This window comes from Rhizobium sp. SRDI943, assembly GCF_057653695.1.
On sequence record NZ_CM172787.1, the window covers coordinates 4,692,811 to 4,804,668 of the forward strand.

Annotated in this window: 113 protein-coding genes and 4 pseudogenes (2 of these 117 cut by a window edge); 49 read left to right on the forward strand and 68 right to left on the reverse strand. The window is 58.4% G+C overall.

Going from position 1 to position 111,858, the window contains the following annotated elements; translation table 11 throughout:
* A protein-coding gene (locus AC245Y_RS23360) for an alpha/beta hydrolase (RefSeq protein WP_017995750.1) crosses the window boundary here: on the reverse strand, positions 1-85 show its 5' portion. The gene continues 749 nt to the left of window position 1, outside the view; only the first 85 of its 834 coding nucleotides appear in the window; its start codon is at positions 83-85; its stop codon lies off the left edge, out of view.
* Between the two features lie 177 nt (positions 86-262).
* Here AC245Y_RS23360 and infC point away from each other — a divergent pair, with 177 nt between their 5' ends.
* The 5 genes from infC to pheT all read left to right on the forward strand — a co-directional run bounded on the left by infC (position 263) and on the right by pheT (position 5,445).
* Entirely contained in the window at positions 263-799 is a 537-nt protein-coding gene (gene infC, locus AC245Y_RS23365; RefSeq protein ID WP_072640862.1) for a translation initiation factor IF-3, read from the forward strand.
* A 326-nt stretch (positions 800-1,125) separates the two neighbouring features.
* Positions 1,126-1,329, forward strand: a complete 204-nt coding sequence (gene rpmI, locus AC245Y_RS23370; protein ID WP_003544621.1) for a 50S ribosomal protein L35 — start codon at positions 1,126-1,128, stop codon at positions 1,327-1,329.
* Between the two features lie 38 nt (positions 1,330-1,367).
* Positions 1,368-1,772, forward strand: coding sequence for a 50S ribosomal protein L20 (gene rplT / locus AC245Y_RS23375; protein ID WP_012759783.1), 405 nt, complete (start codon positions 1,368-1,370; stop codon positions 1,770-1,772).
* Positions 1,773-1,922: 150 nt separating this feature from the next.
* Positions 1,923-3,005 carry a phenylalanine--tRNA ligase subunit alpha gene (gene pheS, locus AC245Y_RS23380; protein WP_012759784.1) on the forward strand — a complete coding sequence of 361 codons (1,083 nt, stop codon included), beginning with the start codon at positions 1,923-1,925 and terminating at the stop codon, positions 3,003-3,005.
* A 16-nt stretch (positions 3,006-3,021) separates the two neighbouring features.
* Entirely contained in the window at positions 3,022-5,445 is a 2,424-nt protein-coding gene (pheT, locus tag AC245Y_RS23385; RefSeq protein ID WP_017995752.1) for a phenylalanine--tRNA ligase subunit beta, read from the forward strand.
* Between the two features lie 53 nt (positions 5,446-5,498).
* Here pheT and AC245Y_RS23390 read toward each other — a convergent pair whose 3' ends face one another.
* A complete protein-coding gene (locus tag AC245Y_RS23390; protein ID WP_003544625.1) occupies positions 5,499-5,858 on the reverse strand; it encodes a nuclear transport factor 2 family protein in 360 nt (119 codons plus the stop codon).
* A gap of 107 nt (positions 5,859-5,965) precedes the next feature.
* Positions 5,966-6,961: an aldo/keto reductase gene (locus tag AC245Y_RS23395; RefSeq protein WP_012759786.1), complete on the reverse strand. Its 996-nt coding sequence runs from the start codon at positions 6,959-6,961 to the stop codon at positions 5,966-5,968.
* A 202-nt stretch (positions 6,962-7,163) separates the two neighbouring features.
* On the opposite strand from AC245Y_RS23395, the gene AC245Y_RS23400 reads away from it, so the two are divergent.
* Complete coding sequence (locus tag AC245Y_RS23400) at positions 7,164-8,072, forward strand: LysR family transcriptional regulator (RefSeq protein WP_017995754.1); 909 nt, start codon at positions 7,164-7,166, stop codon at positions 8,070-8,072.
* Between the two features lie 36 nt (positions 8,073-8,108).
* Here AC245Y_RS23400 and AC245Y_RS23405 read toward each other — a convergent pair whose 3' ends face one another.
* Positions 8,109-8,606: a YciE/YciF ferroxidase family protein gene (locus tag AC245Y_RS23405; RefSeq protein WP_012759788.1), complete on the reverse strand. Its 498-nt coding sequence runs from the start codon at positions 8,604-8,606 to the stop codon at positions 8,109-8,111.
* A gap of 113 nt (positions 8,607-8,719) precedes the next feature.
* On the opposite strand from AC245Y_RS23405, the gene AC245Y_RS23410 reads away from it, so the two are divergent.
* Entirely contained in the window at positions 8,720-9,406 is a 687-nt protein-coding gene (locus tag AC245Y_RS23410) for a hypothetical protein (RefSeq protein WP_017995755.1), read from the forward strand.
* A 48-nt stretch (positions 9,407-9,454) separates the two neighbouring features.
* Here AC245Y_RS23410 and AC245Y_RS23415 read toward each other — a convergent pair whose 3' ends face one another.
* Together AC245Y_RS23415 and AC245Y_RS23420 are read right to left on the reverse strand one after the other, a co-directional pair.
* Positions 9,455-9,904: a GNAT family N-acetyltransferase gene (locus AC245Y_RS23415; protein ID WP_017995756.1), complete on the reverse strand. Its 450-nt coding sequence runs from the start codon at positions 9,902-9,904 to the stop codon at positions 9,455-9,457.
* A gap of 14 nt (positions 9,905-9,918) precedes the next feature.
* On the reverse strand, positions 9,919-10,866 hold the full coding sequence (locus AC245Y_RS23420) for an aldo/keto reductase (RefSeq protein ID WP_026157538.1): 948 nt from the start codon (positions 10,864-10,866) through the stop codon (positions 9,919-9,921).
* A gap of 178 nt (positions 10,867-11,044) precedes the next feature.
* Here AC245Y_RS23420 and AC245Y_RS23425 point away from each other — a divergent pair, with 178 nt between their 5' ends.
* Positions 11,045-12,031, forward strand: coding sequence for a Gfo/Idh/MocA family protein (locus AC245Y_RS23425; protein WP_017995758.1), 987 nt, complete (start codon positions 11,045-11,047; stop codon positions 12,029-12,031).
* Positions 12,032-12,134: 103 nt separating this feature from the next.
* Here the strand turns inward: AC245Y_RS23425 and AC245Y_RS23430 are convergent, their stop codons facing one another.
* Together AC245Y_RS23430 and AC245Y_RS23435 are read right to left on the reverse strand one after the other, a co-directional pair.
* Positions 12,135-12,512 (reverse strand): GtrA family protein, encoded by a 378-nt coding sequence (locus AC245Y_RS23430; RefSeq protein ID WP_017995759.1) that lies wholly within the window; start codon positions 12,510-12,512, stop codon positions 12,135-12,137.
* Complete coding sequence (locus AC245Y_RS23435; RefSeq protein WP_012759794.1) at positions 12,509-13,516, reverse strand: glycosyltransferase; 1,008 nt, start codon at positions 13,514-13,516, stop codon at positions 12,509-12,511. Before AC245Y_RS23435 ends, AC245Y_RS23430 begins: the two co-directional genes overlap by 4 nt.
* A gap of 159 nt (positions 13,517-13,675) precedes the next feature.
* On the opposite strand from AC245Y_RS23435, the gene AC245Y_RS23440 reads away from it, so the two are divergent.
* Positions 13,676-15,544: a hypothetical protein gene (locus AC245Y_RS23440; protein WP_017995760.1), complete on the forward strand. Its 1,869-nt coding sequence runs from the start codon at positions 13,676-13,678 to the stop codon at positions 15,542-15,544.
* 120 nt (positions 15,545-15,664) lie between these two features.
* Here AC245Y_RS23440 and AC245Y_RS23445 read toward each other — a convergent pair whose 3' ends face one another.
* On the reverse strand, positions 15,665-15,910 hold the full coding sequence (locus tag AC245Y_RS23445; protein ID WP_012759796.1) for a hypothetical protein: 246 nt from the start codon (positions 15,908-15,910) through the stop codon (positions 15,665-15,667).
* 340 nt (positions 15,911-16,250) lie between these two features.
* Here AC245Y_RS23445 and xseA point away from each other — a divergent pair, with 340 nt between their 5' ends.
* The 3 genes from xseA to AC245Y_RS23460 all read left to right on the forward strand — a co-directional run bounded on the left by xseA (position 16,251) and on the right by AC245Y_RS23460 (position 19,639).
* The gene (gene xseA / locus AC245Y_RS23450) at positions 16,251-17,831 is read left to right on the forward strand and encodes an exodeoxyribonuclease VII large subunit (RefSeq protein ID WP_012759797.1); all 1,581 of its coding nucleotides are present in this window, start codon (positions 16,251-16,253) and stop codon (positions 17,829-17,831) included.
* A gap of 2 nt (positions 17,832-17,833) precedes the next feature.
* Positions 17,834-18,427 carry an NAD(P)H-dependent oxidoreductase gene (locus AC245Y_RS23455; RefSeq protein WP_012759798.1) on the forward strand — a complete coding sequence of 198 codons (594 nt, stop codon included), beginning with the start codon at positions 17,834-17,836 and terminating at the stop codon, positions 18,425-18,427.
* Positions 18,428-18,691: 264 nt separating this feature from the next.
* Positions 18,692-19,639, forward strand: coding sequence for an IS110 family RNA-guided transposase (locus tag AC245Y_RS23460; RefSeq protein WP_017995762.1), 948 nt, complete (start codon positions 18,692-18,694; stop codon positions 19,637-19,639).
* Positions 19,640-19,700: 61 nt separating this feature from the next.
* Here AC245Y_RS23460 and AC245Y_RS23465 read toward each other — a convergent pair.
* The 3 genes and pseudogenes from AC245Y_RS23465 to AC245Y_RS23475 form a co-directional block, all read right to left on the reverse strand.
* A pseudogene (locus tag AC245Y_RS23465) lies at positions 19,701-19,988 on the reverse strand (GIY-YIG nuclease family protein); the annotation flags it as partial.
* 542 nt (positions 19,989-20,530) lie between these two features.
* Positions 20,531-21,784: an aminopeptidase gene (locus AC245Y_RS23470; RefSeq protein WP_012759799.1), complete on the reverse strand. Its 1,254-nt coding sequence runs from the start codon at positions 21,782-21,784 to the stop codon at positions 20,531-20,533.
* A gap of 126 nt (positions 21,785-21,910) precedes the next feature.
* Positions 21,911-22,594 carry a glutathione S-transferase family protein gene (locus AC245Y_RS23475; protein WP_017995764.1) on the reverse strand — a complete coding sequence of 228 codons (684 nt, stop codon included), beginning with the start codon at positions 22,592-22,594 and terminating at the stop codon, positions 21,911-21,913.
* A gap of 80 nt (positions 22,595-22,674) precedes the next feature.
* Between AC245Y_RS23475 and AC245Y_RS23480 the strand changes: the two genes are divergently transcribed.
* On the forward strand, positions 22,675-23,118 hold the full coding sequence (locus tag AC245Y_RS23480) for a MarR family winged helix-turn-helix transcriptional regulator (protein ID WP_012759801.1): 444 nt from the start codon (positions 22,675-22,677) through the stop codon (positions 23,116-23,118).
* 63 nt (positions 23,119-23,181) lie between these two features.
* Here AC245Y_RS23480 and ybaK read toward each other — a convergent pair whose 3' ends face one another.
* The 4 genes from ybaK to AC245Y_RS23500 form a co-directional block, all read right to left on the reverse strand.
* The gene (gene ybaK / locus AC245Y_RS23485; RefSeq protein ID WP_017995765.1) at positions 23,182-23,655 is read right to left on the reverse strand and encodes a Cys-tRNA(Pro) deacylase; all 474 of its coding nucleotides are present in this window, start codon (positions 23,653-23,655) and stop codon (positions 23,182-23,184) included.
* A gap of 32 nt (positions 23,656-23,687) precedes the next feature.
* Positions 23,688-24,038, reverse strand: coding sequence for an ArsC family reductase (locus tag AC245Y_RS23490; protein WP_012759803.1), 351 nt, complete (start codon positions 24,036-24,038; stop codon positions 23,688-23,690).
* A 119-nt stretch (positions 24,039-24,157) separates the two neighbouring features.
* Positions 24,158-25,219, reverse strand: a complete 1,062-nt coding sequence (locus tag AC245Y_RS23495; protein ID WP_012759804.1) for a succinylglutamate desuccinylase/aspartoacylase family protein — start codon at positions 25,217-25,219, stop codon at positions 24,158-24,160.
* Positions 25,220-25,320: 101 nt separating this feature from the next.
* Complete coding sequence (locus AC245Y_RS23500; RefSeq protein ID WP_017995766.1) at positions 25,321-25,920, reverse strand: 2'-5' RNA ligase family protein; 600 nt, start codon at positions 25,918-25,920, stop codon at positions 25,321-25,323.
* Between the two features lie 282 nt (positions 25,921-26,202).
* Here AC245Y_RS23500 and AC245Y_RS23505 point away from each other — a divergent pair, with 282 nt between their 5' ends.
* A complete protein-coding gene (locus AC245Y_RS23505; protein ID WP_012759806.1) occupies positions 26,203-26,766 on the forward strand; it encodes a methylated-DNA--[protein]-cysteine S-methyltransferase in 564 nt (187 codons plus the stop codon).
* A 112-nt stretch (positions 26,767-26,878) separates the two neighbouring features.
* Here the strand turns inward: AC245Y_RS23505 and AC245Y_RS23510 are convergent, their stop codons facing one another.
* The 3 genes from AC245Y_RS23510 to AC245Y_RS23520 are packed head-to-tail and all read right to left on the reverse strand — an operon-like array spanning position 26,879 to position 28,933.
* Entirely contained in the window at positions 26,879-27,613 is a 735-nt protein-coding gene (locus AC245Y_RS23510; RefSeq protein ID WP_026157539.1) for an SDR family oxidoreductase, read from the reverse strand.
* Between the two features lie 38 nt (positions 27,614-27,651).
* Positions 27,652-28,503, reverse strand: a complete 852-nt coding sequence (locus AC245Y_RS23515; protein ID WP_017995768.1) for an oxidoreductase — start codon at positions 28,501-28,503, stop codon at positions 27,652-27,654.
* A 58-nt stretch (positions 28,504-28,561) separates the two neighbouring features.
* The gene (locus AC245Y_RS23520; RefSeq protein WP_017995769.1) at positions 28,562-28,933 is read right to left on the reverse strand and encodes an Atu4866 domain-containing protein; all 372 of its coding nucleotides are present in this window, start codon (positions 28,931-28,933) and stop codon (positions 28,562-28,564) included.
* Positions 28,934-29,061: 128 nt separating this feature from the next.
* Here AC245Y_RS23520 and AC245Y_RS23525 point away from each other — a divergent pair, with 128 nt between their 5' ends.
* The 3 genes from AC245Y_RS23525 to AC245Y_RS23535 all read left to right on the forward strand — a co-directional run bounded on the left by AC245Y_RS23525 (position 29,062) and on the right by AC245Y_RS23535 (position 31,596).
* On the forward strand, positions 29,062-29,958 hold the full coding sequence (locus tag AC245Y_RS23525; protein WP_017995770.1) for a LysR family transcriptional regulator: 897 nt from the start codon (positions 29,062-29,064) through the stop codon (positions 29,956-29,958).
* A 199-nt stretch (positions 29,959-30,157) separates the two neighbouring features.
* Entirely contained in the window at positions 30,158-31,012 is an 855-nt protein-coding gene (locus AC245Y_RS23530) for a helix-turn-helix domain-containing protein (RefSeq protein WP_017995771.1), read from the forward strand.
* Positions 31,013-31,050: 38 nt separating this feature from the next.
* Positions 31,051-31,596, forward strand: coding sequence for a YbhB/YbcL family Raf kinase inhibitor-like protein (locus tag AC245Y_RS23535; RefSeq protein ID WP_017995772.1), 546 nt, complete (start codon positions 31,051-31,053; stop codon positions 31,594-31,596).
* A gap of 105 nt (positions 31,597-31,701) precedes the next feature.
* Here the strand turns inward: AC245Y_RS23535 and AC245Y_RS23540 are convergent, their stop codons facing one another.
* The gene (locus AC245Y_RS23540) at positions 31,702-32,193 is read right to left on the reverse strand and encodes a GNAT family N-acetyltransferase (protein WP_017995773.1); all 492 of its coding nucleotides are present in this window, start codon (positions 32,191-32,193) and stop codon (positions 31,702-31,704) included.
* 287 nt (positions 32,194-32,480) lie between these two features.
* Here AC245Y_RS23540 and AC245Y_RS23545 point away from each other — a divergent pair, with 287 nt between their 5' ends.
* Positions 32,481-33,362, forward strand: a complete 882-nt coding sequence (locus tag AC245Y_RS23545; protein WP_017995774.1) for an AraC family transcriptional regulator — start codon at positions 32,481-32,483, stop codon at positions 33,360-33,362.
* 213 nt (positions 33,363-33,575) lie between these two features.
* Positions 33,576-34,106 (forward strand): dihydrofolate reductase family protein, encoded by a 531-nt coding sequence (locus AC245Y_RS23550; protein ID WP_012759815.1) that lies wholly within the window; start codon positions 33,576-33,578, stop codon positions 34,104-34,106.
* A gap of 79 nt (positions 34,107-34,185) precedes the next feature.
* Here AC245Y_RS23550 and AC245Y_RS23555 read toward each other — a convergent pair whose 3' ends face one another.
* On the reverse strand, positions 34,186-35,082 hold the full coding sequence (locus AC245Y_RS23555) for a LysR family transcriptional regulator (protein WP_017995775.1): 897 nt from the start codon (positions 35,080-35,082) through the stop codon (positions 34,186-34,188).
* Between the two features lie 263 nt (positions 35,083-35,345).
* Between AC245Y_RS23555 and AC245Y_RS23560 the strand changes: the two are divergent.
* Positions 35,346-35,996, forward strand: a pseudogene (locus AC245Y_RS23560) (SDR family NAD(P)-dependent oxidoreductase); the annotation flags it as partial.
* A gap of 245 nt (positions 35,997-36,241) precedes the next feature.
* Here the strand turns inward: AC245Y_RS23560 and guaA are convergent.
* The 3 genes from guaA to AC245Y_RS23575 all read right to left on the reverse strand — a co-directional run bounded on the left by guaA (position 36,242) and on the right by AC245Y_RS23575 (position 39,006).
* A complete protein-coding gene (gene guaA, locus AC245Y_RS23565; RefSeq protein ID WP_017962899.1) occupies positions 36,242-37,804 on the reverse strand; it encodes a glutamine-hydrolyzing GMP synthase in 1,563 nt (520 codons plus the stop codon).
* A gap of 117 nt (positions 37,805-37,921) precedes the next feature.
* Complete coding sequence (locus AC245Y_RS23570; RefSeq protein WP_012759820.1) at positions 37,922-38,560, reverse strand: 5'-methylthioadenosine/S-adenosylhomocysteine nucleosidase; 639 nt, start codon at positions 38,558-38,560, stop codon at positions 37,922-37,924.
* A complete protein-coding gene (locus AC245Y_RS23575) occupies positions 38,557-39,006 on the reverse strand; it encodes a PaaI family thioesterase (protein WP_003544704.1) in 450 nt (149 codons plus the stop codon). Before AC245Y_RS23575 ends, AC245Y_RS23570 begins: the two co-directional genes overlap by 4 nt.
* Before the next feature lie 254 nt (positions 39,007-39,260).
* Here AC245Y_RS23575 and AC245Y_RS23580 point away from each other — a divergent pair, with 254 nt between their 5' ends.
* Positions 39,261-40,337, forward strand: a complete 1,077-nt coding sequence (locus tag AC245Y_RS23580; protein ID WP_017995777.1) for a DUF2252 family protein — start codon at positions 39,261-39,263, stop codon at positions 40,335-40,337.
* Positions 40,338-40,353: 16 nt separating this feature from the next.
* Here the strand turns inward: AC245Y_RS23580 and AC245Y_RS23585 are convergent, their stop codons facing one another.
* From AC245Y_RS23585 to AC245Y_RS23625, 9 genes are all read right to left on the reverse strand, one after another.
* Entirely contained in the window at positions 40,354-41,433 is a 1,080-nt protein-coding gene (locus AC245Y_RS23585) for a DUF1513 domain-containing protein (protein WP_017995778.1), read from the reverse strand.
* 4 nt (positions 41,434-41,437) lie between these two features.
* A complete protein-coding gene (locus AC245Y_RS23590; RefSeq protein ID WP_026157542.1) occupies positions 41,438-42,538 on the reverse strand; it encodes an imelysin family protein in 1,101 nt (366 codons plus the stop codon).
* Positions 42,538-44,076 (reverse strand): di-heme oxidoreductase family protein, encoded by a 1,539-nt coding sequence (locus AC245Y_RS23595; protein ID WP_012759824.1) that lies wholly within the window; start codon positions 44,074-44,076, stop codon positions 42,538-42,540. Before AC245Y_RS23595 ends, AC245Y_RS23590 begins: the two co-directional genes overlap by 1 nt.
* A gap of 47 nt (positions 44,077-44,123) precedes the next feature.
* Positions 44,124-45,398, reverse strand: coding sequence for an imelysin family protein (locus tag AC245Y_RS23600; protein ID WP_017995780.1), 1,275 nt, complete (start codon positions 45,396-45,398; stop codon positions 44,124-44,126).
* Positions 45,399-45,683: 285 nt separating this feature from the next.
* A complete protein-coding gene (locus tag AC245Y_RS23605; RefSeq protein WP_012759826.1) occupies positions 45,684-46,973 on the reverse strand; it encodes an RsmB/NOP family class I SAM-dependent RNA methyltransferase in 1,290 nt (429 codons plus the stop codon).
* A gap of 144 nt (positions 46,974-47,117) precedes the next feature.
* Positions 47,118-47,480 carry a septal ring lytic transglycosylase RlpA family protein gene (locus AC245Y_RS23610; RefSeq protein WP_012759827.1) on the reverse strand — a complete coding sequence of 121 codons (363 nt, stop codon included), beginning with the start codon at positions 47,478-47,480 and terminating at the stop codon, positions 47,118-47,120.
* A 406-nt stretch (positions 47,481-47,886) separates the two neighbouring features.
* Positions 47,887-48,759 (reverse strand): SDR family oxidoreductase, encoded by an 873-nt coding sequence (locus AC245Y_RS23615; RefSeq protein ID WP_012759828.1) that lies wholly within the window; start codon positions 48,757-48,759, stop codon positions 47,887-47,889.
* Complete coding sequence (gene queG, locus AC245Y_RS23620; RefSeq protein WP_012759829.1) at positions 48,759-49,916, reverse strand: tRNA epoxyqueuosine(34) reductase QueG; 1,158 nt, start codon at positions 49,914-49,916, stop codon at positions 48,759-48,761. Before queG ends, AC245Y_RS23615 begins: the two co-directional genes overlap by 1 nt.
* Positions 49,917-49,928: 12 nt before the next feature.
* Positions 49,929-50,621, reverse strand: coding sequence for a glutathione S-transferase family protein (locus AC245Y_RS23625; RefSeq protein WP_003544722.1), 693 nt, complete (start codon positions 50,619-50,621; stop codon positions 49,929-49,931).
* Between the two features lie 232 nt (positions 50,622-50,853).
* On the opposite strand from AC245Y_RS23625, the gene AC245Y_RS23630 reads away from it, so the two are divergent.
* Positions 50,854-51,651, forward strand: coding sequence for an undecaprenyl-diphosphate phosphatase (locus AC245Y_RS23630; protein ID WP_012759830.1), 798 nt, complete (start codon positions 50,854-50,856; stop codon positions 51,649-51,651).
* Between the two features lie 245 nt (positions 51,652-51,896).
* On the opposite strand, the gene AC245Y_RS23635 is transcribed toward AC245Y_RS23630, so the two are convergent.
* The 8 genes from AC245Y_RS23635 to dnaN form a co-directional block, all read right to left on the reverse strand.
* Complete coding sequence (locus AC245Y_RS23635) at positions 51,897-52,049, reverse strand: hypothetical protein (RefSeq protein WP_003544729.1); 153 nt, start codon at positions 52,047-52,049, stop codon at positions 51,897-51,899.
* 285 nt (positions 52,050-52,334) lie between these two features.
* Positions 52,335-53,315: a complex I NDUFA9 subunit family protein gene (locus tag AC245Y_RS23640; RefSeq protein ID WP_017995781.1), complete on the reverse strand. Its 981-nt coding sequence runs from the start codon at positions 53,313-53,315 to the stop codon at positions 52,335-52,337.
* Positions 53,316-53,427: 112 nt separating this feature from the next.
* Positions 53,428-53,715, reverse strand: coding sequence for a DUF1330 domain-containing protein (locus AC245Y_RS23645; protein ID WP_012759832.1), 288 nt, complete (start codon positions 53,713-53,715; stop codon positions 53,428-53,430).
* Between the two features lie 29 nt (positions 53,716-53,744).
* The gene (pyrF, locus tag AC245Y_RS23650; RefSeq protein ID WP_012759833.1) at positions 53,745-54,452 is read right to left on the reverse strand and encodes an orotidine-5'-phosphate decarboxylase; all 708 of its coding nucleotides are present in this window, start codon (positions 54,450-54,452) and stop codon (positions 53,745-53,747) included.
* A 6-nt stretch (positions 54,453-54,458) separates the two neighbouring features.
* Positions 54,459-55,040 carry a histidine phosphatase family protein gene (locus AC245Y_RS23655; RefSeq protein WP_017995782.1) on the reverse strand — a complete coding sequence of 194 codons (582 nt, stop codon included), beginning with the start codon at positions 55,038-55,040 and terminating at the stop codon, positions 54,459-54,461.
* Between the two features lies 1 nt (position 55,041).
* On the reverse strand, positions 55,042-55,641 hold the full coding sequence (gene pmtA, locus AC245Y_RS23660) for a phospholipid N-methyltransferase PmtA (RefSeq protein ID WP_012759835.1): 600 nt from the start codon (positions 55,639-55,641) through the stop codon (positions 55,042-55,044).
* 95 nt (positions 55,642-55,736) lie between these two features.
* Positions 55,737-56,648 carry a DUF72 domain-containing protein gene (locus AC245Y_RS23665; protein ID WP_012759836.1) on the reverse strand — a complete coding sequence of 304 codons (912 nt, stop codon included), beginning with the start codon at positions 56,646-56,648 and terminating at the stop codon, positions 55,737-55,739.
* A 54-nt stretch (positions 56,649-56,702) separates the two neighbouring features.
* A complete protein-coding gene (gene dnaN / locus AC245Y_RS23670) occupies positions 56,703-57,821 on the reverse strand; it encodes a DNA polymerase III subunit beta (RefSeq protein ID WP_003544738.1) in 1,119 nt (372 codons plus the stop codon).
* 259 nt (positions 57,822-58,080) lie between these two features.
* On the opposite strand from dnaN, the gene rsmI reads away from it, so the two are divergent.
* From rsmI to AC245Y_RS23685, 3 genes are all read left to right on the forward strand, one after another.
* Entirely contained in the window at positions 58,081-58,998 is a 918-nt protein-coding gene (rsmI, locus tag AC245Y_RS23675; RefSeq protein ID WP_017995783.1) for a 16S rRNA (cytidine(1402)-2'-O)-methyltransferase, read from the forward strand.
* Entirely contained in the window at positions 58,988-59,356 is a 369-nt protein-coding gene (locus tag AC245Y_RS23680) for a YraN family protein (RefSeq protein ID WP_012759838.1), read from the forward strand. Before rsmI ends, AC245Y_RS23680 begins: the two co-directional genes overlap by 11 nt.
* 114 nt (positions 59,357-59,470) lie before the next feature.
* Complete coding sequence (locus tag AC245Y_RS23685; protein ID WP_017995784.1) at positions 59,471-59,977, forward strand: cupin domain-containing protein; 507 nt, start codon at positions 59,471-59,473, stop codon at positions 59,975-59,977.
* Positions 59,978-60,006: 29 nt separating this feature from the next.
* Here the strand turns inward: AC245Y_RS23685 and AC245Y_RS23690 are convergent, their stop codons facing one another.
* Complete coding sequence (locus AC245Y_RS23690; RefSeq protein ID WP_017995785.1) at positions 60,007-61,029, reverse strand: LacI family DNA-binding transcriptional regulator; 1,023 nt, start codon at positions 61,027-61,029, stop codon at positions 60,007-60,009.
* A 334-nt stretch (positions 61,030-61,363) separates the two neighbouring features.
* On the opposite strand from AC245Y_RS23690, the gene AC245Y_RS23695 reads away from it, so the two are divergent.
* The 7 genes and pseudogenes from AC245Y_RS23695 (at position 61,364) to AC245Y_RS23725 (ending at position 70,645) form a co-directional block, all read left to right on the forward strand.
* On the forward strand, positions 61,364-62,350 hold the full coding sequence (locus AC245Y_RS23695) for a sugar ABC transporter substrate-binding protein (protein ID WP_017995786.1): 987 nt from the start codon (positions 61,364-61,366) through the stop codon (positions 62,348-62,350).
* Positions 62,351-62,530: 180 nt separating this feature from the next.
* Entirely contained in the window at positions 62,531-64,051 is a 1,521-nt protein-coding gene (locus AC245Y_RS23700; protein ID WP_020487055.1) for a sugar ABC transporter ATP-binding protein, read from the forward strand.
* Entirely contained in the window at positions 64,035-65,057 is a 1,023-nt protein-coding gene (locus AC245Y_RS23705; RefSeq protein WP_017995788.1) for an ABC transporter permease, read from the forward strand. The genes AC245Y_RS23700 and AC245Y_RS23705 overlap by 17 nt, the downstream gene beginning before the upstream one ends.
* Before the next feature lie 146 nt (positions 65,058-65,203).
* A complete protein-coding gene (gshB, locus tag AC245Y_RS23710; RefSeq protein WP_012759843.1) occupies positions 65,204-66,151 on the forward strand; it encodes a glutathione synthase in 948 nt (315 codons plus the stop codon).
* A 178-nt stretch (positions 66,152-66,329) separates the two neighbouring features.
* Positions 66,330-66,431 (forward strand): annotated as a pseudogene (locus AC245Y_RS23715) (ATP-binding protein); the annotation flags it as partial.
* Positions 66,432-66,478: 47 nt separating this feature from the next.
* A complete protein-coding gene (locus tag AC245Y_RS23720) occupies positions 66,479-68,143 on the forward strand; it encodes a recombinase family protein (RefSeq protein WP_026157543.1) in 1,665 nt (554 codons plus the stop codon).
* A gap of 234 nt (positions 68,144-68,377) precedes the next feature.
* The gene (locus AC245Y_RS23725) at positions 68,378-70,645 is read left to right on the forward strand and encodes a DNA-methyltransferase (protein WP_017995790.1); all 2,268 of its coding nucleotides are present in this window, start codon (positions 68,378-68,380) and stop codon (positions 70,643-70,645) included.
* Here the strand turns inward: AC245Y_RS23725 and AC245Y_RS23730 are convergent, their stop codons facing one another.
* The gene (locus AC245Y_RS23730; protein ID WP_157628349.1) at positions 70,646-71,668 is read right to left on the reverse strand and encodes a hypothetical protein; all 1,023 of its coding nucleotides are present in this window, start codon (positions 71,666-71,668) and stop codon (positions 70,646-70,648) included. It lies immediately after the preceding gene.
* Positions 71,669-72,102: 434 nt separating this feature from the next.
* Positions 72,103-72,789 carry a recombinase family protein gene (locus tag AC245Y_RS23735; protein ID WP_017995792.1) on the reverse strand — a complete coding sequence of 229 codons (687 nt, stop codon included), beginning with the start codon at positions 72,787-72,789 and terminating at the stop codon, positions 72,103-72,105.
* Between the two features lie 193 nt (positions 72,790-72,982).
* Between AC245Y_RS23735 and AC245Y_RS23740 the strand changes: the two genes are divergently transcribed.
* The 4 genes from AC245Y_RS23740 to AC245Y_RS23755 all read left to right on the forward strand — a co-directional run bounded on the left by AC245Y_RS23740 (position 72,983) and on the right by AC245Y_RS23755 (position 77,043).
* Entirely contained in the window at positions 72,983-73,288 is a 306-nt protein-coding gene (locus tag AC245Y_RS23740; RefSeq protein ID WP_157628350.1) for a hypothetical protein, read from the forward strand.
* Positions 73,289-73,396: 108 nt separating this feature from the next.
* Positions 73,397-74,014: a hypothetical protein gene (locus AC245Y_RS23745; protein WP_017995794.1), complete on the forward strand. Its 618-nt coding sequence runs from the start codon at positions 73,397-73,399 to the stop codon at positions 74,012-74,014.
* Positions 74,015-74,645: 631 nt separating this feature from the next.
* The gene (locus AC245Y_RS23750; RefSeq protein WP_157628351.1) at positions 74,646-76,331 is read left to right on the forward strand and encodes a DarT ssDNA thymidine ADP-ribosyltransferase family protein; all 1,686 of its coding nucleotides are present in this window, start codon (positions 74,646-74,648) and stop codon (positions 76,329-76,331) included.
* A gap of 67 nt (positions 76,332-76,398) precedes the next feature.
* Positions 76,399-77,043, forward strand: a complete 645-nt coding sequence (locus AC245Y_RS23755; RefSeq protein ID WP_487762868.1) for a DarT1-associated NADAR antitoxin family protein — start codon at positions 76,399-76,401, stop codon at positions 77,041-77,043.
* Between the two features lie 45 nt (positions 77,044-77,088).
* Here AC245Y_RS23755 and AC245Y_RS23760 read toward each other — a convergent pair whose 3' ends face one another.
* Together AC245Y_RS23760 and AC245Y_RS23765 are read right to left on the reverse strand one after the other, a co-directional pair.
* Positions 77,089-77,763 (reverse strand): hypothetical protein, encoded by a 675-nt coding sequence (locus AC245Y_RS23760; protein ID WP_157628352.1) that lies wholly within the window; start codon positions 77,761-77,763, stop codon positions 77,089-77,091.
* Positions 77,744-78,367: a YccF domain-containing protein gene (locus tag AC245Y_RS23765; RefSeq protein ID WP_487762859.1), complete on the reverse strand. Its 624-nt coding sequence runs from the start codon at positions 78,365-78,367 to the stop codon at positions 77,744-77,746. Before AC245Y_RS23765 ends, AC245Y_RS23760 begins: the two co-directional genes overlap by 20 nt.
* Before the next feature lie 30 nt (positions 78,368-78,397).
* Here AC245Y_RS23765 and AC245Y_RS23770 point away from each other — a divergent pair, with 30 nt between their 5' ends.
* Both AC245Y_RS23770 and AC245Y_RS23775 read left to right on the forward strand, forming a co-directional pair.
* Entirely contained in the window at positions 78,398-78,730 is a 333-nt protein-coding gene (locus tag AC245Y_RS23770) for a helix-turn-helix domain-containing protein (RefSeq protein WP_017995799.1), read from the forward strand.
* 19 nt (positions 78,731-78,749) lie between these two features.
* Positions 78,750-81,566 (forward strand): plasmid replication protein, CyRepA1 family, encoded by a 2,817-nt coding sequence (locus AC245Y_RS23775; protein WP_017995800.1) that lies wholly within the window; start codon positions 78,750-78,752, stop codon positions 81,564-81,566.
* A gap of 202 nt (positions 81,567-81,768) precedes the next feature.
* Here AC245Y_RS23775 and AC245Y_RS23780 read toward each other — a convergent pair whose 3' ends face one another.
* Positions 81,769-82,137: a DUF6641 family protein gene (locus tag AC245Y_RS23780; protein WP_017995801.1), complete on the reverse strand. Its 369-nt coding sequence runs from the start codon at positions 82,135-82,137 to the stop codon at positions 81,769-81,771.
* 159 nt (positions 82,138-82,296) lie between these two features.
* On the opposite strand from AC245Y_RS23780, the gene AC245Y_RS23785 reads away from it, so the two are divergent.
* From AC245Y_RS23785 to AC245Y_RS23805, 5 genes are all read left to right on the forward strand, one after another.
* On the forward strand, positions 82,297-83,025 hold the full coding sequence (locus tag AC245Y_RS23785; RefSeq protein WP_017995802.1) for a hypothetical protein: 729 nt from the start codon (positions 82,297-82,299) through the stop codon (positions 83,023-83,025).
* 127 nt (positions 83,026-83,152) lie between these two features.
* On the forward strand, positions 83,153-84,187 hold the full coding sequence (locus tag AC245Y_RS23790) for a hypothetical protein (protein ID WP_017995803.1): 1,035 nt from the start codon (positions 83,153-83,155) through the stop codon (positions 84,185-84,187).
* 79 nt (positions 84,188-84,266) lie between these two features.
* Positions 84,267-84,731 (forward strand): GNAT family N-acetyltransferase, encoded by a 465-nt coding sequence (locus AC245Y_RS23795; RefSeq protein WP_020487058.1) that lies wholly within the window; start codon positions 84,267-84,269, stop codon positions 84,729-84,731.
* 365 nt (positions 84,732-85,096) lie between these two features.
* Positions 85,097-85,753: a DUF3800 domain-containing protein gene (locus tag AC245Y_RS23800; RefSeq protein ID WP_017995805.1), complete on the forward strand. Its 657-nt coding sequence runs from the start codon at positions 85,097-85,099 to the stop codon at positions 85,751-85,753.
* A gap of 374 nt (positions 85,754-86,127) precedes the next feature.
* Complete coding sequence (locus tag AC245Y_RS23805; RefSeq protein WP_026157545.1) at positions 86,128-86,325, forward strand: hypothetical protein; 198 nt, start codon at positions 86,128-86,130, stop codon at positions 86,323-86,325.
* Positions 86,326-86,341: 16 nt separating this feature from the next.
* Here AC245Y_RS23805 and AC245Y_RS23810 read toward each other — a convergent pair whose 3' ends face one another.
* The 9 genes from AC245Y_RS23810 to AC245Y_RS23850 all read right to left on the reverse strand — a co-directional run bounded on the left by AC245Y_RS23810 (position 86,342) and on the right by AC245Y_RS23850 (position 93,524).
* Entirely contained in the window at positions 86,342-86,611 is a 270-nt protein-coding gene (locus AC245Y_RS23810) for an ATP dependent DNA ligase (protein ID WP_017995806.1), read from the reverse strand.
* A 58-nt stretch (positions 86,612-86,669) separates the two neighbouring features.
* On the reverse strand, positions 86,670-87,047 hold the full coding sequence (locus AC245Y_RS23815; protein WP_017995807.1) for a CPBP family glutamic-type intramembrane protease: 378 nt from the start codon (positions 87,045-87,047) through the stop codon (positions 86,670-86,672).
* 370 nt (positions 87,048-87,417) lie between these two features.
* Positions 87,418-88,065, reverse strand: a complete 648-nt coding sequence (locus AC245Y_RS23820; protein ID WP_017995808.1) for a CPBP family intramembrane glutamic endopeptidase — start codon at positions 88,063-88,065, stop codon at positions 87,418-87,420.
* On the reverse strand, positions 88,040-89,233 hold the full coding sequence (locus AC245Y_RS23825; protein ID WP_157628353.1) for a YcaO-like family protein: 1,194 nt from the start codon (positions 89,231-89,233) through the stop codon (positions 88,040-88,042). The genes AC245Y_RS23820 and AC245Y_RS23825 overlap by 26 nt, the downstream gene beginning before the upstream one ends.
* 173 nt (positions 89,234-89,406) lie before the next feature.
* Complete coding sequence (locus AC245Y_RS23830; protein WP_157628354.1) at positions 89,407-90,525, reverse strand: hypothetical protein; 1,119 nt, start codon at positions 90,523-90,525, stop codon at positions 89,407-89,409.
* Between the two features lie 8 nt (positions 90,526-90,533).
* Positions 90,534-91,472 (reverse strand): SagB/ThcOx family dehydrogenase, encoded by a 939-nt coding sequence (locus AC245Y_RS23835; RefSeq protein WP_080635467.1) that lies wholly within the window; start codon positions 91,470-91,472, stop codon positions 90,534-90,536.
* Positions 91,473-91,492: 20 nt separating this feature from the next.
* Entirely contained in the window at positions 91,493-92,650 is a 1,158-nt protein-coding gene (locus AC245Y_RS23840) for a radical SAM/SPASM domain-containing protein (RefSeq protein WP_017995811.1), read from the reverse strand.
* Between the two features lie 228 nt (positions 92,651-92,878).
* Positions 92,879-93,241, reverse strand: coding sequence for a VOC family protein (locus AC245Y_RS23845; RefSeq protein ID WP_017995812.1), 363 nt, complete (start codon positions 93,239-93,241; stop codon positions 92,879-92,881).
* 37 nt (positions 93,242-93,278) lie between these two features.
* Positions 93,279-93,524, reverse strand: coding sequence for a hypothetical protein (locus tag AC245Y_RS23850; protein WP_017995813.1), 246 nt, complete (start codon positions 93,522-93,524; stop codon positions 93,279-93,281).
* Positions 93,525-93,887: 363 nt separating this feature from the next.
* Here AC245Y_RS23850 and AC245Y_RS23855 point away from each other — a divergent pair.
* Positions 93,888-95,330 (forward strand): annotated as a pseudogene (locus tag AC245Y_RS23855) (YifB family Mg chelatase-like AAA ATPase); the annotation flags it as partial.
* A 583-nt stretch (positions 95,331-95,913) separates the two neighbouring features.
* Here the strand turns inward: AC245Y_RS23855 and AC245Y_RS23860 are convergent.
* From AC245Y_RS23860 to AC245Y_RS23890, 7 genes are all read right to left on the reverse strand, one after another.
* A protein-coding gene (locus tag AC245Y_RS23860; protein WP_085989693.1) for an IS3-like element ISRle4 family transposase occupies positions 95,914-97,103 on the reverse strand; the annotation gives its coding sequence in 2 pieces (ribosomal slippage) (positions 95,914-96,854 and positions 96,854-97,103; 1,191 coding nt in all).
* 92 nt (positions 97,104-97,195) lie between these two features.
* Positions 97,196-98,581 carry a YcaO-like family protein gene (locus AC245Y_RS23865; protein ID WP_080635468.1) on the reverse strand — a complete coding sequence of 462 codons (1,386 nt, stop codon included), beginning with the start codon at positions 98,579-98,581 and terminating at the stop codon, positions 97,196-97,198.
* 3 nt (positions 98,582-98,584) lie between these two features.
* Positions 98,585-100,495: a RiPP maturation radical SAM C-methyltransferase gene (locus AC245Y_RS23870; RefSeq protein ID WP_080635469.1), complete on the reverse strand. Its 1,911-nt coding sequence runs from the start codon at positions 100,493-100,495 to the stop codon at positions 98,585-98,587.
* Between the two features lie 5 nt (positions 100,496-100,500).
* Positions 100,501-100,896 carry a hypothetical protein gene (locus tag AC245Y_RS23875; protein WP_017995818.1) on the reverse strand — a complete coding sequence of 132 codons (396 nt, stop codon included), beginning with the start codon at positions 100,894-100,896 and terminating at the stop codon, positions 100,501-100,503.
* A gap of 176 nt (positions 100,897-101,072) precedes the next feature.
* On the reverse strand, positions 101,073-101,768 hold the full coding sequence (locus tag AC245Y_RS23880) for a hypothetical protein (protein WP_017995819.1): 696 nt from the start codon (positions 101,766-101,768) through the stop codon (positions 101,073-101,075).
* A 508-nt stretch (positions 101,769-102,276) separates the two neighbouring features.
* The gene (cysK, locus tag AC245Y_RS23885) at positions 102,277-103,239 is read right to left on the reverse strand and encodes a cysteine synthase A (protein ID WP_003555993.1); all 963 of its coding nucleotides are present in this window, start codon (positions 103,237-103,239) and stop codon (positions 102,277-102,279) included.
* A gap of 145 nt (positions 103,240-103,384) precedes the next feature.
* Positions 103,385-104,002, reverse strand: coding sequence for a LysE family translocator (locus AC245Y_RS23890; protein WP_026157548.1), 618 nt, complete (start codon positions 104,000-104,002; stop codon positions 103,385-103,387).
* A gap of 232 nt (positions 104,003-104,234) precedes the next feature.
* Between AC245Y_RS23890 and AC245Y_RS23895 the strand changes: the two genes are divergently transcribed.
* Positions 104,235-104,753 (forward strand): Dps family protein, encoded by a 519-nt coding sequence (locus tag AC245Y_RS23895; protein ID WP_003544754.1) that lies wholly within the window; start codon positions 104,235-104,237, stop codon positions 104,751-104,753.
* A 47-nt stretch (positions 104,754-104,800) separates the two neighbouring features.
* Here the strand turns inward: AC245Y_RS23895 and AC245Y_RS23900 are convergent, their stop codons facing one another.
* Positions 104,801-105,715: a DMT family transporter gene (locus AC245Y_RS23900; RefSeq protein ID WP_017995821.1), complete on the reverse strand. Its 915-nt coding sequence runs from the start codon at positions 105,713-105,715 to the stop codon at positions 104,801-104,803.
* A 98-nt stretch (positions 105,716-105,813) separates the two neighbouring features.
* On the opposite strand from AC245Y_RS23900, the gene AC245Y_RS23905 reads away from it, so the two are divergent.
* The gene (locus AC245Y_RS23905) at positions 105,814-106,278 is read left to right on the forward strand and encodes an Lrp/AsnC family transcriptional regulator (RefSeq protein ID WP_012759850.1); all 465 of its coding nucleotides are present in this window, start codon (positions 105,814-105,816) and stop codon (positions 106,276-106,278) included.
* Positions 106,279-106,284: 6 nt separating this feature from the next.
* Here AC245Y_RS23905 and AC245Y_RS23910 read toward each other — a convergent pair whose 3' ends face one another.
* The gene (locus AC245Y_RS23910; protein ID WP_017995822.1) at positions 106,285-107,184 is read right to left on the reverse strand and encodes a GNAT family N-acetyltransferase; all 900 of its coding nucleotides are present in this window, start codon (positions 107,182-107,184) and stop codon (positions 106,285-106,287) included.
* Entirely contained in the window at positions 107,184-107,654 is a 471-nt protein-coding gene (gene dut, locus AC245Y_RS23915) for a dUTP diphosphatase (protein WP_017995823.1), read from the reverse strand. Before dut ends, AC245Y_RS23910 begins: the two co-directional genes overlap by 1 nt.
* A gap of 91 nt (positions 107,655-107,745) precedes the next feature.
* Between dut and AC245Y_RS23920 the strand changes: the two genes are divergently transcribed.
* Positions 107,746-109,329 carry a peptide chain release factor 3 gene (locus tag AC245Y_RS23920; protein WP_003555999.1) on the forward strand — a complete coding sequence of 528 codons (1,584 nt, stop codon included), beginning with the start codon at positions 107,746-107,748 and terminating at the stop codon, positions 109,327-109,329.
* A gap of 3 nt (positions 109,330-109,332) precedes the next feature.
* Here the strand turns inward: AC245Y_RS23920 and AC245Y_RS23925 are convergent, their stop codons facing one another.
* A complete protein-coding gene (locus AC245Y_RS23925) occupies positions 109,333-110,223 on the reverse strand; it encodes a LysR substrate-binding domain-containing protein (RefSeq protein WP_017995824.1) in 891 nt (296 codons plus the stop codon).
* Positions 110,224-110,337: 114 nt separating this feature from the next.
* On the opposite strand from AC245Y_RS23925, the gene AC245Y_RS23930 reads away from it, so the two are divergent.
* A complete protein-coding gene (locus tag AC245Y_RS23930; protein ID WP_017995825.1) occupies positions 110,338-111,045 on the forward strand; it encodes a glutathione S-transferase family protein in 708 nt (235 codons plus the stop codon).
* A 45-nt stretch (positions 111,046-111,090) separates the two neighbouring features.
* On the opposite strand, the gene AC245Y_RS23935 is transcribed toward AC245Y_RS23930, so the two are convergent.
* Positions 111,091-111,477 (reverse strand): RidA family protein, encoded by a 387-nt coding sequence (locus tag AC245Y_RS23935; RefSeq protein ID WP_017995826.1) that lies wholly within the window; start codon positions 111,475-111,477, stop codon positions 111,091-111,093.
* Positions 111,478-111,504: 27 nt separating this feature from the next.
* On the opposite strand from AC245Y_RS23935, the gene AC245Y_RS23940 reads away from it, so the two are divergent.
* Positions 111,505-111,858 carry the 5' portion of an Lrp/AsnC family transcriptional regulator gene (locus tag AC245Y_RS23940; RefSeq protein WP_017995827.1) on the forward strand. The gene runs 228 nt beyond the window's last position, so 354 of the gene's 582 nt are visible here — the first part of the coding sequence; the start codon lies at positions 111,505-111,507; its stop codon lies off the right edge, out of view.

Genomic DNA, 111,858 nt, shown 5'->3' on the forward strand with positions numbered 1-111,858 from the left:
GGACGAGCATGGCGATCTGACGCGCCGCCTCGCCCTCGCCAACCGTCAGGAACTGCGGCGCGGAATCGGGCATCTGATCGGACATCGGCGAAACTCCTGTTGTTTTGGCCTATAAAACAGATTCTTGGCAGGCTGACAGCGGGTGATTTTTCCGTTAAAGGATGATATTGACTCCGTTGCAGCGATGACGCGACACGTTTGTGCCCCTGATCGGGAGCGCGATGCTGCAACGTTCCGAAAACAACGCGAGGAGAATACGACCATTCGCAGACCTTTTAAAACCGATGCGCCCGTGAAGGACGGACCGCGCTCGAACCGTGAAATCCGCATTCCCAAAGTTCAGCTGATCGGGGCTGATGGACAGAATGTCGGCATCGTGCCCACCGACCAGGCTTTGAAAATGGCGGAAGAAGCCGGCCTCGATCTCGTCGAAATTTCCCCCAATGTCGAACCGCCGGTGTGCAAGATCCTCGATCTGGGCAAGCTGAAATATGCCAACCAGAAGAAGGCTGCCGAGGCGCGCAAGAAGCAGAAGATCGTCGAAGTCAAAGAAATCAAGATGCGCCCGAACATCGACACCCATGATTATGAGGTGAAGATGAAGGCGATGGGTCGCTTCTTCGACGAAGGCGACAAGGTCAAGGTGACGCTGAAGTTCCGCGGCCGCGAAATGGCCCACCAGGAACTCGGCATGAAGCTTCTGCAGCAGGTCAAGGCCGATACGATCGAGTTCGCCAAGGTCGAAGCCGAACCCAAGCTTGAAGGCCGCCAGATGATGATGGTGCTGGCGCCGAAATAAGCGCCAGGCAGTTTTTCGCCCAAGGCCGTCCGCAAGGGCGGCTTTTGTGCTTTCTGCCATTCTGCTTTGGGCCGGTGTATTTTGGGAGGCGCGAAGATTCCTCCGCGGCCCCGTTGCACTTTCATGACGCTGCGGTTATAAGCGCGCGTCCGAACTGACCGGCAGGGCATGCCGTGGCAGTTTCGAATGCTTGCGGAACGGTTCGTCGCCGATGCCGCAGATCAACAACAAACGCTCCCGCACCTTGTTGCGACGGCCGGAGAACCGGACTTCGCGGGAAGGGCTTTTTTGATGAAGCGCGCAGGGAGGACAGAAGGAGTAGCAAAATGCCCAAGATGAAGACGAAGTCCTCTGCCAAGAAGCGGTTCAAGATCACCGCAACCGGCAAGGTCAAGGCTGCCGCTGCCGGCAAGCGCCATGGCATGATCAAGCGTTCCAACAAGTTCATTCGCGATGCACGTGGCACCATGGTTCTCGCAGAACCGGATGGCCGCAAGGTTATCAAGAATTACCTGCCGAACGGTCTCTGAGACTCGTCCGCGAACGCTAGATTTAAGGAGATCATGATATGGCACGTGTAAAAAGAGGCGTCACCTCTCACGCCAAGCACAAGAAGGTTCTGAAGGCCGCAAAGGGCTTTTACGGCCGCCGCAAGAACACCATCCGTACCGCCAAGGCTGCAGTCGATCGTTCGAAGCAGTACGCCTACCGCGACCGCAAGGTCAACAAGCGCAACTTCCGCGCGCTTTGGATCCAGCGTATCAACGCCGCTGTGCGTGAATTCGGCCTGACCTACGGCCGCTTCATCGACGGCCTGAACAAGGCTGGCATCGAAGTCGACCGCAAGGTTCTCTCCGACATGGCGATCCACGAGCCGGAAGCATTTGGCGCGCTGGTCAGCGCTGCCAAGAAGGCTCTTGAATACCTCAAGGAAGCCGGCACGACGAACGAGTTTGAAGGCGCGGTCAAGTAACCAGCGCTTCCCAAGCTTTTGAATTTATGATTTTGGGAAACCCGCGCTGGTTTGGGCTAGCGCGGGTTTTTCTTTCTTTATATTCCTGGCGCCGGCTGGCGCCGCCTGCCTCCCGATCGCCCGCCTGATACTGGACGGAAAGAAGTGACAATGTCAGATATCGACCAGCTCAACACATCGCTGCTCGCCGAAATCGCTGCCGCCGATGACGAGACGGCGCTCGAAGCCGTGCGCGTTTCCGCCCTCGGCAAGAAGGGCTCCGTCTCCGAATTGTTGAAGACGCTCGGCGCCATGACGCCGGAAGAGCGTCAAAGCAAGGGCGCGGCGATCAACGTTCTGAAGAACGCGGTGACCGAGGCGCTCACCACCCGCAAGACGACGCTGCGGCAAGCGGCGATTGATGCGCGCCTGAAGGCCGAGACGGTCGATGTCAGCCTGCCGGTGCGCTCTTCGCCGGCCGAGCGCGGCCGTATCCATCCGATCAGCCAGATCGTCGACGAAATCACCGCGATCTTCGCCGACATGGGCTTCTCGATCGCCGAAGGTCCCGACATCGAGACCGATTATTACAATTTCACCGCGTTGAATTTCCCCGAAGGCCATCCGGCCCGCGAGATGCACGACACCTTCTTCTTCAACCCGGATGAGAATGGTGAGCGCAAGGTCCTGCGCACCCACACCTCGCCGGTGCAGGTGCGCACCATGGAGGCGCAGACACCGCCGATCCGCATCATCATTCCCGGCAAGACCTACCGCCAGGACTCGGACGCCACCCATTCGCCGATGTTCCATCAGGTCGAAGGCCTGGTCGTCGACAAGAAGGCCAATGTCGCCAACCTCCGCTGGGTGCTGGAAGAATTCTGCAAGACCTTCTTCGAGGTCGACAGCGTGACGATGCGTTTTCGCCCGTCCTTCTTCCCCTTCACCGAGCCCTCTTTCGAGGTCGATATCCAGTGCGACCGCTCCGGCCCGATCGTCAAGTTCGGCGAGGGGACCGACTGGATGGAAATCCTCGGTTGCGGCATGGTCCACCCGAACGTGCTGCGTCACGGCGGGCTCGATCCGGACGAATATCAGGGTTTTGCCTGGGGCATGGGCCTCGATCGCATTGCCATGCTGAAATACGGCATGCCCGACCTGCGCGACTTCTTCAACGCCGACGTCCGCTGGATGACGCATTACGGCTTCCGCCCGCTCGACATGCCGACGCTGTTCGGCGGCCTCAGCGCTTGAACGGAGAATTGGGACGATGAAATTCACGCTCTCCTGGCTGAAAGAGCATCTGGAAACGGATGCCGGCCTCGATGAAATCTGCACGCGCCTCACCGAGATCGGACTGGAGGTCGAGGATGTCGACGACAAGGCGGCCTTCAAGCCCTTCGTCATCGCCAGGGTCGTCTCGGCCGAAAAACATCCGCAGGCCGATCGCCTGAAGGTGCTGATGGTCGATACCGGTTCCGGCGCGCCGGTCCAGGTCGTCTGCGGCGCCCCGAATGCGCGCGCTGGTCTCGTCGGCGCCTTCGCAGCGCCCGGAACCTATGTTCCCGGTATCGACGTGACGCTCGCCGTCGGCAATATCCGCGGCGTCGAAAGCCATGGCATGATGTGCTCCGAAAAGGAGCTGCAGATCTCCGACAGTCACGACGGCATCATCGACCTGCCGGACGATGCGCCGGTCGGCCAGAGTTATGCCGCCTATGCGCATCTTGACGATCCCCTCATCGAGATCAACCTGACGCCCAACCGGCCGGACTGCACTTCGATCCACGGCATCGCCCGCGATCTCGCCGCCTCCGGCCTCGGCACGCTGAAGACGCGGCCCGCCCCGTCCTTCGCCGTCGAAGGCGAGACGCCGGTGAAGTTGACGCTCGATCTCGACGATCCGAAGCTCTGCCCGGGTTTTGCGCTTCGCTTGGTGCGCGGCGTCAGGAACGGCCCGAGCCCCCGCTGGATGCAGCAGCGGCTGATCGCCATCGGCCTGCGCCCCATCAACGCGCTTGTCGATGTCACCAACTACATGACCTTCGATCAGGGGCGGCCGATCCACGTCTTCGATGCCGCCAAGATCAACGGCAACCTGACCGTCCGCCGTGCCGCCGAAGGCGAGACGGTGCTGGCGCTCGACCAGCGCGAGTACAAGCTGTCGCCGAACAACGTCGTCATCTCCGATGAAAACGGTATCGAATCGATCGGCGGCATCATGGGCGGCGAACATTCCGGCTGCGACGAGAATACCGTCGACGTGCTGATCGAATCCGCCCTGTGGGACCCGATGAACATCGCCAAATCGGGCCGCAGCCTCGGCATCATCACCGATGCACGCTACCGCTTCGAACGCGGCGTTGATCCGGACTATATGGCCCCCGGTCTCGAACGCACGACGGAACTGGTGCTGGAGCTTTGCGGTGGCAAGGCCGCCAGGGCCGAGATCGTCGGCTACCAGGGTTACGAACCGAAGATCGTCGATTTCCCCTATTCGGAGGTCAAGCGCCTGACAGGCCTCGAGGTCTCGAATGAGGAAAGCAACACGATTCTGACGCGCCTCGGCTTCACCGTCTCCGGTTCCGGCGAGCGCGTCTCCGTCGCTGTCCCCTCCTGGCGTCCCGATGTCGACGGCAAGGCCGATCTCGTCGAGGAGGTCATGCGCATTCACGGCGTCGACAATATCAAGCCGGCGCCGCTTGAAAGCCATGCGGCCGTCAACGGCAAGATCCTGACGACGCTGCAGATCCGCACCCGCCTCGCCAAGCGGGCGCTCGCCGCGCGCGGCATGCTCGAAGCCGTCACCTGGTCGTTCATTCCTGAAGACCAGGCAAAGCTCTTCGGCGGCGGTTCGCCGACCCTCAAGCTTGCCAATCCGATCGCCGCCGAAATGTCGGATATGCGCCCCTCACTGCTGCCGGGCCTGCTGTCAGCCGCCCAGCGCAATGCCGACAAGGGTTACGGCGACGTCGCCCTCTTCGAGGTCTCCGGCACTTATGAGAACGACAGGCCGGAGGGTCAGCGCCGCGTTGCCGGCGGCATCCGCCGCGGCACGGCCTCACTTGCCGGCGCTGGTCGCGCCTGGTCGAACACCGCCAAGGGCGGCGGCAAGCCGGTCGACGTCTTCGACGCCAAGGCCGACGCGCTCGCCGTCATCGAAGCCTGCGGCCTGCCGATGGGCAATATCCAGATCGAGCAGGGGGGGCCGGCATGGTATCATCCCGGCCGCTCCGGCACGATCAAGATGGGGCCGAAGGTCGTGCTCGGCTATTTCGGCGAATTCCATCCGCTGACACTGGAAGCGCTCGATGTCTCCGGCGCGCTCTGCGGTTTCGAGGTCTATGTCGACACCATGCCGGAGGCCAAGCGCAAGGCGACGCGCACCAAGCCGGCACTCGAACTGTCGCCCTTCCAGGTGGTGCGGCGCGACTTCGCCTTCGTCGTCGATAAGACGGTCGAAGCCGGCGCCATCGTCAAGGCCGCCACGGGCGCGGACCGCAAGCTGGTGACCGGCGTCAATGTCTTCGACATTTTCGAGGGCGCATCGCTTGGCGACGGCAAAAAGTCGGTGGCGATCGAGGTTCAGATCCAGCCGGTCGAGCGCACGCTGACGGATGAGGATTTCGAAGCGCTGACGCAGAAGATCGTCGCCAGTGTTGCGAAATTCACCGGCGGTGTCCTCAGAAGCTGAGTTTACCCAACGTCGCCAGATAATGGACCGGTCGCGAATAGCTGCCGGTCTTTTCAGCGATGCAGATGGAAGAGTTTGCTGACGATCGTCCAGCGGCCGTCGATCTTCAGCAGCGAGAGATAATCGGTAAAGCGCATGCCGGCAAAGTCGTCGGTGACCTTGACGCTCGCCGCATCGCCCTCGACGTCGACGCTCTGGATGTCCATGTAGGGCTGCGTGCCGGGCGGCGCCGGCTCCTCTTGCAGGATCGCGGCAATGAATTCGTCCCGCGTCAGCCATTCGACGGCATTTTCGTAATGGCCGATGATCGAGCTTTTCGGATGAAAGGCCTTTTTCAAGGCTGCCTCATTGGCGAAGGCCATGCCTTCGACATAGAGATGAACCGTCTGTTCGACTGCCTGCCTGTCCGACATTTTGTCATCCCGTTCTCAGAGATGGCGTTAGATAGTTTCGCCGGGCCCGAAGGCAAGCCCGGCCGGTTGTGGCCGACCGGGCTTTCGCTCTTTGTTTCGGTAGGGGTTCAGATGTTCGTCATGGCAAGCGAGGCGTCCGAATAGCGCTTGCCGGCCACCTGTCCGGCGGGGATCGCGTTGCTGAGCTGCTCGAGTTCCGCCGGGCTCAGCACGATATCGGCAGCGGCCGCATTCTGTTCGAGGTGGTGAAGCTTGCGGGCGCCGGGGATCGGCACGATGTCGTCGCCCTGGCTCAACACCCAGGCCAGCGCCAGCTGCGCCGCCGTCACGTCCTTCTCGGCGGCAAGCCGCTCGAGAGTCGAGACGAGGGCGGCATTGGCGTCGAAATTTTCCGCCTGGAAACGCGGCACCTGCCGGCGGAAATCGTCCGCGTCGAGATCTTCCACTTTGCGGATCGACCCGGTCAGGAAGCCGCGGCCGAGCGGGCTGTAGGGCACGAAGCCGATGCCGAGTTCGCGGCAGGTGGCAAGCACCTCCTCTTCCGGGTCGCGCGTCCAGAGCGAATATTCGCTCTGCAGGGCTGCGATCGGATGGACCGCATGGGCGCGGCGAATGGTGGCGCTGCCGGCTTCCGAAAGCCCGAGCGCCCGGACTTTGCCTTCCTTCACCAGTTCCGCCATGACGCCAACGGTCTCCTCGATCGGCACGTTGGGATCGACCCGATGCTGGTAGAAGAGGTCGATGGTCTCGATGCCGAGGCGTTTCAGCGAAGCCTCGGCGACCGCGCGTACATTCTCGGGGCGGCTGTCGACGCCGGCGATGGCGGCAGTACCCGGCTTGCTGGCATCGATCTTGAAGCCGAATTTGGTGGCGATCACCACGCGGTCGCGGAACGGCTTCAGCGCTTTGCCGAGCAGAACCTCGTTGGTGAAGGGACCATAGACTTCGGCGGTGTCGAAGAAAGTGACGCCGAGATCGATGGCGCGATGCAGTGTCTTGATCGATTCCGCATCGTCGCTGGCGCCATAGGCAAAGCTCATGCCCATGCAGCCAAGGCCGACGGCAGAGACGGTCAGATCGTTTCCGAGTTTCCGGGTTTTCATGATGTGCTCCTCTGAGCTGATTTTGAGCCGCCAGAGCATCATCATGCTCTAACTATTTAATTCAGAACAGGATTCAGATTTTAGGCCGCCCGGCCTGAAATCATCCTGTTCTGGATGGTTGCGGTACCGGCAGACCATATCGCTGCGCTATCAATCAGAAAATACATGCAGTTTCTAACAGGTTGTTCTATTATTTCGATCAATGAACAGAACCCAGCTTTCACAACTCGCCGTTCTCGCCGCCGTCTCGGAGCATCGCAGCTTCCGGGCGGCGGCGAAGGAACTCCTCGTCGCGCCTTCGGCCATCAGCCATGCGATATCGAGCCTCGAGGAAAGTCTGGGGGTGCGGCTCCTGGCGCGGACCACCCGCAGCGTTGCGCCGACGGAAGAGGGCCGCCTGCTGCTTGAAAGACTTCGTCCAGCACTCGAGGAGATCGATATCGCCTTGGAGGAGGTCCGCGATACGCGCGCCAAGCCGGCCGGAAACCTGCGCATCACCGCGCCGCGCTTCGCCTCCGATCTGCTGCTCGCTCCGCGGCTTGGCGACTTTCTCAACCTCTACCCCGATATCACCCTGGAGATCGCCAATGAGGACGGCTTCACCGATATCGTCAAGGAGGGTTTCGATGCCGGTATTCGGCTGGAAGAGAGCCTGGAGGCCGATATGATCGCGGTCAGGATCTCGCCTAATCTGACGACGGTGATCGCCGCTTCGTCCGAATATTTCGAGCATCATCCAAAGCCCGAGCATCCGCGCGATCTCGTCCATCACCGCTGTATCAAGCGGCGGTTTACCAACGGCTCGATCTATCGCTGGGAATTCGAAAAGGACGGGCAGGAACTTGTCGTTTCGGTCGACGGGCCGCTGATCGTCAGCGAGGACCGACTCGCCCTGCTTGCGGCGCTGAACGGCGCCGGCCTTGCCTATCTCTTCGACATGCGGGTCTATGACGAACTGGCGAGCGGCAAACTTGTGCGGGTGCTGGAAGATTGGTGCGCGCCCTATGCCGGGCCATTTCTCTATTACCCCACCCGGCGGCAGATGCGGCTGGCGCTGCGCGCCTTCATCGATTTCTTCAGATACAGTGAACAGGATACGGGCGGCCGGTAAGGAATGGGGACCGGACCGCCCGTTCTCGTCATTCCATCAGGCAGCCTTTGCCTTCTGGTTTGCCGCCGTGGTGGCGAGCTGGGAGAGGGTCTTGTCGGTGGCCGTTTCCTGCTGCAGCGTCTGGTCGAGCAGGCCGACGACTTCCTTGAAGCCGAGCGTTGCGGCCCAGGTCTTCAGCGTGCCGTAACGGGCGATTTCATAATGCTCGACGGCCTGGGCAGCCGAAATCAAGCCGGCATCGAGAGCCGCCGTGCCCTTGAATTCCTCCATGATTTCCTCGCCCTCGGCGATAATGCCCTGGATCGCCTCGCAGGTCTTGCCCTGGGCGCGTTTGCCGATCAGCTCGAAAACCTGCTGCAGGCGCTCGACCTGGCCTTCGGTTTCCTCGCGGTGTTTTTCGAAGCCCTTCTTCAATTCGGGGGATTGGGCGGCGCGCGCCATCTTCGGCAGGGCGCGCAATATCTGCCGTTCGGCGAAGTAGATGTCCTTCAGAGTGTCGTAGAAGAGATCTTCCAACGTCTTTTCCTTGGCCATTTTCTCGATCCTTGTTCTGGGGAAAACCGCGAATGCGGCGACACATTAAGAAGCGAAGATCGCGCTAATTGTTCCCGATCGATTTCGGGTGGACTGGAAATCAGTGCCGGGCGATGATTCCTGCCGTCGATGCGCAGGAGAATGACGTCATGCGAAAGCCGAATTCGATGAAGGGTCTGGAGGATCTCGGCCGTGTGCGGCTGTCGCAAAACTTCTTTCTCCGCGATTTCCTGCATTCCGAAATCGCCGATTTCTACCGTATCCCCAATATCCCCGTGGATCCCGATCTGGCGGTCGAGGCGGGCAGGAGGCTCTGCGAGGAATTGCTGGAGCCGCTAGAGGCAACGTTCGGGCGCCTGCATATCCGTTCCGGCTATCGTTCGCCTGCGGTCAACAGGTTCGGCAACGAGAACAATCTGAACTGTTCGACCAATGCGTCCACCGCGGCGCATCACATCTGGGATATGAGGGATTTTGACGGCTGCATGGGCGCCGCCGTCTGCATTGCCGTGCCATGGATGATCGACCATTACCGCGACGAAAGCGACTGGCAGCGGCTCGCCTGGTGGATTCACGACCACCTGCCTTATGCCTCGCTCTGCTTCTTCCCGAAGCTCTGGGCCTTCAATATCCAGTGGCACGAACGGCCGAAACGGGTGATCCAGAGTTATATCAGCCCGCGCGGCATCCTGACCAAACCGGGCATGGCCAATTGGGAAGGCGATCATTCCGAATGGTATGCGGGTTTTCCATCTCTTATAGCGCCGCGCGTCTTTTCAGACGAGCAAAGGACGCTGTAACACTTTGAATTGCTGCATAATTCCTTAAATCGGTTCCGATTTGGGGAATTATGCAGTGAAGCTGATGCGATAGCGGATATGGCCATCGCTCTCGACATAGCTGTCATAGAGCGCTCGCGCGGTTCTGTTCTGCTCGTTCGTATGCCAGTAAAGCCGCGACCAGCCCTTGGCTTTGCAGATCGAAACGAGATCGTCCATCAGCGCCCGCCCGAGGCCTTTGCCGCGCGCATCGGCATCGACGAACAGGTCTTCGAGATAGCAGTCCCTGCCGCGGATCCATGTGCCCTCATGGGTGAGATAGAGCGCAAAGCCCATCACCCTGCCATCGATTTCGGCGACACGCATCGCGATTGCCGACGCCGGATCGAAGACCCGGCGCCATGTCTGATCGGTGATATCGGCATCGACCGTGACGTCGTAAAAGACGAGATAGGCCGCCCAGAGCTCGCGCCAGCGGGCTTCGTCCTCGGGGCGGGCATCACGTATCGTCACGGTCATGGCGTCGCTTTCTTTCAGGCGCCGGCTTCGTCGAGCAGCGCCATCGCGTCATCGGAAAGCGCAAGTGTCGCCGATTTCGCCAGGCTTTCAAGCTGCGAACGGCTGGTCGCGCTGGCGATCGGCGCCGTCACGCCCTTCTTGCGCAGCAGCCAGGCGAGCGAAATTTCCGCCGGCTTGGCACCGGTCTCGGCAGAAACACTGTCGAGCGCGGCCAGGATGCGCAGGCCTTTGTCGTCGAGATATTTCGAAACCCGGCCCTCGCGTGCGCGGCCTTGCATATCGGATTTGCTGCGGTATTTGCCGGTGAGGAAGCCGGCGGCGAGGCTGAAATAGGTGATGACGCCGATGTCTTCCTTGACGCAGAGGTCGGCAAGCGGCCCCTCGAAGCTGGCGCGCTCATAGAGATTATATTCCGGCTGCAACACATCGTACCTCGGCAATCCGGCCTTTTCAGCAGCGTCGAAGGAAGCCTGGAGGAGTTTCGCATCATAGTTCGAGCAGCCGATGGCGCGGATCTTGCCCTGCTGCTTCAGCTTGGCAAAGGCGCCAAGCGTTTCCTCGTGCGGCGTATCTTCATCCGGCCAGTGCGACAGATAGACGTCGATATAGTCGGTCTGTAGCCGGCGCAGCGAATCTTCGACCGCTTTCAGGATATAGGTCTCCTTCAGCGTCTTTCCCTGTCCCATGTCGGAGCCGACCTTGGTGACGATCACGGCCTTGTCGCGGGAGATCTTGGCTTGGCTTAGCCACCGCCCGATGATCTGCTCGGAATCGCCGCCCTTGTTGCCCGGAACCCAGGAGGAATAGACATCGGCCGTATCGATCGTGTTCAGGCCCGCATCGAAGAAGGCATCGAGAATGGCGAAGGATGTTTTTTCGTCGGCCGTCCAGCCGAAGACATTGCCGCCGATGACGATCGGCGCGACCGATAGACCTGTTTTTCCAAGCCGGCGCATTTCCATGACGCTCTCCAGAAGTGTGAAGCAATTGAAATCGCGGATACGGCAGAACGCCGCCCTGACCAACTTAGTGCGATCCGCGCATCCGGGAAGGCAAACTTCCGTGATTTCAGATTGCGCCATTGCGCCGCAGCTGGGGCCTGAATATGGTTCGCGGAAATCAGTTCGGGAGACTTGGATCATGCTGCGTTTCGGTATCATTTCAACGGCGAAGATCGGCCGCGACAATGTCGTTCCGGCGATCCAGGATGCGGAAAATTGCGTCGTCACGGCGATTGCCAGCCGTGATCTCAAGCGCGCAAGGGAGATGGCTGACCGCTTCTCCGTGCCGCATGCCTTCGGCTCCTACGAGGAAATGCTGACCTCCGACCTCATCGACGCCGTCTACATCCCGCTGCCGACCTCGCAGCATATCGAATGGTCGATCAAGGCGGCGGATGCCGGCAAGCACGTGCTCTGCGAAAAGCCGTTGGCGCTGAAGGCAGACGATATCGACGACGTGATCGCCGCCCGCGACCGCAACCGGGTGGTGGTCAGCGAAGCCTATATGATCACCTATTCGCCGGTCTGGCAGAAGGTGCGCTCGTTGATCGACGAGGGCGCCATCGGTTCGCTCCGGCATGTGCAGGGCGCCTTCACCTATTTCAACCGCGACCCCGCCAACATGCGCAACGTTCCCGAGCTCGGCGGCGGCGGCCTTCCCGATATCGGCGTCTATCCCGTCATGGGCACGCGTTTTTCCACGGGCAAGGAGCCGCTCTGGATCCAGGCGATCACCGAGCGCGATGCGGATTTCGGCACGGATATCTATTCGAGCGTCAAGGCCGATTTCGGCGATTTCGAGTTGAGCTTCTATATCTCGACGCAGATGGCCAACCGCCAGGTCATGGTCTTCCACGGCACCGAAGGCTACATCGAAGTCAAGTCGCCGTTCAACGCCAATCGCTGGGGGCCGGAAGAGATCGAGCTTGCCGACCGCAGCCACAGTGAATCGCGCATCTTCCGCTTTCAGGACAGCCGCCAGTACAAGCGGCAGGTCGAGGCCTTCGCCCGGGCGGTGACGAACGGCAAGGAAGAGATCGTCACGCTCGAAAATTCGAAGCTGAACCAGAAGGTGATCGACGCGATCTACCGGGCCAGCGAGAAGGACGGCTGGGAGGCAGTCTAGCGCACAGCCCCGAAAATCGGAATCGATTTTCGGAAAGGATTATGCGCCACTTCAGAGGGTTAGAGCGTCCTTGGCGCGTCCTATTGGACGCGCGGCGCTCTAGTCACTCGGCGCGGAAGACGAAGCGCGAATAGCCGAAGAAGCTGAAGATCATCGAGGCGATGCTGGTGATCACCATGGCCGCCAGCGGCTGAAGCGCCGGCAGCGACAGCAGAAGCGCGGAATAGAGCCCGTAATTGACGAGCGCTGCCGTCACCCCGACGGAGCCGTAACGGAAGCCTTCGGCGGCAAGCGAACGGCCGGAACGATCGAAGGTGAAGCTCCGGTTGAAAGCCCAGGTCGCGGCCATGGCGAAGGCGATCGCCACGAACCGCGCCAGAAACGGCCCGAGCGGCGTCAGATGAAGCAGCGCCGACAGGATCCCGGCATCGACGAGGAAGCCGATGCCGCCTGCGATGGTGAAGCGGATGAGCTTTCTCATGCCGCATCCGCCTTACCGGGACGCGCACGCGATACCGGCCCTGCGTCGCTGAGCGGTGCCTTCAACGCGCTCGGCCTTTCGAGGCCCATATAATGAATACGAAGCTGTTCGGCGCGGGCACGCGCAACGGAATCCAGGATGACGCCGGCGGTGAATAGCATGAAAGAGATCATCAGCAGCGCCGTCGACAGCACCCAGGTCGGCATGCGGCTGACGAGACCCGTTTCGAAATATTCCGCCAGCACCGGCGCCATGAAGCCGAGGCTCGCCAGCATGAAGGTGGCGCTGATCGCGCTGAAAAAGGCGAAGGGCCGGGTTTCCTTCATCAGCATCGCGAACATCCAGAGGATCTTGGCGCCGTCGCGGAATGTCGAAAGCTTGGAATGCGAGCCTTCCGGCCGGCGGCCATAGTCGAGCTCCAGCTCGCTGACCGGCAGCTTCAGCCGGGAGGCATGCACCGACATCTCGGTTTCGATCTCGAAGCCGCCGGATACCGCCGGGAAACTCTTGACGAAGCGGCGCGAAAACGCGCGGTAGCCGGAAAAGATATCGGTGAAGTCGGGGCCGAAGATCATCCGGTAGAGCAGGTTGAAAAGCCGGTTGCCGAGCGCATGGCCCTGACGGCCGGCATCGGCGTGCACGCCGCGCCTGGTGCCGACCACCATGTCGGCGCGCTCGGTGAGCAGCGTGCGCACCAGTTCTTCGGCATCCTCAGGCGCATAGGTGCCGTCGCCGTCGGCGATGATGTAGATGTCGGCGTCGATATCGGCGAACATCCGGCGCACGACATGGCCCTTGCCCTGACGCCGCTCGCGCACGACATGCGCGCCGGCAAGCATTGCCTGCAGCGCGGTGCCGTCGGTGGAATTGTTGTCGTAGACGTGGATCGCAGCATCGGGCAGCGTCGCCCGGAAGCCCTGCACGACAGCGCTGATCGTCGCCGCTTCATTATAGCAGGGAAGCAGAACGGCAATATTCAGATTATCGGTGCGCGATCGGGCCATGACTCTACTCGTTACACTTAAAGCCGCGCTCAGCCTAAATCACGCGCCGTTAATAAGACCCTATGACGCAGGCAAAAATAGCAGCTGCCACAAACGGCTTTACACTTTCTTGATCGGCGGCGGCTAAAGTTCGGGTATCGAAACGAACCGCTAACCACAATGAACGCTGTGCAGCCGATCCCCCACGCATCCTCCGCGATCGACGCTCCCAGGGGCGGGGTGCCCGCTCCCAGGGGCGGGCTGCGCGACCTGCTGACGCGTCTCTGGCCAACCGTCATCGCCTATTGCGTCATCCTTACCGCCGCCATCCTCATCACCAAGCTTTCCAGCGCCACCGATTACGTCGGTCCCGACAATGATGACGGAATGCGTCTCGTCGAGGTTCGCGATTTTCTGGCCGGGCAGGGCTGGTTCGATCTGATGCAATACCGTCTCGGCCTCGACGGCGGTACGCTGATGCATTGGTCGCGGCTGATCGATCTGCCGATCGCCTCGCTGATCTGGTTCTTCGGCCTGTTTGCGCCCCGCGAGACGGCCGAAGCGCTGGCGCTCGCTGTCTGGCCGGTATCGCTCATCCTGCCAGCCATGCTCGCCATGGCGGTTGCCGGCCGGCGCATCGGCGGGGTTGCCGCTATGCATATCAGTCTCGGCTTGACCGGTCTTGCAATCTACACCGGAAACCGTTTCGCGCCTGGCGCCATCGATCACCACAATGCGCAGCTGGGGCTGGTCGCGACGATGATCGCGATGCTTCTGGATCCAGAGCGTCGAGCCTGGAGCTATGCGGTTGCCGGCATCGCGGCAGCCGTTGCCATCGCCATCGGCGCCGAGACGACCCCCTTCGTCGCCGCCGTCTGCCTGACCATTGCCCTGCTCTGGGCATGGGAAGGCGAAGATTTCGCCGCCGCCGCCAAGGCCTTCGGGCTGGCGCTGGCGATTGCGATCAGCATCCTCTTCTTTGCAACGGTGCCGCCCCGGCTTTATTCGACGGTCACCTGCGACAATCTCTCGCTCGGCTATTACAGCCTGGCGGCGATCGGCGGCGGGTTGCTGTTGTTCTCGGCGGTTTTTGCCAGCCACCTGCGCCGGCCCTTGCGCTTTGCGGCACTCGCCGTCGTCGGCGCCGGCGTTCTCGGTTCGGCGATCGTGATCGCACCGCAATGCCTGAGCGATCCGCTGGCCGGTCTCGACCCGATGCTGGTCGAACTCTGGCTGAGAAATGTTTCGGAAGCGCAGTCGATTTTCGCTCTCGGACGCACCGATCCCTTCTCGATCGGTGGCTTCTATGCGGCCGGCCTGTTCGGCATCGCCGTCTGCATCTTCCGTGTCTTTCAGCGTGACCGCATGCAAATCCACCTGGTCTTGCTCTTCCTGCTGATGACGAGCTGGGCAATCGCGCTGGTCCAGGTGCGCGGTTCGACGTTCTCGAACCTGATCTCCATCCTGCCGCTTGCCCTGTTGATTATCGATGTCCGCCGCATCTCCAACGGCGACGGCGAAAATGTCGCCGCCGCCTTCGTCTACATCGTCACCGTGCTCGCCAGTGCTCCGGCCGCCTGGGCGGTCGGCGGCGGGTTTATCTCGCTGCAGATGGAGAATGCTGCGCAGAAGAAGGCGGCAGAGCCGGCAAAGAAGATTTCCTGCGCATCGCAAGCGGCGCTGGCGCCGCTCGCCGGGCTACCGGCCGGACTGGTCTCCGCGCCGTCGGAAATGGGCGTGCCGATCCTCCGCTTCACCGCGAACCGGGTTCTCTCCGCGCCCTATCATCGCAATCAGGGCGGCATGCTGACGGAACTGCATATCGGTATGGCGGAGCCGCAGGAGGCGGAGGCCTTTTTGAAAGGGACCGGCGTAACGGTGCTTGCCTTCTGCCCCGGCGACCTACAGACCCGCGAGATCGCCAAACTGAAGCCGGATGGGCTCTATGCTGAGCTCGGCAAGGGCAATATCCCGCCCTATCTGGAACCGCTTCCGAAGGCAGCGGACGTGGGCGTTCAGTTCTTTCGCTATCGGCCGGCGATGAACTGACGCCGGCAATCTTCAGGACGGGATAAGCATGTCGCGATAACGACATGCGTAAAAACAGCGTAAGCGCGGGAAGCCAATCTGAAAGATCGCGATGCGCTTATCAGTGTGAAAAACGCGCTGTCAGTGCGAAACGCGCATGGCGCGGCGAAGACGCTGACTGGCATAAAGCCCGAGTACGAAGAGCATGAGGCCGCCATTATAGCCGAGCACGGCATAGACGAATGCCAGAATCGACACCGGCCCCGGCGAGGTTATCGCCGCCAGCGCGAATGTGATTCCGATCAGCGCGGCGACCAGCGCGATCACGCCAGCCGAACGAGTCTGCCCGGCGCTGACGCCCAATGCTGCTGCTGTGAGAATAATCATTTCAGCACCTTCCCAGAGAGAACGAGGGGAAGCATAGGAAGCGCCAACTAACAAAGATTTACCGGCGATCTTCGCCGAAAAGCCTTTGTATTACGGTGGTTAGCAATCCCTTTCGGCTAAAACGCATATTCTAACTATCCGTTCCGCAACAAAACAGATTTACACGATTTTGTTGTTTGTCCACCTGGCTGCAACGAGTGCATGTGCAGGATGCGTTGAGACGAGCGCGCTTGATGCAATGGCGACGAACCCTCCCCACAACGATTTCAACGGCCGGGAAAACAGGTTCCTGCGCCAAGGCCGAGCTTCCCGTTTATCGCTGATCGACATACAAAGAGGGATGAGCAACGTCTTCGACGGCGATTCGCCGACCAACCTTGCCGAATATTCGGTTTCGGAACTTTCCGGCTCGATCAAGCGCACCGTCGAAACCGCCTTCGACCAGGTTCGCGTGCGCGGCGAAATATCAGGCTATCGTGGGCCGCACTCCTCGGGCCATGCCTATTTCGCGCTGAAGGACGATCGCGCCCGCATCGACGCTGTCATCTGGAAGGGCACCTTCTCACGACTGAAGTTCCGTCCGGAAGAGGGCATGGAAGTCATCGCCACCGGCAAGGTCACCACCTTTCCGGGTTCCTCGAAATATCAGATCGTCATCGAGACGCTGGAGCCGGCCGGCGCCGGCGCGCTGATGGCGCTGATCGAGGAGCGCAAGCGCAAGCTCGGCGCCGAGGGCCTGTTCGATGCCGCCCGCAAAAAGCGGCTGCCCTTCATGCCCGGCGTAATCGGCGTCGTCACCTCGCCGACCGGCGCCGTCATCCGCGATATCCTTCACCGCATCTCCGATCGTTTTCCTGTGCATGTCCTCGTCTGGCCGGTGAAGGTCCAGGGCGAGGGCTCCGGCGAGGAGGTGGCGAACGCCATCCGCGGCTTCAACGCGCTGGAACCTTCAGGCGCCATCCCGCGCCCGGATGTGTTGATCGTCGCACGCGGCGGCGGCAGCCTGGAAGATCTCTGGAGCTTCAACGACGAAATCGTCGTGCGTGCTGCGGCCGAAAGCCGGATACCGCTGATCTCGGCCGTCGGCCATGAGACCGACTGGACGCTGATCGACTACGCCGCCGATGTCCGTGCGCCGACGCCGACGGGGGCAGCGGAAATGGCAGTGCCGGTCAAGGCGGAGCTCGAGGCGCAGGCCGCCGCTCTTGCCGCGCGCCTGCAGGGCTGCATGAACCGGCAGATGGATCAGCGCCGCCAGTCGGTGCGTGCTCTGATGCGGGCATTGCCGTCGCTCGATCAGCTTCTCGCCTTGCCGCGCCGCCGTTTCGACGAGGCGGCAACCGGTCTCGGCCGCGGGCTGGAGCTCAACACTATCAACAAGCGCCGCGGCTTCGAGCGTGTCGCCGCGCATCTGCGCCCCGATCTGCTCGCCGGCCGCATCGCCGAGCGCCGCCAGACGCTGAACGAGCGCATGGCCCGGGCCGAGCGCATGGTTGAGCGGCTGATCGACCGTTCGAAATCGCGCGTCGACCGCGCCGAAGCCATCCTCGCCTCACTGCCGGCCCGGCTGAAGACCCAGACCGACCGCGGTCGCGAACGCCTCGGCAATCTTTCGCGCCATGCCGATACGGCGGTCCGCCACCAGCTGACCCGCGCGCGCGCCGAACTTTCTTCGCAGGACCGCGTGCTGCAATCGCTCTCCTACAAGAATGTGCTGAAGCGCGGCTATGCCGTCATTCGCGATGAGGATAACAGGCCGGTCTCGCAGGCTGCTCAGCTCTCCGCCGGCATGGGCATCGCCATCGAATTCGCCGACGGCCGTGTCGGCGCCATGACCACGGAAGGCGGCGCACCGCCGGCCGGGGCCAAGAAGCGCAGCGCAAGACCCGCAGACCCACCGAAGCAGGGAAGCCTGTTCTGACGATGCGGATCCTGCTGGTGCTTGCCCATCCGCTGGAGGATAGTTTCGCCGCTGCCGTGGCGAGGACCGCGCGCGAAGCACTGGAGGCCTCCGGCCATGTTGTCGATCTGCTCGATCTCTATGCTGAGAATTTCGATCCGCGTCTTTCGAAGGCTGAGCGCGGCGGCTATTTCGACCAGCCCTACGACACCTCAGCCGTAGCCGACATCGTTGCCCGCCTGAATGCTGCCGATGGCCTCATTCTCGTCTTTCCGCAATGGTGGTTCAATTTCCCCGCCATCCTCAAGGGCTTCTTCGACCGTGTCTTCGCCCCCGGCGTTGCCTTCAGCCATGATGCTGCCGGCGGCCGTATCGTGCCGCAGCTGACCAATATCAGGCTGCTCTATGCGCTGACGACGACAGGCTCGCCCTGGTGGCTGGTGCGTGTCTATATGGGCGATCCGGTGCGCCGGCTCCTGAAGCGCGGCATCGCCGCCTTCTGCTCGAAGGGATTGAATTTCAAGATGCTCAGCCTGCACGACATGGACCGCGCCACCGATGCGAAGCGCAGGGCGCATCTCTATCGCGTGCGCAAGCTGCTATCGGCAATTCGCTAAAGCAAAAGCGTGCAGCGGGTTTGCGTTCGAAAATTGCGTGAAAAAACAGATAGGATGAGAGCTGCTCGCGATGCCGTGGAACCGGCACGGCCCTCCCTCCAGCCTCATCCTTGTACGTTGCCGTTGCTGTATAAAGGGGCTGTGCGGCGGGGATGTGTGTCATCCTTGGGTCTTGAACTCGTACCTCAGCAAGCATCTCCGTCGCCATGTCTTCGCTCGAACGGTTGGTTGGGCTTCGAGCCCGCGTTGCAAGGAGGAGCAGTCATGCATATCCAGCAATCTTTCATGGTCGGTATCGATGTCTCGAAGGCCCATCTCGACGTTGCCGTTGAGGGCAAACGCGCCGTTGTCCGCTTCGACAACAATGCGCCAGGCTGTGCCGCACTCACTGCGGCAGTGGCCGGCGCAGAGCTTGTCGTCGTCGAGGCGACCGGCGGTTACGAGATGGCAATCGTCAGAACGCTTATGGCCGCCGGTATTGCCGTCGCCGTCGTCAATCCCCGCCAGGTGCGCGACTTCGCCAGGGCCAGCGGTCGTTTGGCCAAGACCGATCAGGTCGACGCCCGCGTCACGCTCCACTTCGCCAGAGCGATGCGGCCGGCACAGATCCCCCATATCGACGACGGCCGCATCGCGCTTGCTGCGCTTGTCACCCGCCGTCGCCAACTCATCGACATGGCGGTCGCCGAGAAGAACCGCCTCGAGCATGCGCCTGAGGCCGTCGCAGCGCTGATTGGCGAGACCCTCGCCGCCCTCAAGGCTCAGCTCGCCCGCGTCGATGCCGCCATCGCGCTCGCCATCGAGGCCGAGCCCGACATGGCCGCACGCCGCAATCTGCTGCTGACCGTGCCGGGCATTGGCGAGGTCAGTGCCGCCGTGCTCATCGCCGAACTGCCCGAACTCGGCGCCATCGACGACAAGAAGCTCGCAGCCCTCGTCGGCGTCGCCCCCATCGCTCACGACAGCGGCACATGGCGTGGACAACGCCATATCGCCGGCGGACGCGCCACCGTCCGATGCGCCCTCTATATGGCTACGCTCTCGGCCATCCGTTGCAACCCGGCCATCAAGACCTTCCACAAAAGGCTGCGCGACGCGGGCAAACCGCCCAAGGTCGCCATCGTCGCCGCCATGCGAAAGCTCATCATCATGATCAACACTATTCTTAAAAGACGAACCCCATGGAACCAGCCCCAACAACACGGTTGCTGAGGTGCTGAAGCCGAAGGCTGAAGCCTCGAAGGACGGGGCGACCACGGGCAGCTCGCCCGGCTTTAACCGGCCCGCGCTTCGACAAATCAGGCAGGGCCTCGTAATCCATTGCCATCAACGCTTCCTTCTTTCGGCGCGACCAGCCCTTGATCTGGCGCTCGCGGGCGATGGCGTCGATGATGCGGTCATAGGTTTCGCTGAAGACGAGTTCGACCGGGCGGCGCTTGGCGGTATAGCCGTCATAGGTCCCGGCATTATGCTCCCAGACACGCGCCTCAATCTCCTGCTTGGTGAGGCCGGTATAATATGAGCCGTCGCTACAGCGGAGAATATAGACGGTGACTTCCATGGCGGAAGGCTAGCATGGGGTGAAGGCGGCAACAATGAGGCGTTGTGGCGGACGGCCACCCGCCTCCGTCCTTCGAGGCTCCGGCCTGCGGCCTGCGCACCTCAGGATGAGGTCTGATCGTGGTGCCGTGAGGCTGGTGGACTGATCAAAGCTCCGGGCATCCCAGGCCGATCAGCCTGTCGCTGTCCTTCTGGCGGCCCTCTCTCCAGCCTTATCCTGAGGTGCCCCGCAGGGTCCTCGAAGGACGAGGCTGGCCGCCGGCGTATCATCCAACAATGCAGGCGTTGCGGTGAGCGCGGGGCCACCCGCCCCCGTCCTTCGAGGCTTCGGCCTTTGGCCTCCGCACCTCAGGATGAGGGCTGATCGTGGTGCCGTGTGATTGGTGACCTGATCAAGGCTCCAGGCATCCCAGGCTGATGAGCCTGCCGCTATCCTTCTGGCACGCCCTCTCCAGCCTCATCCTGAGGTGCCCCGCAGGGGCCTCGAAGGACGGGGCTGGCCGCACCAGCGCGCTTTATCCAGTCAGCGCACGATGATGCCGCTCAGGCCCATTCGCCCTGCCGCATCACCGGAACCCGTGAACCATCCGGCTTGATGCCGTCGATATCGACTTTGTCCGAGCCGATCATCCAGTCGATATGGATCAGGCTGGAATTGCCGCCCTGCGCCTTGATCTGCTCCTGGCTCAGTGTCGCGCCATCGAGGAAGCACTTGGAATAGCACTGGCCGAGTGCGATGTGGCACGAGGCGTTTTCGTCGAACAGCGTGTTGTAGAACAGGATGCCGCTGGCCGAGATCGGTGAGGAATGCGGCACCAGCGCCACTTCGCCGAGCCGGCGCGCGCCCTCGTCGGTATCGAGCACCTTGTTCAAGACCTCTTCGCCGCGCGAGGCCTTGGCCTCGACGATGCGCCCACCCTCGAAACGTACCTGGATATTGTCGATCAACGTGCCCTGGTGCGAGAGCGGCTTGGTGCTCGACACATGGCCTTCGACGCGCAGCGCATGCGGCGTGGTGAAGACTTCCTCGGTCGGGATGTTCGGATTGCAGGTAATGCCGTTCTTGGCGGTGGAAGCGCCGCCATGCCATTCATGCCCGTCGGCAAGGCCGATCGTCAGGTCGGTACCCGGTCCCTGGAAATGCAGCGAGGCGAAACGCTCGCCGTTCAGCCAGGCGGATCGCTTGCCAAGATTGGCATTGTGCTCGGCCCAGGCGGCGACGGGATCGCTGACATCGACGCGCGAGGCGGCAAAGATCGCCTTGGCGAGCTTGGCAATCGCAATCGGTTCCGGATCGTCGGGGAAGACCACCTTGGCCCAGGATGGGTTCGGGTAGGAGACGATGTTCCAGTTGATGTCGAAATTCGAGATCTTCTCCAGCGCCGGCTTGTAGGCCGTTGAGTTGGCGCGATTGGCGCGGCCGACCTTGCCGGCATCCTGCTCGGACAGCAGCATCGGATTGTCGCCGGCGACCGCAAGACGGGCCGCCCCGTTGGCATAGGCCTTGGCCATGCCCTCGTAGAGCCAGCCGGAGGCGCGGTCGAAGCTCTCGTCGCTGCCATATTGATAGCGCGCCAGCGTCGTTTCCTCGTCGGAATAGAAGGCGGAGACCAGTCCGGCGCCGGCCAGATAGGCATGCTTGGTGATCAGGCGAACCAGCGGCAGCGCCACGACAGGCGCGGTGATCACCAGATCCTGACCTTTTTGCAGCTGCAGCCCGACCTTGACGGCGACTTCCGCAAGTTTTTCCAGCTTGACGGGATCAATTGTGTTCTGGCTTTGGGGCATGAAAGTCATGGTTCAACCTGCCTTCTGTCATCGACGGTGCGAGGCTGGAAGATTTAGACCCGTTTGCGGCGAAAATGAAGCGTATCGCCGCCGAATTGCAAGCGGCCGGATATATGTCCGGCCGCCGGCCGTGCTTCAGGCGGCGGCAGGTTGCCTGAGCAGGATCGAGTTATGCTTGTCGAGGAATTCCATCAGCCGCTGCGGGTAGTCTTCGCCAACGGCGGCCTTGACGCTTGCCCGCTCGGAGAGAGCCTTGCGCCAGCGCTTCACCCGCTCAAGCCCTTCGAAGATGCCGCTGTCGCCGAGCGTCTCGAAGAGATCGAAATACCGAAAGACCGGCGCGAAGACGGCGTCGACGAGGCTGAAGTCGTTGCCGGCGAAATACGGCCCGTCCGTCAACACCTTCTCGACAGTTGCGAATTTGGCGATGAGCGCCTTGCGCTTGGCCTCCAACTGCGCGGCATCCTCGGCGGTCTCGTAACCCCAGAGATCGGAAAGCACGGAGGAACCGAATTCCATCCAGCCGCGATGGCGGGCACGCGTCAGCGCGTCGTTGGGATGCAGCGCGACACCCGGCTGCGTTTCCTCCAGATATTCGCAGATGACGCTGCTTTCGAACAGCACCGCCTCGCTGCCGTCCTCCTCCTCGATCCGCAGCAGTGGCACTTTGCCCAGCGGCGAGATCTGCAGGAACCAGTCGGGCTTGTCGGCAAGATCGATGTTGATGCGCTCGAAGGGCACGCCCTTTTCGAGCAGAGCGATCGCGGCGCGCTGCACATAGGGGCAGAGATGATGGCTGACGAGGGTAAGCTTGCTCATGGGGGCCTCCTTGGCAATGATAGATGTAAATGCATCTAATAACGCTTGCGGCGGAATTCAAGATAGATGTAACTGCATTTATGTCTGAAAAGCCGTCGAATCCAAGCGAAGCGGTTACCTCTGCCTGGACGAGCATCATGCGCGCCCGCGAGCGGTTGCTTGGCGCCATCGAAGCCGACCTGAAAACGGCCGGCATGCCGCCGCTTGCCTGGTATGACGTGCTGTGGGAATTAGCGCGCTCGCAAGACGGCAAACTGCGCCCCTACGAGATCGAAGAGCGGACATTGCTGGCCCAGTATAATCTCTCTCGCCTGCTCGACCGGCTGGAAAGAGAGGGCTTGGTCCGGCGCGAGGTCTTCGCCGAGGATGGACGCGGCCGCTGGGTGGTGATGTCAGATGCCGGCCGAAAGCTTCGCGAGCGCATGTGGATCGTCTATGCCAAATCGATCGAGACCCATATCGGCTGCAAGCTTGCCGAAAACGAGGCGAAGGCGATCGCCGGCCTGCTCGACCGCTTCCTCTAGATTCAATAGTGAGAGCATGATGTCGTCCGAAACCCGCTCACACTTTTCGGCATCATGCTCCGATCAGGCAATCAGCGGCGCGGCGACAGCCTTCAGTGCCTTCAACGCATGCTTCGGATCGAGCCGCACCTGCAGCCCGCGCTGCCCGCCATTGATATAGACCAGCGGTTCGCCAAGTGCGGCTTCCTCGATCGCCGTCGGCACGGTCTTTTTCTGGCCGAACGGGCTGATGCCGCCGACATGATAACCCGTCAGCCGCTCGGCATCGGCAGGCCTCATCATGTTGGCCGATTTGCCGTGAAAGGCGCTGGCAAGCTTCTTCATGCTGATCTCGCGGTCCGACGGCACGACGACGCAGACCGGATTGCCGTCCACCTCCGCCATCAGCGTCTTCAGCACCCGATGCGGCGCCTCGCCGAGCGCTTCGGCCGCCTGCAGCCCGACGCGCTCGGCATTGGGGTCGTAGTCATAGGCATGAACGGTGAAGGCGACGCCTGCCTGCGAAAGAAGCTGTGTCGCGCGCGTAGTCTTGGACATCTCTTTCCCTCGTGAGTTCAGCGGGCCGCCTGTCAGCCTCCGAACGTACCGGCGTAAATCTCCGGCTTGAAGCCGACCAGCAGCTTGCCCTTCACTTCCAGCACCGGCCGCTTGATCATCGACGGCTGGTCGAGCATCAGGGCGATTGCCTTCTCCCGGGTGAGGTTCTCGCGCTCGGCGTCGGGCAATTTGCGGAAGGTAGTGCCGGCGCGGTTGAGCACAGTATCGAGGCCGGCCTGGTCGATCCAGGCTTCGAGATGGGCGCGGTCGATACCGAGTGCCTTGTAATCGTGAAACTCATAGGCGACGCTATGTTCTTCCAGCCAGCTGCGCGCCTTTTTCATCGTGTCGCAATTCTTGATGCCATAGATGGTGACGGCCATGCCCGATCGATCTCCCTGTGATAGCAGCGAGATAACATGCACGAAGGCCGGCGCAAACGCCGTGCGACGTTTTATCCCCGAGCGCGTCGACAATCGCAGCCGGACAAAACCGGCCCCGTTCAATTCTCCAGCGTGCCGGCCTTGCGGGAAGCCTTGCTGGGTTCGTCACAGGCGATCTTCATCAGGTCGCCGCGCCGCCGCACCAGCCTGTCGGAGGTTCGGGTCAGGATCAGCCCGTCCTGCGGCGCGGTGAGCTCGATGCTGCCGCCCGGCTGCCCCGGCCTAGTGACGATCGTCACTAGGCGGTCGCCTTCGGCAACCCTCTCGCCGATGTCGCGATGGAAGAGCACGGCTCCGCCTTCTGGCGTGCGGATGATCTCGACATTGTCGAGCGGCACGGCCGGACCGGAAAATGGCATTGCCGCGGGCTTTTCGTCGCCAACGGTCCCCCGTGCCGCGAGGAAGTGCCAGAGCCCATCCGCATCCTTTTTCGCCAGCACCGGATCGACGTCGCGTTTGCCGCGCAGCTCGACGGTGACGGAGAGTTTGCCGGGCAGACGGGGCCGGCGTTCGCCGGGAACCTCATATTTCCATGCAAAGCCGACGGCCTCCTCGAAGGCCGAGCTTTCGCCATCCGAAAGCAGCACGGCCTCCATGCCGAGTGAAGCGGCAAGATCGGCGGCCTCCGGCCAGAAGGCCTCGTCGATATAGGCATATTGCAGGGATTCGTCGTCGCAATGCAGGTCGAGCACGAGATCGGCGCCAAGCGCCATATGCAGCAGCTGCCTCTTCAATCTGTCGGTAGCCGGGTAATCATCGAGATCTTCGGTCAGCGTGGTGCGATCGACAATCGAGATCAGCGGAAAATCCCGGTTGAAATTGGTGCGTGAGCCCAGGTCGAAACGGCCCTGCAGCTCGCCGAAATGCGATTGCGCCGCACCGATCGGATTGGCCTGCGGCACGATGGTGATGTCGCCGGCGATCCCACCTTGGCTTTCCGCCTGCCGCAGCCTTTCGCAGAGGAAATGCAGCAGCACCGTTCCCGGCAGCTCGCCGGCATGCAGTGCCGCCTGGATATAGGCCTTCGGCGCCTTCGGATCGTGGCCTTTAAAGCGCAGCACCGGCAACCGCCACTCCGTTCCCGGCGTATCTCCAGGGATGATGATCTCTGAAACGTCCATGCTGTCTTCGTTCCCGTTTACAACCAGCGCCCGGTTAGGCATTCCGAGCTATATGAGCGGAAATGGGGCAAGCGCAAGCGTGGTCCGAAGACATCATTGCCTCAGCCGAGCAGCGGCCAGCGATCGATGATCCGATGTTCGGTTTTTCCGAGAACACTGTGGATGAGCAGGAATTCGGACGCGGTCCATGAAACGGGTGTGTCGAGGGTCGTCGGCGGCACGGCTTTGCGGTCATAGAGAAGTGTCATGTGCGGCTTGTAGTCGCGGCCGACATTGTGCCGCAAGCCGGCATTGTACATGCCGACGCCCAGTTGGACGTGCAGCCGTGTCAGTGGTTTCCGTCCGCCTTCGCCGCAAAGCACAAGCGAACGCGCCTGCGGGAATCGCATGATCCGGTCGAAGCTTATTGCGATCGGGGCACTCTCGACTGTGGCGCCGGCCTGTCGTGCCGCGAAGACCACATCCTCCGGCAGCCTCGGATAGTCGCCGACCCAGATGATCGACACATGCAATGTCGTCAGGCGCGGCATCCCGGAAAGGGAGAAGGCTCGACGATAGTCATCGGCGATTGCGGCCGCCTGCTGCTCGACGGCATCAGGAGGGCAGAGCGCAAAGAAAAGTCGGTGTCCGCTGACGTAGCTTTCGTTCCGCCGTCCGCGACCATTTTTGTCGTCTCCGAAGTCGAAGGGCATCTGGTTCATGGAGTTTCAGGTCGTCATGACCCGCCTCGTCGTTTTCAAAACGCGACGAAGATACTCTGCAAGGAAACAACATCAAGAACAAAAAGAGAACATAATTTCCCGACATGCTCGGGGCCACACTTATCCGAAACGTCGCTCAGGACCGGGTGAAGTGGCTAGTCGGTCGACAATGCAGGGGCGCATCGCAATATTTCCTGGAAGCCTGACGCGCGCAAGAAACGGGTTGAAACAGCGGCCGTCCCATACGATTTTGAAGGTCATCGAAAACGCGGAGGCTGTGTCATGGCTGAGACAACGCACCACTATCTCATCTTCGAAACCGCGGGCGGTTTCTGCGGTATTGCCTGGAGCGACGCCGGCATCATCCGTTTCCAACTGCCGACCAAGTCAGCGGAAGCGACGGAACGGTTGCTGTTGCGCCGCCTGCCGGATGCCGAAGCCGGCGCGCCGACGCCTGGCGTGCTCGAGACGGTCGCCGCCGTGAAACGCTACTTCCAGGGCGAGGAGACGGATTTTTCCGGCGTCGAACTCGATCTTGCCGGCCAGGATGCCTTCTTCCGGGATATTTATGCGGCGGCAAGGCGTGTCGGCTGGGGCCGCACCACCACTTACGGCGCGCTGGCCAAGGAGCTCGGCGTCGGGCCGGAAGCCGCCCGCGACGTCGGCCAGGCGATGGCGAAGAACCCTGTCGCCCTGATCATCCCCTGCCACCGGGTGCTTGCGGCCGGCGGCAAGATCGGGGGCTTCTCCGCGCCCGGCGGTTCGTCATCGAAGGCCCGCATGCTGGAGCTCGAAGGCGTCAACCTTGCACCGCCGCCGCCCGCCCAGCAGTCGCTGGGTTTTTAGGCGGCGGAGGTTCTTTCGTTTTCCGCAATTCCCGGCAAAATCGCTTCGCGCTTTGCCTGGCAAAACCGCTCTACACTTTTGCTGGAATTACTTTGGCAGCAATCTCAGCGGATCAATAGGGGCTGGCTGTCGGTCGGATGATGATCTCGCTGACATCGACATCATCAGGCTGGCTGACGGCGTAGAGGATCGAATTGGCGACGGCCTCGGGGCTGATGGTGATCGCCCTGAAAGCCTTCATGGCATCACGCGCCGTCGGATCGGTGATGGTGTCGGCGAGTTCCGATGTCGTCGTGCCCGGAGAGATGACGGTGACGCGGATACGATCGGACTCCTGCCGCAATCCGTCCGAGATCGCCCGTACCGCGAATTTCGTCGCGCAATAGACAGCCGCCGTCGGAGAGACGCTGTGGCCGCCGATCGAAGACAGGTTGATGATCTGCCCTGATCCCTGCGCCTTCATGATCGGAAGCGCCGCCGCAATGCCATAGAGAACACCCTTGATATTGACGTCGACCATCCGGTCCCATTCGTCGACCTTGAGGGCGTCGAGTAGCGACAGCGGCATGACGCCGGCATTGTTGACGATAACGTCCAGCCGTCCGAATTCGGAGCGGGCGAAGCCTGCAAAGGCTTCCACCTGGGAACGGTCGGTGACGTCAAGCTGTCGCCGGCGCACCGACCCGCCCTTTGCGGCGATTTCGCCGGCGAGTTCCTCCAGGCGCTCGGTGCGGCGGGCGCCGATGACGATATGGGCGCCTGCGGCAGCCAGCACCTTTGCCGCGGCCTCTCCGATGCCGCTGCTGGCGCCGGTGATGGCAATGACTTTCCCTTTGATATCAGACATTTCAAGCTCCATTTTTGCAGGTGAGATTTTCGTTACGGTTAGCTTGGAAAATCGGCGCTGAGCGTCGTCTCCGCCCAGGCGTCGAAATTTGCGCGCAACGCATCGAGCCGTTCGCGGGCGATCTTCAAGGCGGGTGCGCCGAGCAGCAGGCGTAGCGGCGGTTCGTCCGCCTCGAACGCCGATATGATCGCGGTTGCCGCGCGCGCGGGATCGCCCGGCTGGTTGCCGGAGACCGAGCGGGTGGCCTGGCGGCGCTTGCCGGATGTTTCGGCATAGTCTTCGATGATCGTGCTGGATTCGACCATCGATCGGCCGGCCCAATCCGTGCGGAAGGCGCCGGGTTCGAGGATCGTCACATCGATGCCAAGCGGCCTGACCTCATGGGAAAGCGATTCCGATAGGGCTTCGACCGCGAACTTGGTGGCATGGTAATAGCCGGTTGCAGCAAAAGCGACGAGCCCGCCGAGCGACGAGACGTTGAAGATATGCCCTTGCCGGCGTCGGCGCATGCCCGGCAGAATCTGCTTGGTGATGGCGATCAGTCCGAACACATTGGTCTCGAACTGGGCGCGTATCTCGGCATCATCGCCCTCTTCGATCGCTGAGAGGTAGCCGTAGCCGGCATTGTTGACGAGGACGTCGATCGCACCGAAATGCGTTTCGGCGTCACGGACTGCGCCGGCGATGGAGCGGCTGTCCGTCACATCGAGTGCAAGGGCAAGCGCGCGGTCCCCGTGTTGTGCCTTGATATCTGCCAGTGTCTCGGGTCTGCGCGCCGTCATGGCGGCGCGCCAGCCACGGGCCAGCACGGCTTCGGCGAGTGCCCTGCCGAGGCCGGACGATGCGCCGGTGATGAACCAGATGGGTGTTGGGGAAGACATGATCGTCATCCTTTCCGGCCGGCAAACGCGGCCTTCTCCTGTGTGGTGTTGCCTTTCAGGCGGCACATCATTTGCGCCGAAGCACCATGCCGCCATGATGGAGGGTATCGCCGTCGACGAAATCGCCGTCGGCCGTGAAGCCCGTGTCATCCCAATATTCGATGTGGCTTCCGCTGACTTCGTAACGTCCTCGATAGGCGCTTTCGCGGTTGCCGCGGGCTTCGTCGTAACGGCCATTCGGCAGAAGTTCGTGGCGGACGCGGCCATCATCCGTCATCCACATGCCGATATAGGGATGTTGCTGCATTCTGTTCTCGCTTGTTTGTTGCTGCTGATCTCGGCGGTTCACGCCATCGGTAGCGGACGAACTGGTCGCCGCGCCAACCAGGGTGACCGCCGTGAAAAGCTGAAGGACCGGGCTTTTGAAAATCTTTCGCATTGCCTTGCCTTTCGAAGAAGATCTGCCGATGAGTGCGTCTTGGCGTTGATCTCGACTTGAAAGATAGCGTGCCGATCCGCGGCGATTAAGTTGCCAATCCAGGATGCCTTGGTTAGAAATACTAACCAATGGTCGATGATCTCGAAGGCATTTCAGTTTTTCTTGCGGTGGCCGAAGCGCGGAACTTCCGGCTTGCCGGCGAGCGGCTTGGCGTCACCCGCTCCGCCGTCAGCCAGGCCCTGCAGCGCCTTGAGGATCGGGTTGGCGTTGCCCTGGTCCAGCGCACGACGCGCAGCGTCAGCCTGACCGAAGCCGGTGAAGTGTTCTTCGACGCGGTTCGTCCATCGGTCCGGCAGGTCAAGGATGCAATGCAGACTGTGCGAGAAATGCAGGCGCGCCCGAGCGGTCTGCTGCGGATCACCGTTTCCTCGATCGCCGAGAACTTCCTCTCCGGCACCTTGCTGGCCGGTTTCATGGAAGCCTGCCCTGACATCAAACTCGATATCACCATCACCGATGACGAATTCGATATCGTCGAAGCCGGCTTCGACGCGGGCGTTCGGCTCGGCGAAATAATCGAAAAGGACATGATCGCAATTTCAGTCTCCGAAGAGCAGCGACAATGCGCCGCCGCATCCCTCAGCTATCTCGAGCGCCGCGGCCATCCCCGCCACCCCGGCGAGTTGCAGAACCACGCCTGCATCGGATGGCGACCACGCCCGGATACGGCACCCTATCGCTGGGAGTTCACCGAAAACGATCGCGACTTCGACGTCTCCGTCGATCCCACCATTACGACCAACGACATGGGAATGATGATCCGCATGGCCTGCGCCGGGGCCGGGATCACCTTCGGTATGGTGGAGACCTTCCAGCCCTATATCGAACGCGGCGAACTCGTGCCGCTGCTGGAGGACTTCTGTCCACCCTTCCCGGGTTTCTATCTCTACTACCCCAGGCGCCAACGGCAGCCGCTGAAGCTGCGCGCCTTGGTCGATTATGTGCGCAGATTTGACGGGCGGTAATGCGGTCTGGGCTCAAGCTGCCGCTGGCAAGTCTCGACGGCGATTTCAGGCCAGTCGCACGGGCTCAAATCCTGCGCCTTGGGCTGAATGTTGCCGCTGGCATCCGGCTTTGATATTCCCGATGAAAGAGGCCAGCGAGGCGGCGCGCGCTCTATAGAGGCCACCGCTCGCCGAGCTTCCATCCTTTTGCGGAGAACATATGCTCGACGACGTCTTTCCTGTTCCGGCCAGGGCTTTGATCCGTCAGGGTGGGCGGGCCTGTTTTTATCGTCTCGTCAATACGAGCCCCTTGTTGATACAGGTGCAGTCGGGAACCAAGATCGTCATGGCCGATGATAAGGCTTTGCGCCTCGAAGCCGGCGCTTATGGCTTGCTGCCCGACTATCGACCGTTGACGATGGAGAACATTCCCAAGGCGCCGCAGAAGTATCAGACCCTGGCGCTTCCCGTTCCGCGACAGCTGTTCGACGAAGCCTATAGCAGGATGGGGTCGATTGCCGTCCCATCAAGGCCTGTCCCGGCAGGCACCTCGGACCTGCCGGAAGAAGCTGCGGCATTGTTTGACTATTGCTGTCAGCCCGGCAATCTGACGAGGCTTCCCGGCGCCATTGCCAAGGCGCGGTTGCTCGAACTCATCACTTGGTTTGCGCTCGGCGGAGCGGTGCTGGGCCAATGCCAAAGTCCTCGGCTCGAGGACCGGCTGCGGCAGATGATTGAAAGCGATACGGCCTTTGATTGGACGCTGGGGCACGCGGCGCGCTCGTTCAACATGAGTGAAGCGACGCTGAGGCGGAAGCTCGCCGCCGAAAGTACCGGCTTTACTGAGATCTTGAGCGATACAAGAATGAACCGCGCCTTGGGCCTCATTCAAACCACAACCCTGCCGATGGCGCAGATTGCGCTTGAGGTCGGTTACGACTCTCCTTCTCAATTCGCGGCGCGGTTCAAGGAGCGGTTCGGCGTCAATCCGCGCCATGTCCGGGGTGGCTCTGAGCGTTTTGAGCGGATCGGGGCAGAAGTTGAGCGTAGCGGGGCAGATGCGCTTGCGCGGTGACGATAGTTTTCTTGCATTATCAACCGCAGGAAAACAGCATGCGTTTTATCACAGCAGTACTTCTCGCTACGTCCGTCTTTGGCGCGACGGCCGCACAAGCCGAAATGAAGCTCACCTCGAAGGATCTGGCCGCCGGCAAGTCCATGGCCGACGCGCAGGTCTTCAACAGCTTCGGCTGCGCCGGCAAGAACATCTCGCCGGAACTGACCTGGTCGGGTGCGCCTGAGGCGACCAAAAGCTTCGCCGTCATGGCTTACGATCCGGATGCTCCCACAGGCTCGGGTTGGTGGCATTGGTCGGTCTTCAACATTCCCGCAAATGCCTCGGAGATTGTCACCGGCGCCAGCGGTGACAAAAAGCTTCCCGCAGCCACTGTCGAAGGTCGCACGGATTTTGGCATGTCTGGATATGGCGGCGCATGCCCGCCGGCCGGCGATCAGCCGCACCACTACCAGTTCACCGTCTACGCGCTCTCGGTGGACAAGCTCCCGCTTCCCGAGACCGCCCCGGCTGCCATGGTTGGCTTCTATGTCAGGGCCAATACGCTCGACAAGGCCTCCGTCGAGGTCACCTACGGCCGCTGAAGCCGGCTTCGGATCCGCAGTCGTCATTTCCTCCATGACAACGGCCGGCCGAGGTGACTGAACCTTGGCCGGCCGTTCCTGTGCGGGCTTATCCGGCCCGCAAAATTAGACCGTCATCGCTTCCCAGCAGATCAACGGACCGTCGTCGGCATCGATACGCTCGCCGATACGGATAAAGCCATTGCGCTCAAGAACGCGCTGGGACGCGATGTTGTCGACCCCGGTCTCCGCAGAGACCAGGGCGACGCGAGGGTCATGCCGCGCCCACTCCAGCAACTGCCCTATGGCCCGCGTGGTGCATCCACGACCCTGGCGTGAGGGCGCAAGCCCATAGCCGATATGGATGTTTCCATCTTGTGGAACCCGAACGACGGAGCAGAGGCCGACGATCTCGCCATCCTCCACGATCATCCAGGCCGACGGCGAGAATTCAGCGCCTATGTCAGTCGCGAGGCGGTTCAACATCTCCAATATCTCAGGAGGCGCAATTGCGCTGTCTTGGACAAGGCGCAGATTGCGAGGCGCGATGCCCTTTAGCAGCGCTTCGAAGTCACGAGTGGTTAGTTCGATGATCATAGTCTTCTCGACATTAGACATGCGCCAGCATTGGGCGCGCTAAGGCCGAGCGATAGAGCGAGGATCAGCTCTCGGTCACGATGCCGTGCGCCTTCATCCCTACCGCCGCAGCCGGTGAATTCTGGATCGTTGCGACGGCAAACAAAGGCATTCTCCTCTAAGATGGAAATGCGAATAACAGTGCCGGGCGAGGATCGCAAGTGCTCCGATCGGGCCGCACGCCGGCTGATCCATGCCAAACCGCAAGATCGGTCGAGCGCTGCGTTGCCTGAGGGATCTAGTTTGAGCTGCCACGGAGACCAAGACGAATGACCGCAGCGCTTCGGAACTATCATGAGCGGATGCAGCGAGTGCTGGATTATGTCGACCGGCACCTCGATGACGATCTCGATCTTGACGTGTTGAGCAGTGTCGCAGCCTTCTCGAAATTTCATTTCCACCGGCAGTTCACGGCGACCTTCGGATTGTCAGTGTATCGCTATATCCAGCTTGCCCGCATGAAGCGCGCTTCATACCGGCTGGCTTACAGGGACGAAGAACGCGTCACCGATATAGCGATGGATGCCGGTTACGACGCACCGGATGCCTTTGCCCGCGCCTTTCGGCAACGGTTCGGGCAATCGCCTTCGTCGTTCCGGAAATCTCCCGAATGGGAGCCGTGGCTTGCCGCCTTCGGGCCTCTCGACAATGCAAGGAGCAAGCTCATGCAGAAGACTTTCATCGCTGAAGACGTGATAATTCGCAATGTGCCTGCCACGCCGGTGGCGATCATGGAGCATCGGGGCGACCCGGCGACGCTCGGCGCCACCATCCAGCGATTCATCGCTTGGCGCAAGGCCGCTGGCCTGCACCCCAGGACAAGTCCGACCTTCAACGTCTGGCGCTCCGAGCGGCGTCCTCAGTCGCCTGCCGATTATAGCGTCGACCTTTGTGTCGGGATCAGCCAACCAATCGAGGCGAACGGCGAAGAGATCAAAGCCGGCGAGATCCCCGGCGGGCGCTGCGCGGTGCTGCGTGTCGTCGGCAACACCGACAATCTGGAGCCCGCCGCGCTCTACCTTTATCGCGACTGGCTTCCGGCCAGCGGCGAGGAAGCACGCAACTTCCCGATCTATTGCCAACGGCTGAGCTTCTTCCCGGAGGTGGCGGAGCATGAGGCGGTGGCGGAGCTGTTTCTGCCGCTGAAATAGCGTCCCTCTGACGGCGGCTTGTCCATGCTGATCGCTGATAGCGGACAGGTCGTTGTCCACCTCAGGCCGGTCGGTTGGCGACCATCAGCTCGCGGATCTATGTGCACTTCAAAAACCAATTGCGATATAAAACCAGTTGAGCTAACTTCCAACCGATTGCATAATGCAAGCAGGTCTGCGCGCGGATATGCCGTTTTAGGAAAGGAAGTGAAGATGGCTAAGCTTGTGTTCGGAATGAACCAGTCCCTGGACGGCTACGTCGATCATATGGCGTTTGCGCCAAGCCCGACACTCTTCCGCCACTTCATCGAAGAGGCTCAGCGGCAGGCGGGTAGTGTGTACGGTCGTCAGATGTATGAGGTCATGCGCTACTGGGACGACGAACATCCTGAATGGGATGCAGAGCGACAGGCTTTCGCGACGGCGTGGCGGAGCCAACCGAAATGGGTCGTCTCGCGCTCATTGGCGTCGGTCGGTCCCAAGGCCACGCTTGTTGGGGAAGATCTTGAGGCCGCGATCCGCGAACTGAAGGCGGAACGCGACGGCGAGATCGAAGTTGCCGGCCCCAATTTGGCGCAAAGCCTGACCGAACTTGGCCTGATCGATGAGTATCGAATCTACCTGCACCCCGTCGTGCTCGGTCACGGCAAGCCATATTTCGCCGGACCCCGGCCGCCGCTCCACCTGATGGCTCATGACCGGATTGGCGAGGATGTGATCAGGTTGACCTACGTTCCTGCTTGATCTCGCGACTTGCCAGACGAAAATCGCAGCGCGGCTTCCGACCGGATGACGGCAAGCGTCGCCGGCGGCCTGCCGGGCGTCAGTCGCGCGATATGGGCAGCCCCGCGAGAAGCGGAGCGTATGCGGCGAGCCTGTGGTATACGAACTCCGTGAAGAGCCGGACGCGCTTCGTCTTGCGTGTCTCCCCCTGCGTGAGAAGCCAGAGCGTTCCATGCATGTGCAGGTCGCTGCCGGGCACTCTTACCAATAGCGGATCGGCATCTCCGACGAAGCACGGCAGCGTCGTCATCCCGAGCCCTTGCCGTACAGCAACGATCTGCGCCTCGCCGTCCGTGGTCCTGAACGGAACCCCTGTAGTGCGAACCTCACCCTCGCTGGCCCAATCCGGAATGCCATGCATGCTGATGACGATCCACCGGATGGGATCAGGCGCGCCCGCACGCCACGCTGCCAGCAGATCGCGGGACATGTAGATACCGCCGAATATATCCGGTCCCTTCAGGCCGTGAAGATTGAGCGGCAGGGTTTTGCGGTCGTAAACGACGCGGATCGCCACATCGGCCTCTCGGTTGGTCAGATTTGCCAGCTCGCCGGACGACAAGACTTCCATCTCGATATCAGGATGCTGACGCGCGAAATCGGCGAGGTCCGGCATCAGGAGGTGTGTCGCAAGGGTCGGAGCCAACGTCACCCGCAGCAGCCCGCGCACACTCTGGTCGCGCCCGAAGACGCGCGTCTCCAGCTGGTGCGACGACGCTTCCATCTGGTTCGCGAGTTCGAGAACCTCGTCGCCCGCAGCCGTCAGGCGGTAGCCCGAAGGCAGCTTTTCGAACATCTGCGCCCCGAGGCGTTCCTCGAGCTGTGCGATGCGTCGCAGCACGGTCGCGTGATTCACTCCGAGGCCCTTGGCGGCAGCCCGCACCGAGCCTCCGCGCGCCACGGCCAGAAAGTAGCGAATGTCATCCCAGTCAATCATGGTGCAATCCGGCACCGCGCGGTGCGCCTTCCCAAGCCAGTATCTAACGCATCGTACAGCAGTGCGGGCGGTCATCATAGCCTATGTAGGCAAGGACGGCCCGATTCCAAACGGCGCACACCCATCGTCGCGGCTGGCGTCAGTCGTCCGGCCGGATCGATTTTGCACCACCCATGTGCGCGCTTCCGCACTCAACGCCTGACTTCGGCGAACCTATTTTGAGGCTCTCGGGGGCGTCCCCGAACGACCAAAGGATGCATGACATGAACAGACTGAATGGAAAGACCGCCGTGATCACCGGTGGCGCTACCGGCATCGGCCGCGCCGCAGCCAAACGCTTCATCGAGGAGGGCGCTTTCGTCTTCATCTTCGGCCGCCGGCAGGAAGCGCTCGACGCCGCAGTGGCCGACCTAGGGCCCAATGCCCGTGCGGTGAAGGGCTCGGTCTCCGATCTGGGCGACCTCGAGCGGCTTTACGCGGCGGTGAAGGCCGAGCGCGGAACCCTCGACATCGTCTTCGCCAATGCCGGGGCGGGAAGTCAGCTTGCGCTCGGCAAGATCACCGCCCAGCACATTGACGAAACCTTCGACACCAATGTGAAGGGTACGATCTTCACGGTCCAGAAGGCGCTGCCGCTGATGGGTAAGGGCGGTTCGATCATCCTGACCGGATCGAGCGCCGGCACCACGGGCGCACCGGGATTTACGGCCTACAGCGCAAGCAAGGCGGCAGTGCGCAACCTCGCGCGGACCTGGGCTGAGGACCTGAAGGGCACCGGCATCCGGGTCAACGTGCTGTCACCCGGGGCGACGGCGACAGAACTCGCGAAAGAGGCGCTGGGCGGGGAAGGCCAGAAGGCCTACGGCGCGATGACGCCGCTCCAGCGTATGGCCGATCCGGAGGAGATCGGGGCGGATCGACGCCGAGAACTGGTCGCGCGCGCTAAAGCATGTCGCGCAAAAGTGTGCAGCGGTTTTGCGATAACGACATGCGTAAAGACAAAGAGCTAAAGCACGATGCGTAGATTCAAAGTGTTAGAGCGTCCTTCGTGCGTCCGAAAGGACTCACGGCGCTCTAACAACTTCGAGCAGCGCGCGACCGAATATTTGAAGGCCACAAAGTCGTGAAGGTTGGGGTGGGCCCGACGGCGGTACTCCCCTCACTCCCACTCGATTGTGCCGGGCGGCTTGCTCGTCACATCATAAACCACGCGGTTGATGCCGCGCACCTCGTTGATGATGCGGGTCGCGGCGCGGCCGAGGAATTCCATGTCGTAGTGGTAGAAGTCCGCCGTCATGCCGTCGACCGAGGTGACGGCGCGCAACGCGCAGACGAATTCATAGGTGCGCCCGTCGCCCATGACGCCAACGGTCTGGACGGGGAGCAGCACGGCGAAGGCCTGCCATATGGCGTCGTAGAGGCCGGCTTTGCGGATTTCGTCGAGATAGATCGCATCGGCTTCCCGCAGGATCTCCAGCTTTTCGCGGGTGATGCCGCCGGGGCAGCGGATCGCAAGGCCGGGGCCTGGGAAAGGGTGGCGGCCGATGAAGCTGTCGGGCAGGCCAAGCTCGCGGCCAAGCGCGCGCACCTCGTCCTTGAAGAGCTCGCGCAGCGGCTCGACGAGCTGCATCTTCATGCGCTCCGGCAGGCCGCCGACATTGTGGTGCGATTTGATCGTCACCGACGGGCCGCCGGTGAAGGAAACGCTTTCGATCACGTCGGGATAGAGCGTGCCCTGGCCGAGGAAATCGGCGCCGCCGAGCTTCTTGGCCTCTTCCTCGAAGGTCTCGATGAACAGCCTGCCGATGATCTTGCGCTTGGTTTCCGGGTCGCTGACACCCTCGAGTTCGCCAATGAAGCGATCGGCGGCATCGACGTGCAGCAGGTGCAGATTGTAGTGCTCGCGGAACATGGCGACGACGCCGGCCGCCTCGTCCTTGCGCATCAAGCCGTGGTCGACGAGGATGCAGGTCAGCTGGTCGCCGACGGCCTCGTGGATCAACAGGGCTGCGACGGAGCTGTCGACGCCGCCCGAAAGCGCGCAGATGACACGCTTGTCGCCCACCTGCGCGCGGATCTGCTCGACCGCCTTCTGGCGATAGGCCGACATCGACCAGTCGCCCTTGATGCCGGCGATGTTGTGAATGAAATTGCCGATCAGCTTGGCGCCATCAGGCGTATGCACGACTTCCGGGTGGAACTGCACGCCGTAATATTTGCGCTTCTCGTCGGCGATGAAGGCGTAGGGTGCGTTGGAGGAGGTGGCGACCACCTCGAAACCATCCGGCAGCGCGGTGACGCGGTCGCCATGGCTCATCCAGACCTGATGGCGCGAGCCGGAGGACCAGAGGCCCTCGAACAGCTGGCAGTCCCTGTCGACCTCGAGGAAGGCGCGGCCGAATTCGCGGTGATGACCGCTTTCGACCTTGCCGCCGAGCTGCATGCACATTGTCTGCTGGCCGTAGCAGATGCCGAACACCGGCAGGCCGCTGTCGAAGATGATCTGAGGCGCTCGCGGCGATCCCTCGTCCACCGTGGAAGCCGGGCTGCCGGACAAGATCACGGCCTTCGGCTGCAGGCGGTGGAAGCCCTCTTCGGCCGATTGGAAGGGAACGATCTCGCAATAGACGCCGGCCTCGCGCACGCGTCGTGCGATGAGCTGGGTCACCTGGCTGCCGAAATCGACGATGAGAACGGAGTCGGGATGTGCTGTCTGGGTCATGGCGAGGCTTTAATGAAAAGCGCTTCGCCTTGCAATCCGGGAAATCGGCGGCATCGGGTTTTTATTGTTCCGATTGTCCCCCGCGCGTCTAAAAAGACGTGCGGCGCGTTCATGGGCTCAGAACCAGAAAACCCCGTCCTCCAGCGCCGTGAACAGGCTGTCGACGCCATAGGAGAGCTTGCGGTCGACGATGTGCAGATATTCGGTCCAGCCCGAAATATGCTGCAGCTCGACGGCGCCGTCGGAAATGCCGCGAAGGCCGATCAGCGGCAGCTTGTAGCCCTGGCAGGCCCGCAGCACCGCATAGGTCTCCATATCGACCATGTCGGCGTCGATGCCGGTATAGGCGGCGCCCGAGATGATGTTGCCTCCGGTGGAAAGACTTGCTTCGGCAATGCCGGGAATGCGCAGCGGCAGATCGAGCGTTGCGGGCAGGTCGAGAAAGGGTGTCTTGCCCTTTTCGAAGCCGAGCGGCGAGGCGTCCATGTCGCGGTAGGAAACCGAGGTCACCTGATAGATTTCGGTCTGCTCCAGTTTCGCGGAGCCGGCCGAGCCGAGGGACACGACGAGATCGGGCAGGTCGTCGACAGCATCCAGCCGCGCCAATGTCTTGCTCAGCGCGATGGCCGCCTCGACCGGGCCGACGCCGGTCATCAGAGGTTCGATGCGCGAACGCAGGAAGGGACCGTATTCGGCCTCCGCCGCCATGACGAAAAGGATGGATTTCCCCGCGACCGATTTCAGTTCGAACTTCATCCCGTAATGCCCTCTCTACCGCGGATCACCATCATCGTTCCGGTCATGGAGGCGATGAGTTTCGCCGGCCCGTCGCTGATCGCGTAGCCTCGTCCGTCGGCGACGATGATGGTGGAGCCGGGTTTGGTGATTTCCCCGCGAAACAGGAAACGATCGCCCCGCCCCGGCGACATGAGATTGACCTTGAACTCGATCGTCAGGATCGAGGCTTCCGGGTCGATGACGCTATAGGCGGCAAAGCCGCAGGCCGAATCGAGCGCTGCGGAAATGATGCCCGCATGCAGGATTCCGTGCTGCTGTGTCAGTTTGACGTCGAAGGGTAGTTCGATCTCGACGACGCCGTGCTCGACGCGCGTCAGCTCCGCGCCGATCGTTTCCATCGCCGCCTGCCGCGCAAAATTACGGCGGATTCGCGCGCGGAAATCGCCCCTGTCAGTCTCGCTCATGTCTGCCCCTCTTGCAGCCGCGAAATTGGCATGGCGCGCCGCATTCGACAAGCTGGACATTGCTGAAATCGGTCTGGGCGGCGATGGAAACCCGGGACCGTGTCGCCGGGGCAACCTTTCACCTTTCCGTCGCCGTGCACGCTGGTACCGCTGGCCAGTACCGGTCGATTGTGGCGATCCGATGCGAAGACGATTGCAGCTTCGCGCGGCGCGCGTATTCTCCGCATCGCGTCGCGAAATGATGGAGTGCCGGCATGACGACGATATCGCAATCGGTCCGCAATTTCGAGACTTGGCTGGCCGGCGAACTCGGCGACGATCTCGTCAAGGACGATCTGCGGGAGAAGCACGAGAAGATGCGAAGCGGCGATTTCGTCTTCCTGCGCGCTACCTATTGGCGCTGGTGCGAGATCATCCTCGATATCTGCCCGGAACTTAAAGGCGCGCCTGAGGTGCTGGCGATCGGCGATACACATCTGGAGAATTTCGGCACCTGGCGCGATGTCGAGGGCCGGCTCGTCTGGGGCGTCAATGATTTCGACGACGCGGCGGTGATGCCCTATGCATTTGATCTCGTTCGCCTTGCGGCAAGCGCCATCCTGGCGCGCGGCGACGACGGTCCCTCGGTTCGCATGATCGGCGAATTGATCTTGAGCGGCTATCGCCGGGGCCTCGAAAATCCGTTGCCCGTCATCCTCGAGCGCGACCACAAATGGCTGCGCAAGGCGCTGATACTGCCGAATTCCGAACGGCGGGAATTCTGGGAGAAATACGAAATGTTGCTTCCCGGCAGCAAGCCGCCACCGTCAGCCTATGTCAAGGCGCTCACAGGCGCGCTGCCGTCCGGGACGGGACCCTTCGTGCCGAAGCCGCGCAGCGGCGGCACCGGCAGTCTTGGCCGGCCGCGTTTCGTCGCCTATGCCGAATGGCAGGGTGGGCCGGTACTGCGCGAGGCAAAGGCGCTGCTGCCGTCCGTCTGGTCGCTTCGCCACAGGCCCCAGGACGTGGCGATCCATGCGGGCGAGATCGCCAATGGACGGGCGCGCTCAGCCGATCCTCACTATCGGGTCTCCGGCCGTATCCTCGTGCGCCGGCTCTCGCCGAACAGCTGCAAGATCGAAATCGACCAACACCCCGAGATCCTGCTTTCGCCGACGATGCTCGAACTGATGGGCTTCGAGATCGCCAATTGCCATTCCGACGATGCGGCGGCCGTTGCGGCGATCCTGAAGGATTTGGCGGCGCGGGGAAACGAATGGCTGCATGAGGCGGCAAGGGCCGCGGCATCGAGCGTCAGCGCCGAGCAGAAAGCCTATTCGCGTGCCAGCTAAAACTCTGCTTCCGTGATTAGATCCGCACGATGTGCTGATCCCAGGCGACGTCACTGCGGGTCGACAGGAAATCGCCGTCATAGGAGGAGACGGCAAAGCCGCTTCTGGCCGGGGCGATGCCCGCCGCATCCGGAATGGAAGTCTCAGTCAGCATCTTGCCCGTCCTTGCGTCGATGGTCACCGAGGCGCCGCCCTTCGGCGAGGTGATGCCGACGAGACCTTCGCTGCGATTGACGGCGATCGCCCCGACGTAATTGGCAAGCCTGCGCGTCGTCTCCTCCGGCAGGTCGATGAAGGAAAGATCTTCCCCCTTGGCGAAATGGCCGACAAGCGGCGGCAAATCCTTGCGGTGGCCTTCATACTGGCAGGCGAACCAGATGCGGCCCGCGCTATCGAGATCGACATGGCGGGTGGAGAGTTCTGCCCATTCCGCCGGCAGCACATGTTTTTCGACTAGCGCCCCGGTCGCCGCATCGATCAGCACCAGCGACGGCTGCATCTCCCCGAGATTGAGCTTGGTGCGGCCAAAATCCGGATGCGTCTCGATGCCACCATTGGCGACGATCAGCAGGCGTCCGTCGTCGGACACGGTCATGTCGTGCGGACCGATGCCGTAGGTTTCGAATTCGCCGATGCGGGTGAAGCGGTCGGTGGCGTCGTAGAGGCCGATCATGCCGCGATTGCCGTCGAAGTCGTTCTCGCTGGCGTAGAGCAAACGGCCGTCAGGAGAGAAGGCGCCGTGGCCGTAGAAATGCCGGTCCTCCCTGGAGTTGATGACGATCGGCTCGCTTTTGTTCCAGGAATCGAAGATCATCGCATAGGTGCCGGGCCGGCGCGCGAAGGCGACCGTCTTGCCGGTGCTGGCGCTGAAGGCCATGCCGTGGGCGCGGGCGGGAAGCGCCACCTGATCGACGATCTCGCCGCGCTCGGTCACGGTCGCAATGGCAAAGGAGCCGTCGGCTGTCCTAATGCCCGAGGCATAGACCGCATCGGCCCGCTCCAGCGCCATCAGCGACCTTGGCGTCAAGGTGGCAAGGAAGCCGAGCCCCGCCGCCTTGACGAAGCTGCGTCGGTCGATCGCGGCACTTTGCATCATCGTCTCAGTCTCCGTCCGAAAAGGAAAAGCCGGCCGAAAGGCCGATCGCCGCGCCATATTCGTCGCTGATCCTGGTGATCAGGTCGCGGCTGTCGGCAAGCAGCGTATCGAGCTTGGCCTTCTCCGCATCGCTTGTGGCGACATCGATGTCGGGATTGAGCTTCGGCACGCTGTCGAGCAGCGATTTGAAGTCCTCGTCGATCGCGGCGGCGATCGGCTGTTTGTCCGGCGGCAGAAGTTCGGCCATGCCGGCCTTCTGCCAGAGCGTGCGCAGGCCCTCCAGATTGGCGGCCATCGATTTCCAGGTATTTTTGGAGCGCCAGTAGATCGCCATACGCGGCCGCGGCGCGGTGTCCTTGCCCTTGTAGAACTGCTCCAGCCGCTGGTCGCGGACATTTTCCGCACCATGGACCAGAATGCCGAGCAGCGCGGTCACCGCTTCCTTGTTGTCCATGAAATCATTGCTCTGCGGGCCTGGATGTTTCCAGCTCGCCTGCACGCCGTCGGGCTTTTCCCAGGCGGCGACGACTTCGCCGGCCTCACGCTGGATATTGCCGGCGACTGCCTCGCCGTAAAGGCAGCGGAAACTGCCCTTCTGCCCGACGAGATCGTCGGAGCCGTTGCCATAAAGGACGTATTCCAGCGCCGTCAGGCCTTGCAACGCAACACTCTTGCCGGCGATCGCATCAACGGTCGCATCCTTCGGGTCGGCCTTGGCGATCAGCGCCTGCACCTGCTTGAGGCCGACGCCCTTACGGTCGGGATAAAACAGGATGTGCTCGAATAGATTGTCCTGGATAACAGGTCCGGTCTGGACGATCTCGATGATCGACCAATAGCGGATCGTGTCGTCGAATGTGGACTTCGCCTTGTCGAGCGTCTGCTGCGTGCCGTCGGCGCAAAGATCCTTCATCGCCGTCGTCAGCCGAGCGGCCGATTGTTGCATGTTGCGATAGCCGGGACGGATCACCTCGTCGACGGCGCGCTGCATGACGGCGGGAACGGCATCCTCGTTCAGCCCTGCCGGGGGAGTGGCCGTCTGGGCGACCGCTGATGTCGCGAGGCCGATCAGAGTAAGGCAGAGCAGGGGGTGCCAAAGGCGCATCAAAGTGACTCCAGGAATGTAATCAGGGCCGCCCTGTCGTCTTTCGGCAGGGAGGAGAAAGCGTTGCGGGCCTTTTCAGCTTCGCCGCCATGCCAGAGGATCGCTTCGGTGAGATCACGCGCACGGCCGTCATGCAGGAAAAAGCTGTGTCCGCTGACAGTTCGGGTCAGTCCTATACCCCATAGCGGCGGCGTGCGCCATTCACGTCCGCTTGCAAGGCCGACCTGCTGCCCGTCGGCAAGCCCGTCGCCCATGTCGTGCAGAAGAAAGTCGGAATAGGGCCAGATCAGCTGGAAGGACTGTGCCTTGTCCGGCGTATCCCGGCGGGTGACGAATTTCGGCAGATGGCAGGAAATACAGCCGCTTTCGTAGAAGATCCGCTTGCCCTGCAGCGTCTCGGGGAAACTCGCCTTGCGCCGCGCCGGAACGGCAAGATTTCCGGAATAGAAGGTGACGAGGTCGAGAATGGGCCCCGGCGCTTCTTCGGCGCCCAGCCGCTTCTGCACGCCGGTTGGCATATCACGGCATTTCTCTTCGGCCCGGGTGCAATCGCCCTGCGCATCCGGGTGATCGGGCGTCGAGATGCCGATATCGTTGGCGAAGGCATCGGCACTCTGGTCGCGCACCGTGGCGTTCTGTGCCTTCCAGCCGAATCGTCCGAGCGCGATCTTGCCGCTGCGGTGGTCGCGCACGATTGCTGCCTTGCCGGAGATGCCGTCGCCGTCGGCATCATCAGGATCGGCATGGGCCAGGATATCGGCCTCGGGAATGGCCTCGATCAGTCCGAGGCCGATCATCGCCGAGGCGACACGCGGCGAAATCGTCGTCGCGGGGTGGAGTGGTCCATAACCGAGGTTCGTCACCGCATAACTCGGCAGGCGCAGCGATACGGTCTCGCCGTCGCCGAGCGTCACCCTCTCTTCCTGGTAGCTGATCGCCATCTTTCCTTCTGCAGCAAGGCCGGGAACGGCAAGGTCCTGCAGCTGATGGCCGTAGACCGGATCGGGAAAATTGACGACATCGGCACTTGCGACCGCCTTTTCTTCCTCCGGCGTCGTGGCGGCGCGGGAAAGCCGCAGGAACATCGAGGTGGCGCTCGGGCCTCCCTCCGGTGGTTTGCCGCGGCCGTCATTGACATGGCAGCTCATGCAGGAGCGGGCGTTGAACAGCGGCCCGAGACCATCGGAAGCCTGCGTCGAGGAGGGAGCGGACACCCAGAGCTTGCGGAAGAGCGCGTTGCCGAGCTTGAAATTCTGCTCTTCCTCGAAGGGGATATTGGCCGAAATATGCGAGAAGCTGTCTTCGGTGACAGGGTCTATCGAGGTCGTAGCCCCTGCCTGCATGGCTTCGTATTGTTCGGCCTTGGAAAAATCCGCTGTCGGCCGGGTGACGGCGGCGACGCGTTTCAGATCGGCCTCGGAGAGGTCGGTGCGTTTCCGCGGCAGATCGAAACCGGCGGCGATGCTGACGGAAAAACCGGCAATCGTGGCGCAGAGCGCTACGCTGGCGAAAAATCGGCGGGCCGGGGCATGCGACATTTCAGGGTCCGGGCCGCTCCTGACTTCGAAGCGGCCCGCCTTTTTGCTTATTTGAAGACGGCGTTAGGATTATCCAAGCTGTCGGAACCTTCAAGCTGAACCGTGCCGAGATCGAGTGCGGCAATAACGCGCTGCACCGATTTCGTTTGGTCGATCAGGCCGTCGATGGCGGCCTGAACGACGGCGTTGCCTTCCTTGTTGCCTTCGCCGATCATCTGATCGTACTTTTCGACGGTCTCGCCGCGCTTTGCCATGGCATTCATCGCATCGAGCGTCTTGTTGAGCTTGCCTTCCACTTCGGCATCGAGCGCCTTGTCCTTGGCGGCCACCCGATCATGCAGCGACGGGCCGCTGAGCTTGGTGCCGTCGACGCGGGTATAGTTGCCGGTATAGGCGGCAGCGATGCCGATCGCGTCGTTGAGATGCGAGTTGTAGGTATTGTCCGAGAAGCAATCATGCTCTTCTTCCGGATCGTGCAGCAGCAGGCCGAGCTTCATGCGCTCGCCGGCGAGCTCGCCGTAGGAAAGCGAACCCATGCCCGTCAGGATCGCGACGAGGCCGGCCTTCGGATCGGCTTCGACGTTCTTCGTCGCAGCGCCGTCCGGCGTCCAGTTGTCGGTCATTTCCTGCAGGTCGGAAACCAGCAGGGTGGAGGCGGATTTCAGATATTCGGCGCGGCGGTCGCAATTGCCGTGCGTGCAGTTCTTGAGGTCGTAATCGGTTGCCGGACGATCGCCGGCGCCGGGACCCGTGCCGTTCAGATCCTGACCCCAAAGCAGGAATTCGATGGCGTGATAGCCGGTCGCGACATTGGCTTCGATGCCGCCGGCCTCGGCCAGCGTGCCGGAGAGGAATTCCGGCGTCAGCTTGGAGGCGTCGACATCTTTGCCGTCGATCTTGATCGTCTTGTTGGCGATGACATTTGCCACATAGAGAGAATTTTCGTCGCTCTCGGTGCCGTAGGAAGCATCGACATAGTCAATCAGGCCTTCATCGAGCGGCCACGCATTGACCTTGCCTTCCCAGTCGTCGACGATCGGATTGCCGAAGCGATAGACTTCCGTCTGCTGGTAGGGGACGCGCGCCTTGATCCAGGCCTCCCTGGCGGCCTTGAGCGTCGCATCAGTCGGCGCCTTCAGGAAGGCGTCGATCGCGGCGTCGAGCGCCTTGGCCGTCGTCAGCGAGTCTTCGTATTTTGCATGCGCCACGTCGGCATAGTGTTTCACCACGCTAGCAGCATCGGTCGCGGCATGCGCAGGAAGGGCGAGCAGGGCGGCGGGGGCAATCGCCAGCACGGCTGCGCGGAATGTGTTGAGCTTCATGATCCTCTCCTGTGACGGGATTTTCCGTCTACCGCATCGGCCCGAAAATCGGAATCGATTTTCGGAAAGCACGATGCGTCGATTCAAAGTGTTACAGCGTCCTTTGCGCGTCTGATAAGACGCGCGGCGCTGTAATCGGGCTCCGTCTCTTCGCGCAAAAGCAAACTGGTGTCAAACACTCTAGTTTGGAATGATTTTAAGAACGGACAGGCGTGGCTAACCGGTCATTTTTGAACGGCATTTGCTTGAAAAACCGGCAGTTGCTGAGGCCTCCGCTAAGTCGCGTCAGCCCTTCCGCTGCATGCGGCAGAAGAAGAAGCCGTCTGTATCGGTGGAAGCGGGGGTCAAAGTCACCGACAGGCCGTCGGAAGAGTGCGGACGCGGGGCGTCCTTTCCGAAGAGCTGATCCCAGGCAGGCAGGGCACTGACGATCTGAAAATCAGGATTGTCAGCCGTGAAGCGGCGCGCCTGTTCCTCGTTCTCTTGGGGCAGGACCGAGCAGGTCACATAGATCAGTTCGCCGCCTGATTTGACGAAGCTGCTCGCCTGCGCCAGCGCGTCCTGTTGCTGGGCGGTGCGTTCGTCGAGGTTCTTCGCGGTCAGCCGCCATTTCGTATCGGGGCGGCGGCGCCATGTGCCGGTGCCGGTGCAGGGCGCGTCGACTAACACCTTGTCGCAGCGTCCGGCAAGGGCGGCGAGCGCCCTGGCATCGTCATGCACCTGGACATTGCGTGTGCCCGCCCGCTTCAGCCGCTCGATGATCGGCGCCAGCCGTTTGCGGTCGGCGTCATAGGCGTGAACCTGTCCCTTGTTCTGCATGGCCGCGGCCATGGCGAGCGTCTTGCCGCCGCCGCCGGCGCAATAGTCGAGAACCTGTTCGCCATCATGGGCGAGCACCAGGTCAGCGACGATCTGTGATCCCTCGTCCTGAACTTCGAACCAGCCTTTCTGGAACGAAAGCTCGGCTGTCACGTTGGGAAGACGCGAGGCGCCTTCGCCAGCGGCAATCCGGATGCCGTAGCGGGCGATCTTCGCAGCATGCGCGTTGGCTCTTTCGAGCGCCTTGACGACCTTGTCGCGGGACGCCTTGAGGCTGTTGGCGCGCAGATCGAGCGTCGGGCGGGCGGCGAGCGCCTGTGCCTCGGCGAGCCATCCGGCGCCGAAGGCCTGTTCGAAGGAGGGTTGGACCCATTCGGGAATATCGCCGCGGATATGCGGCGGCGCATCGTCGAGCGAGCGGCTTTGAAAGGCCGCAACAGCGTCGGCTGAAAGCGGCGCCGGCGCAAATTTGTCATCCGCCAGCTCAGTGGCAAGACGGTCAGGTGTGAAACCCCATTGGCGGAACATGACGGCATGGGCAATGGCAGCAGGACTGTCGTCATCCATCAGCCATGCATGGGAAAGCCGCATGCGCAGTGCGTCATAGACGATGTTGCCGATCGCAGCACGATCGCCGGAGCCGGCGAAGCGGTGCGCAAGGCCCCAGTCCTTCAGCGCGTCGGCGACAGGCCGCTTGCGGGCATCGATGTCCGCGAGCACAGAAATCGCCCCTTCGAGGCGGCCGCCCAGACGCATTCACATGTCTCCTGTTGCCGTGGCGTGTGAACGATCAGCGCAAACGCGAGTGTCACGCAGTCGTTTGTTCACAAGTCTCAACCGGGTGGTAACCGCGATTGACGGCAAGAGCAAGCGCCGCTTCCGGCGCAGTCAGTGGCGGCCTCAGCTGACGACCTGGTAGCAGACCTTCGCAGTGCCGGAGCTCACCATGCCGATATTCTGCGCGGCGGCGCGCGACAGGTCGATCACACGACCACGGATGAACGGACCACGATCGTTGATACGAACGACGACGGTGCGGCCATTGTTGCGGTTGGTGACCTTCACCTTGGTGCCGAAAGCAAGCGAACGATGTGCGGCAGTCAAGATGGCAGGGTTCATACGTTCCCCGGAAGCAGTTTTGGAGCGAAGTGCGTACCATGAAGCACCGCCACAACCATTGCCAGCAAAACCTTCCGCCGGAAGCATGGAAGAACAGGCTGCAATAGTTACAGCGGCGACAATAGAACGACGTATGTTCTTCAAAACAGAGTATCCCTCAACTATTGAACTCACGCCCTTGCAGGCGGCGGGGCTTAAATCTGCGAAAAAGTGGCGAAAAAGTGCCGCTACTGTTCACGGAATATTACAGTCGGTAACATTCGTGAGTGTGGTGTCGGGATTCCAGGAATGCGCGCCGCGCCAAAACGTGGAAAAAACCTAATAAAATCAGTTAAAATCCGAACGAATTTTCCGAAGGGATAGTTAACGCCATGGCGTTCACGAAAATCGCGAAAATATTTTTCCCATTTCGCCATATTTATTGCCACATTTGGGCAAATTCAAAGGCCGTTAACCATAAGATGCGGCGAAAATTGTCCGGCCAAACCGGGAAAGTAGGAATTTCCTACTCATTTTGGGTGAACATATCCGTCGCAAACAGGACTGAGTTCTACTCCCCCCACCAGCGTCCATCCCGCCACAATTGCGCAAGCGACATGGGATAGTTCGGGAAGGAGAATGCGAAGCCGGCGGCCTTCAGTTTCGCATTCGAAACCCGTTTGTTCTCGCCGTAAAAGGTGCGCGCCATCGGCGTCAATTCGGCGGTCTCGAACGCCTGCTCCGGCGGCGGTTCGACGCCCATCAGGCGGGCTGCCTCAACGATCACATCCTGCGGGGGGCCGGGCCGGTCGTCGGTGACATTATAGATGCCGCCGAGGCCGCGCTCCGACAGGAAGCGTGTCGAAGCACCAATATCTTCGACGCGGATGCGGTTGAACACCTGGTCCTTCTTGATCAGCCGTCGCGCCGTGCCCTTGTCCAGATTGCAGAAGGCGTTGCGGCCCGGCCCATAGATGCCGGAAAGGCGCAGCACCGCCGCCGGCACGCCGCGCTCCCGGCCCATCGCCAGCCAGCCCTCTTCCGCCTCGAGCCGCTCGGTCGACCGTCCGGAAACGGGCAGGCACGGCGTTTCCTCACTCACCCAGGCGCCCTGGTGATCGCCATAGACGCCGACCGTGGAGAGATAACCGATCCATTCGAGCTTCGGCAGCAGGCGTGCGCCGTCTTTATCAAGCAGCCGCAGCAGCGGGTCGGCTCTTCCAGGGGCGATCGACTGGACCAGATGCGTTACACCAGTCAAAGCCCGCCGCAGCCCCGCTTCCATGCTCTCGCCGTCGAAAAGGAAAGCTTCGATGCCGTTCCGGCGGAGCGCCTCCATCTTGTCAGGTGAGCGCGTGGTGCCGGAAACCCGCACGTCGTCGCCGGCAAAGGCCTTGGCGATTGCCGTGCCGGAATAGCCGCAGCCAAAAATCATCACATGCATCAACCCACTCCCGCCAATCGCCATTCGTTCAGGACGTCGTCATCTCTCTCATCCGCCCTTTGTGCGGCAAAGGCCGCAAATTCGCCGGCCTCCATCAGCCGCGAAAGTGCCCAGACCGCCATGCCGCGCACCACGGGTGAGGGATCGTCTGAAAGCCGGCGACATGGCCCGATGAGCGCCTTGTCGCCGGAATTGCCGGCGGCGATCAGCACGTTGCGGACGAAACGGTCGCGGCCGATCCGCTTCACCGGCGAGCCGCTGAAAAAGGCACGGAAGGCGGCATCGTCAAGCGTCAGCAGAAAGGCGATCGACGGCTCCTTCAGATCTTCCCGCGCCTGTAGCTTCATCTCGGAGGCGGAGCTTGCGAACTTGTTCCAGGGACAGGCGGCAAGACAGTCGTCGCAGCCGTAGATGCGATTGCCGATCAATATGCGCAAATCGGCGTCGATCGGTCCCTTGTGCTCGATGGTGAGATAAGAGATGCAGCGCCGCGCGTCGATCTGGTAAGGCGCCGGGAAGGCAGCCGTCGGACAGATGTCGAGGCAGGCGCGGCAGGTGCCGCAATGATCGCTCTCCGGCGCGTCGATTACAAGATCGGCGGTGGTGAACATCGTGCCGAGGAACAACCAGGAGCCGTGCATGCGGCTGACGAGATTGGTATGTTTCCCCTGCCAGCCGAGCCCGGCCGCCGCCGCTAAGGGCTTTTCCATCACCGGCGCCGTATCGACGAAGACCTTTACATCGGCGCCTGCCCGCGCCGCAAAGCGCGTGGCGATCTCCTTCAGCCGGCCCTTGATGACGTCGTGATAATCGCGGTTGCGGGCATAGACTGATATCGCTGCCTTGTCCGGCTTGTCGAGAATGCCGCGGGGATCTTCTTCCGGAGCGTAATTGAGGCCGAAGACGACGACGGAGCGCACCTCGCTCCAGAGTGCGCGCGGATCGCCGCGCCGGTCGCGCGTCTCCGCCATCCAGTCCATCGTCCCGTGACGCCCGGCATCGATGAACTGGCCGAGACGCTCTTTCGCTTCAGGGATCGCGTCCGGTCGCGTGATGCGGCAAAGATCGAAGCCCTTGGCGGCAGATTCCGCCCGAACGAACTCGGTCAAATTGTCGCGGCGGCGGCGCTCTTTGTCGACATTGTCAGGTTCGGGCATGAAGAGCCCTCGTCAGAAATCCAGATCGGCATAGTGTGAAACCGGTGTCAGGCCGCGCACGCGCTCGGTCAGCATCGGCCGGAAGGAGGGACGTGACTTCAGCCGCTGGTACCAGTCCTTGACGACGGGCGAATCCGCCCACTCGATCTCGCCGAGATAATCGAGGATCGAGATCGAGGCCGCGGCGGCAAGGTCGGCATAGCTCATCCGCTCGCCCGCCAGCCACTGACGCGAGCCGGCAAGCCAGGTGAGATAACGCATATGCTGACGGATATTCGCGCGGGCCGTGCGTAAAACCTTCGAATCCGGCGCGCCGCCGCCCTGATCGGCGGTCATCTGCAACTTGTAGACACGCTCGCGGGCGAGCGGCTTGGTCACGTCGTTTTCCATCTTCTGCATGAACCATTCGGTCAGCCGGCGGATTTCCGCCCGCTGGAAAGGGTCTTCGGCGAGCAGCCGCCGGTCGCGCTTCAAGACGCCGTGCGTCTCGTCCAGATATTCGGAAATGACGCTCGCGCCGCAGAGCGCGCGCATGCTGTCGTCGACATAGACCGGCAGCGTGCCGGCCGGATTGAGCGCCAGGAAATCCCGGCGCTTCTCCCATGTCTGCTCCTCGATCAGATCCGCCTGATAGCCGTATTCCGCCAGGATCAGCCGGACGAAGCGAGATGCGGATGACATGGGATGATGATAAAGCGTGGGCATCGATACTCGGGCTTTGTGATTGCTGTTACAGGACTGTGTGGCAGCTCGATTATAGCGCCCTAGTCATGACTCATTGGTTGAAGCTATAGGAGTTTGGCCCCGCCAATACAAGCGAATCGGATTTTTCAGGCCATCTGATAATGGCGAAACACGGTCTAACGAACGAATGGAAGCGGCAGCCTGATCGGCCCAAGCGCTCAGGCCCGACCGAACTTTAAACCGGAGACAATGTATGGATTATATAAATGCTGCAATTCTCGGTGTCATAGAGGGGATCACCGAATTTCTGCCGATCTCGAGCACCGGCCACCTGATCATTGCCGAGCAATGGCTCGGACATCGGTCGGACATGTTCAACATCGTCATTCAGGCAGGCGCCATCCTCGCCGTCACCATCATCTACTGGCGTCGTCTGCTGGATCTGGTGCTTGGCTGGCGTGATCCCGTCAATCGCGACTATGCCGCCAAGCTGATCGTCGCGTTTCTCATCACCGCAATTCTCGGACTTATCGTCAAGAAGCTCGGCTTTGAACTGCCGGAGACCGCAACACCGATCGCCTGGGCGCTCATCATCGGCGGTATCTGGATGATCTTTGCCGAATGGGCCGCCGCCCGCAGGCCGCCGCATAAAGAGATTACCTGGCTTGTCGCCATCCTGGTCGGCATCGCCCAGATCGTTGCCGGCGTCTTCCCGGGAACCTCGCGCTCCGGCGCCACCATCTTCGTCGCCATGCTGGCAGGCACGGGCAACCGCGCCGCGGCGACCGAGTTTGCCTTTCTCGTCGGCATACCCACAATGTACGCGGCAAGCGCCTATGAATTGCTGAAGACGTTCAGGGATGGCGGAGCGGCAGGCGAAGACTGGACGGCGCTCGGCATCGCCTTCGTCGTCTCCACCGTCGTCGCCTTCATCGCGGTCAAATGGCTGCTTGCCTATATCAGAAGCAACCGGTTTACCCTGTTTGCCATCTACCGCATCATTCTCGGCGTCTTGCTGCTCGGCATGGCCGCGACCGGCTTGATTGCCTGAGGTATCCGTCCTGCATTGCATTCGCGCAACTCCCGGCGCGCGAATGCAAATGCCCCGTCGGACCGCACAAACAGGCACTCGATTACCGGCAAGGCGCCGAATTTTTCAGCTAGTCATTGAGGGGATACGCTCCCACCGCCGCTTTGAAGCAGGCGAAACTGAGCGGTGATCTCGAAGCGCCCTGTTTCAGGCGTTCCGATCGACTGCTTGCTTGAGCAGGATGCCGGCTGAGGGCCGGCTTTTCGTCAATGGATGATCGAAGCCGTCGAGCAAGGATCGACGCCGTAGGCCGGCGAGCAATCGCCCTTTACCGCCGCGACCGAACCGGGCGCAACGAAAGAGCCTGCAAGGATAACCAGCGCCGCACACGCAAACAGGAGCGCGATTGACTTGCCCATCGAGAATTGCCTTTCACAGTGATTGCCGCGCGCGACCGCAGGCGTTGAGTCCGTTGGAAGACGCGCGGGTTTGGTAGTCAGTGGAATGGCAAATAGCAATAAACGTTCCTGCTAAATTTCGCGTTAATTCCACAAAAATTCCGATGCGTCTTTTATGCAACGCAACTCAATGTGGTGGACAGCAAAACACCCCAGGCTTGCGCCGGGCTTTGCAGGACACGGCAACGCCAAAAGGCCGCCCGCGGGATCCGCAGACGGCCAAATCTGATCGGTTGGAGAAGATGGTCAGGCGGCCTTGCCGGTGCCGGTATACTGGCCGTGCGGACGATAGTGCACGAGATAGGAGCCAAGCACCGATGCCACCATGGTGGGCGCAATGCCGAGGCCCTTCAGCGTGCGGCCTTCCGCCTCGGCTTCCTTGGAGACGACATTGTCGCGCTTCAGCATGCGCACCTGATCCGGCGTGATCGGCGGCGTTATGAAGGGGACCAGCGAAGCGATGCTGCCGATCATCGAAGCGATGCCGAAGGGCAGGGATACCAGCGGGTTCTTACGGCACGTTACCTTCAGCATCGTCTCGAGACATTCACGGAAGCTGAGCACCTCAGGCCCGCCAAGCTCATAGACCTTGCCGCCGGCGACCTTGCCGTCGACGGCGCGGGCGACGGCCTCGGCGATATCCTCGACATAGACAGGCTGGAATTTCGTCTTGCCGCCGCCAATAAGCGGCAGGATCGGCGACATGCGTGCCATCTCGGCAAACTTGTTGAAGAAGCTGTCCTCCGGTCCGAAGACGATCGACGGACGGAAGATCACCGCATCGGTCTTGACCGACAGGATGGCCGTTTCGGCGCGGCCCTTGGTGCGGCCATAGTCGGAATCGGATTTCGCGTCGGCGCCGATCGCCGAAATATGCGTCAGCGTCGCACCCGCGCCGCGCGCCGCTTCGGCAACCGCACGGCCGCCGAATTCCTGCACGGCGTCGAATGTGTTGCGGCCGGCCTCGTGCAGAATGCCGACGCAGTTGACGACATGGCTTGCCCCGTCGACGGCGCGGTCGATCGAGCTGCGGTAGCGCAGGTTCGCCTGCACGAAGGAGATCTGGCCGACATTGCCGAGCGGCTGCAGGAAGCCGGCGAGATCGGGACGGCGCACGGCGACGCGGATGTTATAACCGCGCTTGGCCAGCGCCCGAACCACGTGCCTGCCCACGAAACCGGAGCCTCCGAACACGGTAACGAGCGGCGGCAGGTTGGCAAGGGTCATGGCAGGCTCCTCGAAAGGCTTTGCGGGATGCTGAATTGGCTCTCGTCTTAGCCGAATCCCTGCGCGACGGGAAGGCCCATCACGCCGTCAGTTTTTTAAGATGTAACGTCGATCAGACGCCTTCGACGACGACCATTTCCGCATCCGCGGCCTCCTGGCGGATTTTCGCGGCGATCTGATATTCCGGCGAATTGTAGCAGTCGACCGCATGCTGCATCGACGGGAATTCAATCACTACGTTGCGGACGCGCGCCTTGCCCTCGAGTTCGGTAAAGGCGCCGCCGCGCGCCAGGAAATTCGCGCCATATTTTTCGAAGGCCGGCTTGGCGGCCGCCACGTAATCCTTGTAGCGCTCGGCATCGCGAACGTCGACGCGGGCGATCCAGTATCCTTTGGCCATGGTCTTATCCCTTTTGTCGTTGATTGCGGTCAGCGATTTGCCGGCCAGAGCGCGCTCACCATCTCGCTGAGGATCGCGCGGGCGGCATCGCGGGGATCCGGAGCCTTGACGACAGGCCGGCCGACAACGAGATGCGTCGCTCCCGCCTTCAGCGCGTCGAAAGGCGTCATCACCCGCTTCTGGTCGCCCTTGTCGCTACCATCAGGGCGAATGCCGGGGGTGACGATGGCCATGTCGGGTCCGACGATTTCGCGCACTGCAGCCGCTTCTTCCGCCGAGCAGACGATACCGCCCATGCCGGCTGCGCGCGCCTGTTCGGCGCGGCGCAGCACCAGGCTGTGCGGATCCTGGCTGTAGCCCGCCTCGGCAAGGTCGTCGGCATCCATCGAGGTCAGCACGGTCACGCCGAGCAGGCAGAGGCCGGAGCCGGCTGCGGCCTCGACCGCTGCCTTCATGGCTTTCGGATAGGCATGCAGCGTCAGCATCGACATGCCCATCTTGGCGATGTTCTCGACGCCGGAGGCGACAGTGTTGTCGATGTCGAGCAGCTTCATGTCGAGAAAGATCTTCTTGCCGCTTGCGGCAAGATCACGGGCGAATTCCAGGCCGCCGGCAAAGACCAGCTGATAGCCGATCTTATAGAAGAGAATGTCGTCGCCGAGCGTGGAAACCAGTCTTTCCGCCTCGCCGATCGTTGGAACATCCAGGCCGACGATCAACCGCTCGCGTGCGTCCATCTGAAGTCACCCCTGCCAGTCTTCGATGGGCGTCCAGTCGCATGTTAGGCGCCGATCCGCAAGACCGAAAGCATAGAGATTGCCGCCGCCGCCGGGCTGGTCGCGGTCGCGCGCGATCGGGCTGCCCGCCAGATGGCATTTGAGCAGCGTGCCGACGCCGCCATGGCCGACAAAGGCGATCGGCGCCGTCGCATCATGCGTGGCAAGAACGGCATTAACGGCCTCGACGATGCGGGCCTGCGCGTCGACTGCGCGCTCCCAGCCCTTGAAGCTTTGTTCCGGATGGGCGAAGAACCAGTCGGCCGCCTCTTCGAATTGCGGCGGCGGCAGGAAGCCGGTGGCCGTGCGGTCGTTCTCGTGCGTCGCGTGGACGATCTCGATCGTCACGCCGGACGCTTCCGCCAGGATTTCGGCCGTCTCGATCGCCTTCGTCTCGTCGCTGGAGACGATGCGTTGCAATTGCCTCGCCCAGCCGCTCTCTGCCGCTTTGCGCGCCCGCGCCGCGCCGACATCGGAAAGCCCCCATTTCGGCACCGGCACGTTTGGGTCGATCCTGACCTGCGGATGAGTGATGTAGATCCCGAACATCTCAGCCGCGCTTATAGATCCAGAGCTGCGCCGGCGGAATATTGCGCATGACGAAGTCGAAATGCTGGATATGGTAGCGGTCGGGATTGGCGGCGATCGGCGAGATCGCGCCATAGGAAATCTGCACCATCGGCCGGCCGGCCGGCAGTCGATCGAGCAGGCTTTCGAGCAGCGAGATGCGCTTCGCCATCGGGAAATTCAGCAGCGGAATACCCGAGACGACGGAATCGAAGGTGAGACCGCTGAAATTGCCAAGAGTACTCTGAAGATCGAAGGCATCGCCGTTGATGAAGTGCACGCCGGGATAGGTCCGCTGCAGATGTTTATGAAAATCCGTCGAATATTCGATTGCGACGAGATTTTCCGGACGGACGCCGCGGCCGAGAATGGCCTTGGTGATAGCACCCGTGCCCGGTCCGAGTTCAAGCACCGGCAGCCCGGAATGGATATCGACGACGCTTGCCATGCGCTTCGCCGTGATCGAGGAGGTCGGCACGATCGAGCCCACCGTCTTCGGCCCCTGCATCATGCCCCGGAAGAAGCGGATCTCGTCGTCGAACTTCTTGCCCAACCGTTCCTTCACCTTGACCCGTAAGCTCATTCTCCACCCATCCGCATGTTGATCGAATGCCTTAATATGCCGCTTGTCGCTTAAGGGACAAGGATTTTCGCAACAAGGACATCGGCATCAACAGTTCATGCGGCTTTCGGCGCTGAACCGGGCATGAGATCGGCGAGCCTTTCGCTCAATTGATCGGCATCGATAGGCGCGCGCAGCTTCACATCGGTATTGTCGAAATAGAGATAGACGTCACGGCCTTTGCTGCGCGCCGCTACGGGCGCCAGCACTCGCGTCGCATTCTCAGCTTCTCCACCCGTGGCCCAGGCGCGGATGCGTTGCGCCCATATGTCGAGCGCTTCGCCCTCGTAGCCGCTGACATAGAGCTTTTCGGAACCATGCAGGCGGCAGTAGATGAAATCGGCGGTGACATCCATCAGCAGTGGCCATTTCACCGTATCGGCGCAGACGAGAGCGACCCTGTGCCGCCTGAGCATGTCGATGAAAGCGGGTGAGCGGAAGCTCTCGTGGCGAATCTCCAGCGCATGCCGGATCGGCTGGTGCCCGTCGCATTTAAGCCAGGCCGGTCCCTTGATATGCCAGTCGTGACGCTTCGCAAGCGCTGTCGCTGCGTCGCGGTCGTGCGGCAGCAGCGACAAAAAGCTCTCGAAAAGGGATGGGTCGAAGACCATGTTCGGCGGGAATTGCCAGAGGATCGGTCCGAGCTTGGGACCAAGCCGCAAAAGGCCGGAGGCGAGGAAATTGGCGAGCGCCGTCTGGATATCCTGCAGCCGCAGCATATGGGTGATGAAGCGCGGTCCCTTGACTGCGAAGACGAAATCCTCCGGCGTTTCCTCGCGCCAGCGGCCGAAGCTTTCGGGCCGCTGCAATCCGTAGAAGGTGCCGTTGATCTCGATCGACCGGAAGTGCCGGGCGGCGTAGGAAAGCTCCTGCTTCTGCGGCAGGTCCTTCGGGTAGAATTGACCGCGCCAGGGCGCATAGGTCCAGCCGGATATGCCGATGCGCACCGTTCCCGTCTTTTTGGTCATGGGATCCTCCGTTTTGACAGGAGGAAAAACGGCAATGGGCGGCCTTCGTTCCGGTCAGACGCGCATCGGCATCAGCACGTAGAGCGCATCGTCGCCCGCCGTGTCGCGGATCAGCGTCGGCGAGCCGGCATCGGCAAGCAGGAAGATCGCTTCCTCGCCGGAAAGCTGGGCGGTGATGTCGAGCAAGTATTTGGCATTAAAGCCGATTTCCATCGCATCCGTGTCGTAGCCGACGGCAACTTCTTCCGTCGCGCTGCCGGAATCGGGATTGTTGACGGTCAGCATCAACTGCCCCTCGGAAAGCGCCAGCTTGACGGCGCGGCCGCGCTCGGAGGAGATCGTCGAGACGCGGTCGACGGCCTGTGCGAAACTCGTGCAGTCGACCCGCATTTCCTTGTCGTTGCCGGTGGGGATGACGCGCTGATAATCCGGGAAGGTGCCGTCGATCAGTTTCGAGGTCATGACGATCGAGCCGATCGTCAGCCGGATCTTGGCGTCGGAGACCTCGACGGTCACCATTACCTCGGGATTGTCGACCAGCTTCTGCAGCTCGCCGACCGTCTTGCGCGGAATGATGATGCCGGGCATCCCCTCGGAGCCGGAAGGCGCATCGACATCGGCGCGCGCCAGCCGGTGGCCGTCGGTCGCAACCGCCCTGAGCTTCAGCTGGCCGTTGCTCTCGATCGTGTGGAAGAAGATGCCGTTCAGATAATAACGCGTCTCTTCCGTCGAAATCGCGAATTGGGTGCGGTCGATCAGCATCTTCAGATCGGCCGCCTTCAGCTTGAAGGAATGCGTGAAGGTGCCGGCCGTGAGATCAGGGAAGTCCGATTCCGGCAGGCATTGCAGCGAGAATTTCGAGCGGCCGGACTGCACGGTCATCGCGCCGCCATCGGGGCTGGTGGCAAGCAGCACTTCCGATCCGTCGGAAAGCTTGCGCACGATGTCGTAGAGAAGATGCGCGGGAACGGTGGTGGCGCCGGGCTGTTCGACGCTAGCAGGTGTCGCCTCGGTGATTTCGAGGTCGAGGTCGGTCGCCTTCATATCGAGCTTCTGGCCGTCGGCTTTGAGCAATACGTTGGACAGGATCGGGATCGTGTTGCGACGTTCGACCACGCGGTGGACGTGGTTCAGCGATTTCAACAGGTTTGACCGCTCAATAGTAATACGCATGGGATGCTACCGCTTTCGACCGTGACTGTCCGGGCGCGTCGAGCACCCGAAGAATGCTGTCCCGGCTTGAGGCCGGGGGAGTGGACGGGCAAAATGGCAGACTTCAGCATTGCTTTGCAAGAGGCATGGACGTCGGCACCCCTGCATTTGCGGTTTTCCAGAGCAATGCTCACAGAAATCCGAACCCTTGCCGAAGCGGTGCGGCTCGCCCATAAGGGTTCGATGCCGGCGACGAGCCGGCGGGACGAAAGCAAATGGCATGAATGAGGAAACCACAGCGGACGCCGCCAGCCGGCGAAGCTTCCGCCTGCACAATATGGCGGTGCCGGCGCGGCCGCTGGAGCCGGCGCTCTATCTCGTCGCCACTCCCATCGGCAATCTCGGCGATATCACGCTGCGGGCGCTCGAAACGCTGGCCGGCGCCGATGTGCTTGCCTGCGAAGATACGCGCGTCACCCGCGTGCTGCTCGACCGCTACGGCATCCAGAACCGCCCCTTTGCCTATCACGAGCACAATGCCGACGAGGCCGGTCCAAGGCTGCTGCAGGCGCTCGAAGCCGGGCGCTCGGTGGCGCTGGTTTCCGATGCCGGCACGCCGCTGGTCTCCGATCCCGGCTATCGGCTGGCGCAGCAGGCGATAGCGGCAGGTTACCGCGTCATTCCCATTCCCGGCGCCTCCGCCCCGCTCGCAGCCCTTGTCGGCTCCGGCCTGCCGAACGATGCCTTTCTTTTCGCCGGTTTCCTGCCGGCCAAGGACAAGGCCCGCCGCGACCGGCTGGGTGAACTTGCCGCAGCACCCGCGACGCTGATCTTCTTTGAATCGCCGCATCGCATCGGCGCAACGCTTCTGGCCGCCGCCGATGTGCTGGGCGGCGCTCGGCCCGCCTCCGTCTGCCGCGAACTGACCAAGACCTATGAAGAGTTCCGCCGCGGCACGCTTGCCGACCTTGCGGCGCATTATCAACAGGTGGAAAACGTCAAGGGCGAGATCGTCCTCGTGATCGGTCCGCCGGAGCCGGTCGAGACCGCTGAGGCCGATGTCGAAGCCATGCTGGCCGACCTGTCGAAGTCGATGCCGACGGCAGGCGCCGCGACCGAGGCCGCCCGCCTCACCGGCCTGCCGCGCAAGGTGCTCTACCAGCGCCTGCTGGAGATCAAGAACGCCGATGGGCGATAACGATCTCACCGCGATCAGGAGGAGGGCACTGCGCCGGGGCCGCATGTCGGAATATGTCGCGGCCGTCTTCCTGATGCTGAAGGGCTATCGCATCCTGGCGCTGCGCCACCGCACTAGGCTCGGCGAGATCGACATCATCGCCCGTAAGGGCGATCTCGCCGTCTTCGTTGAGGTCAAGGCCCGCCATGGCGAGGCCGCGGCGGTCGACGCCGTCTCTGTCGCCGCGCAGAAGCGGATACGGGCGGCAAGCGATCTCTGGCTTGCCCGCCAGGCGGATCAGGCCCGCCTTTCCCAGCGCTATGATATCGTCGCGATCATGCCAGGCCGGCTGCCGCGGCACTTTATTGATGCCTTCTGAGCCTCTTTCGACCCATCGGATTTCCGGATCGTTAAACTTTTAGTTCCCGCGTGAACCGGGTTCTTACGACTCTCTGCTATCGACTCGGTAGGGATAACAATTGGGGGTTGTTTCATGGCCTGGAAGCTGATGCTTGCAAGTGCGGTCGCCATGGCCGCGCGCTCGGTGCCGTATGCTGCCGTGGCGAAGCCGGCCGGAAAATCCTTCGTCGCGCATGCGAGCGGTCTGCTGCCGCTTAAATCCACGCCGATCAATCCGGACTGGGTTATCAGCGGCAATCCGCAGGCCCGCACGGCCGAACATTCGCGCGGCCATGACGAGGCATCGCTGACGGCGATCTGGGATTGCACGGCGGGCGAATTCCGCTGGCGTTTCGGCTGGGACGAGACAGTGATGATCCTCGAAGGCGAGGTTCATATCACCGCCGAGGACGGCACGGAACGAACCCTGCGTGCCGGCGACGTCGCCTTTTTCGCCGGCGGAACCTGGGCAAGCTGGCGGGTCGACAATTACGTCCGCAAGGTCGCCTTCCTGCGCAAGCCCTTCCCCAAGCCCTTGGCGATCGCCTACCGCCTCCGCAACATGCTGCGCAACAGCGGCAACCAGGGCATCGCCGCCTGACGATCGATTTCGATGTTCGGGCCTATGCGCTAATCGGGCTGAGGCGGGGCGGTTGTTTCGCCCTTCAAGATCTCGCAGCCGAATAGGATCGGATTGTCGAGGTCAGGCGCGGTTTGCTTGTTCAACAGAACGGCCACCGCTGCTGCGGCTATGTCTTGAATCGGCTGTTTCACGGTCGTCAGGCGTGGCGTTGTCATGCTTGCGAGCGGGATGCCGTCGAAGCCGAGGATCGAAAGGGCTGCGGGTATCGGAATTCCCAGATCATGCGCTGCCCGCATGCAGCCGATTGCCTGCTGGTCCGAACTTGCAAAGATCGCCGTCGGCCGCTCGTTTCGTGCGCGTGCCAGCAGATAATTTCCCGCGGAACGGCCGCTCTCGTAGTCGAAGGCCGCCTCGGCGATCAGCGGTCGTCCCGCCATTCGTCTGCTGTCGTCCGCCTGCTCCCCCGCCTGCTCGATTGCATCGAGATAACCTCTGAGGCGATCGTTGGCGGGGACGGAGTGGCCAGGCCCCGAGATGAAGCCGATGCGGCGATGACCGAGCTGCAAAAGATGTTCGACGCCAAGGCGAACGCCATTGCGGTGATCGGCGGCAATGCCGGAATATCCTGGCATAAGGCGGTCGACGACGACGATCGGCAATCCGTTCGGCAGCTGGAGTGTGTGGAAATCATTGCTGGGAACCAGCATGATGCCGTCGACCTTTCGGCTTGTCAGCTGTTTGATGCGGTCAGCCTCCTTGGCCGCATGATCAAACGACGTCATGACGATGATATTATAGCCGTGATTTGCCGCCGCTTGTTCCGCCGATTGGACAAGTTCCGCGAAGAACGGATTGGTCAGATCCGGAATGACGATGCCGATGAGGCGGCTGACCTTGCCGCGCATGCTTCGCGCCGACGGGTCGGGTGTATAGCCGAGGTCTTTGATGATCGCTGTGACGCGCGCCCGCAATTCCTTCGTCACGGAGGGATGATCATTCAAAACCCGCGAAACGGTCCCGGTGGAAACTCCCGCAAGCTTGGCAACCTCTCGAATCCCGACCTTTGACATAACGGAAACAGTGGCCCTTTCTCTGCGCCCTCGGAAGACACCGAAGCGCGCCTGATCGAAGCTTCCAGCTAATGGTCTTTACCGCCCTCGTCAAAGGGCTGCATCTCAATTTTGACCGCCAGTCTGCATAGCACGAGCGTGGGCCAATGCTCAATGGAAACGGTTCATCGCATGCGCACCGATACGGGTCAAACCTAGGAGTATAAGCCGACGTTTGGTTCGATTTCGGCAGCTTGACAATTTTTAAGGGCGTGCTACCCAGATGCCGTTGGAAACGGTTCATTGCCGCAGGCAACTCAGGTGGAGCTGAGCCCAGGACCGTTCGGGAGGAAAAATGTCCAATTTTTTGAAGCGTGAATCCGTCTTGATCAATGCGCCGCGCCGTGCGGCATTGAAGCTTGGACTTGCCGGCACCTTGGTGCTTGCGCTGTCCTGTGGCGTGTCGCCCGCCTTTGCGGCCGGCAAGCCGAAGGTCGGCCTGATCATGAAATCCTTGTCCAATGAGTTCTTCAAGCAGATGAAGGCCGGCGCCGACAAATATGCGGCCGAAAACAAGGACAAGTTCGACTTCAAGGCCGTCGGCATGAAGGATGAGCGTGATTTCGCGTCCCAGGTCGATGCCGTCGAAAACTTCGTCACGCAGAAATACGATATCATCGTTGTTGCGCCGGCCGATTCAAAGGCCATGGCAACCCCGCTGGCAAAGGCAGTCAAGGCCGGCGTCAAGGTCATCAACATCGACGTGCCGCTCGATGCCGATGCGAAGAAGAAAGCCGGTATCGATCTCGCTTTCTTCGGGCCTGACAATAGGGGCGGGGCGACGCTTGCGGGCGACGCGCTTGCCAAGGATCTGGGACCCGGCGCCAAGGTCGTCATCCTCGAGGGTAACCCCGAGGCCGACAATGCCAAGGAGCGCAAGGAAGGCTTCATGGACTCCGTCAAGTCTGGCAAGCTTGAGCTTCTCGACAGCAAGACGGCCCATTGGGAGACGGAAGAAGCCAATACCGTCATGACGAATTTCCTGACGAAATATAAGGATATTCAGGGCGTTATGGCAGCCAACGACTCGATGGCTCTCGGCGTTGTCAAGGCGCTCGATGCGGCCGGCCAGAGTGGCAAGATCAAGGTTGTCGGCTTCGATAACATTCCGCCGGTTCAGCCGCTGATCAAGGATGGCAAGATGCTTGCCACTGTCGAACAGTATGGCGCGCAGATGGCGGTCCTCGGCATCCAGTATGGCATGCGTGAACTTGCCGGCGAGACATTCACCGGCTGGGTCAAGACCGACATCAAGCTGGTCACCGCAGCGGATCTCAAATAGTCGGGATCGCCCGCATCGCGCGTCTGACAAGACGCGCAGCACTGTACAGGAAGCGTCGGCTGCGGCCGGCGCTCACCGCTACCAACCGATTGACGCGTTGATCGCTTCAGGTGAGGCTCGTTTCCGAGTTCCTGGGATGCGTGCTGCGTGGAGTTCGAACAAAGCGTGCATGAGGTCGCCATGTCAGACGCAGCAAATGACGACATTTTGAGGCTGGAAGGGATCGGCAAGCGCTTCCCGGGCGTCGTAGCGCTCAAGGATGTCTCTATGCGGATCGGCCGCGGCAAGGGGCACGTTCTTCTCGGCGAGAACGGTGCTGGAAAATCGACCCTGATCAACCTGCTCGGCGGTGTCTTCAGGCCGGATGACGGTCACATTCTATTCGACGGCAAGCAATACCATCCGGCCTCGCCGTTGGAGGCGTTCAAGGCGGGCATCCGGGTCATTCACCAGGAGCTGCATCCGCTTTCCAACCTGACGGTGGCGGAAAACCTGTTGTTCGAGCATCTGCCGCGCCGCTACGGCCTGGTGAACTACAAGGAAATGAACAGCAGAGCAGCGGAACTCCTGGAAGAGGTCGGCCTCGACGTCGCCCCGACGACACTGGCGAGCCGCCTCAGCGTCGCGCAGCTTCAACTGGTCGAGATCGCCAAGGCGCTTTGTTATGAAAGCAAGCTTCTCGTTCTCGACGAACCGACGGCAACCCTGACCTCCAAGGAGGTCGATCGCCTCTTCGAGATTCTCAAGCGGCTGAAGCGGCGTGGCGTGACCACGCTCTACATCTCGCACAGGCTGGAGGAGATCTTTGACGTCGGTGACGATGTGACGGTGCTGCGCGACGGCCAGCATGTGATCACGCGTCCGCTGTCCGGACTTGCTATTCCTGACATCGTCGAACTCATGGTCGGGCGCAAGCTTTCGGATCATGGCATTTTTCGCAGCGACAGCACCGTGTCCGGCGAGGCGCTCGGCGTGTCCGGCCTGAAGGTGACGCGCAATAGCCCGGAACTGTCATTTTCCGTGGCAAAGGGGGAAATCGTCGGCATTGCCGGTCTTGTCGGCAGTGGCCGGACGGAGGCGGTTCGCGCCATATTCGGCGCCGATGCCAAAGCGGCCGGCGAAATTCGGGTGAATGGCGATCCGGTTGAGATCCATTCGCCGAAGGATGCCGTTGCTGCCGGCCTCTGCCTGGCAACCGAAGACCGCAAGACGCAGGGCTTGATGCTCGATATGAGCTGCGCTGAAAATGCCACCATAACCGATCTCGCCAAGATCTCCCGCAACGGTTTGATCATGCGAAGGGCGCAGGACGATCATTCGCAGCGCCTCGTGCGCGAACTGCGCATCAAGACCCCGTCGATCCATCAGGCGGTCAGAACCTTTTCCGGCGGCAACCAGCAAAAGGTCGTCATTGCAAAATGGCTGTTCCGCGGCCCTAAAGTTCTGATTTTCGATGAGCCGACCCGTGGAATCGACGTCGGTGCAAAGGCCGAGATTTACGAGCTTCTGTGGAAGTTTGCGGCCGAAGGAAAAGGCGTTCTGGTCGTCTCTTCGGATCTGCCGGAGCTCATCGGCATTTGCCATCGCATCATCGTCTTCTCCGACGGCAAGATATCGGGCGAAATAGTTCGGGAACAATTTGACGAGAGCAGGATCCTTTCGCTCGCCTACAAGGAGTACAGTCGTGTCCGCCAACATTGAAAAACAGACCGACGCGAAAGAGGTGAGCGTCTGGGACAAGCTTGTCCGGATTTCGCTGAAGGAGGCGGGCGTCGCCATTGCCCTCATTCTGATCCTGGCGTTTTTCTCGGCGACGGCGCCCTATTTCGCAACGCCGGAGAACTTCCTGAAGATCTTCGTGCAGATTGCCATCAACACCGTGCTTGCTGCGGGCATGACCTTCGTCATCCTCGTTGGCGGCATCGATCTCTCGGTCGGGTCGCTGCTTGCCCTTTGCACCGTGATCGGTGCGACGATCATGATCAATCCGGCGTTTTCGCCATGGCAGGCGATTGTCCTCGCATGTCTTGCGTCGATGGGCACGGGTGCCATCCTTGGCGCCGTCAACGGCTGGATTTGCGAGAAGTGGAAGCTTCCCTCATTCATCGTCACCCTTGGCATGCTGAACGTCGCCAGCGGCCTGGCGCGCGTGGTCAGCGACAATTCCACGATCACCGGCCTGCCTCAGCCTTTCGTCGATTTCGGCAACCTGATCTTCTGGGGCATATTTCCCTCGATCTTCCTGATTGCGATCGTCGTCGTCCTCATCGGCTGGTTCGTGTTGCGCTACACCGTCTTCGGGCGCTTCGTCTTCGCGATCGGCACCAATGAAGAGGCTGTCCGGCTGTCGGGGCATGAGCCGAAACGGTACAAGATTGCGGTCTTCACGATCTCAGGGCTGACGGCCGGCATTGCCGCCATGGTCTATCTGCTCCGTCTCAATGTCGGCAGCCCGGTTGCGGGTATCGGCTATGAGTTGAATGCGATCGCCGCCGTCATTATCGGTGGAACCAGCCTTTCGGGCGGCAAGGGCTCGATTGTCGGCACGCTGGTCGGCGCCTGCATTCTGCAGGTGCTGTCGACGGGATTGCAGCTCTTGGGCGCCGACGATAATATCAAGCCGATCGTCATCGGTGCCGTCATCGTGCTCGCCGTCATTCTCGACAGCTATCGCGGCCGGTTGATGCGGAAACTCGAAACGCGGTGAAATGCAATTCCAGCAAATGTGTGCAGCGGTTTTGCGTCCGGAATTGCGCAAAAGCAAAAATGCTCCAGTGCCGGAAGCCCTTGATTGACCGTTGCGTTTGACATCTGGCCGACCTACATCTGTCCGGCATTCAGCGAGGGATGGAAATGGCCAAGATCACCAATGTAGCGGTCCAGATGGACCATGTCGCAGGCATCAATATCGCAGGCGATTCCACCTTCGCCATGAGCCTGGAAGCCCAGGCGCGCGGCTACAAGCTCTTCCATTATACCCCCGACCGCCTGAGCTTCCGTGACGGCAAGCTCTATGCCAGCGTCGAGCCGATGGTGCTGCGCGACGTCAAGGGCGATCACTACGAGCTTGGCGCGCCGGAGCGCGTCGATCTCGCGACCATGGATGTCGTGCTGCTGCGCCAGGACCCGCCCTTCGACATGGCCTACATCACCTCGACGCATCTGCTCGAGCGCATCCATCCGAAGACGCTCGTCGTCAACGATCCCGCCTGGGTGCGCAATTCGCCGGAGAAGATCTTCGTCACCGAATTCTCCGACCTGATGCCGAAGACGCTGATCACCAAGGATGCCGCCGAGATCCGCCGTTTCCGCGACGAGATGGGCGATATCATCCTGAAGCCGCTTTACGGCAATGGCGGCGCCGGCGTCTTCCATTCGACCCGCGACGACCGCAATCTCTCTTCGCTGCTGGAAATGTTCGGCCAGCTTTTCCGCGAGCCCTTCATCGCCCAGCAATATCTGCCCGACGTGCGCAAGGGCGACAAACGCATCATCCTGGTCGACGGTGAATTCGCCGGCGCCATCAACCGCGTGCCGGCCGAACACGACAGCCGCTCCAACATGCATGTCGGCGGCCGCGCCGAGGCGACCGAGCTGACGGCGCGTGAACAGGAAATCTGCGCCCGCATCGGCCCGGCGCTGCGGGAGCGCGGCTTCCTGCTCGTCGGCATCGACGTGATCGGCGATTACATGACCGAGATCAACGTCACCTCTCCCACCGGCATCCGCGAGGTGAAGAAGTTCGGCGGCGCCGATATAGCAGCCCTGCTTTGGGATGCGATCGAGCGCAAGCGCGGCTGAGCCAGCCGCCCATGACCGTTCTGGTCCCGCGACCGAGCACAACCAAGGTCACAGCGGATGCCTGACTACGTTCTTTGATTGTTCTTGTTTTATTCCTTCGTCCATGCCAAATTGCAACCGCTGGCCTTCAAAGGCAGCAGGGCGGTATGGTAGAGTTTGCGGGACAAGGGATGGGCTTATGGTCGCGCGTGTCAGTACGGTTGCATTTCAGGGTATCGAAGGTGTACCGGTCGAGGTCCAGGTCATGGTCGCTCCCGGTAAGGTCGGCATGCAGATGTTGAGGTGGATTAATTAATAAGGTAGCCTGACGTTCTTGAGGGAGCGTCTATGAAACCTAAAGCTTATTCTTACATCCGGATGTCGACCGATGTTCAGCTTAAGGGCGACAGTCTACGTCGGCAAAGTGAAGAATCGCGTCGGTATGCTGATGAAAATGATCTCGATTTAGTCGAAGATTTTCGCCTCGAAGATATTGGCGTTTCCGCGTTCCACGGAAAAAATGTTGCGCAAGGTGCGTTAGGAGATTTTCTCGTCCTTTGCGAACAGCAAATAATCCAAGCTGGCTCCTATCTTATCGTCGAATCTTTGGATCGGATAAGCCGGCAAAATCCTCAGGTGGCGACGTCCCTTTTCTTGCAGATCCTAGGGGCCGGAATAAACATCGTTACTCTTACGGACCGGCATGTTTATCGAGCTGGAAGCTCTGACTTCACCGATATCATCGTCTCCGTTGTCATCATGAGCAGAGCTTATGAGGAATCTCGCACGAAGAGCTTACGGGTCGGTGCGGCCTGGGAAAACAAGCGGCGAAACATTCACGACCAGAAACTGACGCAGGTAGCACCTATCTGGCTTAGGTTGTCGGCCGATCGAACCGCGTTTGAGACGGTCCCAGAGCGAGTTGCTGTTCTCCGCTGGATATTTGACGAAGCTGATCAGGGGAAGGGCTCGCTGCAAATTTCGAGGGCACTCAATCAGCAAGGCGTTCCAACCTTCGCTCCGTCAAAGGGTTGGTATGAATCGTACGTCAGCAAGGTCCTAACTAACCGGGCGGTGCTCGGTGAATTTCAACCGCATCGTTACATCGACGGGAAACGAATGCGTTCTGGCGAGCCGATTCCGAACTACTTCCCTGCGATCGTCACTCGCGAGCAATTTGAGAGAATTCAGGTTGGCAGGGCTGTGCGACGTGTGAGAGGCGCAGGCAGGAAGGGTCAAAACAACATTAATCTTTTTCAAGGTGTTGCAACGTGTGGATACTGCAGCGCCAGAATGATGATTGTTAACAAGGGTACTGGCCCGAAGGGTGGCGTGTATTTGCGTTGCGATCGCGCTCGACGTAGCGCTGATTGCAGTGCGAGCGGTTGGCCGCTTAATCACTTTGAGGGCGCATTTCTCTGGTTCGTTGAAGAGCTAGATATCGGTGCTATCGTTCAGGGCTCTGCAAGCGAGGAAGCAAGAAAAGCGCTGGAGGGGCAGGCTGCAACTATATCGGCGGATCTTGAAACGCAAAAGAAAATACGAGAGCGGGCGTTTGACCTACTTGGGGAGCCAACGTCTGCTACGGCATTCGTTAGAGGCAAGATAGATGACGCATCAATGAAAATCGAGGAGCTTGAAAGTAAGTTGGCCGCTATCAATGAAGCGGCAATGATTGCAGCTGCGAGTCAAAAACGCCCTCTAGAAGAGGTTAGGCTGATGATCAAAGAGATCGGTGGCTGGCAAACTGCGGACGGCGATACCCGAAGCCGTGTTGCTAATTGGATAAAACGCAACGTCAATGAACTTTTGCTTTTCGCGGATGGTTTGGATCAGTCGGATCAGGTCGCAGCGGATGCTAAACAGCGCCAGTTCTCAGTGTCATTAACAGGAGGAGAGTTCCGCACGGTTCAGATAACTGGAAATGACCCGACCGGAGCGTCTTATTCTATTCACGCCAATGACGATCGATGGGTGCTTAGCGAGCCACTCAAGGTCACCGTCTTTGACTAATGAGTAGTCGAGCCTCGTCACGCTCATGGACCAGCTTTGAACAGGCAATTGGAGTATCGCGTCGTGTTTGCGCACGCTCATAGTCAGTTAATTGCAATCACCTCCTTGCGGCAAAGCTGTCGCGTTCTCGCGACAGGAGATGTGGAATGACAAAACGGTTGATATCTTCCACCTCCATCTCAGAGCTGTTGCCCCTCAGCCCCCTTTGCCCGTATTGCACGCCTAGAGGTTCATATGGTTCAAACAATCGATCTTATACAAGAATTCGCAGAAATTACCGGCTTCGCGCCAACGCTAGATGATTCACTATTCGCTACGCTCTCGACGTTCTGTAGGAATCTTGTGGACGTTGATCCCATAGGTCCGATGGAGCGACGTACTCGGTTGATTTCGTTAATCAACGAAAAGCTGAAGCTAAACGCAAAGCCTCTGAATGATTTTTACGCCGCGTGTGTCAAAGCCGGGCTGGTATTCAACTCACCACAGAAGGATGTCATTGCAAACTCGTTTAACAGGAACGATTTCAACGTCTTGCTCGACGCCATACCTTCTACTTTATCGACTTCTTCCGATGTTTTGCGTAAGTTTTACCGACCGCTTAACGAGTTGGAAACCCTCGAAGCTCTGAGAAATGAAGTCGAGAGGACGGTGAATAAGCGCACTAAAACGCATGACCCCTCCTTAACGGAGCCACTCTTGCGGTCTCTTCTGGGGGGGTTCGCCTATTCATATTTCCCCGAACGCGCGGTGCATCAGGTTTTCGATCCAATCAGCGACGAGAACGACTACGAGCCTTCGTATTGGCGGCGCCTTCACAGTCACGCTTCCCGCTTATTCAACAGAGAGAACACGCTCAGTGTCCTGAGAACGAGCGATTTTGCGGCGGAGAACTATGAGGGCTTGCGAGACCGCATTTTCGCCGCAGTTGCCCAATCCTACCGCCAGCTCACGAACCATGGGTATCTGGCGCTGATAGTCGAACCCGAGCGCGCTCTAGACGGGCGGGCGCTCTGGAAGCTTTGCGAAGACGTGAAGCTCTTTGCCGAGAAACACAGGCCCTCCGACCTTCAGAAATCTTACTTCCAATCGCGCAAAATTCAGGAGGTAACTTCTTCTTACATTCCTGAAATTGACGCTGATCAAGCTCAGTTTGGTTTGGCCTACGAAGGATTTACTTACAAAGATACCTTTGCAACTTATTCTCGACCTGGAGAAAGGCACGCTCCGACCCTGGTGATCCTTTTTCAGCGCAATGAGAGGGACGAGACGAACCTTCCATGCCCCGCCTGCCGGTCACACGACGTCCGGGGCAATTCTTATCCAGTTTTTGGAGTGAAAAGTTGGGAGTGCCAGAATTGGATTTGCCCAGACAGAAGTATGGCCGACCGCGGAAAACGTTTTTCCTTCCTGTCTCTTCTCATGAATCAGGCGATCAACGATGTTAACATGATACCTCAGAAGATCGTGAGGAAGTGGTCTCGCGATGTCGTGTACGACGTATCACTAGCCGATACGCTAAATATGCTGGTGTCTTTTTTTTCCTTGGAGGGCGACTCGATTACCCTTTCCAATTCCCTGATGACTTTTGACAACTGGAAAGGCCGCCGGCCAAAAAGATTTCCAATGAAGGCTACGGCTGTCGCGAATAAAACTACTGCTCACCAATTCTTCAGCGAGCCGTTTTTTTCACGTTTTCTCGTTGAAAGACCTCTTCTTCAGTCCCGTCAGCTTCCAAACAACATTGGAGATGACCGTCACAAGATTTACTGCGGGGACGCGTTCGATGTTCTTACAAGCTTTGCACCTGAATCGATCGACGGTGCTGTGACATCTCCGCCCTATTATAACGCAAGAGAATACAGCCAGTGGGACAACATATATTGCTATATGTACGATATGTATAATATATCTCGCGCGGTGCACCGAGCATTGAAGCCAGGTGCTTACTATCTTTACAATATATTTGATTACTTCGACAATGAAAACTCGATTGCGCTATCCGCCATGGGTCGCAAGCGAATGATTCTGGCGGCATATACAGTTAACGCTTTCGAGAAAGCGGGTTTATTACTGCGAGGTAACATAGTCTGGGACAAGGGCGAAATTGAAGGTAAGCGTGGATTTAACGGCGGAAACTTCTCTCCGTACTATCAAGCTCCCTTCAACTGCTGGGAACACATCCTCATTTTTAGAAAAGATGGCCCAGGAAAGATTATTAACTTTCCATCGGTAATTCAGCAATCGCCAGTTATAAAAATGAAGAAAGGTATTAACACGCACGGACATACCGCACCATTTCCTGATGCTATACCGCGTCTGCTATTGTCAAACTTACCTAAAAACAGTGTTGTTTTAGATCCTTTCGCGGGAAGTCTGACCACTGGCCGGTGTGCAGAGCAAATGGACATGATCGGCGTATCCATTGAAAGAGATCAAGAATATTGTGAATTGGGCTTGTCTCTTAGACGGCCAAAGGATCTTTTTGCCCGCAAGAGCGCCTGACTATGTGTTCGGCGGCGCAAGTTCAGCACCTTCCTCTATCGCGGCGTCAATCGCATTAGCCTCGATCTCATACAAGCCATCCTTTGCAAGCCAGATGGCAAACGCCCAGGCCTCCTGCATCCTTATCTCTGACATAGTTAACCCGTGGGATCTGGAGAGTTTGATAAACTCCCGCAATGTTCTCGGCTTGAACTTTAGCAGAACGTAGATCAGCACTGAAGCTGCAGGGGCAAACGACAGCCCTCCCAAACGATGTGAGCCGCGCTTGATTACGTTCTCCCGTTTCGTGAGTAATTGGAAATTGTCAAGCTTATCAGCTTCCTTTACGTCGCGTCCGGACTTCAAAAACTGTTCTCTGGAATCCTTGTGATCGGCTTCTAAGAAAAGTCTTTTGCCGGAAACAGCGCATTTCCCGGATTGGCTATAGAACCATTTCCAAACCTCACGCATGGCCATGCCCTGGGGGTAGTTGTGTTTTACGGCGTTTGCCACCTGTGTGCCTACCTGGGGCGGATTAAGTTCGCCACAAACCGCCACAGCAACATCTTCCCAGCTCACAATCCCCTGCTGAATCATATCAATTAGAAAGTCTTTCCACCCATCGTCCGAAAGATTGGGTCTATCGAACAAGGGGGCTACGCCGGCCAATCTTATCGCCAGAAGAAGGTTCTTGCCTGCGCTATAGCCAACCCTGTCATAAACGTCAGGATAGTAGCAACCTTCGAAATCTCGCAGAGTGAAGCGACCCTCTTCATTAAGCAATTTGGAAGCTCGTGTCGAAATCGAAGGCACACTTGATATCTGACGCCGTGGGTCGAGTATAAATTCGGAACCGGATTTAATTCCTGCCTCATAGAGAGCTTTTATCTCTCGAACGTTTTCGGTGCATTCTTCGATGTGCTCAAAGTCAATCTCGTCCATGTCTCCGAGCTTCGTAAAGTTCGCTCCGTTTAACCGATCTAGAGTAGCAGCTGAAATTCCTTGCAGTTCGGAAAATAATGAGAATTTTGTAAATTTAGGCATGAGCCAACCTCGCTTTGCAAGGTTTGGTAGCAACCGCTCACGCGTTTTGCAATCCTAATCGATGTCCTAGGGTGTGGGTCAACCCGCAAGCTGAAACATAAAAAATCATATCGATTGGCCTACACTGGCCATGGTGACTAGAGGCTGCAAGTCCACGATTGCACGCTCTGACTTCCTTACCTGTACGGAGGCTCGGACACTCAGGCATTCTGTATTAGTCCAGTCTCGCCGGGAAGATTCAAATGCTGTGACTCACTAGGGCCCGAAATGCCTGCATCGTGGCTAACCTGTCGGTTGCGTACCGCTCTCCATGTGCTTCAGAATAAATGCGGTTTTTTGCGGAGGCGGTGAGCAGGGTCGTCTCATCCTACCGCTTAACTAGTTTGACCAGCGAACATCCTGCTCCATAAATCGACTAAACGTTTCGAGGATGTTCAAGCATTGGAAGGATATTGGTGTTCGTCGGAAATCGCAATTATTTTAACAGCCGAGGTCATCTTGATGTGAGCTACCAAATTCTTCACCGTCTGCGGGTAAAAATTAGAACCCACTGCGGTCGTTACACCTCTGATATTCAGATATCTAGCAATGGCCGAATAAGACATCTCCTTCCATGCTTCTGGAAGATAAGGTTTTAATTCTAACGCTTGTCGAATTGCTCGAATTCGATTTTGCTCGGCAAGGCGTTTTCCATTTGCTCCAAGAATCTTGCCGCGCTGCTTTGCCTGAGCTAACGCGGCCTTTGTCCTAGCGGAGATGAGGCGGCGTTCCTCCTGCGCCAACGCTGCGAAGATATGGAGTTGGAACTCGGTCGCCGTCGGCATGTCCGCAACAGTGATTCCGACATCGCTCTCCATCATGCGAGCAATGAAACTGACCCGTCGAGAGAAGCGATCTAGTTTGGCAATCAAAATCTTCGCACCGGACTTGCGTGCTAGTTTAACCGCTTCAGCGAGCTGGACTCTCTCATCTTTTCGCCCAGATACAATCTCGACAAATTCCGCAACAAGTTCATCAGTCGGCTGAAGGAAGTGTGTCACAGCGGCTTTCTGGGCATCCAAGCCGAGGCCAGAGCGCTGCTGCTTAGCCGTGGAAACGCGGTAATAGGCAACGTATTTCATTGGGCTCCGTCAAACATTAACGTTGGTTTATGTTTGAAGGGTCCGCGATTTTTCTCTGCAGATCAACATTGCTGGTCATGCCGCTGGACGCGAAGTAGGTTCGACGTCTACGTTCGATCGTATCTGCACGATTCGAAGAGCTGCACGATGCTCTTGAGGTGGGACCGGTCGTGGATTTTCCTTGGGAGGGATGATGACACAGCTGGTCGACTCGAAAGTGATGCGAAAAGGCGTGACCAAATCGGCAGACCAGTTCGCCGAGGTCACGGCGGAAGTGGAGGTCATGGCATTCACCCTACAGGGCTTGGTCCCGTGGGAGACTGGCGTCCAGATTAGGTTCGCGGTGCCGTCCAAAGGCGGTGGGAACAGCGAGATGATCGTTGATGTTGGGGTCGCCGATTACGAGGCGCTTGCTCGGGCGATGTTGCTGAACAATGCGACTGCTGCGCTCAGGGCCTTTGCTAAGGCGGGGTTGGATCATTTCGATGACGTGAGCTAAGTGCTCAGATCCATCACTCCGCGAATGTCCTTCATCGCATGAGATGGTAGTTGCCACTACTTACAAAGCTGGCATATAGGCCCCAACATCGAGTTCAGCGGAATCAAAATGCGCGGACTGCCACGGTTAGTAGCTCTCGCTTTGATTGCCAGCACGTCTGGCCACGCCAATGCGTGGGACCGAGATACGGTCGATCGTCAGATCTCCAAGCTATGCGAGCAACGCAATCCCGACGACTGGCCGAGCCAGGATGATTGCATCGCTATGCAACGTCGGGCCCTGCAATCGCTGCGTCCACCAAGGGGCGATGTCGACTTCTTGGCGGCGTACCAAGGCTGCAAGAGCGCCGCAGCAAGTGAATACGACTTCGCTGCGATCCTGCAATGTTTTCAGGTGAAACTCGCGGTGCTGAATAGAGCCAGGGCTGGAGCAGCTGAGATTGCCGAAAAGGCAGACCTGGCTAGCGAATTTCCGAAACTACCTATCATCGTGCAGTGTTCATTCTCAGATGGTCGCAAAATCGATATTCGACGCGGAAGCAAACACCCCGACGCTGTCGTCGTGAAGTTAAGTCCGGAGAGGCTATTGGCAGGAAAATCGGGCGTTGGATACTCATACGAATGGGGCGGTGCGCAGGGTTCAGATTACCGGCTCGACGGAAACCAGTTGATGGATCGCAGCGGCGGCCCGGTGAAACTGTTCATGGGACAGTGCCAATACCGCTGACCATCAACAGAATACGGCGATCCGGCTGGGGAGGCCTAAGTTGCGAGGCTGATCCCTTCGCCAAAGAGCGTCTTGGCGATGAGTTCTTCGAACTCGCTGATACCGCCGTAGACCGCTTACAGGAGGCGGCTGCCGAAGCCGCGCACTTCGATTTAGGTGAAGTAACCGATGGCAGAGGCATCTGGAGCGTTCTTCGCTTCGCGGTCAGCTGTTCGTCAGAAGTCCGGCCGGCGCTTTCAAAGCCGTATGCGCATCTCGGCGAACCGCCAAACGAGCGGTCCAATTTCGAGCTTCAGGTCGCATTCTTCATCTCCCGCCATCGTCGCGCAGGCAGGTTCCAAGCTGTCGAACCTCTATGCAACGACGGCGAAAAGCTGATGCCGACCGTGATAGCAATCACGAGTCTCAGGAAACAGCTGTCCTAGAAGAAACTGGAACACGATACTCCTCCGTGGGTAAATTTTGCGTTGTGTTCGCAAGCTGCCAGTGAAATATCAATGTCGAACAAAATAATGTCTGCATAGGGTTTTGATCAGGATTGCCGTTCTGCTTTAGGTGCACCATAAAGCATGCAAGGCAGCCGTTTTTGTGGCGCTGTACTAGCGCCGTTGTAGTTCAATGGAACACTTTCGTGGTATCAATTCTTACCTGGCAGCTCGCAGTTGCCGTCAGTCTTGCGATTTCAAGAGCTTTCTCATCAAAGGCGATGATTGGGGTTGCTGTGATTTGGACTGCCTTCACATTCTCCATGGTGTGGGTCAACTGGCTGATCGCTCTCCAGTTGGTGACAGTCTGGGGTAGCGTAGGGCTGCTAATCGTGGTTTTTGGTGAATACGCGAGCATTGCGTCAAAGCCAGAATTCTCAGGCGAGAAGAAAGTAAAAGACAACGGAAGTGTTGCTGCCAAGGCCCATAACGTTGATCTGCCATCGACGGATGATGCGAGTGCTATTTCAAATGAGGACGCAAATGCCGTCACCGGAACCCGGCAGATAACGGCTCTAATTGCCTCTATGCTTGAGGGGGGAGGGAGTGCCGTCGAAACCTCCGATACGATGCTCAAGGGCTTTAACAGGGCGCTGGGCGACATTAATACCGACCTGCAAATCAAGGTCGAGAAAATGGAGGCGAATCGAGAGATCTCGATTCAGCTGGATGCGCTGAAACGTTCCGTCGAATCCGTGATCCGAATAGCTGAGACTAAACGAGAGACGCAGCGAATGCTCGCGACGGATCCGGTGTTTGCTAAGCACTACGGGAGGCTTAGTAAGCGCGTTCGGGAAGAGGTTTCGGAAACTGGCATTTGCGACAAGTGTGAATTCCCAACACTTAACGAGACTCCGAAGCGAGCCGCCGACCTTCCTCTGCGTGCAGCTGACGAACGAGCGGCCAAGCTGACTGAATCTCTTGATCTGCTTGCGTCGTCTATCGCTCGTGTCGCCGAAGATGCGGGGCTATCACGGGAGATAGACAACCATACGCACGAACCGTTCCTACCGTTCCTTCGCAGGCAACAAGATGTGCTGTCCGAGCACCTCAGGCTACTCAGGGCGACATCGCGGCAAGATCGTACGATCCATAAGAGCCCTGCGTATGGTGAAATCTTGCCTCAAAAATTTAGCGAGATTGGAGAGCCGCCGCCAGATCGGTTGAAATCTCTACCACGAGAAACCGCAACCGCCGATTACCTGTCAAAGCGGCGCGAAGCCATACAGAATTACGCCAACGAGATCGCTATTCCTCATCTGGTGCACTTCACTCGCTGTGAAAATATACCTGGAATTCTAAGCCACGGCCTTATGTCGATCGCGACCTGTAGCAAGGAAGGAATTGCCTACGTCCGTAACGATGAAGAGCGTTTCGACCGACAGCCAAACGGTATCTCGCTTTCGATCGCTTTTCCAAATGACCGGATGTTCTACAAGTACCGGATGAACTCGGGTGTCGACTGGGTGGTCCTGCTGATTTGCCCTTCCGTGCTGTGGGAGAAGGACTGCGCTTTCTATCGCCACAACGCAGCGGACGCGCGTGTAAACCGTGAGCCTCTGAACAAAATGAAGTCCCTGAAGGCATTCAGAGACATGTTTGTCGGAGACGCGGGCCCACGTGAAGCCTGGCTACGTCGTTTCGACCCAACCGACCCTCAAGCCGAGATTCTGGTCTTCGAAACTGTCCCAAGGACCTGTATCGAGGCCGCAGCATTCGAGACAGGTGAGACGCACGCGAGGTACAGTCATCTTATGGGCGGGATTGAAACCTTCTATGCGGGAGCCGGCAAAGGGCTCTTTGGCCCGCGTTCGAAGGCGCGGCGGACTTGAAGGGGCCATGATGGCTAGGCGTCCCGTCTTCATCAGCGAAACTAAGGGTTCTAATTTTGTCCGTGTGATGCCCGTAGATTTCACCTGGTACGCGGGAATGGCAAAGTCGCGAAAACAGATGTCGGTCCGTTCGCTGCACGAGGCTACGCATAAGCTCCTTCCCTCCGTGCGCCTGCTAGAGGTCTCGCGAATGTCAGAGGATATTCTCGGACAACAACTCAGCGCGTTCAACCTGACATTCCACACCAAGAATCGACGTCGAGAAATCGCTGTCGAATGCGCGTTCCAAGCTTCCAAGGCATTTGAGAACGGAGGACCGTATCTCGATTTGCTCGATGCAAATCCAGTTGACGCGAAACGTGATGAAAGACTTCAGCGCTCCGGCATTTTGACCGGGTTTGAATTTTTTGGTCAGAGGTGGGCCTTGGAACCGCAAACGGCGTTCTACGATTGGATCTATATCAACGCTCTGCATCTGCGGCCAAAGCTAGCCCAGGAAGCAATGGCCTATGATGTCTTCACTGATATCGCTTTCAATCCAGCCAAATCCATCAATTGCCAAGCAAGCGCTGTCGCCCTGTATGTATCCTTGCGCCGCAGAGATGTCATTGAAGAGGCTCTGGGCTCTCGCGAAAATTATCTGGAGATGGTGCACGGCGCTAAGATTGCTAGCGCGTCGCAGCGAGAGGAGCCGCAAGGTAGTCTCTTCTAGGCGAGCGGAGCTACTGGTCCTCGTTAGTTAATTTGAACGTCACCATCAATTACGCCGATCGAGGGAAGTTCCTGATTTCGACATGGCACAAACTGCCCAACCCGGTGAACCATCAGGCCGTCGGTCTTCGCAATAGCCTTGTCGTGCCAGCTGCTCCGCTATTTCGTCGCGTTTGCCGCAGGCTACCCATGTACTTTCATGGTCGCCTGATCCTCCCCGGCAAGTTTTATACGCATCAGTCCATGCGCGTACTAATGACTGCGCGTTATGTTCCTTATTCTCTAAAGGGTTCACGTTGGGAGAAGGTAAGGTTGCAGTGGTAGGAGCGTCGTCATCAGGATATGGCTGCCCGGTCGCTTTCCTCAACTCGACAAGGACCTGAAAAGCCACCAGAACGCTTCCGCAAGCTCCGATGCCAGCAACTTGGCGACCTTCGGCCCTCGCGCTTTCCCTCTTTGCGCTCAGCTGTGCATCAGAAAGTCCGGATCCGGTTTCCAGATCCTTGACGCGCATCTCGGCGTATCGCCAAAGGCGCGGTCCAATTTCGAGCTTTAGGTCGCATTCTTCAGCTCCCGCCATCGTCGTGTAGGCAGGTTCCAAACTGTCGAACATCTTGTCCAGTTCGACAGCGGAAACCTGCAGCGACGTAAAGCTGATGCTGGCCGCAGCAGCGATCACGAACCCCAGGGAAACAGATCGCTTAGGAAGAAACTGGAACACGATGTATTTTCCCGAGCTTGATCTTCGCGTTGTGTTCGCGAGCTGCACGCGCCAGTTCGAGGCTGACTACGCGTCTACCGACCGGCCAGAACGATAGACCAGCTAGTTTGAACGACTGCAGTCCGAACGGAATGGTGATGATAAAAATGCACGAGAGAATGCCTGCAAACAGGTGAGCAATGAAAAGGGCAAATCCGAATGTGCATGCCCAGATAATGTTGACGATGAAACCTACTGTTCCCGTCAGGGCAGTGACAGCATTCAATCCTTTTCCGTCGAGTTCTCGAACGTGAACGACGTCCTTGCCGAACGGAAATGCGGACATCTTCGCCATTTCCAAAGCCGCACGTGAAATCGGCAGGCCGATGATTGTGATCGCGGCTAGAACCGCGCCGGCCAGCCAAAGCAATGCGAGATACCACCCGCCGAAAACAAACCAGATAATATTTCCAAAAAAGCGCATAAATTCCCTCTCTTCTGCATCCTTCCATGCCATTGCGCACGCAACAGAATTCCAGGATACATTCGGGTGCAAATACGGTCCACAAAAATAGAAGCGCACTACGAGTTTTTCGCCTAATAATCGTAGCGACTGCGGCTTCATTTGCGTACGGCTGACCGCAATTGTCGCTGAATGATTTCAGCGAAAACTATTGGTAGAGCGGTTAGAAATTCCAGGCGCGCCCTTAAGCTGACGCAGGCTCAGTTGGCGGAGGCTATTGGAAAAACTCCGGACGCAATTTCGCAGATCGAACGCGGTGTAAACGTTCCGAGTGTCGAGACGGTCGCGGCCTTGAGCAAGGAGCTAGGTGTCCCAATTGACGATCTGATCTTTCCAGACGCCGCCCCGGAACACTCTTCTGTTCGGGGCACGAGGGTCCGACAGGGGCTTTCGATACTAATGAGACTGAGCGACCGCGACTTGGAAATTGCTGTACGTCAGCTTCAGGCATTTTCAGGCGAATAATTATGACGTGGAGAAATTCTTGAGTAGTTGGATTGATAGGAAACTGTCTTTTTCTCTGAATAAGCTGCTGATAAACAAAAATAATTCAGGAGAGCCGTTCGCTTTTCGTGCGTTTGAACCTGCATCGGCGAATATTGAGGAAGTCGCTCAACACATTCAAGCCGGCTATGCCTATAGTGCGGCGATGAGTGGCCCACGAAAAAATAGAAACTTCGCTGGATCAGATCTTGTGTCCATCGATGTTGATTATGGCATGTCTCTGGATGAAGCCCGCGAACACCCTCTCGTCAAAGAGTCCGCTACGCTGATCTATACAACGTGCAGCCATACAGAGGACGAAAACCGATTCCGTATCGTTTTCGTGTTACAGGAGACGATAAAGGATCCCGAAAAATTTCACAAACTGACATCAATCCTGGGCCAAAAACTAGGCGGGGATTCAAAAGCGACAGATGCTGCGAGGATATTCTACGGGAACACATCAGCTCTGATTTATCGCCTGTCAAACGGTCTGACTTCCGCGAGAATGATGGAACTGCTGGCCGAGGAAAATGACGATGAAGGGAGCGAACTGTCTCCGGCAGTCGGAGCGTACAAAACGGCTCGGTCGAAGACGCGTATTCCGTTGCACCAACTGATTAAAACGAAGTCAGGGAAAGAGCTGCCTCTATCGGTTATCGAGGATGGGACGCCGGTGCACTGTCCTTTCCATGAGGACAGTCGACCGAGTGCCGTGGTCTACCGAAGCAGGAAGGGACGACTCATTCACTGCTTCGCCTGTAGTGAAACATTTTGGCCGGATATCGCCGATCAAAGTTACGTTTTCGATGAATTCGAGATAGCTGCAATCGAAAGCGCACGCAGGAACGATCTAAAATTGCGATTGGGTGAGGCGGAATGGCGATTGTCATCGCTATCTCTTATATCAGAGACGTTTCTCCCGAAGCAGTCTCTTGGAGAAGGAGTAACCTTCGTAAAAAGCGCCAAGGGCACCGGAAAGACACAACTCATTAGCGGTTTCATTCGCGATGCAGCGCCAACGATACGAGTGCTTGTGGTTGGTCATCGTGTGACGCTGGTCAGGGCAATGTGCGCCCGACTCGGTTTAAACTGCTACCTCGATGACAAAAACCATAGAGGTCAACATGGCTGGTTCGATCGTTACGGCGTGTGCCTAGACAGCCTCTATAAGCTTAGAACTCCGCCGAGGTACGACCTCGTCATTCTTGACGAAAGTGAGCAAGTTCTCAGCCATTTTTCTTCCGACACGATGAAAGAGAAACGTCATAAAAACCTCATTTGTCTCGCTGCCATCCTCCGTGACGCGGGAAAAATTATTGCCCTCGACGCCGATTTATCTACGTTCTCATTTGAGACTGTTCTACGTCTTGCTGAGACGGAGATAGAAAGAGATCGGCACGTCCTCATAAACGAATTCCGTCCGGGACAAGGGCGTGCAATTGAGATTTTTTCTTCAAAAAATCAGCTAGCTGCCGACCTAGTTCGGGCTATTCGCGGTGGCCAGCGTTGTTACGTGGTTTCGAACGCAAAAAAAATCGTCGATCAGCTTTCTTCTGCCATTTCTGCGCAGTGTCCAACGACGTCGCTACTAACAGTGACGTCAGACACATCCGACATAGCTAACGACCCTGCGGTGTCATTTATACGCGACCCCGTTGCACAGTCAGAGCACTATCAGCTGGTGTTGTCATCGCCTACGCTCAGCTCGGGCGTTGATCTCTCATTTCCAAATGGGCAGCAGTTTTACGATGCCGTCTACGGTTTCTTTGAACCGGGTGTTAACAACCATTTCGATTGCGACCAACAGTTTGCGCGGGTGCGCAATCCAGGCGTCGCAAAAGTCTTCATTTCGCCAATGCAAATGTTCCTTGAACACGATCCGATTGTGGTGAAGAGAGACCTGATAGAATCGCCGATGTTTGGACATCTTCATGGCATCGACGGATATGATGAAGACCTCGCAAAAAACGACAGATTGTTAGATCTTCTGGTTGAAGTTGAAGCTCGACGCCGAGCATCGATCAACCGACTTAAAAACAACTACGTAGAGTACAAGCGACGACTAGGCTTTTCCATAAGCTATGCTGCGAAGTCGGAAGAGCTGAGAGATGAGGGGAAACAGCATTTTGCTCACGGCAAGATGGACACTCAGCAAAAGAGGATGAGTCGCCTGCTCGGGGCTCCAAAGATGCCGACTACCCAGCTTCGAGCGCTTGTTGAAAAGCAAGCGCGGGGCACACCCCTTACTAAGGATGAGAAGACAGCGCTTGACCGCGCCCGTTTCGAGAACTTTTACCGATGTGACATATTTGCGGATCTGATCGAATTGGATGAAAGGGTCAAACTCGCTGACAAGGTCCGGATGTTTGAAGCCCTTTCACGCACTTACAGTGGTCGTCCATCAACGGTGGCGCAGTCCTTAATACCATCTTTCAAGATGAGGATGTTTTTTCTCAAGGAGGCATTCGAGGCCGCGCGAATTTTAGGTCAGAATGGTTTCGAGGGGCAGACAATTATATCGGAGAATGAATTGGCGGAGTTTCGACAGTTCATGGTGAATAACCGTGCGGTCTACGAAGCCCAGTTCAAAAAGACTATTCGAAATGATCTAGACCACGCAGCTGCAAAGCAACTCGGTGATCTGTTGGCACATTGTTATCTCAAAACCCAAAGCGCGGGGACAAAATCAACAGCAGGTCGGAAGACTTATCTGTATATGCTATCGGAAACGAGGTTGGACGGCTTGTCCAAGTTGACGCGCGTACGATTGAAGAGAGAAACTTCCTGGCCAGAAATCGATGGCCCCGACCTATAGCGGTGGTCGACCTTAAACTTCGGATGGACATTGGTAGGTTGACGGCTAACTGCGGGATAGATGATTGATGACATGATATATAAAACCATCGATTCACCTATCCGAGGCTAAAACACGCAACCCGCATTTGAAAGACGGACTGCCGAAGGCTGTCCTGGACAACAGTCCAGGACATTTGAAGGCTTGCAAGTTCCGTCGGATGTTAACTTTTGCGAAAGCCGCTTCGAATCTCCCCCGAAATCCGCTCCAGCTGCTCGTCGAATTGGCCTTTCGAGCAATGGAGGCGGCCTGCCTCCAGCGCCTTGATCAACTCGTCGGCGGATGTGCAGGAGATTGCAAACTTTCCTTTCGAAAGTTCGAGATCACGACGCCCATAGCGGATCGCGAGAGTGAAGCTGCCGTCCGGTTCCTGCTGGAACCATCTTCCACGCTGGGCACGGGCAGGCGTGAATTTCGATGCGAAGTCGATCTGCTTGTTGATCTGATGCAGCAGCCTTGCACGGCGTTTTCCGGCTGCATCAAGTGGGGCCTTCTTTTTGGCCGCGATCAGCTTCAGATTGTCGAATGTCATGTTTCACGCTCCTTGTGGTTTTCGGCGCCCTTTCCTCATACATCGACAAAAGGTCAACCCCAGCGAATGTTGTGCAAAACCTCAAACGCATTCGTTGAGTATCCCGAAGGGGTTGTATACTCGCGTTCGCTTGAAGCCGACAATTTCTGGATCTGACATATGTTGAACTTCGAAAACTATTCTCTGGGGGATTATGCGAAGTTCGTCGGTTTCTGCATCGGATGCGTATTCGCGACCTATGTTGTCCGAATACTCGGATATTTCTCGATCATTGGAGACCAGTTCACAGGGGTTTTTCTTGAAGCTAATTTGCTCCAGGGTGCGATATTAGCCACTCCAAGCGTTTTCGGCGTTGCCAGCTTATTCTTCATAGGAATATGGCTGGGATCCGTGCTTATACGCTTCGATGATCAAATAACTTATGCTGTGAAAAAAATACCGGGCTTAGAAAAAGTAAAACCAAAAATAATAAGTTACTGTATATCGCTTTCTCTACTTGTGTGCCTGTTTATTCCGAGCCGTTATTTTGCTGGAGATGATTTTGCTATTAAGGTACTTGTCAGCGTTCTAATAGCCTTTATGCAATACAAACTTTCGTTTGAGCGATGGCTCGATACGGAAAAAGTGAGCGTACTTCTATTGGTGCCGTGTCTGATAGCTACCTATAGTGCTCTGTATGACATCGGGAAATACCAAGCCATTCAGGACATCAACCACGGCGAGAACGGTTATTCGATCACTGCGGCAGATCGGAATTACGTGAATGTGACTCTTCTCCGCACTTCATCGAGCTCCATACTGTTCAAAGCAGGCGCATCCATCCTGCTATATGACCGAGCGAAAGTTACAAAAATCGAGCGGTTAACTGATCGGATCGAACAGTACTGACCTCGGTAACTTCCGTCTAATGCCGATGCTCGCTCTCCTAGGATCAGGGAATCCTGGGATACTATGCCCTGCCAACTTCCACTCGCTCAGGTTGGCATTATAGTCTCCGCCGGATAGGGAGATTCGTATGTTCAAAGACAAGACTGTTTTTGTTGTGGGTGCCGGCGCAAGTGCCGAGTTTGCTATGCCTGTCGGATCTGCGCTGATGGAAAGGATCAAAAGGAACTCCATTTACTCCATTGAATACGGGCGTTTTAAAATGGTGGCCGAGGCCGATCTACTCTTCCGCCATTACACAAACATGTACAACCTCGACAAGAAGGATGACGTTGATGCGCTGAATGCGCGGCTAGAGGTCATGAGAGACCTCGTCGCAAGTATTGATATGGCTGAGAGTATTGACGAATATATTTACCGGCATAGTCATAATCCGCTTGTGTCCGAGATCGGGAAACTCCAAGTGGCTCATGCGATAGCACGTGCCGAGTCTGACTGCTACCTTCGTCCAGACGACTTCAACGCGAGTGAAAAGTTCAAGGCGTTGAACAACGCATGGATTTATAGCTTCTCAAAAATTCTGATGATTGGAATTCGTGCAGAGGAAATTGACCGCATTGGCGAAAATATCACTATCATTTGTTTCAATTATGATCGCTGTATCGAACATTATTTGGAGCATGCCATTGTTCACGCTTATCCAGGAACTTCCATCGAACGAGCGCGGGACATTGTAAACAATATCAACATCATCCATCCCTACGGTTGGCTGGGTTCTTTGAAAGCATTTCCTTTCGGGCGCGTTCAGAATTTCGCAGCGATGGCTGATAATCTAATTACTTGGTCCGAGTCTATTCGAGACCCCCAAGTAAAAGAGCGTATGGGGCACGCGATGAGTGAGGCTGAGACAATTGTTTTCCTCGGTTTCGCTTTCGCGAGACAAAACATGGACCTGCTACACGCAACTGACAAAAAATGGTCCAACAAGGCTGTTTTCGCCACGGGTAAGGGTTTGGAACCGGAGGCAGAGGCGTCATATCAAGAGAATATTTCATTGCTTTACTCCCCCGGACTGGCTAACGGGGCTTCGGAGCGGGTGCGATTGCAATGGGATACCGAGTGCGCTCCATTCATGAAAAAGCATCGCTACAACCTATCCCTCTGACACTTCGACTTCGAATTATCGATTACAGTTGAATATCGAGGATTGATCGAGGATCGCGCTTCCTAAAAGGAGCGCTTAGATGATCGACCCCCTAAATTTTGACTGTCTATTCCGTCCTGCGGTGGATTCAGACCACGACGATCTGCACCGACTGCTTTCTTCGTGCTGGATGGAGACTTACGGACGCCAGGTCTCGCCGAAAATCGCAGGACGCTTTATCGACGAAGATTGCGTTGGCGAACATCTTCGTCTGTTTCTGAACAGTATGCAGGTTGCCGTCGTTGATGGACGGGTAGTTGGCGCGATCAATCAGAGTGACGGCTGCATCACCGCTCTGAATGTTGCTAAAGAGTTTCGCCACAATCGGATCGGCTTTAGTTTGCTGCACAACGCTCATATGTCCGGCGGCTGCCAGTTGTTGGTGGGAGTTTTCAACGTTCCTGCGATACGGTTTTACGAGCGCTGTGGTTGGAAGAAGGCTGGACAGTTTTTTGAGGATATTTGCGGGGTCGAGCTGTCGGTTTTTTTGATGGTACGCGAATGAGTAAAAGTTAAAGCCAAGTCCATTGCGCGACCTTGCTTTGGGGGCTCGGGCGCGGCGGCGACGCACCGAAGGGCGACCATTGATGACCTCGTCCGACTCAGTCTCGCTTGAGGGTGCTACTGAACGGATCTCCGACATCTCCCGACTGGATCTGCCGTTAATCTGCGCTGCGCAGATCTGCAATTCCGCGTTCCGATGACCCGCCGAGCATGCACGCGTAAGCTGCGTTAACGATAGATTAACATGCAATTTGACGTCGAGCCGAAATCTGAGATGTTAGCGGTGGGCAACTGAGGGGTTATCCGTGAAGATCCATTTGTTCGCCCCCCGTAGCCTCTGCGTTTCCGGAAAGGCGATTCTTCAACGTGACCGAGAGATTCTTATTTGCCGATGAAGCGGGTTGTTTCACTTTTAAGCGAGAGCAAAATGTAAGCCGTTACTTCATGCTCTGCACCGTCACCACTTCAGACCTGCAGGCCGCTACGTCTCTGCACGAGCTTCGAAGAAAGCTCATTTGGGACGGCGTCGAGCTCGGAGACTTTTTCCACGCGACTGTTGAAAAGCAGGCAGTGCGGGACAGGGTCTTCGAAACGATGCTCCAGCATGATTTTGAGGTCCAGGTGACGATATGCGAAAAGTCGAAGGCGCAACCGCAAGTCCGACGCGATAAAGCCCGGTTCTATCAGTATGCGTGGTTCTACCATTTTAGATACGGAATCGCCCCATACATACCGGAGGACACGGATCTACTGGTTACTGCAGCTTCACTAGGGACGAAGAAGGAGAAACTGTCCTTCACGAACTGCTTGTCAGACGTGATGGGCCAGACGGTGAGGAAAGCTCGCTGGGCCGTAGATTTCCGGCCATCCGCCACAGACTGTTGCTTGCAAATTGCGGATTATTGCGCTTGGGCGATTCAGAGAAAGTGGGAGCGCGGCGACACCCGATCATATGACATGATAAAAGCTAAAATTACCTACGAATACGATCTATGGAAGCACGGCGCTAAACACCACTATTGAAGAAAGTGCAGCTCGCCAAACCGGCAATCTTGGCTATCATTCGAAAGGCCCAGGGGCCATGTCACCAAGCAAGAGCTGCAGCGCTTAAACTAGGGGTTTTCCGTTCGCGGTCAAGCATTCTTTAGCCTTTGCAGAGTCATTTTAGAGCATGGTGAAGTGGGCAGCTGAAAGACGAGGTCGAAGAAGACGATCTGACGGCGTGTTCGAAACGACGCCGAACGACAGGATCAGGTTTACGGTCCGCGAGTGGATGGAGAAGAACACGTATCTGCTGGTACATGAGAGCTCGACGAGTATGGTAGCGTGGATGGAAGCGCCTGGGGCGCGCCATTCTTGTTGGGCGCCGATTCTTGAAAACGAAATGGAGCGTCAGCATGCCAAATCTCGCGCAGATGACTGGTTCACTGCATATCCACAACTTCTATATCGGGAAGTTAAAAACTAAGCAGGAGCAACTTTTCGGCACCGACCCTGAATTGGCGATGCTTCTCGACAATGTGGCTGCCGTACTGTCCGAGCACGCTGTAGTGTTGTCTGACGATATCGCTGAGATGGAGTGTGATGACACGTGAGCTGAGGGGACTACCGTTAGGCAATCTCATAAACCGCTGCGTTATCCTGCTCCTCCCGCAGACCCTTATAGGACGCATGCCGCAGCTTTCCGTCATCAGTCCAGGCCCTGTACTCAATTTCGGCGATCAGCGTCGGCTGCAGCCAGACAACGTTCCTGCGAGCTCCTGAGTATGGGAGCGGTGACGTCTTGCGGGTGATCTTGTCCATCATGCCGCGAAGCTCTGAGACAGCGCTCTCTTTGAAGCCTGTTCCGACCGACCCGACATAGACCAAGCCGTCACCCATGCGGGCGGCAAGGACCAGTGACGCGATCTTGCGCCGCGCAGCCGTGGATCGCCCAAAGTTAATGACTGCGACTGGCTCGAAGCGATGTCTCAAGCTCAAGGTTACCTAGGCGAGAGCCATAGAAGATAACGAACGTAGCGTGAGCTAAAAGTGCTGGAACTAAACTATGACTAACCAGCACCGCCAAGCCACCAATGAGCGAAATCGCTATGCAACTACTCGATATCAAAACCAGTTGGAGGACTGTCCTAACCTGAACCGCTTGTTGCACTACAAATAAAATTCCAGATAGCATTATTGCTGCCCAGCCATCAAACTGAAGTAAATCAATTGCGATTGCAATCAGTATGCCTCTGAAAAAAAACTCTTCGATCAATGCACTAATTCCAATAGCGATTGGCCTGCGCCAACTGCGCATCGCCATCACCGACTTCATCCAAGGTATTTCCAAAATTTGCCTACGAGCCTCTCCAGGTCTTGCTCTGAACGCGCAAATGAGCCCGTCCGCAAGTAGTGCAGTCAGACCCAGCTCGCCGGCTATGGTAAGGAAGGTTATCGGCAAAACCCGCAAATCGAGGTGAAGCCAAGAGGAAACTGATACGTCATAGATCGACGTTAAGATTGCTGCGGAAGCTGCTCCAAGGAGAAGGTATAAAAAACCCGTGAAGCTGGACCAAAGCTCCCCACGGAACGCTGTTCGAAGAGTACGGTATCGGGACGCAGATTGCCAAATCCATCCAGTGTGACTGAAGCTGGCAAGTAGCCCCCACGTAGTTGCGGCCGAGAGCGCGATGAGAACGAAAGCACTATGCGCTGACATATCGTCGCCATCCAATGACAAAAATTAGCAAGTTGGCGAAAACGTGAGCAATTACTGGGCACCACATATTTCCGCCACCTGTAAGGTAGAGCCCACCAAACAACAGTCCCGAATAGAACTTAGGCGCCATTGCGCGCCAGCCGAAGCCGAAATGGTTTAATGCAAATATTAATGCTGAAAGTACTGTGGCAAAGGTACCTGACGCCGATATCAAAATTATGAGCTGCATCCATATAATCCTGAACAGTAATTCCTCTTCGGCGGCAATGAGAAGAGCCCATACAATGTCTCGATACGAAGCGCGATTCGATTGCCGGGAGACGGTGGATCTGCCTTCTTCTCGACCGCTATACATAAAAAAGCCGATGATAATCTCACCAAGAACGCTGAAAATCGCGGTCAATACAGTAACAATCGCCATATTAAACGACGGAAAGTCATGTTCTATTTCTATGTTGATCAATAGGAAGCATGACGCCAACATTAAAAATAGTATAGAAGCATAATTGAAATAAAACCCGCCGGGTATCGCTTTACGATTATCTCCAACTTTAGCCGCTGATATTGTTGAACTGACCGGGCAAGAAGTTGCCATTAAAATGAATACATCAAGGTAATGGGTGAGGAAACTCATTAGATATTCCTCCCGCTTTGAGAAATTTCGGGTGTTGGCTGTAGGGAACGCTAGGTAAACACATTGTTATCAACTCCGGAGCAAAGATTCTAACAACATACCAGCCGAACTGTCTTACCTCGGGTGGGGTCACGTCGAGAAAAACTGCGTTTCGAAAAGCTAAACCGGCATTTTCCACAATTGATCTAACATCCTGATTTGACGTCCCTGTCGAATGAGACTTGAGGCTTGAAAGCGGGACTCTTCTTCGAATCCTGGAGAATATTGCGGCCTTTTTCTTATCTGCTTCGTAAGGATTGGCGTACCACCCGACATTAGAATCCAGGTCTACAAAACGCTCCCTTCGAGAATTGGGAAAATATTCATCGGGAGCAAATAGCGCTCCATAAAACCCGAGAAAAGTAATTGCACACGCCTCCATAACAGCGCGATATACTCCTCTTACGGGATCCAAATCAGCTTGGCTGCCGAAGACCAGTAGAGGACGTTTTCCGTTTTTTTGTTCCAGTATTGCTCCAAAAACGTACACATTTGGAGATGCGGTAACAGGATATCTAACAACGCGCAGCGTAAACTCCCCGAGAGAAGCGCATAGGCTAGAGACTATTGTGTCGTCCAATATTACTTCTTCTATATCGCCTAGTGTGTACCAGTTGAACATCAATGCATCTATTTGAACGATTTCTAAAAGAGAGTTCAGGAAGGCGCTTTGGAAGTTGGTATGAGCGGCTGTTCCCGTGGAGAACGTTGGCAAGATTCTCGCTTCGTTCGGCCTATTTACCTTGTGGCCCATGAACAAAACTTGCATGGGGGTCAGAATCGTTTTAGTCGGCTGTTGCAACGATGGACAGGGGAGCCATGCTAGCCGCGTTTCCGACGTCGCTGCTTCCAATCCCCCGTATTTCCCAGCACCAAGTTTAACACGGTCGCTCTCCGAAAAAATTTGCAGCAATCTCAGCGGAAGTACATCTCTTCTCCCTGAAACTGTCTTGTGGCACCCATATTCTACCATGCCATCAAAAAGGGTAGCGCTCCCAACTGAAGAATATCTTTCTATCCCTTCTCCGACGAACCGGATGAGTGCCTCTTCGATATGGACACCGTAGCCAGCCAGGTGAAAACGGATTTCGAGTAATGGATCGATCAACACGCGATGATAGTTCGGCATGTGACCCGTTACCGATCTTATGTTCAAGCCGAAGGGATGTTCGATCGGGCTAACCAACATGCTTTGAAGAACACCGGTGTGTTCCCCAAATGTTCTTCTGATTAGATTTTCCGAGATATGCCGATGAGTGGGATAGAATCGAAGCGCATTTGCGGGAGACATCATTTGTGAACCTATGTGGCGGCTTCTGGGCTCGGCCTGGATGTGCTTGGGTTCTCAACGGCGACACAATCGAGCATCTGTTCAACAATTTGTTGAGCGGAAGAATAGATGCCTTTCATCTGCATCTTTGAAACGAATCCGCAGGCCGGGCAGTAAGGGACACGTAGCAAATCTTCGGCATGAAACTCCAAAAGTGGGAGATAGACATTGATGCTTCGACCACTGGCGCGAGCCATCTGCAATGTTGACAGTTGCGCCGCTTCCGCAAGACCAGCTGCGGTTATCAGATGGGCGAAGAGTGACTCGGAAGCAAAAGGAGATTGCGCGCCCGTAGCAGCGTTCTTAACGTAATCGTTATAGAGAGTTGTATCCTCAAGACGCGCTAGTAACCTGTGTTCATAGCATTCAAAGCATCCAGTTTCAGGTGGGATGCATGCTAAGAGCGACGCGAACGGTCCATCCATTAAGCCGATAACAATTGGCTTTCGTAGTTCGATTGACAACCTGTTAAGGTTGCGCAGAACTGTTAAGCGCGGCCTCGTGAAGCAGACAAGAACGCAGGCATAGAATTCGAATTGGTGACGAAGATCCTCCAACTGATTTGCATATCTGACCGCATCGGTTTTGTCAGTCAAATCGATTTCGGACAACTTTCTGAATGTTTCATCACCAAGTTTATCTATCGGTATCCCCGAGTTTCTTGAAATAAGATCTGCAGATTCATTCCCTGAGATACTATCTGATATATATAATACCGGTCTCGCTTCCGAAATGAAGTCCTGGAATCCCGTTCTCTCTCCACCCAGCAATTCGATTATCAGGGATTGAATTTTACTTTGACGTTCAGGATATACGAAACCTTGCTCAACTAATCTATCGAATATAGCTGAGTAATCCAAGCCATCCGCCCCCGCTCCTTCTTCTTGGGAGAAAGCGGCTACATCTATTGTACCTTTGTTGAGTAGTTCAGCCACGGCGGAGCGAAAGAAGCCTCGCGCCTCGACACTTTGGTCCACGAGGGAAAGTGTAGCTTCAGTATAATTCCAAATACCTTTTCGAAATCGAATTTCTGTATCGGAACCGGAAAGTATCCGTACACCAGGTGCGAGTTTGTAGATTGAATGATCCATAACCCCCTCTAGGTCCGTCCCACTAATATTAGGTGGATTGCATGTTGGGTAAGCCCGTCGACGGCACAGTGGCGTTCGATTGTTTGCTTTTTGATCCCGCCGACGTCGCAGCTTCCGATGCCGAGCCCTGTACAAGCCAAATGTATATTCTGTGATATCTGGCCAACTTCAATGAAAGCGAAAGCCATCCCGGAGTGTCCGTACTTCCGACTATTTTCGTAGAGATTATAGATAAAGATCATCGCGAACGCTGCTCCACTCGCCCGCAAATCGCCATAACCCGCTAATTCATCAATACTTGCAGAAGTTGAGATTTCTGCTAGCGAGTGTGTGGAGGGAAAGTAGTGATATATCGCGGGTGCGATATTCGCGACCCTATTGGCTATCACATAAAGGTCGATGGGGTGCAATCCTCCTCCAGATGGAGCGGCTCTTTGCTCTAATAGGTGGTTTTGCCCGAAGGTAGAGGTCTCCGAATCTGCAGGCGACACACGTCGTCCCGTTACTCCCTGAGCATAATAAAGAATACTACCAATCTCGCTCTCGGAAACGATAGATGGCGAAAAATCGCGAAATGACCTTCGCGTCCTAATCGCATCTTCAAGATTCATTTGGACGGGTTGTGGTGGAGGAAGCTGAATGCATATACGACCATGTCCGGCTCGCCGGTTGGCCAGGGCGCCTATCACACCGCTCGAGTTGTAGTTGCTGATACCGAGCGGGCGAGCGAATGACGATGAACTTGGTTGAAAATTTAGGAGATATTCCTCTCCTAATAGCCGCCCCTGCGAAAATAAGCTGCCTCGAAATAGACTTTCCGGGGAGGAAACAAGGCTAGTTTCGGAATGTATTGAGATTTCGATATTATTACAGAAGCTTACGACGTCAGCAACGGCGCCTAGCTCCTGTGCTTTGAACTCATCAAGTGTCATCTCGCGTTTTTGCATAAGTCCTGCGCTCCCAAGATCTAATGAAAACGAGCAGGCGAGGAGCCCCAGACCGAATCAGATCTGAAGTTCATGCTCCAATAAGGAGCCTGCCGCATGCAGGCTGTGCCTTCAAACTTCTCGACGGAATTGAGTAATCTCGCCATCCAACCTTCCACCACCCAATCAAATTGCTTCACATCGAAGTCCGGTCTCAAATGCTCTAGGATTTTTTTGGTGCAGACCGGTTGCTCATCAGACAGGTCTCTCTCAAATGAAATTTTCTCAGCGAGGCAGCCGCCGTGGCACACAGTTTTATATTCACAGGTCCCACACATTCCTTTCAGCTTGGGTGAAGTCTCCTCGAAGAGCTTCGTCATCTTCGCAGCAAGCTGATCAAAAGAAGCCGGTGAGGTATATTCAAGCGCTCCTATGTCGCTATGCTCATATATCAGAGGGCAAGGAAGAAGCTTTTTGTCTGGCGTGACGCTTAGAAAACCCGTTCCAGCGGTGCATCGTCTAGTAGTCAGGATGTCAATATCGTTCTGATTTGACGATCGATTTAAGGTTGGCGCGTCAATCCGCGCCCGATTGAGGATCGTTTGATGTATGATTGCACGTAGCATATGTTCGTGTAATGCCGCGTTTATGTTTGCATTCCGCCCCTTCTTGACGCGCGCCACGGGGGAAAAACGTACAAATGAAACGCCCTTGTCGAGGCAGTATTGAATCACTTCTGGGATCTCGTCGATGTTTCTATCTGAAACAGTCATCCCGATGCCTACGTTGAGGCCTGCCGATGCCACGCGTTCAATCGCGGCCGTCGCCATTGTGAATGTACCCGATCCCCTAAGCGCATCGTTGGTCTCGGGTTTAGCCCCATCCAAGCTTATTCGTACGCGAAGGCGCCAAAATTCCCGGAGTTGGTCAATCTTCTTCTCGTCAATGAGGCCACCGTGCGTAAGCAGCTGGATCCAGTATCCCTTATCGTGGGCATAGCGAAGAACTTGAAAAATGTTCTTGTAGATAAAGGGTTCACCACCGGTGATTGAGATGTAGCGATGGCCCTGCTCGTACGCCGCATCTAACAGATCGCGTGCGTCAGATAGATCAATGCCAGGGACGTCCGACCTATCCAGGTTGAAGCAGAACCGGCAATGTAGATTGCAGGCGTTAGTTAAATAAAAATCGACTGCCATCCGACAGCCCTCCGCTTCCTACCAGCATGAAGTGCAGCAGCAGGCATTTCCATCACAGGTACTGGATGCCCCTGGCGAAAGGACTATCTTTTGGCTTCCGAGCTCCAAGGTCGTACTGATCCGCCGGACAAAGGAGATCAGACCTACAGAACGCCTAGCTTTCTGGCCATCAAAGAGATGATCACCTTCGCTGTCTTTATCGCGATGAGCCATTGTTACCTCCCAGGCTTAATGCTGAAATTCAAATAGCCCGACGCCATTGCCGTCGGGATCAGCAATCACCGCGGCGTTTGCACGCTTTCCCACAACCGGCAGAGGAAAAGGCCCGGCGATAACCGAACCCCCCTCGTTTTGAAGGGTTTTGATGGCTGAGGAAAGATCATCGACTTCGAAGTAGCAGCACACCGTTTCGTCGGCCGCTTGCCGTTGAAACATAGTCACGTGAATACCTTCGCTTTTCACCTCAGTTACTAGCGAGCTACCCGAAGAATCTGCCTTGTTGGCATTGGGTTGGCTGCCTAAAATCAGCTCGTAGAATTTCGACGATTTCTTAAGATTAGACGTTGGAATGTCAATACTGCGGAGCTGCATTTCTACTTCTCCTTTTGTTCGTCCAAGTATGGGCGATTCAATTACATATGATCGAAGAGGCGAGATCACCTACGGCTATCACTTTCGTAATCGCAGCCTTGGCGTCCTCGGTCATGCCCGGTAGCTGCGACAGAAAGACCAACGCAGAACGAACGCGCGGCCATTCTCCGCAAAAATCGTCAATGGACCCTTGGGTGCCAGTGTCGCCCAGCGGACCGGGCTTAAGGTTTTTCAAGCCCTCACCGATCGCTTTTTTTTGGTCTGGAGAAATTACCTTGGCCATATCATTCAACCCTCTGCGCTCGCGTCAAAGTTTTAACGAGAGGCGCCGCAAGAACCTAAAGACATGTGGGTGTAACAAACGATACTGAACTGATAGCGTGTTATCGCACTACGTGTCAAGTGTATTTTTCAGGTGTGACACGGAAATGTACTTGTGATGTAGAGAATTGCGGTAAGATAAATCTTTTATAACCACAACTAATTAGATGCCGTAATGCGTAGGTAGTATATCCCTGGTGACGTAGATTGTAAACGTCACTGGGATACCATGCGGGATACATGTTTTAGAGAACGAAACACCTGCGTCGGCAACATACACGTCATTTCAAATTTCATTACTTTGCTCGAATTAATCCACCCCATAATGCAGATCGTCGGCCTGCCTGACAAGGCGGTTGCCGAAAGCCGCGAGCGCGTACAGGCCGCCCTCCACGCCTCCGGCCTGGCGCTGCCGGCGAAGCGCGTGACGGTCAATCTGGCGCCTGCTGACCTGCCGAAAGAGGGCTCGCATTTCGATCTGCCGATCGCGCTCGCCCTGATGGCCGCCCTCGGCGCCATTCCCGCCGATGCGCTGTCGGATTTTGTCGTCGTCGGCGAGCTCAACCTCGATGGAACGATCGCCGCCATATCCGGCGCGTTGCCGGCTGCGATCGGCGCCAATGCGCTCGGCAAGGGGCTAATCTGCCCGGCCGAAAGCGGCGCCGAAGCCGCCTGGGCAGGTTCGGACGTCGATATCCTCGCACCCCGCAGCCTGATCGCCCTTGCCAATCATTTCCGCGGCACGCAGGTCCTGTCCCGGCCGGAAGCGTCGATCCGCGCCAATGCCGCAAACCTGCCGGACCTTGCCGAGATCAAGGGCCAGGAAAGCGCCAAGCGGGCGCTCGAGGTCGCAGCCGCCGGCGGTCATAACCTTCTGATGGTCGGTCCTCCGGGCTCCGGCAAGTCGATGCTGGCGGCCAGGCTGCCGTCGATCCTGCCGCCGCTTTCGGCCGCCGAGCTGCTGGAAGTGTCGATGGTCCATTCGATCGCCGGCCAACTCTCCGGCGGCAAGCTTTCCGATCGCCGGCCCTTCCGCACCCCGCATCATTCCGCCACCATGGCCGCCCTCGTCGGCGGCGGTCTGCGCGCCCGTCCGGGCGAAGCCTCGCTTGCCCATCACGGCGTGCTCTTTCTAGACGAGTTTCCCGAATTCACCCCGCAGGCGCTGGATGCGCTGCGTCAGCCGCTCGAAGGCGGCGAATGCGTCATTGCGCGTGCCAATCACCGTGTTTCCTATCCGGCAAAATTCCAGCTGATCGCGGCGATGAACCCTTGCCGCTGCGGCATGGCCGGCGAGCCGGGCTATACCTGCGCCCGCGGCCCGCGCTGCATGAGCGATTACCAGGCCCGCATCTCCGGCCCGCTGATGGATCGCATCGATATCCGCATCGACGTGCCGGCCGTCTCCGCCGCCGATCTGATCCGGCCGATGGCGGCCGAAACCAGCGCAGACGTCGCCCGCCGCGTCGCCCGCGCCCGCGAGATCCAGCAGGAGCGCTTCGAAAGCACCGGCGCAAAAGGCATCGGCACCAATGCCCGCTGCTCCACCGCGATGATCGAGAAACTGGCCGAGCCCGACGCCAGCGGCCTGCAGCTGCTGCGCGATGCCGCCGAAAAGATGAAATTCTCCGCCCGCGGTTACCACCGCGTGCTCAAGGTCGCCCGCACGCTTGCCGATCTCGACGGCAAACCGACCGTCGGCCGCATCCATCTCGCCGAAGCGATCTCCTACCGCATTGCGGGTGAAAGGCTGACGGCGGCGGCGTAAAAAGAGGGGCGCCGAAGCGCGCCCTCACGATCATATGGGCGAGACCTGACTGTCAATCTGGCGTTTGCCAATTGCGCCTGCGCTCGTATCGCTTCTGGTTGCTGAGCTTCCGGTCGAACCCAGGCATTGCGAACACCGTGGGCGAGTTTAGCTTAAAACATCAATATGGAAATACAGGCAGTCCGCGCGTCCATCCAATCCATCCACCAGCACCTCGGCCATAAGACAATTCCTCAATTCGGGTTTTCGATTTCAGCAAGGGCGTTCGCAAGCCTTCCCATCTTCAGGGACGGCCAGATAGCCTGATTGTACGGTTCCATCTCGATGTCACATGGCAAACGGCTTCTTCAAATTCGGGCCGGTCCTCCGGGCGATTGGCCGAAAATGGTTTTTCACAATGCTCACTGAGCACGAATAACCTGATGACCGTATGTCGGAGCGGACCGTGCCTCCCTTTTTCAGGCTCGAAATTTTCTGCATGGCAGCCTAGCCTGCATCTCTTTGAAATTCTAAGCCGAAACGCCGGTTGACCCCGCCACTTCATGGAGCAGTGGTTCGATGTTTTTGACCTTGCCCCCAAGTTTTATCCAGTTTTGAGTTCGCTCCAGCGGTTTTTGGTTGCTGTTGTTGGTTCGGTAGCGGCGGGTTGCGGTGCGGAGCCATTTCGGCTGCGCAGCACCGCATCACGTCGCGGGTTGAGTGTCTGAGCGAATTCGGCCGGTGTCAGCCAGCCAAGGCCTGAATGCGGGCGTTGATCGTTGTAATCGCTACGCCAGTTTGAAAGCGCGGACCGGGCGTGAGCAAGCGACGAGAACAGAGTTTCATTCAAGAACTCGTCTCGCAGCCGCCCGTTGAAGCTTTCGATAAAAGCGTTCTGGATAGGCTTGCCAGGCGCAATGTAATGCCAGTCAACTTTGGTCCGGTCCGCCCATTGCAGGATCGCGTTGCTGGTGAACTCGCTGCCGTTGTCGCTGACGATCATCCTCGGCTTGCCGCGCTCCTCGATAATCCGGTCAAGCTCCCGTGCGACGCGAAGACCGGAAAGCGATGTATCGGAGACGAGCGCCAGGCACTCCCTCGTGCAATCATCGACGACGGTCAGAATCCGCAACCTGCGCCCATCGGTGAACTGATCCGACACGAAGTCTAGCGACCAACGATCATTGGCCACCATCGGCACCAGCATCGGCGCTCGCGTGCCTATCGCTCGCTTGCGACCGCCGCGCTTGCGCACCGTCAGTTTCTCCTCCCGATAGAGCCGGAAGAGCCTCTTGTGGTTCACAAGGTGTCCCTCGCGCCGGAGCAGCACATGAATGCGTCGATATCCGAAGCGGCGACGTTCATGCGCCAACGCCTTCATTCGCTCGCGAAGCTCATGATCATCGTCGCGCCTGGTCTCGTAACGGACCGTCATTCGGCAAAAACCAATGGCTTTACACGCCCGCCGTTCGCTCATCTCATGATGGCTCATCAGATGCGCGACAGCTTTCCGCTTGGCCGCGGGCGTCACCACTTCTTTCCCAGAAGGTCTTTCAAGGCAGCATTGTCGAGCATCGCATCCGCCAGAAGCCGCTTCAGCTTCGTGTTCTCGTCCTCAAGCGTCTTCAGCCGCTTGGCCTCGGACACCTCCATGCCGCCGAACTTGGCCTTCCATTTATAGATGCTGGCATCGCTGACGCCATGCTTGCGGCAAAGCTCCGAGACCGGCGTGCCTGCCTCGTGCTCCTTCAATATGCCGATGATCTGTTCGTCTGTGAAACGATTGCGCTTCATCCTCTGGTCCTCTCAAATGGGCCAGAGCTTACTTCAAAATGGATTATTTCAACGGGGCAAGGTCATTTTCAGGAACGCCTGCCGAGCGTAATTTAGGCTCGCGGGCAGAGATAGGGCGGCACTTGTTGCTTATGAGATCCCAGTGATCTCGTCTTGTCTCCTATCACCCAAAAAACGTGCACTCCGCACGCCGCAACATCGGCTGTTGTCCGATCAATTTTCCAGAACGTTGAGCTCAGAGCGTTGGCATTCAGCGGTGTTTTGGCCGGATCAGTTAGTGCAGCTACCCAGGAAAAAAACTGACTTGCCGCGGCGGCATTATTGGCAAATTGCCACAGGCGATCTCCGATCAGGTCTCTATCGATTTCTCTGAACTTCAAAAGAAGATGCTCAGTGATGAGAAACTCACGCTCTGCTTTTTCAGCTGCTTCACGGACCGACGTGCCAACACCAAAGCCAAATGAAACGTAAGGCCATTCCCCGATTGCGTAACACAGTATGACATTTTTCTCGAAAGCCTTGCCGACCATTACGAAATTCAAAGTTCGCTCGACCATAGAGCGTGTCCAGCAATACCCTCTGATTGACACACTTCTCTTGTTGGACCAGCTGATTGCGACAATTTCCTTTTCAATTAATTCAGAAAACGCTGACGCGACGGCAAATCTAATTGTTGAACCAGCAGCTGAGCCAAAATTATTGGCGAGAATTGGGGCGGAAGCCTCGAAGGGCAAGCTCCTCTCGTTCGGAGCACGTTGCTCTACGTCATCAAGTTCCGAGCACCAGATACCATCTGGGAGGTGGGAGAACTGTGAAGGCCGAATCGCCGCATCAACGTGGCAGGAGTATCTCTCCACACTTTCGAACACGGCTATTTTCTTCGCAGTCTCGGGCTTTGGATGGCAGGACATTCCAATATTATTCGCCCTGGACGACATGAATGTGTCCGTCCGGCAACCAACACTTAGAAATGCCGACTTTTCGTTTGAGAAACCAGGCAGTTGATGGATTGAATGGACTAGGCCGCAGTTTTCGCTGACCGCAGCTTCCCAGCCGAACTGAGTGCCACCTAAGTTGCCGGAGCAGTTGTTCCCACATTCCGGCAGAGGAAGAGCCGTCTCGAGCGGTTCAGCCCGCTGCCTCGCGCAAAAACTGAAACGTTTGAATATGTTGAAGTTGTTTTTCGTGACTATGTTGCCGTACTGTCGAACAACGTCGATAGGGACGACAAGTTCGTCAGAAAAATCATCAGAAAAACCATTGCTGTAAAATCGAGCTATAAGGCAATAGCGGCAGATACCGATCTCGTTGCTGATTATTGGACCAACAATAATGCCATTCTTACCGGAAGTGATCAGAAACTCAGGAGACACTGAAACCGCGTTGTTCGCGGCCTCGGCAGCCACCTTCTTAAAGCCAACGGGGGTGATAACAACCAGCCGTTCATTTAGAAATACAGATAGCGATGGCCTTGCCATTTTCTAGTAAGCCCAGGGGCGAACATCTTTGTTTGGAGTCGCCAATGCCAGAAAAAGCCCGTCTTCTTCAAGCATTAGGCCATCTTGGCAAAAAATTCGAAGAACGGCTGTTATTTCCTCCACGCTGACACTGCCATCCAGAGCGTTTTGCAACTGCCATATACTTACCGGACGCTCGCTGGTGAGGTAATAGCATCTGGCCGGTACGCCGTCATACTGGTATATACCTGCAGTGCGATTTGGCCGCTCGTCCCTTACGAATATAGAACGTCCGGTATACCAGTAGTCGAGACGTGGTGGCGTAAAGCCAGCCCATTGCTCACCCCACCGCCTGACCGCTTCATAGTGCTCGACGAAGCTTTCATCAGAAAGCGCATTTCGGAATTTGTGAGTGAAATGATATGCGATTTTTGAGAGATCGAAATGGCGAGGGTAAATAAAACGATAACTTAGTTCCGGAGCGAAGTCTTCCATCTCGTGACTGTCTCTGTCATTGAATAATGGGCTAAAACGCTCAAGGGAGATTTTTCCAAATCCACCCGGAGGCTGCAGGTGGGGGATTAATTTTATTACCGCTAATTGATCCGCATAGTCCTGCTCCGTTTCTCCCGGAAACCCTCGCAAGAGATTCCAAGCTACGAATATATCGAAATGTTTAGCCCAGCGAAGTAGATTGACATTTTGTATCCCGCGTACGCCTTTTTTCATTAGTTTAAGAATATTTGTATTAAGTGACTCTATTCCGGGCTGTATATGAATGATGCCATTCCGTCGAAAATCCGAAATTTCATCTCTCGTTAAGTTAGATTTTACTTCGTAAAAGAACTGCAAGCTAAGTCCGCTCTCGTACAGGTTCGAGTAGAGTTTTTTTTGGTGCCCTCTATCCATGATGTTGTCTGTTGCCGCGAAGTAAAAGCAGCGGTACTCGGTAGCCAATGCGGTTAGTTCGTTGATCAGGCGTTGCTCGCTTTTCCGCCGAAACGCCATCCCTGTCCCGTTTAAGCCGCAAAATGTACAGTGATGCTTTTGTCCCCACCAACAGCCACGGGAGGCTTCAAACGGAAGCGCGACCGTCCGCATCCCATGGCGGTCCAAGAGCGCTAACTCTTCAGCCCGCCGAAAAAAGTCCGAGTAGTCCGGGAATGGAAGTGAATCCAAATTGTTAAATGGCGGCGGTGTGGGGCCGCGTACCAATTCACCGGTTACGCGTCTGTAGAGGATGTTGGGAACATTCGACGGTTCCTCATCGTCGGCTATACGCATTAAGATCATTGGAAAGGCTACGTCGCCTTCACCTGAGATTGCGTAATCAATGACGTCACAATTGCGCACCAATTCCTCGCCCATCTCGCTCTCGAAGTTTGCTCCTCCAAATAAAAGCTTGGTTTGCGGTGAAAGCGCCCTTATCCGTCTAGCGATTGCAATGGCGGCAACAGTTTGCTGGAACGTGCATGTGAAGCCCACGACATCAAACTTAGTCCAGTCTGTGGCCCCAATGACTTTGTCCAAAAACGCCGGCGCATGCTCATCGCGAATGTGAATCAGAGTTTGGGTGGTCAGCCCAAAACCAGCGTCAAGATGTGCGATATCCTCTGATATCGCTTCCAAATATTTGTCGTGGATGTCGGGAACATCTTGCCCGAACGCGACTTTTGCGAAGAGCCAATCGCCTATTAGTCGCGCATGATGGTTGCAGAGAGGCTCATAGTGTTCCAGACCAACCATCGAAGCGAAGTCTAGATAGTGATGGAAACACTCGACTAAGTGGCCGTTATTACGAGCAATCTCACTTAAAAGGCCAAGTTGGAGTGAGGGCCGCCCCGTTGTCGCAAATGGTGGAGATATAAGTGCGACTGAAAGCGATCTGCTGCTATTCACAAGCAGAAGATTTTCCGAGGAGCTTCCGTGATCCATTTATATCACTCGATACACTGGATCGGAATGTTTGGTCCGAGAAGATACGGATCTTTTCGATCCAGCCGTTGAGCTCGCTTTATCCCCCCTTCTGACCCGCCATAGAAAGTGGATTTGAAGCCCGCGTCGACCTTAACGACCTCACCATAATCAGGAAGACTGATACGGAGCACTTCAGGAAAATCCTCCGCCTTCGCGTCGGTCTTGCTGGCACCTTGCCCAGATGCCGCGAGCGCCTCAGTGTTAACGTAGTCTCGAAAATAGGTGCCTATTGCTTTGGCCGATAGCCCAAAAAGGCCGGACAGCAATACCGTTTCCTTTTCGTTGAGGATTTTCCCCAGAGCTTCAAGTTTATCTGCAAGTTCAACAAGTTCAGCGCGGGTGATCTCATACTCTCTCATCGAATTTCTCCTAGATAATTTCAGAAACCCTTGATAAGTATTTCAATTATTCTACGAATTACACGTATAACACGTAGATTCAACTGCTTGCAATGAAGGTGGTAGCTTCGGGCTCGTATACTGGAGGTGGCAGCGGGCGAACTGTCTCGTCAGAGGCGAGGCAGTTCCGGACTCACTCAAGGATCATCTGAGTTTATATGCCCCTGGTTCTCTTCAGCATGTCCGGGAGACCGTGGAATGCAGACAATCACCGGCTCGCACTCCAGCGATGCGGTCATCCTCTTGTCGTTGCTTCCGCCAATAATCCACCTTGTAGGGACCGGGTTCTTTATCGTAACTTCATCTCGCCGATACGGAAGGACTATTTGCTGGTAGTGATCGTCGTCTTCGATTCGCTCAACGAAGAGCGTGTCGCGCGCGAGATTTCGTGTACTCGGCCGGTCCGCTAGCCCTACGCCAATTTCTTGCTCTAGATGTTCAGCGACTATCAAAGCTGCGACCTCGGACACCGCGTTCTGCCTGGTGATCGGCTCAATCTTTGATGCCAAATCAGGATCGAAGAACTCAAACGGCAGAATCTGACTATCTTCTACCGTCCAACTTGATGGGACAAGGCCCCTATGATACGCGGAGGGGCTTGTGGCAAATCCAAATTTCTGGTCAGCCGATACATACTCGGACTCAACCATCACCTCGTTTTCTTGAACCGAACTATGTTTATGTTTGAGAAACAGGTGAAGCTTTCCATCCATATTGTAATTATGGACTGCCTTGCATGCCCTCTTAAATAAGCGCCGAAATGCGGCGCGATCGAGATTAGAAAATGCGTCCTCGGGACCTGGAAGTGTGTTGTAGTATTCGCAGTAGTACATCGAACTTACCTCCCACTGGTGCCACTTTAGCTGTGCATTTTACACAACCTGCAACATTAGGTTACTCTAAGAAATCAATCTTATCCAGTTCGTTTTTTACAATGGCGTTAGAGTCGGACTCGTCCATCGACCGTTAGGGCTGCGAAAATCTGGCAAACCCGTTCCCTTAATCCAAAGTGTACCGTTCATTTTGACAACGAGTAACGGTGTTTTGGTCAAGCGTGAACTGGAGAGGTCAGACTGACTGTGTCAGCGGGTGTAACTTCGCCTTACGTCGGTTACTTAGCTTTCTATGTCTGAAATACTTCATCGTACGACGGTCGGGATCGTGGTGACCTTGCCCCAGGTTTTATGCAATTTTGAGTTTGCCCAGCGGTTTTTGGTTTTTGTGGTTGGTGTAGCGGCGGGTTACGTCACGGTGTGGAGCCGTTTCGGCTGCCGCGTAACAAGAGGGGGCGCCGAAGCGCCCCGATATTCTGCGAAGACGAATGGACAGCGAAAGCCAATCTCAGCTCCCAAGCCCCTCAAACAACGCCGTCGAAAGATAACGTTCGGCGAAGGAGGGGATGATGATGACGATGTTCTTGCCGGCGTTCTCGGGACGGACGCCGACCTTGATCGCGGCCGTCAGTGCCGCACCCGAGGAGATGCCGACCGGCACGCCTTCGAGCCTGGCGACTAGGCGCGCCTGTTCGAAGGCTTCGTCATTGGTCACGGTGACGACCTCGTCATAGATGCCGGTATCGAGGATCTTCGGCGCGAAGCCGGCGCCGATGCCCTGGATCTTGTGCGGACCGGGATTGCCGCCGGAGAGGATCGGCGAATCGGCCGGCTCGACGGCGATGATCTTGATCTCGGGCTTGCGGCTCTTTAGCACCTGGCCGACGCCGGTGATCGTGCCGCCGGTGCCGATGCCGGAGACGACGATGTCGACCGTGCCGTCGGTATCGTTCCAGATTTCCTCGGCCGTCGTCTTGCGGTGGATCTCGGGATTATCAGGGTTTTCGAACTGCTGCGGAATGACGGCATCGGGAAGGGAGGACGCCAGTTCCTCGGCCTTGGCGATGGCGCCCTTCATGCCCTTCGGTCCCTCGGTCAGCACCAGTTCGGCGCCGAGCAGCGCCAGCATCTTGCGGCGCTCGACCGACATCGTTTCCGGCATGGTGAGGATCAGCCGATAACCCTTGGCGGCGGCTGCAAAGGCGAGCGCGATGCCTGTGTTGCCGGAGGTCGGCTCGATCAGCACCGTCTTGCCGGGGGTGATCTTGCCTTGCGCTTCGAGGCCCTCGATCATCGCGACGCCGATGCGGTCCTTGACGGAGGCGATCGGGTTGAAGAATTCGAGCTTGCCGATCAGGTTCGCCACGACACCCTTTTCCCGCGCCAGCTTGTCGAAGCGCACGAGTGGCGTGTCGCCGATGGTCTCGGTGATCGAGGAATAGATGCGGCCGCGGCCGGGCTTGTGCGACATGGGTGCTCTCCCTTTGAAATCCTGCTCCTGAAATCGAGGGGGAGAATAGGGTCAAAGGCCCGTCTAGGCCAGACCGCGTTCGACCTGGAGGAGCAATCAGGAGAGAAAAAAACCTTTGAAAACCGTTTCTTGCCGAATGTTTATTTCAGGCCGCCCGCGTGGTGATGAAGGCGGCGGTGCCGGCGAGGATGCCGGCGGCAACCCGGTTCAGCGCCTGCAAGGCCCGCGGCTGCTTCAGCATCGTGCGGGCCCGTGAGGCAAGCAGCATATAAGGCACGAGCACGACGATCAGCACGACGAAGGTGGCAGCAAGCAGGAGCGCATAGTCTCGCAGGCCGATATTGCCGATATCGATCAGCGTCGGCACCAGGGCGACATAGAAGAGCATCGTCTTCGGATTGCCGAGCGTCACCAGCAGGCCGGAGAGGAAGGACATGCCGATATTGGTGGATTTCCGCGCCGCGATATCCTGCGGTAGCAGCCCCGCCGTCCAGAGTTTCCAGGCGATGTAGCCGAGATAGAGGACGCCGGCGATCTTGATTGTTATGAACACCTCGGTAAAGGTCTGCGCCACGAAGGCAAGGCCGAGAATGACCGCCGTGAGATAGATCATGTCGCCGAGCACAAGGCCGAGACCCATGAAGAAGGTCTCGCGGAAATTCGAGCCGAGCGCGCGTGCGACGATCGCGGTGATCCCGGGTCCGGGAATGGCGGCGGCGATGAACAGCGCTCCGGCATAGGTGATCAGGACGGTGAGGCTCATCTTCTTAACCCTCAGGGCTTCCACCACCCATCTATAGGCAAGCGCCGCTTCCTCATCAATGCTTTGGCGCTGATCGGTCCATAACCATGAGGAATAGGTCTGCTGGACCATGATCCACTTGGAAAGCGACCCGGCCTTGCTATTTCCCTCTCTGCAAATGCGCGATCAGCGCGGCCCGCCGCGTTTTCCCGGCCGGTGGCGCTAGAGATTTTCATCACCAAGGAGAGATTAAATGTCCCATACGCCAGCCGAAACCCGCAGGCTTTCGCCACTCAAGACGCCGTCCAGCCTGTCGACCAACGCCACTACCGATATTTCGGCGGCGCTGACCGCGCTGCTCGCCGATGTCTTTACGCTTTATGTGAAGACCAAGAATTTCCATTGGCACATGTCCGGCCCGCATTTTCGCGACTATCATCTGCTGCTCGACGAACAGGCGGAACAGATCTTCGCGATGACCGACGACATTGCCGAGCGTGCCCGCAAGATCGGCGGCACGACGCTGCGCTCCATCGGCCAGATCGCTCGTCAGCAGCGCCTTTTGGACAATGACGCGGATTTCGTCACGCCCGAGGACATGTTGTCGGAACTGCGCGAGGACAACGTTCAGCTCGTTTCGCTGCTGCGCGAGGTGCATGGCCTTTGCGACGAGCATAATGATGTCGCAACCGCCAGCCTGATCGAGAACTGGATCGATGAGGGCGAGCGCCGCACCTGGTTCCTGTTCGAAACGACGCGCCCGCAGAGGTAATGTCGGCAACGGGGCGTCTCAGCCATCCCGATCGGGACGCCCGGTTCTCAGCTCTCCAGCGCCCGCGGCCGCAGCCACCGCGGCGTCCAGCCGAGATTCATGCCGGCGGCGGCAAGCAGGATGATCGCCGCACCTAGTATCTGCATCGGCTGCAGCGCATGGCCGAAGGCGAGCCGATCGACGAGGATCGCCGCGATCGGATAGATGAAGGACAGAGCGCCTGTGAGATGCGTCGGCAGCCTCTGGATTGCGCCATAGAGCAGCACATACATCAGCCCGGTATGGACGACGCCGACGGTCACCAGGATCGCCCAGGACCCAACATCCCCCGGCGGGTGGGAAAAATCCGTCATCGGCGCCAGCATCAGCATGCCGGTTGCGACCTGGATGAGCGCGATCAGATGCGGCGGCGTGCCCTTTAGCCATTTCGCGGCAAGGGCTGCGAGCGCGTAGAAGAAGGCAGCCCCCAGCGCCATCAGGATGCCGAGGCCGTAGCCGTCGAACGCAGCGCCGCCCGCACCGGGTTTCGCCTGGACGATCGCCACCATGCCGGCGAAGGCGAGCGCCAGCCAGAACAGCTTGGTCGCGGTGATCTTCTCGCCGAGAAAGAGCGCGCCGAGTACCAGCAGCATGAAGGGCTGGGTGTTGTAAACGGTCGTCGCGATCGAGATCGTCGCATGCGAATAGGAGGCAAACAGCAGCAGCCAGTTCAAGACGATGGCGATGCCGCCGAAAATGGCGATGCCGAAGGCGCGCAGCGTGATGATGCCGGGCCGCAGCAGCCCGAGAGCGCCGCAGATGACAAGCAAAGTGAGCGCGCCGAACAGGCAGCGCCAGAAGACCACGCCGCTGACCGGTTGGCCCGACATGACGACGAACCAGCCGATCGTCCCCGAGATCAGCATCGCTGCCGTCATTTCCGCCGTGCCTCTTTTGATGTCGCTGCCCATGATTGCCTCCATTTCGGTAGCATAAGAATATTGCTGCGAGAGGCGATTTTATATATTGATAAAAAGGAAATTGATCGAAATACCTAATCATGAGAGGAAAATAGGTCGCCGTGGCTAATGATGTGCAGTCGCTCGACGAAATCGATCAGGCCATTCTGGAGGCGCTGGCCGGCAATGCGCGGATCTCGCTAAAAGAACTGGCGCAGCAGGTCGGCCTCTCTTCGCCGAGTGCCGCCGAGCGCCTGCGCCGGCTGGAAGAGCGCGGCGTCATCAAGGCCTTCACCATCGATCTCGATCCCGCCGCCGTCGGTTATCCCCTGCAGGCGATCGTGCGCGTGCGTCCGCTGCCAGGGCAGCTGCACATCGTCGAGCGGATCATCCAGGAAATTCCCGAAATCATCGAATGCGACAAGGTGACGGGTGATGATTGTTTTATCGCTCGCCTGGTCATCCGCTCGATGGCCGACCTCGACGGCATTCTCGACCGGGTCGCCGAAAGGGCGGAGACCAACACCGCGATGATCAAAGCCTCGCCCGTCAAGCGCCGCCTGCCGCCGCTTTCACGCCGGAAATAGAGGGATCTAGAATTCCGCCATCGGCGACAGCATCGCCGGAAAATCCAGGGTGGCATCGCCGAGCCCGCGCAGCATCAGCCTCGTGCCGCTTTCCAACGATTGTGGAACACCCTCCCAGCCGAGCTTGTCGGGACGGAACAGCACCTCGACGGAGGCGGGCACGATCTCCAGTCCGCCAAGGATCGCGGCAAGCGAGGGCATCTCCGCCGCCACGACGTCGAGAAGGCTGAAGCGGCCCGCCTCATCGATCTTCCAGGCAATCACCGCCTGTTTGTCTTCCAGGAAGCTGATGCGGACATCCGGATCGAGCTGGGTGTTGATCAGAAACATCGCCGCATTGACCGTGACCGCCAGCGAGGTCGAAACCGGGCTTCGTCCTTTCAACAGCGATTGCAGCAGGGCAAGATCGTCCGCGTTTGTCGGCAAAAGCGGCCGGGCGGGTGCGGCTGGTGTTGAAGGGGCGGGCGCCGCTCCCTCATATCGGTGCAGCGGTATCGCGTGGAAACCGTAGGCTTCGTAGAGCGACGGCTTGTCGGTATAGAGGATGACGGCTTCAAAACCTTGCTGCTCGCACCAGTCGAGCGCTTTCACCGTGACGTCGCGATAGAGCCCGCGGCCGCGCCATGGCGGCCGCACGGCGCCCGATTGCAGCCCGGCGGCATGGACAATCCTGCAGTTGAGGACAAAGGGCAGCGCAAAGGCCGAAATATTGGCCGTAAGCTCGCCTTCGGCATCAAACCAGCCGAAGGGCATGCTCGTCGGATCGGGTCCGCCGAGCTGTCGTAGCGGTCCGATATCGATGCCGAAAATATCCTTGAGCAGGCAGACCAGGGCCGCCCAGTCGGCGGGGTCGCCGAAATAGTCCTGCCGGAAGGTCAGGCCGGCGCTGTCGAGGCGCTCTGCCATCAGACGCCGGTGGAGCCGAAGCCGCCTGCGCCGCGCGCCGTTTCGCTGGCCGCGATGATCTCCGCCACCCGTGCCTGGGTCACCGGCGCGATCACCATCTGGGCGATGCGCATGCCGCGCGAAATGATAAAAGGCTCCTCGCCGAGATTGACGAGCAGTACCTTCACGTCGCCGCGATAGTCGCTGTCGACGGTGCCCGGCGAATTCAGGCAGGTGATGCCGTTCTTGAAGGCCAGGCCGGAGCGCGGCCGCACCTGCCCCTCGAAACCTTCGGGGATCTCGAAGATGAAGCCGGTCGGCACCAGCGCCCGCTTGCCGGGCAGAAGTGTCAGTGGTGCTGCCTCGTCGACGGCAGCGCGCAGGTCCATGCCGGCCGCTCCCTTGCTTTCATAGGCGGGCAGATCGAGGCCTTCGCCATTGGCTAAGCGGATCAGGTTCAGCGCCGGGCGCGTATCGTGATGAATCGTCATGGCCCATTACTTTGCGTCCGAGGGCCCGAGGTCAATTGCATTGCCGGGCTTTAATCGCTAGATACGCGGCAATTCCACAGGATTCACAAGCATGGCCGAAAGTCTCGCCGAGGCGGTCTCCCGCCGCCGCACATTCGCTATTATCGCCCACCCGGACGCGGGTAAGACGACGCTCACCGAAAAGCTGCTGCTGTTCGGCGGCGCCATTCAGCTTGCCGGTGAAGTCAAGGCGAAGAAGGATCGCATGCAGACGCGCTCCGACTGGATGAAGATCGAGCGCGAACGCGGCATCTCCGTCGTCACCTCGGTGATGACCTTCGAATATAACGATAATGTCTTCAACATTCTCGACACGCCGGGTCACGAGGACTTCGCCGACGACACCTATCGCACGCTGACCGCCGTCGATGCCGCCGTCATGGTCATCGATGCCGCCAAGGGTATCGAGCCGCGCACGCTGAAGCTCTTCGAAGTCTGCCGCATGCGCGATATCCCGATCATCACTTTCATCAACAAGATGGACCGCGAAAGCCGCGATCCCTTCGAGATCCTCGATGAGGTGGAAGAGAAGCTGGCGCTGGATACGGCGCCGATCACCTGGCCGATCGGCCGCTCGAAGACCTTCTGCGGCTCGTACAATATCGCCGCCAACACGGTGCGCGGTTCGGATACCGAAATCGAGGGAACGCCGGTCAACGGTCCGCAAAGCGTGGCCGGCAGGCTGCCGGAAAACGAGCGCCAGGTCTTCGTCGAGGAGACCGAGCTCGCGATCGAGGCCTGCCGTCCGTTCGACCGCCAGGCCTTCCTCGAAGGCCATATGACGCCGGTTTTCTTCGGCTCGGCGCTGCGCAATTACGGCGTTCGCGACCTCATCAACGCGCTCGGCGATTTTGCGCCGCCACCGCGGGACCAGGTCGCCGATACCAGGATCGTGCACGCGACCGACGACAAGATGACGGCCTTCGTCTTCAAGATCCAGGCCAACATGGACCCCAACCACCGCGACCGCATCGCCTTTGCCCGCATCTGCTCCGGCAAGCTCGAGCGCGGCATGAAGGCAAGGCTTGCCCGCACCGGCAAGCAGCTCGGCCTGACGGCGCCGCAATTCTTCTTCGCCTCGCAGCGCCAGCTCGCCGACACCGCCTATGCCGGCGACGTCGTCGGCATTCCCAACCACGGCACGCTCCGGATCGGCGATACGCTGACCGAAGGTGAATCGCTGGTCTTCCAGGGCGTGCCGAACTTCTCGCCGGAGATCCTGCGCCGCGTCCGTCTGGAAGACGCGATGAAGGCGAAGAAGCTCAAGGAAGCCCTGCAGCAGATGGCCGAAGAAGGCGTCGTCCAGCTGTTTTCGCCGGAAGACGGCTCGCCGGCGATCGTCGGCGTCGTCGGTGCCCTGCAGCTCGACGTCCTGAAGGAGCGGCTGATGGCCGAATACGGCCTGCCGGTCTCCTTCGAAATGTCGCGTTTTTCCGTCTGCCGCTGGATCTCGGCCGATCAGCCGGCCGATCTGGAAAAATTCCTCACTGTCAAACGCGGCGATATCGCCCGCGATCTCGACGGCGATCCGGTCTTCCTCGCCCAGGACGGTTTCTCGCTGCGTTACGAGTCCGAGCGCCATCCGGCGATCAAGATGGTCGCCATCAAGGAATATCACGCCGCCAAGGCGGCGTGATCATCATCCCGCAAGCCGCTCGGCCAGGAAGTCGACGACGGCGCGCACCGCCGGCAACTGGCCACGCCGGTGCGGCATCAGGATCGTCGTTTCGATGCTGCCGGCCGTCCATTCCGGCAGCACCCGCACCAGCCGCCCGTCCGCCAGCGCCTTGCGGCAGACGGATGTCGGCAGGCAGGTAATGCCGAGCCCCGACATGGCCATTTCCATCAAGACATAAGGCTCATCCGCCGCCACGACGGAATGCAGCATGACGAGAGCCTCGTCGCCGCCCGAATAAAGCCGCCACTGGTCCTCCGTCAGGCTGGTCATGATCGTCGCATGTTGTGCCAGCTCCTCCGGCCGGCGCGGTTCGCCATGAGCACTCACATAATCCGGCGAGGCGAGGATGTAGAAGGGGTGGCTGGCGAGCTTCCGCTGCACCAGCGCCGAATCCGGCAGCGGCCCACGGTGGCTGCGCAGCGCAATGTCGAAGCCTTCCTGGACGATATCAACGAAACGGTCCGTCACGTGCAAGGAGAGCCGGAGCTTTGGATAGCGTGCCGCCAGCGCCGGCAGATGCTCCGTGAGCGTAAACTGCGCCGTCGGCACCGAGGCGGTCAGGCGAACGCTGCCGGCGGGTTCGGCCAGATGCCGCCGTACGATGCCTTCGGCCATCTCCGCCTCGATGATCGAGGCCTGGGCATGCTGAAAGAATTCCCGGCCGAGTTCGGTCAGCGCAAAGCTTCGCGACGTGCGCTGGATCAGCCGCACGCCAAGCCGTGCCTCCAGCTCGGCAACCCGCTTGCTCAACGTCGATTTCGGAATGCCGAGATGCCTTGCGGCGGCGGTAAAGCTGCCGCTGTCGACGGCCTGCACGAAAAGATGCAGATCGTTGAGGTTGAAGAGTGTCATCGCCAGCTTCCAGATATGTGGACATTGCGATGCATTTATAGCCTCTACCGCATGATCGTCCACATCTTCACATTCATCGCGTCCAAACGGGTTCAATTCTGAAAGGAACGATTGATGTCACCCATATTGTTTTACGGCGTTCCGGAGGGCTGCTCCTTCGGCTCGATCGTCGCGTTGGAATGGTCCGGCCTGCCTTATCGGCTCTGCCGCGTCGAGATGCCGGAAATAGTCTCCAGTGAAGAATACAAGCGGATCAACATGGTCGGCGAAACGCCGTCGCTGCTGCTCGAAGATGGCAGGACGATCAGCGAAAGCATGGCGATCCTCCACCATATCGGCGCCGGCGCGATTGGCAAAGGTCTGGGTTTTGTGCAGGGGTCGGCGGATTTCGATCGCCTGAACCAGATGCTCTCCTTTCTCAACACCACCTTCTTCAAGGCCTTCGGCCCGCTCTGGTATGCGATCGAGCATCCAATGGAGCCGGAAGAGAAACAGGTCCTCACCGCCTATGGAATCGCGGCGGTCGAAAAGGCGCATCATACGCTGGAGCGTCTGCTCGAAGGTCGCGAATGGCTTCTCGGCAATGGGCCGAGCCTGGCGGATGCCTATTTCGTCGGCATCGCCCGCTGGAACGACTTTCACCAGGTCGTCGACCGCCGGCAGTTTCCCGGCCTGCATCGCCTCTATGAGCGCATGCAGCAGGAACCGGCCGTGCGTTTTGCCTATGCGATCGAGCATCGGCAGGAGGCGAAAAGCAGCGGCGGTTTCCGCGGCGAGGTCGATCTGGCCGAGGCACTCGGCCTGTTGAGACAGGCGGCCTGATCGCCGCAGCCGTCGCACCTTTGCGGTGCGACGGCCGATCTGCCGTCAGCCGGCGGCGACGATCTCGATCTCGACGAGCCAGTCGTCGCGCAGCGTTTCGACGATGATCGCCGTGGTCGGCACGGCGCGGCCGCCAAGTGCCCGAAGACGGGCATTCTGGTTCGCCTCCATAAAGGCGCCGTCGCTGAGATAGCTCGTCAGTCGCACGATATTGTCCACCGTCATATCAGCGGACGTGAGGATGGCGCGCAGATTGGACCAGATGAGCTCCAATTGCCCATCCAGATCGGCGGCGGCCATTCCCTGTTGATCGAGACCCATGGTGCCGCTGACGAAGAGCAGCCGGGACGATTGCCTGACCTCCAGCGCATGGATGTAATCAGGGCTGGCCGCATAGATCCCGTTTGCTGGATTGTGCGCGATCATCTCCATGAGATTTCTCCTCCTCCGAATATCCTATTGAAGAATGCCAGTATCGGCGATTATTCTTCGGCAGAAAGGGGAGTTTGCAGAATGGCGAAAAATACAGACGATCTTCGGCAGAGACGGCCCCAGCAGGCTGTCATCGATGCCTTCGACCGAAGAATATTAGCCGCGCTCGCCGCCGACAGCAGCCAGAGCTATGCCAGGCTTGGCGAAGCGGTTGGCCTGTCGGCGCCGGCCGTGCATGAGCGGGTGCGCCGCCTGAGACAATCCGGCGCCATCAAGGGCGTGCATGCCGCGCTGGATGGCGCGGCCCTCGGCAAACCGCTGCTTGCCTTCGTGCATGTGGAGGCAGCCGGTTGGGGCAAGAGCGAGCGGCTGATGCAGATC

Coding starts and splice junctions, on each gene's coding strand:
- rpmI (WP_003544621.1), top strand. CDS start 1,126: ATGCCCAAGATGAAGACGAAGTCCTCTGCCAAGAAGCGGTTCAAGATC.
- rplT (WP_012759783.1), top strand. CDS start 1,368: ATGGCACGTGTAAAAAGAGGCGTCACCTCTCACGCCAAGCACAAGAAG.
- pheS (WP_012759784.1), top strand. CDS start 1,923: ATGTCAGATATCGACCAGCTCAACACATCGCTGCTCGCCGAAATCGCT.
- pheT (WP_017995752.1), top strand. CDS start 3,022: ATGAAATTCACGCTCTCCTGGCTGAAAGAGCATCTGGAAACGGATGCC.
- AC245Y_RS23390 (WP_003544625.1), bottom strand. CDS start 5,858: ATGTCGGACAGGCAGGCAGTCGAACAGACGGTTCATCTCTATGTCGAA.
- AC245Y_RS23395 (WP_012759786.1), bottom strand. CDS start 6,961: ATGAAAACCCGGAAACTCGGAAACGATCTGACCGTCTCTGCCGTCGGC.
- AC245Y_RS23400 (WP_017995754.1), top strand. CDS start 7,164: ATGAACAGAACCCAGCTTTCACAACTCGCCGTTCTCGCCGCCGTCTCG.
- AC245Y_RS23405 (WP_012759788.1), bottom strand. CDS start 8,606: ATGGCCAAGGAAAAGACGTTGGAAGATCTCTTCTACGACACTCTGAAG.
- AC245Y_RS23410 (WP_017995755.1), top strand. CDS start 8,720: ATGATTCCTGCCGTCGATGCGCAGGAGAATGACGTCATGCGAAAGCCG.
- AC245Y_RS23415 (WP_017995756.1), bottom strand. CDS start 9,904: ATGACCGTGACGATACGTGATGCCCGCCCCGAGGACGAAGCCCGCTGG.
- AC245Y_RS23420 (WP_026157538.1), bottom strand. CDS start 10,866: ATGGAAATGCGCCGGCTTGGAAAAACAGGTCTATCGGTCGCGCCGATC.
- AC245Y_RS23425 (WP_017995758.1), top strand. CDS start 11,045: ATGCTGCGTTTCGGTATCATTTCAACGGCGAAGATCGGCCGCGACAAT.
- AC245Y_RS23430 (WP_017995759.1), bottom strand. CDS start 12,512: ATGAGAAAGCTCATCCGCTTCACCATCGCAGGCGGCATCGGCTTCCTC.
- AC245Y_RS23435 (WP_012759794.1), bottom strand. CDS start 13,516: ATGGCCCGATCGCGCACCGATAATCTGAATATTGCCGTTCTGCTTCCC.
- AC245Y_RS23440 (WP_017995760.1), top strand. CDS start 13,676: ATGAACGCTGTGCAGCCGATCCCCCACGCATCCTCCGCGATCGACGCT.
- AC245Y_RS23445 (WP_012759796.1), bottom strand. CDS start 15,910: ATGATTATTCTCACAGCAGCAGCATTGGGCGTCAGCGCCGGGCAGACT.
- xseA (WP_012759797.1), top strand. CDS start 16,251: ATGAGCAACGTCTTCGACGGCGATTCGCCGACCAACCTTGCCGAATAT.
- AC245Y_RS23455 (WP_012759798.1), top strand. CDS start 17,834: ATGCGGATCCTGCTGGTGCTTGCCCATCCGCTGGAGGATAGTTTCGCC.
- AC245Y_RS23460 (WP_017995762.1), top strand. CDS start 18,692: ATGCATATCCAGCAATCTTTCATGGTCGGTATCGATGTCTCGAAGGCC.
- AC245Y_RS23470 (WP_012759799.1), bottom strand. CDS start 21,784: ATGACTTTCATGCCCCAAAGCCAGAACACAATTGATCCCGTCAAGCTG.
- AC245Y_RS23475 (WP_017995764.1), bottom strand. CDS start 22,594: ATGAGCAAGCTTACCCTCGTCAGCCATCATCTCTGCCCCTATGTGCAG.
- AC245Y_RS23480 (WP_012759801.1), top strand. CDS start 22,675: ATGTCTGAAAAGCCGTCGAATCCAAGCGAAGCGGTTACCTCTGCCTGG.
- ybaK (WP_017995765.1), bottom strand. CDS start 23,655: ATGTCCAAGACTACGCGCGCGACACAGCTTCTTTCGCAGGCAGGCGTC.
- AC245Y_RS23490 (WP_012759803.1), bottom strand. CDS start 24,038: ATGGCCGTCACCATCTATGGCATCAAGAATTGCGACACGATGAAAAAG.
- AC245Y_RS23495 (WP_012759804.1), bottom strand. CDS start 25,219: ATGGACGTTTCAGAGATCATCATCCCTGGAGATACGCCGGGAACGGAG.
- AC245Y_RS23500 (WP_017995766.1), bottom strand. CDS start 25,920: ATGAACCAGATGCCCTTCGACTTCGGAGACGACAAAAATGGTCGCGGA.
- AC245Y_RS23505 (WP_012759806.1), top strand. CDS start 26,203: ATGGCTGAGACAACGCACCACTATCTCATCTTCGAAACCGCGGGCGGT.
- AC245Y_RS23510 (WP_026157539.1), bottom strand. CDS start 27,613: ATGTCTGATATCAAAGGGAAAGTCATTGCCATCACCGGCGCCAGCAGC.
- AC245Y_RS23515 (WP_017995768.1), bottom strand. CDS start 28,503: ATGACGATCATGTCTTCCCCAACACCCATCTGGTTCATCACCGGCGCA.
- AC245Y_RS23520 (WP_017995769.1), bottom strand. CDS start 28,933: ATGCGAAAGATTTTCAAAAGCCCGGTCCTTCAGCTTTTCACGGCGGTC.
- AC245Y_RS23525 (WP_017995770.1), top strand. CDS start 29,062: ATGGTCGATGATCTCGAAGGCATTTCAGTTTTTCTTGCGGTGGCCGAA.
- AC245Y_RS23530 (WP_017995771.1), top strand. CDS start 30,158: ATGCTCGACGACGTCTTTCCTGTTCCGGCCAGGGCTTTGATCCGTCAG.
- AC245Y_RS23535 (WP_017995772.1), top strand. CDS start 31,051: ATGCGTTTTATCACAGCAGTACTTCTCGCTACGTCCGTCTTTGGCGCG.
- AC245Y_RS23540 (WP_017995773.1), bottom strand. CDS start 32,193: ATGTCTAATGTCGAGAAGACTATGATCATCGAACTAACCACTCGTGAC.
- AC245Y_RS23545 (WP_017995774.1), top strand. CDS start 32,481: ATGACCGCAGCGCTTCGGAACTATCATGAGCGGATGCAGCGAGTGCTG.
- AC245Y_RS23550 (WP_012759815.1), top strand. CDS start 33,576: ATGGCTAAGCTTGTGTTCGGAATGAACCAGTCCCTGGACGGCTACGTC.
- AC245Y_RS23555 (WP_017995775.1), bottom strand. CDS start 35,082: ATGATTGACTGGGATGACATTCGCTACTTTCTGGCCGTGGCGCGCGGA.
- guaA (WP_017962899.1), bottom strand. CDS start 37,804: ATGACCCAGACAGCACATCCCGACTCCGTTCTCATCGTCGATTTCGGC.
- AC245Y_RS23570 (WP_012759820.1), bottom strand. CDS start 38,560: ATGAAGTTCGAACTGAAATCGGTCGCGGGGAAATCCATCCTTTTCGTC.
- AC245Y_RS23575 (WP_003544704.1), bottom strand. CDS start 39,006: ATGAGCGAGACTGACAGGGGCGATTTCCGCGCGCGAATCCGCCGTAAT.
- AC245Y_RS23580 (WP_017995777.1), top strand. CDS start 39,261: ATGACGACGATATCGCAATCGGTCCGCAATTTCGAGACTTGGCTGGCC.
- AC245Y_RS23585 (WP_017995778.1), bottom strand. CDS start 41,433: ATGATGCAAAGTGCCGCGATCGACCGACGCAGCTTCGTCAAGGCGGCG.
- AC245Y_RS23590 (WP_026157542.1), bottom strand. CDS start 42,538: ATGCGCCTTTGGCACCCCCTGCTCTGCCTTACTCTGATCGGCCTCGCG.
- AC245Y_RS23595 (WP_012759824.1), bottom strand. CDS start 44,076: ATGTCGCATGCCCCGGCCCGCCGATTTTTCGCCAGCGTAGCGCTCTGC.
- AC245Y_RS23600 (WP_017995780.1), bottom strand. CDS start 45,398: ATGAAGCTCAACACATTCCGCGCAGCCGTGCTGGCGATTGCCCCCGCC.
- AC245Y_RS23605 (WP_012759826.1), bottom strand. CDS start 46,973: ATGCGTCTGGGCGGCCGCCTCGAAGGGGCGATTTCTGTGCTCGCGGAC.
- AC245Y_RS23615 (WP_012759828.1), bottom strand. CDS start 48,759: ATGCATGTGATGATTTTTGGCTGCGGCTATTCCGGCACGGCAATCGCC.
- queG (WP_012759829.1), bottom strand. CDS start 49,916: ATGCCCGAACCTGACAATGTCGACAAAGAGCGCCGCCGCCGCGACAAT.
- AC245Y_RS23625 (WP_003544722.1), bottom strand. CDS start 50,621: ATGCCCACGCTTTATCATCATCCCATGTCATCCGCATCTCGCTTCGTC.
- AC245Y_RS23630 (WP_012759830.1), top strand. CDS start 50,854: ATGGATTATATAAATGCTGCAATTCTCGGTGTCATAGAGGGGATCACC.
- AC245Y_RS23635 (WP_003544729.1), bottom strand. CDS start 52,049: ATGGGCAAGTCAATCGCGCTCCTGTTTGCGTGTGCGGCGCTGGTTATC.
- AC245Y_RS23640 (WP_017995781.1), bottom strand. CDS start 53,315: ATGACCCTTGCCAACCTGCCGCCGCTCGTTACCGTGTTCGGAGGCTCC.
- AC245Y_RS23645 (WP_012759832.1), bottom strand. CDS start 53,715: ATGGCCAAAGGATACTGGATCGCCCGCGTCGACGTTCGCGATGCCGAG.
- pyrF (WP_012759833.1), bottom strand. CDS start 54,452: ATGGACGCACGCGAGCGGTTGATCGTCGGCCTGGATGTTCCAACGATC.
- AC245Y_RS23655 (WP_017995782.1), bottom strand. CDS start 55,040: ATGTTCGGGATCTACATCACTCATCCGCAGGTCAGGATCGACCCAAAC.
- pmtA (WP_012759835.1), bottom strand. CDS start 55,641: ATGAGCTTACGGGTCAAGGTGAAGGAACGGTTGGGCAAGAAGTTCGAC.
- AC245Y_RS23665 (WP_012759836.1), bottom strand. CDS start 56,648: ATGACCAAAAAGACGGGAACGGTGCGCATCGGCATATCCGGCTGGACC.
- dnaN (WP_003544738.1), bottom strand. CDS start 57,821: ATGCGTATTACTATTGAGCGGTCAAACCTGTTGAAATCGCTGAACCAC.
- rsmI (WP_017995783.1), top strand. CDS start 58,081: ATGAATGAGGAAACCACAGCGGACGCCGCCAGCCGGCGAAGCTTCCGC.
- AC245Y_RS23680 (WP_012759838.1), top strand. CDS start 58,988: ATGGGCGATAACGATCTCACCGCGATCAGGAGGAGGGCACTGCGCCGG.
- AC245Y_RS23685 (WP_017995784.1), top strand. CDS start 59,471: ATGGCCTGGAAGCTGATGCTTGCAAGTGCGGTCGCCATGGCCGCGCGC.
- AC245Y_RS23690 (WP_017995785.1), bottom strand. CDS start 61,029: ATGTCAAAGGTCGGGATTCGAGAGGTTGCCAAGCTTGCGGGAGTTTCC.
- AC245Y_RS23695 (WP_017995786.1), top strand. CDS start 61,364: ATGTCCAATTTTTTGAAGCGTGAATCCGTCTTGATCAATGCGCCGCGC.
- AC245Y_RS23700 (WP_020487055.1), top strand. CDS start 62,531: ATGTCAGACGCAGCAAATGACGACATTTTGAGGCTGGAAGGGATCGGC.
- gshB (WP_012759843.1), top strand. CDS start 65,204: ATGGCCAAGATCACCAATGTAGCGGTCCAGATGGACCATGTCGCAGGC.
- AC245Y_RS23720 (WP_026157543.1), top strand. CDS start 66,479: ATGAAACCTAAAGCTTATTCTTACATCCGGATGTCGACCGATGTTCAG.
- AC245Y_RS23725 (WP_017995790.1), top strand. CDS start 68,378: ATGGTTCAAACAATCGATCTTATACAAGAATTCGCAGAAATTACCGGC.
- AC245Y_RS23730 (WP_157628349.1), bottom strand. CDS start 71,668: ATGCCTAAATTTACAAAATTCTCATTATTTTCCGAACTGCAAGGAATT.
- AC245Y_RS23735 (WP_017995792.1), bottom strand. CDS start 72,789: ATGAAATACGTTGCCTATTACCGCGTTTCCACGGCTAAGCAGCAGCGC.
- AC245Y_RS23740 (WP_157628350.1), top strand. CDS start 72,983: ATGACACAGCTGGTCGACTCGAAAGTGATGCGAAAAGGCGTGACCAAA.
- AC245Y_RS23745 (WP_017995794.1), top strand. CDS start 73,397: ATGCGCGGACTGCCACGGTTAGTAGCTCTCGCTTTGATTGCCAGCACG.
- AC245Y_RS23755 (WP_487762868.1), top strand. CDS start 76,399: ATGCCCGTAGATTTCACCTGGTACGCGGGAATGGCAAAGTCGCGAAAA.
- AC245Y_RS23765 (WP_487762859.1), bottom strand. CDS start 78,367: ATGAAGCCGCAGTCGCTACGATTATTAGGCGAAAAACTCGTAGTGCGC.
- AC245Y_RS23770 (WP_017995799.1), top strand. CDS start 78,398: ATGATTTCAGCGAAAACTATTGGTAGAGCGGTTAGAAATTCCAGGCGC.
- AC245Y_RS23780 (WP_017995801.1), bottom strand. CDS start 82,137: ATGACATTCGACAATCTGAAGCTGATCGCGGCCAAAAAGAAGGCCCCA.
- AC245Y_RS23785 (WP_017995802.1), top strand. CDS start 82,297: ATGTTGAACTTCGAAAACTATTCTCTGGGGGATTATGCGAAGTTCGTC.
- AC245Y_RS23790 (WP_017995803.1), top strand. CDS start 83,153: ATGTTCAAAGACAAGACTGTTTTTGTTGTGGGTGCCGGCGCAAGTGCC.
- AC245Y_RS23795 (WP_020487058.1), top strand. CDS start 84,267: ATGATCGACCCCCTAAATTTTGACTGTCTATTCCGTCCTGCGGTGGAT.
- AC245Y_RS23805 (WP_026157545.1), top strand. CDS start 86,128: ATGCCAAATCTCGCGCAGATGACTGGTTCACTGCATATCCACAACTTC.
- AC245Y_RS23810 (WP_017995806.1), bottom strand. CDS start 86,611: ATGGGTGACGGCTTGGTCTATGTCGGGTCGGTCGGAACAGGCTTCAAA.
- AC245Y_RS23815 (WP_017995807.1), bottom strand. CDS start 87,047: ATGAAGTCGGTGATGGCGATGCGCAGTTGGCGCAGGCCAATCGCTATT.
- AC245Y_RS23820 (WP_017995808.1), bottom strand. CDS start 88,065: ATGAGTTTCCTCACCCATTACCTTGATGTATTCATTTTAATGGCAACT.
- AC245Y_RS23825 (WP_157628353.1), bottom strand. CDS start 89,233: ATGCCGAACTATCATCGCGTGTTGATCGATCCATTACTCGAAATCCGT.
- AC245Y_RS23830 (WP_157628354.1), bottom strand. CDS start 90,525: ATGGATCATTCAATCTACAAACTCGCACCTGGTGTACGGATACTTTCC.
- AC245Y_RS23835 (WP_080635467.1), bottom strand. CDS start 91,472: ATGCAAAAACGCGAGATGACACTTGATGAGTTCAAAGCACAGGAGCTA.
- AC245Y_RS23840 (WP_017995811.1), bottom strand. CDS start 92,650: ATGGCAGTCGATTTTTATTTAACTAACGCCTGCAATCTACATTGCCGG.
- AC245Y_RS23845 (WP_017995812.1), bottom strand. CDS start 93,241: ATGCAGCTCCGCAGTATTGACATTCCAACGTCTAATCTTAAGAAATCG.
- AC245Y_RS23850 (WP_017995813.1), bottom strand. CDS start 93,524: ATGGCCAAGGTAATTTCTCCAGACCAAAAAAAAGCGATCGGTGAGGGC.
- AC245Y_RS23865 (WP_080635468.1), bottom strand. CDS start 98,581: ATGGCAAGGCCATCGCTATCTGTATTTCTAAATGAACGGCTGGTTGTT.
- AC245Y_RS23870 (WP_080635469.1), bottom strand. CDS start 100,495: ATGGATCACGGAAGCTCCTCGGAAAATCTTCTGCTTGTGAATAGCAGC.
- AC245Y_RS23875 (WP_017995818.1), bottom strand. CDS start 100,896: ATGAGAGAGTATGAGATCACCCGCGCTGAACTTGTTGAACTTGCAGAT.
- AC245Y_RS23880 (WP_017995819.1), bottom strand. CDS start 101,768: ATGTACTACTGCGAATACTACAACACACTTCCAGGTCCCGAGGACGCA.
- cysK (WP_003555993.1), bottom strand. CDS start 103,239: ATGTCGCACAAGCCCGGCCGCGGCCGCATCTATTCCTCGATCACCGAG.
- AC245Y_RS23890 (WP_026157548.1), bottom strand. CDS start 104,002: ATGAGCCTCACCGTCCTGATCACCTATGCCGGAGCGCTGTTCATCGCC.
- AC245Y_RS23895 (WP_003544754.1), top strand. CDS start 104,235: ATGTCCCATACGCCAGCCGAAACCCGCAGGCTTTCGCCACTCAAGACG.
- AC245Y_RS23900 (WP_017995821.1), bottom strand. CDS start 105,715: ATGGAGGCAATCATGGGCAGCGACATCAAAAGAGGCACGGCGGAAATG.
- AC245Y_RS23910 (WP_017995822.1), bottom strand. CDS start 107,184: ATGGCAGAGCGCCTCGACAGCGCCGGCCTGACCTTCCGGCAGGACTAT.
- dut (WP_017995823.1), bottom strand. CDS start 107,654: ATGACGATTCATCACGATACGCGCCCGGCGCTGAACCTGATCCGCTTA.
- AC245Y_RS23920 (WP_003555999.1), top strand. CDS start 107,746: ATGGCCGAAAGTCTCGCCGAGGCGGTCTCCCGCCGCCGCACATTCGCT.
- AC245Y_RS23925 (WP_017995824.1), bottom strand. CDS start 110,223: ATGACACTCTTCAACCTCAACGATCTGCATCTTTTCGTGCAGGCCGTC.
- AC245Y_RS23930 (WP_017995825.1), top strand. CDS start 110,338: ATGTCACCCATATTGTTTTACGGCGTTCCGGAGGGCTGCTCCTTCGGC.
- AC245Y_RS23935 (WP_017995826.1), bottom strand. CDS start 111,477: ATGGAGATGATCGCGCACAATCCAGCAAACGGGATCTATGCGGCCAGC.